A 115,343-nucleotide genomic window follows, 5' to 3' on the forward strand; every position below is an offset into this window, starting at 1 on the left:
GTCCGTGTACTACGACGGCGTAGTACGCACAAACCCTGCACCTCCCGAACCAGGTTTCATGGATTACATGTGGTCGTGCAGGTCAACCTCAGCCAGGCGCTCGAAGCCTCGCCTGTTGGCGGCGAATTGCTCCGCCTCACGGCCCCAAACTGGGCATTGCTTTGCGAAACTATCCCCAGTGGATTTGGCGGAGACGATTGATGACGCTTGGGTGAATCCTCGGACGCCGACGACCTTCCATATTGGTTGGGAAGTGGACAAAATAGTCAGGGGTTCGAACATAATTCGAGAGCTATTCCGCGAGCGACCCCCATTCTGCAATTGGCTGCCTGCCTACCGCAACCCCTTGGGATGTCATGAAGTCATGCTCCAGATCAATTAGGCGTTCTAGGCGAGCCGCCAGAAAGCCACTAGGGTTACCAGCTTGCAGCAAAGTCATTGCGCGGGGTGGGATAGCGTGACTTTCCAGCACCACGTCCCGGATATTCTCAGGGCAGTCCAGAAGCCACTGTATAGTCGGCGTCCTGTCCGATGGATCGTCTCTAAGCATGCGGTTTGCTGGACCCCGTCCAAGCTTTCGATCATAAGATGGTGGCAGAATACGCCCCACCGCTTCCGGGCCAGCAATGCTGATAAGATCCCCGGCGCCATCGATGACGTCACCATAACGATTCCTAGGTCGCAGGCTCAACAAAACAAGTAGAAGTGTGCGGGCTCGAGCGCTCCGCATATCGAACGATGGAGGCAGGGCGACAGCTGGCTCGGACAAATCAAACTTGGCAAATTTAGGGACTTCTCGCTCATAGGCGACTCGATCCATTACGTCCCGCACAAGTGCATTGACCCGTGATGGGTTGGCTCCTCCAAACCAGCCGGAAAATGATGTTACCCAGAACCACCTGACCAACAAGCGTCGCTGGGCTAAGCTTGGGGTGCGCTCGGAGTAGAAGAGCGCGAAGATAACAATTAACTGCATGGCATAGGGAATGAGTCGGTCGGTCGTAACTCCGACCTCGGTCTTCAGAAATTTGATCGCGGAGTGAAGGGCATCAGCTACCTGAGGCATCACTTGCTGTATCCGAAGTAATAGTGCCTCGCGCCGGCCATGAGCCATTCTTGTCCAGTCGGTGCGGTAAATATCTTCACCGATAGCGGCCATAACTGCCTTCAGGATGATGGACCTATCCACCCCACCGAAGCCCAAAGACTCGAGCATTTCCATACATTCATCAATTTCGTCAGCTAAATCAAATGGATTAGCGTCTCCTTCGCGGTAAAGGATGGCGGAAACCATCTGATCGGCCGTCATCTCCTGCCCCTTTGAATTCAGCCGAGTGAATATCTCAACCGCTTCAGTCATTCCGGTTTCGCGGATAAGTATTAGAGGAATCTTATAATTCTGAAAACGGCGGGCTACATCCTGAACACGTTCTACGAACAGCTCCCCCTTTGCTGGGTCCTGTCGGAGGATCCTCTCGCATTCCTTCAAAAATTCAAATGTATTAAGTACTTTGGACATGGGGAAAAGGTGGCTGGGTAGAAGAACATTGGGATTGTAGTGCTCGAATGAGATATCCCGTGCATTGAATGCTATGTCCCACTGTCCATCTGGAACTTCTTCATGAACTCGACGATCTTTAGAACTTACTAGAGCTCCGGCAATCGTAGAGAGTCGTTGATGTCCGTCAAGGAGATAAATGGGCGTCTTGGCCGAATCGTTCTCCAATATGACTGGACCAATCGACGCGAGACTTACTATTCGTTCATCCGTTTCCCAGGCCAAGAGACTACCGATGGGATACTGCTTAGAAATGCTGTCAAGCAGATCAATCATCTGCTCGCGCCGCCAGACAAAGGGTCGCTGAAAGCGCGGTATGCGAATTCGACCATCGACAAGCTGACGAACTAGGTCATAAAGAAATACGATTTCAGGACGTAGCTCGGGAGACTTCGAAACTGTTTGCACCTAAAGCTCCATCCTTATTACTTTGGCAATTTTTTCAATCTCATCCAAGGCGGCAATTTCTTCCAAGTCGAACGTCTCTAGCTCTAACTCGGATATATTGACAATGTATTCCGCAGCGCGAGAAAGCTTGTGGGCGCCATCCTCGGCGGAGATATCGGCGAAAAGACTGATTTGCCCGTGCATCACACTGGACCTAGGAAAGCCTTTTTTCATCGGATAAAAATCTTTCTGAACACGGCTCAAACCGCGGAAGAAATCGACCGCATCAGTGATGTCAGGGAACTTTTCAGCGTAAGCTTCAAGATCCCTCTCAACAATATAGTTCTCAATTGAGCGCTTATTCAAGCAGTGATGAGTGACGTTTGCATTCGCACAAGCCACCTCTAGCGCCTTCGTCTCGGCAGTGGAATGACCAGGGTAGCAAGCATCACTATCAAAGATAACAATCAGCCGAAGGGGAATCCCGTGCCTGGTCGCTTGCTCCAGGCGACTCTCCAAGTGATTAAGCATCTCAGCTTTACCGCCGGAGTGATCGAAGACAGCAGGTGAATCTGGATCGTCTAAAGTCGATACCAAGTCGCTATCGATTACCTTTAGATACTTGCGTAGAAATTTTCCGTCATTGATGACGTTTTCGACGAGTATCTTTAGGGGCTGCTTGAGATACTTGACGGCATCTGGCAGGGAGAGCTGCATATAAGCTGGAAAGTTATCGTTGCCCGATTTTCTTGGTGTGGCAACGTATACACCAACCATTCTTCCTGGGACGTCATCTGGGTAAGCAGCAGCTTTAACGTAGGACTTTTCTAGGAGTTCCATGTCACTTGGACGCACTTGGAAGTAAGCAGCCATTTCGGGTTCGCGAGGATCTGGCGCAGCCCACTCGTGCCACCCGTCCGCAATTGAATAAACAATGCGGTTCAGGCTATCAATATCCTCTTGGTCTTTTAAATTTTGAGGATCTACAAGCTCAATTTTCACCTCCTAGCAGCTTTCGATATCTGCCTAACTTCTTCCAAATCCTCGGCAAAAACGCCCTTGGGCCACGAACTAACGGATCCATCCGCAGCGATTCTTATCTCGTTCGCACGACTTCCGTCAACCGAGTTTTCAAAGTAGATAAGGTTTACGTCATCCGGCGACAAGACTCCGGTGGCGACATGACGACGAAGGCGAAGTATGAGATTCTCGGAATGAGTTTCAACAAGTACCTGCCCTTCACTAGAATCGTTGATTGAAGCGACGATTAGATCAGCTACAGCCCCGTGCGCTGAAGGATGCAAATGAAGTTCTGGTTCTTCGATTACAAGCGTCCTAATTCCTAAGAGTTCTGAACGCAGCGCGCCGAGGTAAGCGACTACTGGAAGTACTTGCTGCATACCTTGCCCAACGTCGACTAAGTTTTCAGTTGAACCAGAGGTTGTTGCCAAGCACAATTGAAACGAAGCAGTCTCCGAAGAGAGCACCACACCTTTAGCGTCCATATTATTTCCGTACCACTCTGAGACTTGCTCGAGCAGCACAGGATTCTCCCTTATGAGAAACGGTACCTCGCTGCCGTCCGGGGGGTGCTCGTGCGTAGACGATCGTTGTTCATAGAGTGGCAGAGTGGGACTTCGCATGGCCGTAAGGTGTATGAGCCCCGACAGAACTTCGTCAAATTCAGCTCGCAACCTCTCGACTATGGCTGAACGTTCATCTCTGAACTGCGGCAAGAGTCCCTTAAACCCACTGCTTCCGCCCAGATAACTGATGGATGCCTCAGAGGTTGCTTCAGGATCCCATTTGGTCTCTTGTAGCAGACGATTGGTATGGAACGATGAGATAAAGCTCGATACGCCGCTATCAAGGGAAAGCCTATTCTGGAAGGCAACATCGACCTGCAGAGGACCTGTGTCTTGGGAAGTTAGGTCAACTCCGAGGGCTATCGTTCCGTGAGCATTGTGACCCCTTATTAGGTCAAGCACGCCGGCTCCGTATCTAAGCCCCCTGGCCCTCAACGGAAGGACCGCTTGTCCGCGCAGATCTCTGGCGCTAAGGGCAGTGGCCAGCAACAACGGGAGCCGAATGGCAGCCGTCTTTCCGGAGTTGTTCTTTCCCAGAAATACCGTGAGCCGCTTGAGCGGTACAGACGTACGGCCGCCATAGGATTTGTAGTTGGTGGCACGAAGTTCGGTCAGCATTCTGTGAGCCTATCGGAAGAGTACATCCTCGAGGTCTCGGACATACTGCCAACCGGATAGCGCTAGGAAACCGACGTCTTCAGGTCGATGCCATGGACTCGAGTCCCAGCTAGCACTGTAGCTCTGGAACCCTTGCCTATATTGGGTTGCTGGTAGAGTTTCCCTGCTCGCGGCAACAGCCGACAGGGGCGCCTCCACAATCAAAGCGGCCGAAGATCTTAGGAACTAGACCTCCGCCACCGGAGCAGCGAACTGTGCCTCGTACAACCTCGCATAAGCCCCACCTGCGGCCAGCAACGAAGCGTGCGTCCCCTGCTCCACGATCTGACCCGCCTCCATCACCAGGATGAGATCGGCGTCGCGGATCGTGGACAGGCGGTGGGCGATGACGAACGAAGTACGGTCGGACCGCAGCGCACTCATCGCCTTCTGCACCAGCACTTCGGTCCGCGTATCCACCGACGACGTCGCCTCGTCCAGGATCAGCACCGACGGCCGGGCCAGGAAAGCCCGCGCAATCGTCAGTAGCTGCTTCTCCCCCGCGGACACGTTCCCACCCTCATCTTCAAGAACCGTGTCGTACCCCTCGGGCAACGACCGCACGAACCGGTCCACATACGTCGCGCGCGACGCCTCCAGGATCTCGTCTTCCGAAGCCGAAGGCCGCCCGTACGCGATGTTGTCCCGAATGGTCCCGCCGAACAGCCACGTATCCTGCAGCACCATCCCCAGCCGCGAGCGCAGCTCGCGCCGCGGCACCGAGGTGACGTCCACGCCGTCGAGCGTTATCCGCCCCGCGTCCAGTTCGTAGAACCGCATCATCAGGTTCACCAGCGTGGTCTTGCCCGCCCCGGTGGGCCCCACAATCGCCACCGTCTGCCCCGGCTCCGCAACCAAGGACAACGAAGAAATCAGCGGCTTGTCCGGCGAATACGAGAACGACACATCCTCAAACACCAGCCGCCCCCGCCCAAACACATTCTCAGCAGAAGCGGCAGGCTCCACAGATTCCTCGTCCTCATCCAGCAACGAGAACACCCGCTCCGCGGACGCCACCCCGGACTGCAGCAGGTTGGCCATGGACCCCAGCTGCGCCAGCGGCATGGTGAACTGCCGCGAGTACTGGATGAACGCCTGCACGTCGCCCAGCTGCATCGCCCCGGACGCCACCTGCAGGCCGCCCACCACGGCGATCCCCACGTACACCAGGTTCCCGATGAACGTCATGGCCGGCATGATCAGCCCGGAAATGAACTGCGCCCCGAAGCTCGCGTCATACAGCTCCGCGTTCTTCTGCCGGAACCGCTCCTCCACCTCGCGCTGCCGGCCGAACACCTTCACCAGCGCGTGCCCGGTGTACGTCTCCTCGATTTGCCCGTTCAGCTCCCCCGTGTTCTTCCACTGGGCCACAAACAGCTTCTGCGAGCGCTTGGCAATCAGCGCCGTGATCCCCAGCGTCAGCGGAATGGTCACCAGCGCGATCAGCGCCAGCGTGGGCGAGAGGATGAACATCATCACCAGCACACCCAGCACCGTGAGCACCGACGTCACCGCCTGGCTGATGGTCTGCTGCAGGCTTTGCGAGATGTTGTCCACGTCGTTTGTTACCCGGCTGAGCAGTTCGCCGCGCTGGATCGAGTCGAAATACCGCAGCGGCAGCCGGTGGATCTTCGCCTCGATCTCCCCTCGCAGCCCGAACACCGTCCGCTGCACCACCCCGTTCAGCACGTACGCCTGCACCCACATAAACGCCGAGGACAGCACGTACAGCACCAGCGCCCACGTCAGCACGTTCCCCAGCGCGGCGAAGTCAATCCCCTGCCCCGGCACCAGGTCCATGGCGCTGAGCATGTCCGCGCGCTGCCCCTCGCCGGACGCCCGCAGCTGCGCGATCAGCTGCTCCTTGCTCACCCCCGCAGGCATCTCGCGGGACACCACCCCGGCGAAGATCAGGTTGGTGCCCTCGCCCAGCAGCCGCGGCCCGATTACGGACAGCGCTACCCCGGCCACCGCCGTCGCGAACACCAGCAGCAGCCACAGCCGCTCCGGCCGCAGCATGCCCAGCAGGCGTTTGGCGGACGGCCAGAAGTTCATCGCCTTCTCCGCCGGGACGTTCATCCCGGCGAACGGCCCGCCCCTTCCGGGTCCGCTCACCGGGCGGGGAATGCGTACGACGCCGGCGCCTCCGGTCGCAGAGGCGGGTGCGGCTTGGGTGCCGGGCGCGGGAGAGGGCTGGCGGCTCATACCGTCTCCTCCGCCGCCAGCTGGGACGAGACGATCTCGCGGTACGTCCCCGACGTCTCCAGCAGCTCACTATGCGTTCCGCGCCCCACGATCCTGCCGTCGTCGAGCACTAAGATCTGGTCCGCGTCCACGATGCTGGAGACGCGCTGGGCGATGATCACCAGCGTGGCGCCGGCGGTGCTGCGCCTGAGGGCCTGGCGGAGGCGGGCGTCGGTGCCGGTGTCCAGCGAGGAGAACGAATCGTCGAAGATATACAGCTCGGGCCGTTTCACCAGGGCCCGGGCGATGGCCAGCCGCTGCCGCTGCCCGCCGGAGACGTTGGTGCCGCCCTGGCTGATGGGCGCGTCCAGGCCCTCGTCCATCCGCTCCACGAAGTCCCGGGCCTGGGCGATTTCCAGGGCGGTCCAGAGCTCGTCCTCGGTGGCGTCCGGCTTGCCGTAGAGCAGGTTGCTGCGGACGGTGCCGCTGAACAGGTAGGGCCGCTGCGGGACCAGGCCGATGTGCCCCCAGAGCAGGTCCGGGTGCAGCTCGCGCACGTCCACACCGTCCATCTTTACTGCCCCGCTGGTGGCGTCGAACAGCCGGGGCATGAGGTTCACCAGGGTGGTCTTGCCGGAGCCGGTGCTGCCGATGATCGCCGTCGTCTGCCCTGCCTTGGCCGTGAAGCTGATGCCGGAGAGGACGGGCTGGTCGGCACCCGGGTAGGCGAATCCGACGTCGCGCATTTCCAGCTCGCCGCGGCGCCGCCCGTCGGGAGACACAGCACTGCTCAGGGGGTTCTTAGGCGGCCGGACGCTCGACTTGGTGCGCAGCACCTGGCCGATCCGGTCCGCGGAGACGGCGGCGCGCGGGATCATCACGGCCATGAACGTGGCCATCATGACGGACATCAGGATCTGGATCAGGTAGCTCAGGAACGCGATGAGCGTCCCCACCTGCATGGAGCCGTCCTGGATGCGGAACGAGCCGAACCAGATCACGGCCACGCTGGAGACGTTCAGCACCAGCATCACCACCGGGAACGCGAGCGCCATCAGCCGGCCGGCGCGGAGGGCGGTGTCCGTGACGTCCTCATTGGCGCGGGCGAAGCGGCCGGTCTCGATGTCCTCGCGGACGAAGGCGCGGACCACGCGGATGCCGGTAAGCTGTTCGCGGAGGACCCGGTTCACGGTGTCGATCCGCTTCTGCATCTTCCGGAACAGCGGCACCATCCGGGCGGTGAGCAGGCCGACGGCGACCAGCAGCACCGGGACGGCGACGGCGATCAGCCAGGACAGCTGCACGTCCTGCCTGATCGCCATGATCACCCCGCCGATGCTGAGCATGGGCGCGGTGACCAGCGTGGTGGCGGACATGAGGACCAGCTGCTGGACCTGCTGGACGTCGTTGGTGGACCTGGTGATGAGGCTTGGTGCGCCGAACTTGGTCACTTCCTGCTCGGAGAACTCCCCCACGCGTTTGAAGATCGCGCCGCGGAGGTCCCGGCCCACACCCATGGCCGCCTTCGCCGCGAAGTACACAGCGATCACCGCGCACACGATCTGCAGCAGCGTGATCGCCAGCATCACCCCGCCCAGGCTCAGGATGTAGCCGATGTTCGCCTTGGCCACGCCCTCGTCGATGATGTCCGCGTTCAGCGTGGGCAGGTACAGGGACGCGATGGACTGAGCCAGCTGGAACACGACGACGGCGAGCAGCAGCGTGCGGTGCGGCCGCAGGTATTCAACAAGCAGCTTCCAGAGCATGGGCGGCTCCTGACACATTGTCCACAAGAGGTGGTGCGAAGGTCAGTTTACGTCCGGAGGCTGGGGTTGATCCGTGCCTGTGGAGGAGAAGTTGGGCGGGTTCTCGGACAGCGTAGCTGCCACGCTCCCAGGCACCCGACGGTTCCTTCCCGGCCGCCCGCCGTCATAGTGGCAGGGCATGGCGCCAGCACCGTTGTGGACGCGTCAAGCACCACTCGTGAATTCCGCTCCCCGATTTCCCCGGCTCCGAAATCCCCCGCCAAACCGGCCTTCCATAAGCTTTCTTGGGCAGCAAGCCCTTTCTCCTTCGCCTGTATTGTGCACGACGCACCCGATGCCACAACCCCTCCTGTCTAACGTGATCTCTCACACACCAAGTTCCACCCCAGAACCACGAGGAGATACACATGCCGAACTACAGGGTGTCGATGGATATCGGCGGAACGTTCACGGACATCGTGGCGTACGACCAGGCCGCAGGGACCTACGAGGCGACGAAAGCATCCACCACGCCGGGCAACCTGAGCGCCGGCGTCATCGCCGGGCTCGAATCGATTGTTACCGACCTTTCCGACATCGAATTCCTGGTGCACGGCACCACCCAGGGCCTGAACGCCTTCCTCGAGCGCCGCGGCGTTCCAGTACTGCTGCTGGCCACGGCCGGCGTCGAGGACTCGTACCACATCGCCCGGGGCCCCCGCCTGGAGCTCTACAATGCCCAGTACCGCAAGCCGGCTCCCCTCGTCGAGCGGAAGGACGTCATCGGCGTCGGCGGACGCCTCGACGGCCAGGGCCACGAGATCCGGCCGCTCGACGAAGTGGCCGTCCGCCAGGCGGCCCGCCGGGCACTGGAGGAGGGATACGGCGCCGTTGCCGTGGCATTCCTCTTCAGCTACAAGAACCCGGCCCACGAACTTCGTGCCCGCGAAATCCTGCTCGAGGAACTGGGCGAAGACTTCACCGTCTCCCTTTCGCATGAAGCAGCCAAGGAATGGCGCGAATACGAGCGCACGTCGTCCGCCGTCGTCGAGGCATACACGGGCCCCGTGGTTCGCAACTACCTCCTGGACCTGGAAGAGAAGCTCGCGGACCGCGGCGTGGAGGCTCCCCTGCACATCATGCAGTCCTCCGGCGGCGTGCTCACCGCCGAGTCCGCCCGCAAGCGTCCCCTCCAGACGCTGCTGTCCGGCCCGGTCGGCGGCGCAATGGGCGACGTCGAACTGGCCGGCGTGTCCGGCAACCGCAACCTCATCGGCGTTGACATGGGCGGCACCTCCTTCGACGTCTCCCTCGTTGTCGACGGCAAACCCGACGTGTCCACCGAAGCCCACCTCGAAGGCCTGCCGATGCTCATGAGCGTCGTCAACATCCACACGGTTGGAGCCGGCGGCGGCTCCGTGGCGTGGCTCGAAGCCGGCGGTCTCCGGGTGGGCCCGCGTTCGGCCGGGGCCACTCCCGGGCCGGCCTGCTACGGCCGCGGCGGCACCGAACCCACCGTCACTGACGCCAACCTTGTGCTGGGCCGCGTGGACCCCGACTGGTTCGCCGGCGGACAGGTTGCCCTGGACCGGGAAGCGGCCCTCACGGCCCTCAAGACCGTGGGAGACCAGCTCGGCCTGGACCCGATCGCCATGGCCGAAGGCATCTGCGACGTCGCCAACTCCCAGATGGCCCAGGCCATTAGGACCATCACCATCTCCCGCGGCATCGAACCGCGCGACTTTGCCCTCGTCGCATTCGGCGGCGCAGGACCTATGCACGCTGTCTTCCTCGCCAAGGAGCTGGGGATCCCGGAAACCGTGGTTCCCCGTTTCCCCGGCGCGTTCTCGGCGTGGGGCATGCTGCAGACCAACATCCGCAAGGACTTCTCCGAGCCGTACTTCTTCCTCGACGAGGACATCGATGTGGCTGACATGTCCGGTGTCCTGCGAAAAATGGAGGTGGAGGGGCTCAGGTCCCTTGTCTCCGAGGGCGTCCCCGAGGAAAGCCGCCGAACCACCGCCTCCGTGGACGTTCGTTACCAGTCGCAGGAATTTTCGCTGAACGTTCCGCTGACCTCCGCCGACGAACCCGAGTCAGAAGACTTCGTCGCCGACCTGGCGGCCCGCTTCTCCGCGATGTACCACGAGCGCTACGGGCACTCCAACCTTGGCGCCCCGATCGAAATCGTCGCACTGCGGACGCAGGCCGTGGGCGACCTGGGCCGGCTGGAGGCACCGCTCTTCGCAACGGCACAGAGCCCGGAGTTCAAGCACGAAATGCGCCGGGTGGTCTTTGACCACGAAGAACACGAGACCACCGTGGTGCGCCGCGACGACCTGGCCGCCGGGCACACGTTCGAAGGTCCGGCCATCATCGTGGAGCAGACCGCCACCACCGTGGTGCCCCCCGGGTTCAACGTCACGGTCGACGAGTTCGGCTCCCTGGTTATCCGCACTGAAGACGCTGAAGGAAATTGAGGTACCACTGATGACAATCGCTGCAGTCAAAACCCTGGATCCGGTAACAGTTGAAATCATCCGCAACGCGCTCACCAGCGCCGCGGACGATATGAACGCCACGCTGATCCGCTCCGCCTACTCACCCATCCTCTACGAGGGCGGCGACTGTGTGGTGGCGCTGCTGGACACCGAACACCGCGTCCTCGGACAGTCCGCCGGGCTCCCGCTGTTCCTCGGCAACCTGGAAACGTGCTCCATCGCCGTGGAGGAGCTGTACGGCCGCGAGGTCTGGCAGGAAGGGGACGTCTGGATCCTCAACGACTCCTACCTCGGCGGCACGCACCTGAACGATGTCACCATCTTCGCGCCGATTTTCGACGACGGCTCGGTGGTTGGCTTCGCCGCCACCCGCGCGCACTGGATGGACATGGGGTCCAAGGATGTGGGCGGCTCGATGGATGCCACGGACATCTTCCAGGAAGGTTTCCGCATGGGGCCGGTCAAGCTCATGGAAGCCGGCATCGAGACCTCCGTGGTGGACCTGATCCGCACCAACGTGCGCTTCCCCTACCAGACCATCGGCGACATGCACGCGATGGTCGCCGCACTCCGGATGGGAACCACCCGGATGAAGGAACTGGTGGGCCGGTACGGCATGGAGCAGCTCAATGCTGCCCGCGATGAAATCTTCCGCCAGACCGAGGAGATCGAGCGCGAGACCGTCCGGAACATCCCCGACGGCGTCTATGAAGCCGAAGGCGTGCTGGACAACGACGGCATCAACCTGGACACCCCCATCCCCATCAGGCTGAAGATCACCGTTGCCGGCGACACTGTTGACTTCGACGTCACAGGCTCCGCCGACCAGACCATGGGCCCGGTCAACTGCGGCGCAGCCCAGGCGGTTTCAGCCCTGCGCGTGGGGTACAAGCTCCTGGTCAGCCCGGACTCCAACTCCAACGGCGGGTCCTTCCGCCCCATGACCACCCAGGTGCGTTCCGGCTCCGTGCTCGGCGCCGTGGCACCGGCCCCCTGCCAGTGGTACTTCTCGCACCTTGGGCTGCTGATCGACCTGGTCTCCAAGGCAATGGCACCCGCCATGCCCGAGCGCGTAGCCAGCGCCAGCCACGGAGACTCAATGATCATTACTGCCGCCGGCTTCGACCCCCGCTTCGGCCGGAACTTCGTCAGCATGGAAGCAACCCTGGGCGGCTGGGGCGGCTGGCAGGGAACCGACGGCGAATCCGCCATGATCAACAACGTCAACGGCTCGCTGAAGGACCTACCCATCGAAATGATGGAAACCCGCTACCCGCTGCGGATCAACGAGTACTCCATCCGCCCTAACTCCGGCGGCCCCGGGCAGTGGCGCGGCGGCAACGGAGTGGTCCGTGAATACGAGTTCCTCGCCGACTGCGTGGTGGGTCTCTGGTTCGAAAGGTCCAAGACGCCGGCCTGGGGCCTCTTCGGCGGTTCTGACGCCCAGGGCCCCGAAGTGGTGATCAATCCCGGCCGCCACGACGAGGTCCGGACGCTGAAGGCTAACGCACGGAAAATCAAGGCCGGCGACGTAGTCCGCCTGGCCGTGGGGGGCGGCGGCGGTTTCGGAGATGTCTCCAAGCGCTCCCGTGAAGACATTGAGTACGACATCGTCAACGGTTTCATCACCGAAGACTTCGCCAAGACCCACTACGGCTACTAAACGCCGCATAGAAAGGACTGACCGTGAAAATTACCAAGCGTCCAGCCGCAGCGATGGCCCTCATGAGCCTCGCCCTGCTGACCTCAGCATGCACCCCGCCCGCCCAGAGCAGCACCACAGAAGCAGCGGCTGCCGGTGCGGACCAGAAACTCAACGTCGGTTTCTTCGGTTTTGCCAAGTCCAACGGCTTTGCGCAGGGCACCTACCTCGGCGTGGAGCAGGCGGCCAATGCCAATAACGCCAGTGCCACCTTTGTGGACTCGAATTTCAGTGCCCAGACCCAGGTCCAGCAGATCCAGGATGCCGTCACCTCCAAGCAGTTCGAGGTAATCGTCGTCCAGGCAAATGACAACCAGGCGCTCATACCCCCTTTGACGCAGGCCGTACAGGCGGGCATCACAGTGGTTGTCGAGTTCTCGGTCATCGGGCCGAAGTTCGACACCATCGAGCCGCAGGTCCCTGGCGCCATCAGCATCGTGGACCTGCCCACCCGCAACGGCAAGGTGCTCGGCGAGATGGGCAAGGAAGCCTGCGCCACAGTGCCGGGCGACACCTGCAAGGTGGCCTATCTTGAGGGCTTCAAGTCCCTGCCCCTGGATAACGCCCGGACCGAGGCCGTGAAGGCGGAACTGGCCACTGATCCCAAGATCGAGCTCGTGGCCAGCGTTGAAGGTGGATACACCCAGGACAGCGGCCGCCAGGCATTCCAGAACGTTTCACAGGCGAACCCTGATGTGGACGTGGTGATCGGTGCCTCCCAGGCCATCACCGGGGCCGCCGCAGCCGCCGGGAACAGTGACATCAAGTTCATCGGCAACGGTGCCTCCGTTTCCAACGTGGAGGCGGTCCGGTCCGGTAAGTGGTTCTCCATTTACGTCAGCGACGTCGTGGCCAACGGCGCCAAGGCCACCGAACTTGGGCTTGCCAAGGCGCGGGGCAAGGAGGTCGAAACGGCTATCGACGAGGCCAGCCTCTCACCCAACAACGGCAAGGGCACCAAGGAGGCACTTGATGCCCTGAACTACGTCTCAAAGTACTCGGACTAGTCCAGCCCTCCCCGGGCAACCCGGGGCCGGAGCCTGAACGCTTCGGCCCCGGGGCTCCTCGCCCTAAAGTCCCTTCCATCTCCAGAGGTCAACATGGCTATACAACAGTTGGAAAAACGCGAGCATGCCAGCCGCAGGACCGCCCCGGAAATCACCGTTTCCGGTATCGGAAAACGCTACGGTGCCACCACGGTCCTGAAGGGGGTCACACTGTCGGTCACGCCCGGGGAAATCCACGGCATCATGGGGGAAAACGGTGCAGGAAAGAGCACCCTGCTGAAGATCCTGGGCGGTGCCGTCATGGCGGACTCCGGCTCCATGGAACTGGACGGAAAGCCGGTCAGGATCACAACACCCCGGGATGCCATCTCCCACGGAATCTCCCTCATCTCCCAAGAACTGGCACTGATACCCAACCTGTCGGTGCTGGAAAATGTCTTCCTGGGCCGCTGGTCGAACAGGGGGAGCCTCCTGCGCCCAAACAAGGACGGTGACCATTTCGCCCGGCTGTTGGAAGAGACCGGTTTTGACCTGGACCCGCGGGCAACCGTAGGGAACCTGCCCATCGGCCAGCAACAACAGGTGGAAATCCTGAAAGCCCTTGCCCGCGGGGCGAAGGTGCTGTGCATGGACGAGCCCACGGCGGTCCTTAACGAGGCCGAGAAGGAAAAGCTCCTCCAGGTCATCAAAAGGCTGGCCCTGACCGGGACCACGGTCCTCATTGTGTCCCATTACCTGGAAGAAATCCTGGAGCTGGTGGACCGGGTGACCGTTCTGCGCGACGGAGAGCACATCGTCACCGAGGACGCCGCCGGCCATACGCCGGAGTCGCTCGTGCGGCTGATGGTGGGCCGGGAGGTTGATTTCCTTATCCCCGAGGTCCCGCAGGTTCCGTCCGAAGCTGAAACTGTTGTCCGGGCCGTCGGGTTGACCAGTGCCAAGGTCAAGGACATCTCTTTTCAAGTTCGCCGGGGGGAGATCCTGGGCATCGCCGGGCTGGTGGGCAGCGGCCGCAGCGAAACCCTGCTCGCCGTTTTCGGTGCAGACCGGACCACCGGCGGCCACGTGGAAATCAACGGCCGCCGTATCCGCGCCAGCTCCATCAGGGACGCCATCAAAGCCGGTATAGCACTCATCCCGGAGTCGCGGAAAGAACAGGGCCTGGTCATGTCCCGGACAGCCTCAGAGAACATTGCCCTCTCAACCCTGTCCGGCCGGTCATGGGCCGGCTTTGTCAGTGCTCGGCGGGAAAGGGCGGCGGTCAGGGACGTCAGCAAGTCAGTTGACTTGCGCGGCGCCCGCCCGGGACAGCCTATTGCCAACCTTTCCGGCGGGAACCAGCAGAAGGCGCTTTTCGCCAAATGGCTGTTGGATCCTCCGGCAGTGCTGTTGGTGGATGAACCCACCCGGGGAGTGGACATCGCCGCTAAGGCCCGGATCCACAGCATCATCGCCGAATTGGCTGCGAAGGGTACAGCAGTCATCGTCGTCAGTTCCGAGCTCGAGGAAGTGCTCGGCCTGTCCCACCGTATCCATGTCATGAGGCACGGGCGCATTGTTGCCGAGTTCGACCGAAACGCCTCCCGCGATGAAGTCATGACCTCCGCTTTCCTGAAATAGGTGAATCCAAAATGAGCACAACAACAGTTGCCGTGCCTTCGACGGCAGAGAAAAAGTTCAATCTCAATCTCAAAGATTTCGGGATCGTTTTTGGCCTGGCCGCCATCATGCTGTTCCTGGCCCTGAACACCGGAACATTCCTCTCCGGCCGCAATTTCATCAATCTGTTCGACCAGGCCGCCGTGGTGGGGTTGCTCGCCGCGGCAGCCACGCTGTGCATCATCAGCGGGGTTTTTGACCTTTCCTCAACCGCAACCCTCGCAGTCTCCGCCATTTCGGGCGTGATGCTCACCCAGCACTTCGGTGTTGCGGCAGGGTTCTTCGGGGCTTTGCTGGTGGGCGCCCTGCTGGGGACCCTCACGGGGCTGATCGTGGTCAGCACCAAGGTCAACTCGTTCATCGGAACACTCGCGGTGAGCATCATTTACCGGGGCCTGGCCATTGTTATTACCGGCGGGGCGATAGTCGCACCACTGCCAGACCAGCTCGCAACCTTCCAGACCTGGACCTGGCCCAGCATCTTCGGCCTCACGGCTGGTTCAGTATTGATGCTGGCGATGACCACGGTGCTGGGAATTGTTCTGTGGCGCACCACCTTCGGCCGCAGGATCTACGCCGTGGGCGGCAACCAGGAAGCTGCCCGTCTGAGCGGCATCCGTACGGGCTCAATCCACGTTGCGGTGTTCGCCATCAGCGGTCTCTGCTCGGCAATGGCCGGCATGATCCTGGCCTCGCGTGCCGGGTCGGCGCAACCGGCCATGGCCATCGGCATCGAGCTCACCGCAATCGCCGCTGTGGTCATCGGCGGCACCAGCATCATGGGCGGGCAGGGCGCCATGTGGAGGGCCTTCGTGGGAGTCATGATCCTCACCGTCATCAGCAACGGTTTCAACCTGTTGCATTGGGATACGACGTACCAGCAGGTGGTGACAGGCGTCCTCATCCTGGTGGCCGTTGCAGCCGACGGATTGTTCTTCCGCAAATCCACCAGATGACCGTCCAGGGTGGACCCTAGAGATATGACATGGATGCACCGCGGCGCAGGCGCCCGGCAGGAAGTTGAGCAGGAGGCCCGGCAATGCGGATAGGGCTGACGTTAAAGGGCAGCAGCTGCCGGGCGCTCGTCCTGGACGGACCCGCCGTCATCTCCGTGGCTGAACGAATGCAGGCCAGCAGCCTGGCTGAAGCGCTGGACAGCGTGCTGGCCACGTTGCGCCAGCAGTTCGGGAGCCGGATCACGGACGTGACGGCCGACGTCGGAAGCGTTCTCGCCGCGGGGAAGCCGGGGGACGTCGTCGCTATCCGCATCTCTCCCCGCCCTCCTGCTGACCAGTTCCACAACACGGTCCTGCCGGCGCTCATTGAGCCAGCAGTCACCAGGACCATGCATGTCCGCGGCGGCCACGACCTGCGGGGACGTCCCCTTGCGCCGCTGGACCTGAAAGCGTTCCTGGCGGAATTGCCCACCATGCTGTCCGGGCACGTGCGGAACGTAGCCATCACCGCCGTCGGCTCCACCGCCTCCCCGGAACACGAAACGCGCATCGCCGATGCCATACTGTCGAACAACAGCGACATGCGAATCAGTGTTTCCAGTGATTTCTACTCGAGCGTGTTCCGCGACCGTGACTACACAGCCATCCTTAATAGCGCCTTGATGGAATCGGGCGAAGAGCTGGGGGCAATCCTGGAAGAGGCGGGGAAGCGCCACTTCCCCGCCTCCACACTGTCCTATGCCAGGAACGACGGCGGCCGTGCGCCCCTTGCGCGGCTGGCGGTAGCGCCCGTGCACGCGCTTCGTCCGGAACCTGCCATGGCAATCCTCGGCGCGGCAACCTTGGGCGGGCGGCGTGACGGTGAGGTAGTTGTCTGCGCCGATGCCGGTGTGAGCGTGGGCAACATGCGCCGCGGTCTTCCTGTTGCGCACAGCCTCATCCGGCAGGGGTATGAAGCGAGCCTTGCCACCAACGCCGCCACCGTGGAGCCCTACACTGCCAATCATCCAGTCCGAGCCGACATCCCCTCACTGGTCGCCGACGTCCGCACCAGCCAGGACACCCCGCCTGAGTACGGCCTGGTGCCGACACTTCCAGGTGCACAGGACCTGTCCCTCATAGGCTGTGCCGCGGCACCGCTGACGGCGTGGATCGACAGGCTCGAAAGGGTCAGCGGACAGGCCGACCTGCAGCGGGTGCAGCACCGGGCCGAGGAGGAAGCCCAGTCGGCTGCCGTCCAGCTGGGCGCGAGCCCCACGGACACCCGCATCATCGAATCGAACGTCTTCGCCATGCCCTACGGGAATCCCGGAATCGTCCGTATCCGGGTCCAGGCTGCGGGTGGGGCTTCCAGCTCCGAGGAACAGGCTTTGGCCACCCAAGCGATGGGGGCCACGGCATGAGCACTGTCCTGACGGCCGAAGACGTTGGGCATCTTCGAACCGGTGCCCACTTCCTGGCCTGCGCCATCGACCCCACCGCCATCCATATCTATGCCGGCATGATCCAGGAGGCCATGCAGGACCGGTCTGTGGAGCTCATCACCGTGGACGAACTCGATCCAGAGGACCTGGTCGTGGCGGTCGGCATGGTGACCCAAGGGCTGTTCATCGCTGACATGCCCCCGGTGGGTGACGAGTTCACGGGCTGTATCGATGCCATCGAAACCAGGCTCGGCCGCAAAGTGCGGGCCATCTATTCGCTCGCCGCCGCCAACATCAACGGAATTATTCCGCTCATGGTAGGACTGCAGGCCTCGCTGCCCGTGATCGATTCTGATCCCATGGGGCGCGTCTTTCCCCTCATCAGCCAGACCACCTTGAACATCGGTGGGGTGGCCATTGGCCCCATAGCGCTCATGGGGGTAACCGGTGAGCGGGCCGTGGTGGAGGCGAGTGATCCGCAGCGCGCCGAGACGCTGGTCCGCGCACTCGTCACCGAACTCGGTGGCTGGGCCGCCACCGTCATGTATCCATGTTCCGCGCGTGAGCTGAAGGAGCACGGAGTCCACGGCTCCATCAGCCGGATGATCCGGATAGGACAGATCCTCGACTCCGAAACCTCGGCGGAGAGCAAGTTCCTGTCACTCGCCGACTTCCTGGGCGTGACGCGGATCTCACGGGCGCGGGTGAGCCACATTGAAGGCCTCTCCCGCCCCACCGACTTGGGACTGCCGGCCCAGCCCTCGAGTGTGACGCTGGAGGATGAAACCACCGGGCAGATCATCCGGCTGGAGATCCAGAATGAGATTTTGCTTGTGCTCGTGGACGGTGCCGTAGCAGCAGCCGTCCCCGACATGGTGACGCTGCTCAACTCCGAGCACGGATCCGTGGCAAACCTGGACGACATTCGGGTGGGCAACGTTGTGGATGTGCTCAGACTCAATGCCGCGCCGCAATGGTACTCGGAGGCGGGGCTGGACCTGGCCGAACCAGCTGCGTTCGGCATCCCACTCACGCATCCAAGGCGGCGCAATGGGTAAGCCGATGAAGGACACGCGGCTCGATATTGCGGGACTTCTGGCGCACGGGTCGCTGCGCGACACCACGCCTTTGTACCTCACCCCCGCCAGCGCGCTGATCGAAAGCGTCGTTCTTGTCTCCCAGCTTGAGGCGATCCAGCGGGTGCGGCCCAACACTGTTGTGGTCCTCTCGGCAGAAATGGGCTCAGGTGGATGGCTTGTGTCCGCGGCACTTCGGCATGCCTGGGAGCGGCGGGCCAGTGCCGTCGTCGTGGCCGGGAGCACCTATTCCAGCGCTGTGATCGGCCTGGCTGAACGGCTGGGTATCACGCTTTTGGCTGCGGAAGGAAACCCGGCTGGAGTCGCGTTGTCTTTGGCAGCCGAAATCGGTGCAGCCCTGTCCGTGGTGGATGCCGAGCTCGCCCGGTTCGCCCGCGCTGTGGCCAACGACAGAACACTCACTGACGTCCTCAATACGATCTCCGGTGAACTGGATGGCGTGGGAGTCTCGCTCGAATACAACGGCGTCGTCCTCGCCTCAGCCGGTAACGCCCCGCGGGATTCAGCCGAGGTCATCACCGTTGACCTTGGCGCGGCCGACGCCGCCGTCCCTTCAGCCCTTACGGCCCGTGTACCCGCCTCCGGCGTACACAACCTGAGGCTGGTTCGTTCGATCCTGGAAGTAGCCGCTCCTTCCGTAAAGGCCGCATGGTTGTTGGGCAACTCCCGGGACACGGCCCGCGCTGTTCCCACTGCGGCTTTGGCCGGGCTAAACCAGGGCCCGGGTTCTTCCGGCACGGGCTTCGAAGAAGATCACCGGCACCTCCTTTCGCAGCTTGGTTGGCGCCGGGACGAACGCTACGTGGCCGTGTGGATCTGTCCTGCTGACGTGCACGCACCTGGTCCCGACCTGACAGCCGTGCTGAGGTTGCTCTGGCGAAAGGTGGCGGCGCGCAGTCCCCTCGCAGAGGTCGACGGCGGTTGGCTGGCACTTGTTCCGGCCGCACATCAGGCAGTTGTGGCACAGCTTGAACTCCGGTTCAAGGCGCGCCTGCAGCCGTCCCTTGCCGAGCTGGGCCTCGTCGCCGGCCTGTCGCGCTGGGCGGAGGAGGCTCCACCGCTTCCGTCCACCATCCAGGAGGCGCGACTGGCTGCTGTCTCCGCCCGCTCAGCGGGGCAGGGCACGGTTTTGGGCTTTGCCGGCCTGGGCGTAGCGGCCGCCACCACGTTCGTCGACAAGGAGGCCGTGACACTGGTGGCTGAGCTGACCCTGCCACGGCTGATCGCCAGTCCTGACAGGGACGCGATAGTAGCGGCGGTAGCGGCCTTCCTTGACCACCGGGGCTCGGTCAGCCTTGCTGCCGCGGCACTCGATGTGCACCGGAACACTCTCCAGGCCCGGCTGAGCCGTGCACGGGAACTGGGCGTCCCGTTGGACAACCCCTCCGAGTTGCTGTCCGTCCATTTGATCCTTGATGTGCTACTGGCACGAGCACATGAAAAACCAACTTCCAAAGATCCGCACAACACCAGAAAGGACTCCCATGAGTTCCCAGTTTGAATCCTTCGACGACGTCTACGCCTCGGCCCGCGACACTGTCGGCGTCCGCCTCTTTACTGCCTCCGTCATCGCCGACGCTGGCAGCAGCATGGCACGCATTTACACCACCCACCCCGAGGTCTACCCGGTAGGCGGGAAGAAAACCCTGGCTGGGGACACCAATCCTGTATGGCTGGAGCAGGTCCTCATCGGCCAGCAGCCCTTCCTGGGCGCTGACAGGGAAGCGGTCAGGGCCTTCTTCTTCGACTCCGGAACCATCGAATCGCTGGGCTGCGGCGCGATTGTCAATGTTCCAGTGGTGAGCGGCGGCCGCACCATCGGCTCCATGAACTTCCTGGCGCCCGAAGGCAGCTATGACCAGTCCTCCGTGGACGCGGCCGTGGAGGTCGCGAGGCGCTCTGTCCAGCTCCTCGAAGACGCTCTGACAGCCACCAGCTAGCTTGCGTCCTGCAAGGGGAAGGAAACACTGCATATGATCAGCAACTCTCAGGGAACGCTGACTATCCGGAACGCCAGGATCTTCGACGGGGAATCACCTGCACTCGTTGAGGGCTCGATCACTGTCCGCGCCGGCAGGATCACAGCCGTAGGCGGCACCGAAGAGGACAGTGGCGCCGCGCCTGGCGTCGTACTCGACGCGGGCGGCAGGGTGGTGATTCCGGGCCTCATCGATGCCCACTTCCATGCCTATGCGCTCAGCCTGACCTCGGCCGTCAACGAAACCGGTCCGTTGAGCTACTCCGCGCTGGCCGGTGCCCGCAGACTTGAGGCAGCGCTCGGCCGGGGCTTCACGTCGGTCCGGGACGTGGCCGGGGGTGATGTAGGACTTGCCACTGCCATCGAGGAAGGACTGTACCCCGGTCCGCGCTACTTCTTTACCGGCCCCGCCCTGAGCCAGACCGGAGGCCACGGTGACATCCGCGCTGCGAACGATGGAAGCTGCTTCCATGGCGGCCACATGTGTGAGGTGGTGGACGGCGTTGAGGACTTGCTGCTGGCGGTGCGCCACCGGTTCCGGACCGGCGCCACCGCCATCAAGCTCATGACCTCGGGAGGAGTGATCTCCCCGGTGGATCCGATCCGTGTGCCGCAGTACAGCGCCGCGGAAATCCGAGTGGTCACAGAAGAGGCATCGCGGCGTGGCAGTTACGCCACCGCACACGCCTACTCGCCTGAAGCCATCAGGCATTCGGTGCTCAACGGGGTTCGCTGCATTGAACACGGCAACCTGTTGGATGCTGAAACCGCCCGGCTCATGGCCGAACACGACGTCTACCTCGTGCCCACCTTGGTGACGTACGACGCGATGGGCCGCCGCGGAGCGGAAATCGGACTTACCGAAGTGGGCGCCGCTAAGAACCATGAAGTTCTGGCCGCCGGCAAGAACGCGGTCACACTGGCGCGCGATGCCGGAGTCCGGATTGGCTTCGGCAGCGACCTCATGGGTGAGCTTGAGGATGAGCAACTGGCCGGGCTTCGCCTGCAGTGTGAAGTGCTGGGCGTCTACGACGCACTCCGCTCTGCAACCTCAACGAACGCGGCACTGCTCCGGCGCGAGGACCTGGGACGCATTACGGAGGGGGCGTGCGCGGACATGGTGATTCTGGACGGCGATCCCTTCGAGGAACCTTCAGTGCTCTGGGACGGGAGCCGGAACCGCACCGTCATCAAGGCCGGCCACGTGGTCTCCTCCGCCGGACTTCCGGCGGGCCGGGACGCGACGGACGAGGCCATCATCGGCGCTTCGGCATAACCGCTTACTTGGGCGGGATGGCGACGGGAACGACGGCGGGAAGTTCCGCCGTCGTTCTCTTCCTTGGGGGCCTACGCACTGCGAGTGGCTGTAGCGTGCCGCTGTGGCCGGCTGTTTGCCCTTCCTCTGATCCCTCGGGCTCGTCTTCCGAGTGGACGTGCGTGTGGCGGAGCACGGCGGCCGCTCCCCCGTTCTACCAGCCAGAAAAGTCCGGCCTTGGCCGGAAGCCGACGCATGACGCGGCATGGTGCTAAACATTGTTCCTGCACCCCTCGACAGAATTAATAAGTATGCTTAGCATTGAGGCTCGATCAGGTTCATTTCGCACACAGACCCGCCGGCGGGATTTTTCAGACGTCCTGCGGTCTGCAAGCCTTTGGCCTCCCAGCCCCTTCGGCTGGACTGTGCGGGCCGCAATCCTCATCCCCCGACTCCCCCACTGGCTCTATGCGCGTATATGGGTGACGTCTGCGCCGCCTTTCCGGAAACTCGCACTGCAACTTTGTGCACCTGCATGCCCGGAATCTACGACTACTTGGCCACGAACGGGACGGGCATAAGAAAAGAGCGGAAAAATGAAGGCAGTAGTTTACAAAGGACCGAACAACGTCAGCGTTGAGGACGTACCGGACGCCAAGATCGAGCACCCGGCAGATGTGCTGGTGCGGATCACGTCTGCGAACATCTGCGGCTCGGACCTGCACATGTATGAGGGCCGCACCAGCTTCGAACACGGACGCACGTTCGGGCACGAGAACCTTGGTGAAGTGGTCGAGACCGGCCCGGCGGTAAGCAAGGTCAAGGTGGGCGACCGTGTCGTGCTCCCGTTCAACATCGCCTGTGGATTCTGTAAAAACTGCGAACGTGGTTTTACCAACTACTGCCTGACCATGCAGCCTGAACCCAAGCTCGCCGGTGCGGCGTACGGGTTCGCGGACATGGGTCCGTACCAGGGCGGACAGGCCGAATACCTGCGTGTGCCGTACGGGGACTTCAATTGCCTGCGCCTGGGCGAGGACTCCGTGGAGAAAGAACTCGACTACGTCATGGTTGCAGACATCTTCCCGACCGGCTGGCACGCCACCGAGATGGCCGGGGTGTACCCAGGGGACTCGGTCGTTATCTACGGTGCGGGACCTGTGGGGCTCATGGCGGCCTACTCTGCCATTATCAAAGGCGCCGGCAAGGTCATGGTCGTGGATCGCCACAGCGACCGGCTGAAGCTGGCTGAACAGATCGGGGCCATCCCCGTGGATGATTCGAAGGTGGACCCGGTCGAGTTCGTCAAGGACCAGACCATGGGATTCGGGGCAGACCGGGGCTGCGAATGTGTCGGCTACCAGGCGCACGATCCAAGCGGAAACGAACAGCCCAACCTGACCCTGAACCGGCTCGTGGACTCTGTCCGGTTCGTCGGAGGCATCGGCGTGGTCGGCGTGTTCCTGCCCCAGGACCCGGCGGCCCTGACGAACTCGCCAAGCAGGGCCAGGTTGCCTTCGACTACGGAAACTACTGGTTCAAGGGACAGACGATGGGCTCGGGACAGTGCCCGGTCAAGAAATACAACCGGGCACTGCGCGACCTCATTGCCGGCGGAAAGGCCAGCCCCTCCTTCATCGTCAGCCACGAATTGACGCTGGATCAGGCCCCCGAGGGCTACAAGAACTTCGACAACCGCGAAGACGGCTGGACCAAAGTCGTCCTCCACCCCACCGGCGCCTAAAGGAGCCGGGAGAGGAAATTTTCGATGTCGGAACGAGCAAATTTCCGGAGGTGGTACTGATGCGGTCAATGGTGTATCGCGGGCCCTACAAGGTGCGCGTGGAAGAGAAGGACATGCCGCCCATCGAGCATCCTAATGATGCGATTGTGCGGGTGACGTCGGCCGCGATCTGCGGATCCGACCTGCACCTTTACCACGGCATGATGCCCGACACGAGGGTAGGCATGACGTTCGGCCACGAGTTCGTGGGGGTGGTGGAGAAGGTCGGCTCGTCGGTTGAGCGGCTCAAATCCGGTGACCGGGTGATGGTTCCGTTCAACATCTATTGCGGCTCCTGCTGGTTCTGCTCCCGCGGCCTCTACTCCAACTGCCACAACGTGAACCCGAACGCGACGGCGGTGGGCGGCATCTACGGCTACTCCCACACGTGCGGCGGTTACGACGGCGGCCAGGCTGAGTTCGTGCGGGTACCCTTCGCCGACGTCGGGCCCGGCCTCATCCCGGACTGGATGGACGAGGAGGACGCGGTGCTGCTCACCGACGCCCTGCCCACCGGCTACTTCGGAGCACAGCTGGGCGACATCACCGAGGGCGACACCGTGGTGGTGTTCGGCGCCGGTCCGGTGGGCCTCTTCGCCGCCAAGTCCGCCTGGCTGATGGGCGCCGGGCGGGTGATCGTGATCGACCATCTGGAGTACCGGCTCGAGAAAGCCCGCACGTTCGCGCACGCTGAACGTACAACTTCGTGGAGTACGACGACATAGTGGTGCACCTGAAGAAGGCCACCGACTACCTGGGGGCCGACGTCGTCATCGATGCCGTGGGCGCCGAGGCGGACGGCAACTTCCTCCAGCACGTCACCAGCAGCAAACTGAAACTGCAGGGAGGATCCCCCATTGCCCTCAACTGGGCCATCGATTCCGTCCGCAAGGGTGGAACGGTGTCGGTGGTGGGCGCGTACGGTCCAATTTTCAGTACCGTGAAGTTCGGCGATGCCATGAACAAGGGATTGACCCTGAGGATGAACCAGTGCCCGGTCAAACGGCAATGGCCCCGGCTGTTCGAGCACATCCGCAACGGTTACCTGAAGCCAAGCGAGATCATCACGCACCGCATCCCGCTGGAGCATATCGCTGAGGGGTACCACATCTTCTCGGCGAAGCTCGATGACTGCATCAAGCCCATCATCGTTCCCACCGCGGCCTGACAACCCGGCCTGAAAGGAAGAGCATCATGGCTGACATACCAACGCCGTATATCGCCGGCAAGCCTGCGCTGCAGGAGTCCCAAGAGGACCTGCGGGCCCGGATCCCGGGATGGGGTTCGGACCTCGACCCCGCGGACAGACCCTCCTATCCCCGCGAACAACCAGGCATCGAAACCGGTGCGCACTGGGACTTCCCAGAACGCCAGCCCGAGAAATGGCCCCGGGAGCGTTCCGTCGAGCACGCTTTCGTGACGCCGGTCTTTGGCACCTCCGCCCCTCCAAAGGGCACCTCGGGGGCGATCCGGAAATACGCCTACAAGTACAGCGAGGGCCGGGCCGCGCACTGGCTGCTGCTCCTCGCCGCGGACCGGGTGGATGCGTGGGAACACCACGTCCGCTCGTTTGCCACCCTGCGCCCGGATAACCCCATCACCGAAACGGGGGTACTCAGCGAGTTCTCCCGCCATGGCGTCGCCTCCCGTTTCGGGAAAAAGCGCGCCGACCTGAGCCATCAATGGATCGATCCCATCATCGCCGGCGCCCCTTGGTCGCTGGCGGGACTGGGGGCTGTAGCCGCGCTCAGAACCGTGCGAAAGCACCGCGCAGCCTGACAGCTGCTCTGCACGGATGGTAGACCAAGGGTGTCACCAGCAATGCAAATGCTGGTGACACCCGCGCGTCATCCTTGGCCGAGGTTCGTGACCAAATTGATGGAGACCGCGATCAGGACTGTGCCGAAGAAGTACGACAGCAGAGCGTGAAATAGAGCCTTGCGTCGGACCTCACTATTGATTGGCTCGATCTCAGGGCCGGCGTAGGACATCCCCACAGTGAAGGCGAAGTAGGCGAAGTCGCTGTAGGTAGGTTGCGCTTCCTGCTTGACGTCGAACCCGTCGTCGGGCTGATCCAGGAAGTACATCCGGGCGTACTTCAAGGCATAGACGGTGTTGACGAGCGCCCACGCAACTATTGTGCCGAGGACGCCCAGGATGACCAATGCCACCGACGTCGGATCTTCGCTCCGGTCGCTGGACTGGAGCAACGCGACTACCACGGCCGCGATGCTAGCGATACAAGCCGTAATGATGGCGTTATCGGTCACAGGGGAAACGGACTCCTCGCGGGCCTCCTGTTCAGTCCCTGCTGGATCCTGTCGCCAGCAGATCCTCCATACCCATGCCAGAGCGGTGACGCCAGCGGTGCACCACCCGACCAGGGGCCCGAGGGAAGGTTCTATGGCCACCGCTGCGACAACGCCAGCCACCGCCCGATTGCAACGCAGACAAGAGCACGGCGAGCTGACAGGATCCGACATTCATTGGTGCTCCTCGAAGCGACGTTGCCGGCCCTCGCCCTCATGGGTGCTCACCCGACAGGGAGCCAATCCCCGCATTCGTCCAGTGTGCGCACTGATGGACATGCGCGCAAGGGTGCTATTGCTGCACCTCCGGGGACTTGCGGGCCGTGGCGCGGGTGCAGCTGTTACGGACAACGAGCGTCGGCGCGATCGGAGTGCGGTCTACCTCCCGCCCCTCCATAGCCCCAAGAAGCACCTCCATGCTCATAAGCGCCAACGCAGTGAAGTCCTGGCGCACGGTTGTCAGGGGAGGCAGGAAGAAATCCGAACCTTCGATATCGTCGAAACCGACGATGCTCACATCCTCCGGGACGCGCACGCCATTTTCAGCGAATGCGCGAATAAGCCCCAGCGCAGTGTGGTCGCTGGCGGCGAAAATCGCCTGGGGGACCCTGTCCTCGCGGACGAGCTTGAGGCCGGTTTCGTACGCCCATCGAGGGCTCCAGTCGCCCTCGATGCAGAGCCCCTGTGGGAGGCCAGCGTCACGAAGCGCGGCCTCCCAACCGCGCTTGCGGACCCGGCCGTCGAACCAATCCATCGAGCCGGCAATGTGGGCGATGTCTGTGTGGCCAAGGTCAATGAGATGCTGGGTGGCCAGCCGTGCTCCGAGCTCCTGGTTCTCGGAGTAGGTGAAGACGTTTGGGGTCGATGACGCCCCTGCCGCAATCATCTCCACCGGCACTCGGAAGGACGCATTCCAGACGGCTGCTGCCATCTCCACATGGGGGGCAATAACAATGATTCCCCCCACGCCGGTGTCATCCAAGGTGTCCAGGGCTGCCTGCACGGACTCTTCGTCGGGTTTCTCGACACTGATGACAGTTGTGGCGTAGCCCTTCTTACGAGCGACGTTCTCCAGGGCCATGAGTGTTCCAACCGGGCCGAACCGGGGGGATCCGTCGGACAGGATGCCGATGGACATCGACCGGCTGGTGACCAACGCGGTGGCTGCCCGGTTCCGGCGGTATCCGATGTCCTTGATGACCTGCAACACCCGCTTTCGCGTTGCCGCGCTCACGTCCGGTGCGTCATTCAGTACCCGCGAGACTGTTCCGAAAGAGACCCCGGCCACCTGGGCCACATCGTTGATGGTGGGCTTACGGCGCATCGGGGCGTCCCTTAGCCTCTCGCTCGCCTCACGGGGAACCGCCATGCCCGCCACGTTCTCTCCTGTCACGCACCTCCTGGACCGAACCACTGAGGTCCGTCGATTAATCTTACGTCGACCCGGCTGCCCCCACAGGCCTGGACGGTCCATTCCTGTGATGCTTGACACTCGCGTCCGTAAACGCTTACGATGATGTCCGTAAACGTTCACGGTAATCTCGTAAACGCTTACGGTGCAGCGAATTCAATGAGGAAGGGAGCGAGATGGCTGACAGCATCGTCGACGCACTCGCGCTCGACCCCGGCACTGGGCTTCGGAATGTCGACCAGGCGCAGTGGGCACATTTGGAAGAGCTCCTGAAGGACACGGCGCCAATGGATCTCGCAGCCGCTGTCCGCACTTTCGTCTCCGCCGGTTCCTCGGCCGTCGTCGGAATCTTCGACGGCAACCGTCTTTGGGCAAGCCTGGTTGTTTCTGTGGACAATTCCGGTGCACCCGCGTCCGTGTCCACCATTGACGGGACGGTGGCCCGGTCGGGCGGAGAAATGGCTAAAGCCGCAGGCGAAGCGGTGCGGTGGGTCCAAGCCCGCCAAGGGCCGTGTTCACTGGGCCTCTTCGTCGACAAAGGGCATGCAGAAGCCCTTCTGGGAGCTTCAGACAAAGCCGCCGCTCTACGCACAGCCTCGGCAGCCGGCGGGCTGGTCCTCTCACCCGTTCCCCCCGCCCTGGCAGTAGCGCTCGCCTGATCCACCGCAGGCATCCACCCCATCCATCCACCCAAAAGCACTGGAGAACAATGATGATCCGCAGGCTTCCCATCGTGGCCCTGGCCGCAGCCCTGTCACTTTCCCTTGCGTCCTGCAGCAGTTCAACAACTGCCACATCAAACGCCCCCGACGCCGGCGTTTCCGAGAGGGCCCAGCAGGCCCTCGACAAGATCAAGGGGCAGGTCCTGAGCAAAGGCCCCAACGGCGAGACGCCATCACCGGCCTCCGTCGCGGATCTGTCTCCGGAGGAGATCGAGAAGGTCAAGGGACTCAACGCCAAAGCCGCAATCGTGATGCACTACGGCGGCAACGACTGGGCCAACGCCCAGGTGAACGGACTCAAGAGCGAATTCGAGAAGCTGGGCATCAAGGTCATTGCCACCACCGACGCAAACTTCAAGCCGGACAAGCAGGTCTCGGACATCGAGACCGTCATGACGCAGGATCCGGACATCATCGTGTCTATCCCCACGGACCCCGTGGCCACCGCCTCCGCGTACAAGAAGGCCGCCGAGGCCGGCACGAAGCTCGTCTTCATGGACAACATCCCCCAGGGCCTCACCGCCGGCCAGGACTACGTCTCTGTTGTTTCCGCTGACAACTACGGCAACGGCGTCGTCTCTGCCCACCAGATGGCCAAAGCGCTCGGCGGCAAGGGCAAGATCGGCCTTGTCTTCCACCAGGCTGACTTCTTCGTCACCAAACAGCGCTACGACGGCTTCAAGGAAACCATCACCAAGGAATACCCGGACATCCAGATAGTCGAGGAAAAGGGTATTGCCGGGCCGGACTTCGCTGGAGACGCCCAGGCTGCCGCAAACGCAATGCTGAGCAAGTACCCTGACCTGGCCGGCATCTGGGCCGTGTGGGACGTCCCCGCAGAAGGTGTCATGGCTGCCGCCCGCGCCGCCGGCCGCCCGGACCTGAAGATCGCCACGGAGGACCTCGGCAAGAATGTCGCCATCGCCCTGGCCAAGGACGAACTCATCGTCGGCCTCGGAGCGCAGGTTCCATTCGACCAGGGTGTGACAGAGGCACGGCTGGCTGCCGGCGCGCTCATCGGCAAGGAAGCACCCGCCTACGTAGCGCTGAGCGCCCTTCCGGTGGACCACTCCAACGTCCTGGAAGCCTGGAAGCAGGTCTACCACGAGGACGCCCCGAAGGACATCCAGGACTCCTACAAGCAATAGCCAAGACCCGACGGCGCGGGGGTCCCAACCCCCGCGCCACTCCGAAAGGGCAACCATGAACACCGCAGACAATGTCGTCGAAATGCGCTCGATCTCCAAGGGCTTCAACGGCGTTTCCGTGCTGAAGGACGTCAGCTTCGACGTCTGGAAGGGCGAGGTCCACGCACTCGCCGGGGGCAACGGCGCCGGGAAGTCCACGCTGATGAAGATCCTCCAGGGCGTCTACCAAGCCGACGCTGGAGAGATCCTCATCGGCGGGAAGCCAGCCGCCATCAACTCCATCCAGGACGCGAAGGCCGCCGGGATCGGGATGGTCTTCCAGGAATTCAGCCTGGTACCGAGCCTGACAGTTGCACAGAACATCTTCCTCGCTGCCGAACCGCTCGGCAGGGGCGGGCTCATCGACGATCGCACTGCGGTGAAACGGGCCAGGGAGGTCTTCTCTGAGATGGAGGTCGACGTCGACCCCCGCGCGGAGGTCTCCCGGCTCGGGACTGCATACTGGCAGCTGACCGAGATCGCCAAGGCCCTGGCCCAGAACGCCCAGGTCCTGATCATGGACGAACCCACTGCCAGCCTGGCCCGGCACGAGTCCGAGGCGCTCTTCGAACTGATCGACCGCCTGAAGCAGCGCGGCATCTCGATCATCTACATCTCGCACCGGATGGACGAGGTGTACCGGCTGGCGGACCGGATCACCATCCTTCGCGATGGCCGCCACCTCCTCACCGCGCCTCTGACGGACGTCACTCCCGAGCAGATCGTTGAAGGCATCGTCGGCAAGAAGATCGAAGGTCAGCTTTCCTACCGGGCACGGGATCATGTGGACCACGATGGCGCACCGCTGTTGGAAGTCCGCGGGCTCAACGCCGGGAACCGGGTGCGGGACGTTTCCTTCACGCTCCGCCCCGGGGAAATCCTCGGTCTGGCGGGGCTGATGGGAAGCGGACGCACCGAGTTGGCCCGTGCCCTCTTCGGCATTGACCAACTGGACAGCGGTGACGTCCTCCTGCGGGGCAAGAAGGTCAACCTTGCCTCGCCACAGCAGGCCATCAACGCCGGCGTCGCCCTCATCCCGGAGGACCGCAGGGCCCAAGGCCTCGTCCTGGAGCACTCCGTCCAGGACAACCTGCTCCTGCCGCTGCTCGGGCAGATCCAGCGGGGGCCGCTCCTGGACGGCGCCAAAGGCAAGGCGTTGTCTGCTTCCCTTATCAAGCGTTTCGCAGTCAAGGTGGCCCATCCCAACCGCCCGGTGCGGCTCCTCTCGGGCGGCAACCAGCAGAAGGTGGTTATCGCCAAGTGGCTGGGCACGGATCCGGACATCTTGATCCTGGACGAGCCAACGGCCGGAGTGGACATCGGCACCAAGAGCGAAATCCTGGACATGATCCGTGAGCTGGCAAGTGCCGGCAAAGCCGTCATCGTCATCTCCTCCGAGTATCCCGAACTACTCGCGGTCAGCGACCGCGTCCTCGTCCTCAAGGACGGCTCCATCATCCGCGACATTCCCCGCAGCGAGATCGCTGACGAGGAATATCTCCAACTTGCAGTCCAGGGAGTCTGAACAGTGAGCAAGTCAAACACCATCGCGCCCCGGGACACCGCGGCCCGCAATTTCGGCACCGTCCTCAAGGAACTCGACTGGCGGCGCTACGTCATCTACATCGGCTTCGTCGTCGTCTTCATCTTCTTCGCCATCCTGCTGCGCGACCAGGGCTTCCTGTCGCCGAACAACCTGCTGAACATCTTTAGGCAGACAGCAACCATCACCGTCATCGCCGTCGGCATGACCTACGTGATCGCATGCGCGGAGATCGACCTGAGCGTCGGTTCCGTAGCCGGGCTCTCCAGCGTCTGCACCGCAATGGCACTCTCCCAGTTTGGCCTGATCCCCGGGATCCTGGCGGGCCTCGCCGTCGGGCTGGTGGTCGGATCAATCAACGGGGCGCTTGTCAGCCTCCTAGGCATCCCGTCCTTCCTGGTGACGCTCGGCATGCTGGGGATAGCGGTCGGCGTCGCCCAATGGATCACCGCCTCGGCACCCCAGCCGATCCTGAACGACACCTTCAACACGCTGTTCGGATCCGGCAACTTCGGCCCCGTCCCAGGGCTGGTCGTCTGGAGCGCCATCTTCGTCGCCATCGGCGCCGTCGTCCTGAACCGCACCCGGTTCGGCCGCCAGGTCCTGGCCACGGGAGGCAACCGCAACGCGGCGGACTTCACCGGCATCAACACCAAACGCATCAAATTCCAGGTCCTCCTCATCTCGGCCATGGCGGCAAGCGTCGCCGGCATGCTCTACGCCGGCCGCCTCCAGTCCGGACGGTTCCAGTGGGGATCGGGAGACGAGCTCTCCGCCATCGCCGCCGTCATCCTGGGCGGAACCAGCCTCTTCGGCGGGTTTGGCTCCATCATCGGCACCCTCTTCGGCGCCCTCCTGATCGGCCTGATCAACAACGGACTGATCCTCGCCGGGCTGGACAGCAGCCAGCAGCAGGTCGTCCGAGGCGCCATCATCATCCTGGCCGTCGCCATGGCACGAAAGAAATAAACAGTGCCAGTGATTCCGGCGCCCACCATGCAATTCATCCCTGCAGTCGAAAGGCACAAACAATGAAACTCGGCTACTGCTCCATCACCTGGGGAGGCGTCGTCGGCCACGCCCAAGGCGTGACGAGCGTCAAGGACCTTTTCTACCTGACCCATGGGTCCATGCGAGACGCCGTCCGGGACATCGCCTCTGTCGGCTACGAAGGCGTCGAAATGTTCGACGGCAATCTTGTGGAGTACGCAGAAAAGCCGGAGGAGCTCAAAGAGCTCCTGAGCAGTTCGGGGGTCTCCCTGGCAAGCGTCTATACCGGGGCCAACTTCATTTACGCCGACATCCTCCCGGACGAAATGCACCGGATCCACCGGGCCGCCGAGTTGGCGGCCGGTTTCGGAGCGGAACGGCTCGTTGTTGGTGGCGGAGCACGGCGCGCCGCCGGAACCAACGAAGAGGACTACCGCCGCCTCGGGGAAGCGTTGGACAGCGTCACGGACATCGCAGAAAGCTTTGGGCTGTCGGCAAGCTACCACCCACATCTGAGCACCATTGTGGAGAGCCCCGACGAGCTGGACAAGCTCATGCCGCTCACCCGGATAGGCTTCTGCCCGGACACGGCGCATCTTGCAGCCGGCGGCGCAGACCCCGCCGCGGTCATCCGGAAGTATCCCGACCGGATCCGGCACGTCCACCTCAAAGACTTTCAGCAGGACCCGTTCAACTTCCTCCCCCTGGGCCAGGGCGAACTCGACTTCCCGGACATCATCGCCGCGATTCGGGAAAGCGGATACGACAGCTGGCTCATGGTCGAACTCGACGGCTACGACGGCGACCCCCGGGAAGCTGCCGCCATCAGCAAGAAGTACCTCGAGAAAATCCTCTAACCAATCCTGACCGCCAGGGATAGCCAGCCTCGGCCACTCCCGTCTTTTCCGAAAGGAACCCAGTTCACATGCAGAACCTCAACGTCGGCCTCATTGGTGGGGGTTTCATGGGCAAAGCCCACTCCCTCGCTTACGCCGCCATGCCCATGTTCTTTTGGCCTGCACCGGCTCTTCCGGTCCGCAAAGTCATAGCGGAGGCGAATCCGGAGCTTGCGGCCGAAGCGGCCCGACGCTTCGGCTTCGAAAATTCCACTTCGGATTGGCGCACCATCATCGAGGATCCAGACATCCACGTCGTGGATATCGCAACGCCCAACCATCTCCACGCTGAAATCGCCATAGCCGCGGCTGAAGCGGGCAAGCACATCATCTGCGAAAAGCCCCTTGCCCGCACGGGCGAGGAATCAAAGGCTATGTACGACGCAGTCAAAGACAAGAACATCGTCCACATGGTTGCCTTCAACTACCGGCGCACGCCCGCAGTCGCGTTGGCCAAGAAGTACATCGAGGAAGGTGCAATAGGACAGATCCTCAACTTCCGCGGGACGTACCTGCAGGACTGGAGCGCCGACCCCAACTCGCCCCTGTCCTGGCGTTTCCAGAAATCAATCGCAGGTTCCGGGGCCCTGGGCGACATCGCCACGCACGTCATCGACATGGCCCGGTACCTTGTCGGCGAGTTCAGCGCCGTCAACGCCGTCCTGTCCACCTGGATCCCGGAGCGGCCCCTCCAGGCGGGCGGGGCCGACGCTCTTGGCACCGTACGGGGCGGAGAAGGCCCGCGCGGCCAGGTGGATGTCGACGACGAGGTCATGACGATGATCCGCTTCGCAAACGGAGCAGTGGGATCCGTGGAGGCGACACGCAACGCGCACGGCAGGAACAACTACATCACCTTCGAAATCCACGGAACCGAGGGCAGCATCGTCTTCAACTACGAACGGCGCGATGAGCTGCAGGTCTGCTTCGCCTCCGACCAGGCCGACCGCCGCGGATTCCGGACCGTTTACACGGGACCGGCCCATCCGTACGGAGAAGGCCTCTGGCCGATTCCAGCTCTGGGCATTGGCTACGGGGAAACGAAGATCATCGAAGCGTACGACTTCTTCAAGGCAATTGCTGAGGGCGGCAGCGTAAGCCCCAGCTTCGCAGACGGCTACCAGGTCGCCCTCATCGACGACGCCATTGTCGAATCCGCCGCGAAAGAATCATGGGTGGAAGTTCCGCAGATCACCGCTTGACCAGTTGGGGAGGGACGGCGAAAGGCTGTCCCTCCCCCAACCGCACCACCACCATCCAGGAAGACAAGATGCCCAAGCCCTTGCCACACCGCCAGGAGACACCGGAAACCTGGCTAATGCCGGTATTCATCGCCAAAGCAGGGCACGAAGCCGAGCTTCAGGAAGCCCTCCACTCCCTGCAGACGCTAAGCCGGAAAGACCCAGGATGCCTGGAATACACTGTGTTCACTGACGAACAGCAGCCCGGCACGTTTGTCCTCTTCGAAGGCTGGGCCCGCAGCGAGGACCTCGAAGCCCACAACGAACAGGACCACGTCAAGGAGTTTGTAAGGGCAGTGGACCCGCTATTGTCAGTGCCGTTCTCCGTAACTTCCCTGACGCCCCTTTCCTGAGGCCTGCCGAGCCCACTATGGCCTGACATGACCGCCCTTTCACCCGCACCACCGTCCACCTGCATGACGACGGCGGGCTGCGGCTGTGCTGGAGCCGGGAGGTTATGCCGTTGGCCTGCCCAGCGCCACCACGTTCACGGTGACCGTCATCTCCTCACTGAGCGAACGGTTGACGAGGAATACCGCGGCACGTCCGTCCTCGGCATCATGCGTGGCCACGGCATCCACCAACGGTACGCTGCCGAGTTCTGCTACCGCTCCGGGCCGCACGTGAAAGAAACGTGGAGGTCCCGCGCGACCTGTCCGTCGTCGGCTACGACGACCTCCCCCTCGCAGCATGGGTGGCCCCGTCCCTGACCACCATCAACCAGCCGCTCAGCGAGATGGCAGAAACAGCCGTCCGGATGATTCTCGGCATGGCGCGAGGCACCGACCCGCACCCGCGCAGCATCGAAACTGGCTACGGAACTGGTTGTCCGCGAGAGCAGTGGCCCCGCACCCCAGAAGACCTTGGCCGCGAGGGCAGCGAGCGCGTTTCCCATTCTGAGCCCAAGGCGTGCGCAGGCACGTTCCTCCACAGGGCCAACGCACCGGACCTGACCACTGTGACCCGGCCGATGGTGGATATGGCCGCTTCGAAACTGATCCTTGTGTTTCCCATCACAAATACCTAGGGTTGGTGAGAGCGCTCCCATAAGCCCCAGTGCGGGTTGACTTCTGGGCGGCTCACCCGTGGAGCAACGATGCGGCACGAAACTCACATGGAGGACATCTTGACGATCCATCACAACGTCCGGGCACCCGGGGGGAACCGGAGAAGAGGCCCTGCGGCCTCCCGGTTTGCCGTGCTCAGCGTGGCCGCCGTTCTCCTGGGCGGGCTCATCCCGGCCGGGGCGGCCAACGCGGAGACCCTGCCGGTCGGCAGCGGCAGCTACACCACCGATACCATCGGACCGGCGCCCGAGGGCTGCGCGCCGCTCGCCACCGATGCACGGGCCTTCGTTACCGATACCGCCCCGGCCGGGGCGGTTCCCACCAATGACTGGTGGTCCTCCCTCCTGTTCAAGAAGTACAACTGCGTCGGGAGTGAGCCCCTGCACGCGCATCCGCTCTCCTATCTCCCCGAGGCTGCCGGCCTCGGGCTCTCCAACACCACGACGCCGACCATGAGCGGCACGCCGGGCGGCATCGGTGAATTCCACTACGCCTACGCCCAAGACCTCATGGTCGGCGTCGCGGGGCTCACCGCCCCCGTCGTCGAAGTCGCCGACTGGACCGACTGGACCGTCACCCCCTCCTGGAGCGACGGCACCCGGTCAATGACCGCCACCATCGGGCACGGTCTGCCCTTTAGCTGGTACGACATCGCCGGCGGAGACGCCGTTATCACCGCCGGCGCCGACCTGCGCATCTGGCTCAACGACGGCGAGCGCATCGGGTTCAGCTCCGGCGGCGGGGACTACGTCGCGTTCGCGCCCACCGGCGCCGCCTGGACCGTCTCCGGGACAAAACTGAGCAGCACGCTCAACGGCAAGGGGTATCTCTCGGTGGCCGCACTGCCGACGAGCACCACCGACACCGACGCGGGACGCACAGCCGTCGCTGACGAGTACACGCCCTACGCCTATGCCAAGGTCACCGGAACACGGGCCGACTTCGTTTACAACGAGGCGGAGAGCATGGTCGAGACCACCTACTCGGCCGAGACCGAGGTGCGGGAGGGAACCAACTCCGGCACCGTACTCTCGCTCTACCCCCACCAGAGCGCCTACCTCGGCGGCGCGACCGGCGACGGACCCTCCGCCGGCGCAAAACTCGACCGCACCTACGTGTCCCCGCGCGGGGCCATGACCACGCTGGTCGGCGCCACCTCCTTCACCACAAACACCCCCTTCACCGGCGTGCTGCCCGAGGTCCCCGCCGTGGCGACAGGCGCCGGTGAGGCGAACGCCCGCCTGGACGCCCTGCTCGACCAGGTCGCCGCCGACCCGATGAGCATCGACAAGGACGACACCTACTGGACCGGCAAGGCCCTCGGCCGCGCCGCCCGCATCGTGGAAATCGCCGACCAGCTGGACCGTACGGCTGTGCGCGACACTGCCCTTGCCCAGATGAAGGAGACGCTCACCAACTGGTTCACCGCCTCACCGGGCGAAACCGAACAGGTCTTCGCCTACAACTCAAACTGGGGCACCCTCGTGGGGTTCCCGGCGTCGTACGGCTCTGACAAGGAACTCAACGACCACCATTTCCACTATGGCTACTTCGTGGTGGCGGCTGCCACACTGGCACGGTTCGACCCTGAGTGGGCAGCAGATGCGGCTTTCGGGGGCATGGTGGATGAACTGATCGCCGATGCCAACAACTTCGACCGCGCCGACACCCGCTACCCGTACCTGCGCGACTTCGACATCTACGCGGGCCACGACTGGGCTTCCGGCCATGGCGCCTTCGGCGCCGGAAACAACCAGGAATCAAGTTCCGAGGGACAGAACTTCGCCAACGGCCTCATCCAGTGGGGTACGGCCACCGGAGACACTGCCACCCGTGACGCCGGAATCTACCTCTACGCAACCCAGACCGCCGCAATCCAGCAGTATTGGTTCGACGAATCCGGCGCCATGCCCGACTCGTTCGGCCACAGCACCGCAGGCATGATCTGGGGCGACGGCGGAACCTATTCCACGTGGTTCAGCGCCGAAGCCGAGATGATCCAGGGCATCAACACCCTGCCCATTACCGGCGGACACCTGTACCTCGGCCTGCGGCCGGATGACGTGGTGTCCAACTACGCCGAAATGGTGGATGTGAACAACGGCAACCCCACCGTGTGGCAGGACATCCTCTGGTCCTACCTGGCCCTCGGGGACGGGCAGGCAGCCCTCTCCGCCCTGGACAATGACCGCGAATACCCGGAGGAGGAAGGCGAGAGCCGGGCCCACACCTACCACTGGATCGCCAACCTTGCATCCCTGGGAACCCTGGACAGCAGCGTTCACGCTGATGACCCGATGGCCGCCGTCTTCACTAAGAACGGCGCCAGGACCTACGTGGCAAGCAACATCACCCAGGAACCCCTGGCTGTTACCTTCTCCGACGGCACCGTGCTCGAGGTCGCTGCAGGCAAGACGGCAACGTCCGGGGCTCATACCTGGAGCGGCGGCGGTGCGCCGAGCGGCACGGAAGAGCCAACGGATCCCACCGATCCGCCCGCGCCGACCACCACCACGTTCTACCTCGGCGCCGACGGATCATTCCTGTCCGAGCCGGGGACCGCTCCGGTGGCAACGCTCGCACCCCGCAGCGGACAGGACGCAATCGGTGATCCGGCAACCGGCCTCACCTTGACGGCAGAGAACCTGAACGGCACCTTTGCAGGCAGCAGAACTGCGTTTGATATCGGGGTGGACACGGCAGGTGTAGGCAACGGAACACGCATCAGGGTTTCATATGACCTGACCGGAGACGGCACTTTCGACCGGATCGAAACCTACAACTACTTCCCCACCGATCCGGTGGCGGGATTTGAGCGCTACACCGCCGAGCGTGGCTTCTCCTCCGTTGAGGGCGAGCTTGGGAACCTGGTGGATGGTTCCATGAAGGTTGAGCTGTGGAATGTCCTGGGCACGTCGCCGTCAACCATTGACCTCGCCACCTCGGTGGTCAAGGCTCCCTTTGCAGGGCTCACCCTCACCGGCGGCGGTTCGGACCCGGATCCGGATCCGGAGCCCTCCGGGCTGCCTGGCAGTCCCTCCGAAGTGAAGCTGACGCCTGTCAGCGGTTCCGCCATTGATGTCCTCTGGGCTGCCCCGACCGTCACCGGCTCGTCTCCGGTCACCGACTACCGGCTGCAGTACCGTGCCACCGGCGCCTCGGAGTGGGTGCCAGTGTATGACGCCGTAACGTCCACGCCCGGAGCCCGGATCCAAGGGCTGAGCGCTGGCACCGAGTACCAGGTACGGGTGCAGGCGGTATCGGCGGCAGGACTCGGCGAGTTCTCCCAGCCCGTGGCCGCCAGCACCTTCCCCGCACCACATCCGCTCCCCGCGGTGCGGTGACAAAGGTCCAGGGCAAGTCCCTGCTGGTGTCATGGACTGCTCCCATTTCCGACGGCGGCTTTCCCATCACGGACTATGTGATTGAGACCTCCACCGACGGGGTCAACTGGAAGACCTTTGGAGACGGGGTCAGCACTGCGACCAGCGCCAAGATCACCGGACTCCTTGGAAAGACCCAGTACCAGGTGCGGATTGCGGCGGTCAGCGAAGTTGGCACCGGCGCCTGGCTGTCGACGACGGCCTCGACCAAGTAGGCCCTGCAGGCAGCCGCTCCGACTCTGCATGAGCCGGAGCGGCTGCCCATTGCCGGGCCACCGCTTTGACTGCCGTCCCGGGGCGGCAGCTGAAAGTCACAGCACTAGGGAGCCTTTTCAGCCCGCACATCAAACCGCCTCCGGTACTCCGTGGGCGTCGTGGAAAAAGCAGCAGCAAAGTTCTGCCGCAGGGTGACGGCGTTGCCGAAGCCGCAGTCGGCGGCCACCTGTTCGATCGACAGGTCTGTTGTCTCAAGCAGCCGCCGCGCAGCGTCAAGGCGGCGGGCGCGGATCCAGGCGGCCGGCGTCGTTCCTGTTGCTGCCCGGAAAGCGCGGACAAAAGTGCGGCGGCTCAGGTGTGCCTGGGCGGCGAGCAGGTCAATGGTCAGCGGCTCCGCCAGGTGGCCCAGTGCCCATTCCAGCAACCGGGAGATTGGATCGTCCGTGGAGCGGGAAGGAACCGGCCGCTCAATGTACTGCGCCTGTCCCCCTTCGCGGTGCGGAGCGATGACCAGGCTGCGCGCCACCTGGTTCGCCGCCTCCGCCCCGAGCCGTGCACGCACCAGGTGAAGGCACGCGTCCAGCGCAGAGGCTGTTCCGGCCGAGGTCAGCACGTCGCCGTGGTCGATGTACAGCACCGACTGGTCAAGGGCGATATCAGGGTGCCGCCCGGCAAGGGAATCGAACGCCTGCCAGTGCGTGACGGCCCGACGCCCGGCGAGCAAGCCGGCGTCGGCCACGGGAATTGCACCAAGGCACAAGCCCAGGATCGGCACCCCGCGCCCATGTGCCCCTTGGAGCACCTGCCGCAGCGAGTCGCTGGGGAGGCGCCCGTCGTCGAACCATGACGGCACCACCACCACGTCCGCCGCCTCCGCGGCTTCCGGCCCTTCCACTTTGCCCAGCCGGTAGCCCTCAGCGGTGGTGACCTCGCCTTCCTGGTCAGAGAAAAGAACCGTCTTCCACTCCGCAAGGCCCTGGCGGGCAACCTCGTCAAAAACCATCTGTGGAACGGCGAGGTGGAACATCGTTGCCCCATCGAACGCATAGACCGCGATCTTCATCCTGCCCCTCCCAACAGCTTGGCCCGAATCCATCGTATATCTGCCTTCGTGCCACTGTTAGCCTGCGCCCGCGACGGGAAGACTGGAAAAGCTGCAAGCAGGCAGCCGAGAGAAACACCAGGGAGAACAAGATTAAGAGCACCCCCCGCCGCGCCCTCATCCTCATTGACGTGCAGCAGCAGTACTTCAGCGGACCCCTCGAGATCCAGTACCCGCCGCATCAGGAGTCCTTGCCCACGATTGCTAGGGCAATTGACGCCGCCACTGCCGCAGGCATTCCGGTTGCCGTGATCCAGCACTCCGCGGGCGTTGGTGCACCCGTGTTTGCCCCGGGCACACCCGGGTTCGAGCTGCACCCCGAGGTTGAGGGCCGTAAAACCGGCGACTGGAAGCAGCTGGTCAAACAGTACGGTTCCGTTTATGCCGGCACGGATCTCGCCGAATGGCTGCGGAAGCACGACGTCGACACGGTCACCTTGGCCGGCTACATGACCAACAACTGCGTGCTCGCCTCCGCCGTGGAGGCAGAGTTCCTTGGCTTCACCACCGAAGTCCTCTCAGACGCCACCGGCGCCATCAACCTCGCCAACCACGCAGGCTCCGCCGACGCGAAGACCGTGCACACCACGCTGCTCGCGCTACTGAACTCGAACTGGGCAGCAGTAGCGGATACTGACACCTGGACCAGTGCCCTGGCTGCGAATCAGGCCCTTCCAGGGAGTGACCTCGGAAGCTCCGCAGTTGCCGGTTTGGAGCTGGTCCCGCAGGCGTAACCAGCCGTCCCGGGCCTCCCCAGCGTTCTCGGCGGTGGGAAGCCCGGGAACACCAGCAGCACTCCTGCGGTTGCACCCACGGGGACCAAGCCCCAAACGACATTCAAGGACTCTTTTCATGAAGTGGATTCTTCTCGCCGGCGCGATCCTGAGTGAGGTGACGGCGTCACTCTCCCTGAAAGCGGCCCTTGATAATCCTGCCTTCTTCATTGTGGTGGTCCTCGGCTATTCCGCGTCCTTCGCTTTCCTCGCCGCAGTCCTCCGCAAGGGCCTCGGCCTCGGCGTCGCCTACGGCATCTGGGCCGCGCTGGGCGTGACCCTCACCGTGCTGCTGGCTGCCCTCCTCTTTGGTGAAGCGCTGACGCCTGTGATGATGGTCGGCGTCGCCATGGTGATCGGCGGCGTGCTCTGCGTTGAACTGGGGCGGCACAAGGAGCCAGCAGCAGAACCCGCAAAAGAAATGGTCCGCTCATGATGTGGCTGTTGCTGACGGCTGCAATCCTCACCGAGGTGACCGCCACCCTTTTGCTGCGGGTCGCGTCCACCGGTAAGCGGCGCTGGTACGTTCCTGTCGCCGTCGGATACTTCCTGGCCTTCACCCTCCTGACGCTGACCCTCGAACAGGGCATGAACCTCGGCGTCGCCTACGGCATCTGGGCCGCGGCCGGCGTCGCGCTGACGGCCCTGGCCAGCCGCGTCTTCTTCAAGGAGACAATCACCCCCGTCATGATGCTGGGGCTCGGACTCATTATCGGCGGCGTCCTGCTGATCGAACTGGGCGCGGCGCACTGAGCACCCGCCCCGGTCGTCCGGACTGCCGGCAGGAGCTGGACGTGCACACTCCGGCGCGCGAAGTTTGCAAGACTTGCCGGGTGATTACTGAACACGCCCTGCTGCCTGTTGTCCCCGGCCAGGAAGAGGCATTCGAGACGGCGTTCGCCCGCGCCCAGCCCATCATCGCCTCCATGCCCGGGTTCCGCTCCCTGTCACTCTCGCGGTCCGTCGAGTCCCCCGGCACGTACCTTCTGCTGGTGGAGTGGGACACGCTGGAGGACCACACCGTTGGCTTCCGGGGATCCCCTGAATATCAGCAGTGGCGTGCCCTCCTGCACCGGTTCTATGAGCCGTTTCCCGTCGTCGAGCATTACAACCTGGTCAGTTCGGTCCCCCAGCGGGGCCACTCACCCGCCATGTGACTGCCCCTCCCCCAGCCCCGCCGACTATGTTCAAATGGGAAGGTTGAACCGGCCGCCCGAGTCCGCTCCACGGCCTCGGCCAGATGGAAGGAAGCACATGACCGATCGTCCGGAACACCCTCCGATACCCACTCCCGGAAGTGCCCAAGGCCTGGACAGCAAGGTCGAGGGCGGATGCCCGGTGGACCATGGCAGCGTGACCTCGCACGGCAGCGAGAGCGAAAACCCGGCCATTGACTCACCCCAGCCCAAGGGGCACCGGCCGCGGACGGTCGCGGACTGGTGGCCCAACCAGCTGGACCTCTCCGTCCTCCACGCCCACCACCCCAAGGGCAACCCCCTCGGCCCGGACTTCAGCTACCGTGAGGAGTTCCAGAAGCTCGATGTCGAGGCACTGAAGCAGGACATCACCGAGGTCCTCACCACGTCCCAGGACTGGTGGCCCGCGGACTTCGGCCACTACGGCGGCCTGATGATCCGGTTGAGCTGGCACGCCGCCGGCACCTACCGCGTCCACGACGGCCGCGGCGGCGCCGGGGACGGCAGCCAGCGGTTCGCACCGCTCAACAGCTGGCCGGACAACGCCAACCTGGACAAGGCCCGGCGCCTGCTGTGGCCGGTCAAACAGAAGTACGGCCAGAAACTCTCCTGGGCGGACCTGCTGGTCCTCGCCGGCAACGTGGCCCTGGAATCCATGGGCTTCAAGACCTTCGGTTTCGCCTTCGGCCGCGAGGACGTGTGGGAGCCGGAGGAGATCTTCTGGGGGCCGGAAGACACCTGGCTGGGCGACGAGCGCTACATCGGCGAAGGCCAGATGTCGGAGGAAGTCGGCTCCACGGAGATGGGCCTGATCTACGTCAACCCGGAGGGGCCCATGGGCAATCCGGACCCCAAGCTCGCGGCAGCGTTTATCCGCGAGACGTTCAAGCGGATGGCCATGAACGATGAAGAGACCTTCGCGCTGATCGCGGGCGGCCACACGTTCGGCAAGACCCACGGGGCTGGCGACGCCGACGCGCACGTGGGTCCCGAGCCGGAGGGCGCCGACCTTGAGGCGCAGGGCCTTGGCTGGCTCAGCACGTACGGCAGCGGCAAGGGCGGCGACACGATCACCTCCGGCCTGGAAGTCACCTGGACCGACAAGCCCACCCAGTGGAGCAACCGCTTCCTGGAGATCCTGTTCGAGTACGAGTGGCAGCTGGTCAAGAGCCCCGCCGGCGCCCATCAGTGGGTTGCCAAGGACGCGCCCGAGATCATCCCGGACGCGCACGACCCCAACAAAAAGCACCGGCCCACCATGCTGACAACCGACCTGTCGCTGCGCTTCGACCCTGTCTATGAGGAGATCGGGCGGCGCTTCCTGGAGAACCCGGACGAGTTCCAGCTCGCCTTCGCCAAGGCCTGGTACAAGCTGCTGCACCGCGACATGGGCCCGGTGGGCCCGCACATGCTGGGGCCGTGGGTTCCGGAGGCCCAGCTCTGGCAGGATCCCGTTCCCGCCGTCGACCACGAACTGATCGGCGAGCAGGACATTGCGAGCCTGAAGGCTCGGCTTCTGGACTCGGGACTGTCCGTCTCCCAGCTTGCCGGCACGGCGTGGGCTGCCGCCTCCACCTTCCGCAAGACCGACAGGCGCGGCGGCGCCAACGGCGCGCGGATCCGGCTGGAGCCCCAGCGCGGTTGGGAGGTCAACGAACCTGGGCAGCTTTCGACGGCGTTGCAGGCCATCGAGCGCGTGCAGCAGGACTTCAACTCCGCCCAGGCCTGGGGCAAGAAGGTCTCACTGGCGGACCTGATCGTCCTCGGCGGCTGCGCCGCGGTGGAGAAGGCAGCCAGCGACGCCGGCTTCCCCGTCACGGTGCCGTTCCGTCCGGGACGCACCGATGCCGCCCAGGACCAGACCGACGTCGAGCAGTTCCAGTACCTGAAGCCGCGCGCTGACGGGTTCCGTAACTACGTGCGTCCCGGCGAGAAGCTCCAGCCGGAAACCCTCCTGCTGGACAAGGCGTACCTGCTGGACCTGTCCGCACCCGAGATGACGGCGCTCATCGGCGGCATGCGTGCGCTCGGCACCAACATCGGCGGCTCCAGGCACGGCGTCCTCACGGACCGGCCGCAGGTCCTGACGAACGACTTCTTCGTCAACCTGCTCTCCCCCGGCACCAAGTGGAAAGCCTCGGAGAATGAGGAGAACGTCTACGAGATCACCGACGTCGCCACCGGCGAGCTGAAGTGGACCGCCACACCGGTTGACCTGGTGTTCGGCTCCAACTCCCAGCTCCGGGCGATGTCCGAGGTCTACGCGAGCGACGACGCCCGGGAGAAGTTCGTCAACGACTTCGTGGCCGCCTGGGTGAAGGTCATGGAACTGGACCGCTTCGACCTGAAGTGATCCTGCCTCAGTGACAACCGCGTCCGGGCCGGCTGCGTTTTGCGGCCGGCCCGGACGCTTGCCAGTGGTTACCGGCGACTCACGGAATCAGGTTCTCCGCCCGGTAGCGGTCGAAGAGGGCGGTAAAGGCGTCCAGCGTCCGCCGGTATCCGGTGAACCCGGCGTCCCGGCTCTTGCCCATGTCCGCGACCACCTCAATGCCGCGCCCCAGGTCGCCGTCCGTGTGCCACCAGGACGCCAGGCGGTTCAGGTCCGGCTCGCTGAGGTTGTGGCGCGCGGCGATGTCCCGCCACTGGTCCTCCCGGCCCGCCATCGACTGCTCCAGGGGGCGGGGCGATCCCTCGTATCCCTCCCACTCCACGCCGAAGTAGGCGGCAAGCTTCGGCCACATCCAGCGCCAGCGGAACACATCGCCGTTGACGATGTTGAAGGCCTCGTTCGCGGCCGCCGGTGTGGTGGACGCCCACAGCATGTGCTCGGCGAGCAGGCCCGCATCCGTCATGTCCGTCAGGCCGTTCCACTGTGTCTCGGAACCCGGGAAGACGAACGGCTCCCCGCTGTCCCGGCACAGCGTGGCCTGGGCGGCGAGCGTCAGGCCCATGTTCATGGCATTGCCGACGGCGTGCCCGATCACCGTGTGCGCGCGGTGCACGGACCAGGTGAACCCCTGCTTCGCCGCGGCTGCCCAGAGCTCGTCCTCCTGGGCGTAGTAGAAGTTCCGGACCGGCAGGCGCGGCTCCTCTTCATGGAAGGGAGTGTCCGGCATTTCCCCGGCCGCGTACGCCTCGAAGGGCCCGAGGTAGTGCTTGAGGCCGGTCATCAATGCAACGTGGGCTACGTCCTTGCCGCGAAGTGCCGCCAGGAGGTCCCGCACCATTCCCGCGTTGACGGAGATGTTCTCCTCTTCAGTGTCCTGCCGCGACCATGCTGTGAAGAAGACATGGGAGGGATTCTCCGGACCGAGCGCGGCAGCCAGCGACGCCGCTGAGGTCAGGTCCGCGGAGAGCCACCGGACTCCGGGACGCTCAGCACCGGGCTTCCGGGAGAGGGCGAGCACGCTCCACCCCTCGCCCGCCAGGGTGTCGACGAGGGCAGACCCCGCTATGCCGGTCGCTCCCACAACAAGAGCGGTCTTTTCGGTCCCTGCGGTTGTTCCTGCGCCACTAGTCATGGAGCTCCTCCTGGTTTGTGCTGAATTACGCGTGGGCGCACTGGCCCCTTGCTGCAAGCCGCCGGCCCCGGGAGATATTCCTCGACCCCACGGCACACCACTCGTAGACTTAAGGAGCTGGGACTGCTGCGCCGGGCAACCCTTGACCGGGGGCGGCGCGCTTGCGGCCCGTCCCAAACTGCTGCTTCTCCCCAGGCGGCGTCATGCGAACCTCACCCAGGTCCTTCCTCAGCGCTCTGGCCGCGATGGTGCTGGCACTCTGTTCGTGCAGCTATTTCGAGCCCAGTCCACCTCCCAATTCCTTTGGCACGGCGCCGCCGCCCACAAAGTCCATCGAGAACACGATGCGCAATTTCGTGGACCAGGGCGCCGTGGCAGTGGTGGCGGAAGTCAGGTGGCCGGGAGAGACCTGGTCCCGGGCATATGGGGTCCGGAACCTGGAGTCCAACGATGCTGCAACTCCGGAGGACCGGGTATTTGTGGCCAGTGTGACCAAGTCAATGACCGCCGTCTCCGTCATGAAGCTGGTGGAGGACGGCCTGATCGGCCTGGATGATCCGGTCAACGGAGTCCTGGACAGCTTCACCACGGCACTGAAGCCGCCTGGCCCCATTACCGTCCGCCAACTCCTGGGGCACACGTCCGGAATGCGGCCGTTCCAGGAGGTAACGGAGAAAACGGCCGACGACGTCCCACGGGTTATCAACGAAAACATCAGTCCCCAGCGGGGACTTGAGCTGACCGGGCAGCTGCCGTGGGACGCCCGGGACGTGGGCTTTTTCCGCTATTCCGACTCGAATTATCTAGCCCTCGGCCAGCTTGTGGAGAAGCTGCGGGGACGGCCCTTTGCGGACGTGCTGCGCGAGGACATCATCGCTCCGCTCGGGCTGGAGAACACGTCAGTCGACCGTACGGCGGGAGGTGAACCGGACGTGATCCGGGGTTACATCAACCACCGGGGTGAACGCCTGGACATCACTGACGCGCCGGGCGTCGTGGGGTCGCCCGCCTACGGGGCCATCTCCACGGTGTCCGACATCAACGACTTTTTCGCCGCCCTGTTCCGCGGGGACCTCCTTGCCAGGGAATCTGTGCAGGAGATGACCCGAACAGATGCCATCCCGTTGTACGGCCTGGGTGTGTGGAAATGGAACCAGGACTGCAACGGCGACCACAGGTTCGGCGGCCTGGGCGGGTTCTGGACCTACCGCACCGCAGCGGTCGCCAGCACCGACGGCCAGTACCAGGCCACCATGACGCTGGTACCGCCCCCGTTGCCGACGCCCCTCGAGGATCCCGAAGCCGGCGACAGGATCAACTTCTGGGATGACCAGATGGTATCCGCCCTGCAGGAGACCCTCGACCGGCTCTGCCCTTAGGGCTGCCGCGTCCGCTGCACCCCGGCGGCACTCCAGGACCGCCCACCGCAGGGACTTGCCGCCCGCCGTCGTACTTTCCTAGGTCTCCTCATGGTGCGATCCTGGCGCAGCACTGGCCCGGGCTGTTGTTGGCCGCCACCCGTTCTTCCGGCTCGCCGCTGCCGGCAGCCGCCCCCCTGAGGAAGGCGCCGTTCATGGCGCAGACGACGGCGGGGTGCCCCTCGGAGAGCCGGTGGAAGGGGCAGTTGGGCAGAGTGAGCCCGCCGCTGCCGTCGGCGCGGGGAAGGTAGCCAAGGGCGATGAGGAAGTCCTCCAGGCCCTGGCTGTCCGCGGCCAGCTCCTTGCCCCTGGCATAGGCGGTGGCCAGGAGAACGTCACGCACCGGCTGGTTGTTAGCCGCAGCCTCGTCGATGGCCGCTGCCATCAGTTCCCCGGCGATGTCATAGTTCCTGTCCGGCACGGAAACACCCACTTCACGGGCAACGGCCCGGTACACCTTCGAAGGGCGCCCGGACCCCGGCCCGGACTTTCCCGCCGGCTTGTGGAACTCCACGGCAAGCAGGCCGTCGGCCACGAGCCTGTCCAGATGGAATGACACCGTGCTTCGGGGAAGATCCGTGGCTTCAGCAGCCTCGTCCCGGCTCATGGCGGCAGGGGCAGCGAGCACCAGCTCGTACAACTGCCGCCGCTTTTCGTCCCCGAGGGAGGACAGCGCCACCACCCGGCGTGCCCACGAAAGCCTGGTCATCCCCGCACCTCTTTCTAAAAAGATTCCTCTTGTTTAAATCTACGGCACTTTCTAAAATCAAGATACCTACTTTTAGAAGGAGCTCGTTATGACAACAAAAGCAGCCCACACGCCGGCGTTGGCCCGGGACCGGAAGGCGGAACACCAGGCCTTCCTGTTGCTCCGCACGGTCTTCACAGTGGCACCCATCGTTTTCGGGCTGGACAAGTTCACCAACCTGCTGGTCGACTGGACGATTTACCTCGCCCCGGTGGCCACGGCGATCGTGCCCCTGCCCGCCCAGACCATCATGTACGTGGTGGGCGTCGTCGAGGTGATCGCCGGCATTGCCGTGGCTGTGCGGCCGCGGTTCGGTTCACTGCTCGTGGCCGTCTGGCTCCTCGGCATCATCGTCAACCTCCTGGTCCTCGGCGGCTTTTACGATGTGGCGTTGCGGGACTTCGGGCTGCTCGTCGGCGCCCTCGCCCTGAACCGGCTGTCCCCGGGGACAGGCATCTTCAGGTGAGCTGACATGGACTGGCAGGGGTGGGCCCTGTTTGGGCTTGTTGCAACGACTGTGCTGACCGCAGTGATGATTGCGGCACAGATGGCAGGGCTGACCCGCCTGGATCTGCCGCTGGTCCTCGGAACCCTCGTCACGCCCGACCCGGACAAAGCCCGGGTGGCCGGCTTCTTCATCCACCTCGCCGCAGGGCAGGGGTTCGCCCTGGGTTACGCCGCGATCTTCGCTCTCCTGGGCCAGGCAACGTGGTGGATCGGCGCCCTGCTGGGGCTCCTGCATGTGGCGGTCGCACTGACGGTAATCCTGCCCCTCCTGCCCGGAGTCCATCCCCGGATGGCCTCCAGCAGGGCGGGGCTCACCACCACGGCGGCGCTGGAGCCGCCGGGCTTACTCGGCCTGAACTACGGCATCCAGACTCCGGCAGTAGCCGTGGCCGCCCATGTGGTCTACGGTGCCGTTCTTGGAATGTTTCTGGGGGCGGCATGAGCCTCGACCATGTGAACCAGGCCCCGCAGCGGCTGGACCAGCCGGATCCGCTCCAGGGCCGGCAATGGTGTCCCGCGCCCCTTGCGGAGTACGGGCTCCTGGGCGACACCCGGACCGCCGCACTGGTCTCCGCCGCCGGGTCAGTGGACTGGCTCTGCGTCCCGGCGTTCGACGGCGAGCCCCTCTTTGGTGCGCTGCTCGGCGGGCCGGCGGCGGGACGGTTCCTCACGGGACCCGGCCAGCCGGCCTCCCTGGTAACGCGGCGCTACCGGAAAGAAACCGCAACCCTGGAGACAGTGTGGGCGGCCCGGGACGGCCTGCTCACACTCACGGAGGCAATGATCACCGAGGTCGCCGGCCAACTGCTCCCGAGCACCATCCTCATCCGGCGCCTGACGGCGGAACAGTCTCCGGTGCGGGTCACCGTGATCTTCGACCCGCGGCTTGGCGTGCGTCATCGCCGCCCGCGGGTACGCCAGGGCCGGGATCTTGTCTGCGACTGGGGCCCGGTGGCAACGTCCCTCGGTTCAAGTCCGCGGGTGGACCTGGAACCAGGGCGTCCGCTGCACCTCGTGGTCACCCCGGGCACACCCCTGACGTTCGTCCTGGCCATCGCGTATGGAGAACCACTCATCCATGTACGCCCCGCGGCAGCCTGGGACCTCGTCGCCAGGGACGAAGCACGCTGGCAGGCCTGGACGGAGGGGATTGACCACTCCATCCCGTTCCGGGACCACGTGGTGCGGAGCCTGCTGACGCTCCGGTTGCTGACCTACTCCCCCTCCGGCGCGCCGGTTGCCGCCCCTACGACGTCCCTGCCGGAGGACCCGGGAGGCATCCGCAACTGGGACTACAGATACTCGTGGCCACGCGACGCCAGCATCGGCGTGGGGGCCTTCCTGCGGGTGGGCAAAATGCAGGAAGCACTCAATTTCCTCGGGTGGCTCCTTCATGCCAGCCGGCTGGACAGGCCGCGCCTTCCGGCACTTTTCTCCCTGACGGGAGGCCGCGTGCCACGGGAGCGCCAACTGCCGGACTGGCCGGGGTATGCCGGAAGCACGCCGGTGCGAACCGGCAACCTCGCCGCCGCACAGCACCAGCTCGACGGTTACGGCTGGGTCCTGGACGCGGCCTGGAACCTCGTGGACAGCGGCCGCTCCCTGAATTCGGAGACCTGGCGGGCCATGCGCGGTTTCACGGACCTGGTTGCCGCCAGGTGGCAGGAACCAGATGCGGGCATCTGGGAGATACGCGGCGAGGCAGCCCAGCACGTGCATTCCAAAATCATGGCCTGGCTCGCACTGGACCGGGCGCTGCGGATCGCTGCCACGCACCGCCTCGGCCGCAGGCGCCGGGCCCGGTGGCAAACCGCACGCAGCGACATCGCGGCCCAGGTGCGGGCGAAAGGATCCGACCCGGGCAGGAATACCTACGTGCGCGCCTACGGCTCTGACGATCTGGACGCCGCCCTGCTTGTCCTGCCCCTTACCGGCCTGGAGCAGCCCGGCTCCCGCCTCCTCGAGGGAACCATCGACGCCGTCAGCAGTGAACTGTCCGCGGGTTATCCGCTGCTGTACCGGTATCCGCCAGGGCGCGACGGCCTTCCGGGAAGCGAGGGAGCCTTCCTGCCCTGCTCATTCTGGCTGGTGCAAGCCCTGGCGATAACCGGCAAGGCCCAGGAAGCGAGGAGCCTGTTTGAAGCCCTCCTGGAAGTGGACTCCCCGCTGGGACTGTTCAGCGAGGAAATGGACCCTGCCAGCGGCGCGCTTCTGGGTAACTACCCGCAGGCACTCACGCATTCCGCCCTTGTCCAGGCCGCGCTGGCCCTCCGCGACAACCCTCCTCGATCGAATACGATCTTGTGATGGCCCGCCTCATCGCTCCGGACGCACGCTTCCACTCCTCTTGGCTGGAGGCGGCCGCCGAATTTGAGGGCCTCCGCCAGGACGGCGCGGGCGCAGACAGCTGGCCGCTGGAAGAACTGCAGGATCCCGGGGCTTTCAGCCGCTTCGTCGAGGCCCTCGTCAAGGATGCGCTGCCTGAAAGCCCGCGGAAGCCGGGGTACGTGCCCTGCACCTACCTGTGGATCGTTGAGGGCGGCACGTTCCTTGGCTCACTCGCCATCAGGCACGAGCTGAACGACTTCCTCCTCAACGAGGGCGGGCACATCGGCTACAGCGTCAGGCCCTCCGCACGGCGCCACGGCCATGCAGCCAAGGCGCTGGCCGATGCCCTGCCGATCGCCCGGGAACTCGGAATCCAACGGGTACTCCTCACCTGCGATGAGGACAACGCAGGCTCCCGGGCGACCATCGAAAAGAACGGCGGCAGCTACGAGGACACCCGCAACGGCAAGCGCCGCTACTGGATCGACACCGCGTAGCGCGAAACCCTACCCCGCCGGCCGCAGCGACGTGATCATCCGCTTGATATCCCGGTACTCCTGCGTCCCCGCGTACAGCTTCGCTTTCTGCAGGTACGGCAGCGACGGATCACCCGGCGTCCGGTTGAGTTCCGGGTTGTAGAACGCCCCGAACGTGGCGGCATTGGGCGGCCACGTGAAGAAGTGGAACATATAGCAGGCTGACTCTCCCTCGGGGTGCGGTGCGGACGTGATGCCGTAGGCCGCAGCGGGGCTATCCGGCGGGCCTGCGGCGGTTTCGTTGCCGCGCGTTTCGAAGGTATAACGCGGAACCGTGCCGTACTGGGCCAGTTGCGGCATCTCCTGCGATTCCAGAACCTCGTAGGGGTACTTTTCGGTGCAGGTAGAGCCGGTGGCCATGTTGGTGCGAAGCGTCGCCAGCAGTCGGCCATCCTCGCTGGTCACCTCGGCGAATGCCCCGCCGCCCTCGGCCAATTCCCCGGCCGGGTCCTTGATGTTCCAGGTAGACGGAAGGTCGAAGGACAGATCACCGGCCGCCGTGGTGTAGGTGGTCCAGGAAGCCGACGCCGGTGCAGTTGCCGTTGGGCTGCCTGGGGCGGCGCTCGGTGACTCTGCCGCCGTCGTCGTTTCCGTGGGTACTGGCGTGGCGCTTGCGCTGACGGAAGCGCCCGACGGCGTCGCCTGCGGTGGGTTGGCCGGCCCACCGCAGGCGGTGAGCAGCGAAAGTGAAAGAAGTACTGCCGGGGTTACCGCGCCGGGCCACGCTGACCGCCGCATTTCCGCCTCCTCGAGGGCTGTTTGTGATGCCTCAATTCTGAGCCCGCGCCGCAGCCCGGGACCCGTTAGTCAACCCATTGGCGCCAAACTGTTGCCCTCGTAACGAAACTGCCCCGGCGGCCCCGGCCACCCGCCGTCGGAGGTCACGTCCCCTTCAACGCGCCCTGCCGCGCAGGCTGCTTCGGCGAGCGGATGGCCACGATGGTGAACACAAACGCAACGACGGCCGTGACCACCAGCAGCATCAGGCCGATGAAATAGCTGTTGTCAGCTGCGTTGTAGGTGGCGCCCATGACCAGCGGCGGGAAGTAGCCGCCCATCCCGCCGGCCGCGCTGACAATGCCGCTGATGCTGCCCACCTTGCCGGCCGGCGCAAGCCTGCCCACCCAGGCGAACACGCCTCCGGTGCCCAGGCCCAGTGCTGAGGCCATCGCCACGAAGGTGAGGCCGGCCGGGATCTCGCCGTCGGGCCGGAGGTTCACGATGAACGCCAGGACCGCAATGCCCGCCAGCGACGAGAGCACCACCGGCTTGGACCCGATCCGGTCCGCCAGCACTCCCCCGATGGGCCGGAACAGGACCGCTGCCAGGGCAAAGCCTGCGGTGCGGGTGCCGGCAGCCGTGGGATCGAACTGGTAAATGTCACGGAGGTAGGTGGGGAGATAGGTGGCGAAGGAAACGAACCCGCCAAAAACGAGCGCGTAAAGGAAGCACAGCTTCCAGGTGACGGCCAGCCCGGCCGCGTCCTTGAGCTTGGGGATCACCGGGGCCGTGTTTGCGTGCCAGTCCGGAGACTCCTTCAGGTTGAACCAGATCACGGCCCCCATGACCACCAGCAGCCCCGCGATCAGCAGGTGCGTGGGCAGGTAGCCGATCCAGTTGACCAGCCGCGGGGTCAGGAAGGCCGCCAGCGCGGTCCCGCCCATCCCGGCGCCAAAAACGCCCGTGGCGAAGCCGCGCCGTGAGGGCTCATACCAGGCAGAAACGAAGGGGATTCCGACGGCGAACACGGTCCCTGCCACGCCCAGGAGCAGGCCGGCACCGAGCACCAAGGCATAGGAACCGAGGGTGCCGCCGAGGGCCACCAGCAGCACCGGCGGAACGCTCCCCAGCAGGACAAACGTGAACATGGCCCGGCCGCCGAACCGGTCCGTCATGGCGCCCACCACGATCCGGCCGAGCGATCCCACAAAGATCGGCATGGCCACCAGCACGGCGGTGGCGGTGGAGTTCAAACCCATTTCCTGGGTGTAGCGGGCACCCAGCGGCGCCACGATGTTCCACGCCCAGAACGCCGTGACCGAGGCGGCAGTGGCCAGGGCCAGGTTCCGTCCCTTGCCGGGGTGGGAGGTCTCAGCGGGGGCGGAGGTTCCGGTGGGCGGCGCGGATTCAGTCATCTTCTTCTCCTCTCACCGGTTCCGCGTGTCCCGGTCCTGGGTTCCGACCGCGGACCAGCCTCGCTTCGCAGCGGGGGCGTTGGGGTTCTGGGCGGCAGTGGTTCCGGACCTGCTTCCGGCCCCGGCACGCGCGCGCCCGCCCGTCCGGCCGCCGTCGCGGTCCCTGGAGCGGTACACAATGTACGGGCGGAAGAGGTAGTGGAACGGCGCGGTGAAGGCGTGGACCAACCGCGTGAACGGCCAGATGATGAACAGCGCCATCCCCACCAGCGTGTGCAGGTGGAAGGAGAACGGCGCGGCAGCCATGGCCGCGATGTCCGGCTGGAAGATGAACAGCGACCGGAACCATGGCGCCACGGTTTCGCGGTAATTGTGCCCGTGCCCGCCCTCGAACACGCTGGCTAGGGTGGTCCACAAACCAAACACGATGGCTGCCGTGAGCACCACGTACATGGCCTTGTCGTTCTTGGTGGTGGCCATAAACACCGGCCCCGTGGTGCGCCGCCGGTAGATCAGCAGCACGATCCCGCCCAGGGTCCCGATGCCGGCGATCCCGCCAACAAACAGGGCGTTGAAGTGGTAGAAATCCTGGCTCATCCCCACCGCTTCCGTCCAGGACTTCGGGATAACCAGCCCGAAGAAGTGCCCGGCAATCACGGCGAGCAGGCCGAAGTGGAACAGCGGCGAGGCGATCCGCAGCAGTTTCGATTCATAGAGCTGGGAGGACCTGGTGGTCCAGCCGAACTGGTCGTACTTGTAGCGCCAGATCAGCCCGCCCACCAGGACCACCACCATGACGTAGGGCAGGACGCCCCACAAGACAATGTCCAGGGCAGAGAGTTCGACGGCGGCACCGGGCTGTGCTTCCAACGTCACCATGGTCAGGCCCCCTTCACGGGCAACAGGCGCGGATCGTAGGGGTCAAGGCCAACGGCCTCGGTGGGCGGCCCGTAGCCCGCCATCCGCATCACGGCCTGTTCATCTGCCGGCGACTTCCCGGGCAGGGTGGCGCAGATGGCCGCCAGGATCCTGGCGTGCGGAAGCTTGTCCCGGAGCAGCCCGAACTTCAGCATCTCCAGGCTCGGCCGGTACCGGATCAGCAGCTCCCGCCCTGCGGCGAAGTCCACCAGCGCGGTGTACTCGAGCACCATGGGCAGGTAGTCCGGCAACTCCCCCTGGGTGTCCACCAGGATGTCGCTTTGCCGGTAGGCCTTCTTGAAGCTGCCCAGCACTTCGCCGCGTCGCCGGGTGTCCCCGTCCGTCCAGTAGCTCAGGTGCAGGGCGTGGCGCCTGCTGAGGTCGAACTCCCGCACATAGTGCGCCTGTGCCTCCATCAGCGGCGTGGCTTCCAGCGCGTCCAGCACCTCCTGGAAGGGTTCGACGGCGCCCGGGAACTCCGCGAGCGCGGCGCGCATGAGCGGGACCTTGCCCAGGAGGTCCTGGTCCGGGTAGGACAGGCACCACGCACCGGCCATGTACACCACCTGGTCGCGGCGGCTCACGGCTGGTCCTCCGCCGCGGCCAGGGTCCCCGGTTCGGGCCCCTTGTCCGGGAAGAGCCCCGGCGGGGCCCCGCGGCCGTCCCAGTTCAGCAGGTTCACCCTGCCCTTCAGGCTGGTTCCGGCTGATACCTCGTCGCTGGTCTGCCGGTCCTTGAGCGCGTGGAAGGTATCCACCGCCACGGGAACGGGCCTGCCGCTTGCCTCACCGAAAGGCGAGGAATCCTGCATGCCCGGGCCGCCGTCAAAATCCAGCGAGCAGCCCATCTCCTCCAGATCATGCGCCTGCTCCACGTGCGCCTTGGGAATGACGTACCGCTCGTCGTACTTGGCGATGGCCATCAGCCGGTACATCTCGTACATGGTCTGCCCGTCCATGCCCACGGCCTCGGCGATGGACTCGTCCGGGTCGTTGCCCAGGCTGATGCCGCGCATGAACGCACGCATGGCCGCAAGCTTCTTCAGCACCGCGGTGACCCGGTCCGCGTCCCCGGCGGTGAAGAGCTCGGCGAGGTACTCCACCGGAATCCGCAGGGCATCAATGGCGCCGAACAGGTTGCCGTGGTCCTCGCCGTCGTGCCCCTGGTCCCGCAACAGGTCCACCACCGGGGACAGCGGCGGCACGTACCAGACCATCGGCATGGTCCGGTACTCCGGGTGCAGCGGCAGGGCCACCTTGTACACCTTGGCCAGGGCGTACACCGGCGAGCGCCGGGCGGCGTCGATCCAGTCCTCCGGGATGTCCTGCGCCCGGGCCTCGGCCTGGACGGCGGGATCGTTCGGGTCCAGCAGGACGTCCATCTGGGCGTCGTAGAGATCCTTCGGGTCGGTGACGGACGCCGCCGCGGTGACCGCATCGGCGTCGTACAGAAACAGCCCAAGGTACCGCAGCCTGCCCACGCAGGTCTCCGAGCACACCGTGGGGATCCCCACCTCCACCCGCGGGTAGCAGAAGGTGCACTTCTCGGCCTTGCCGGTCTTGTGGTTGAAGTAGATCTTCTTGTACGGGCAGCCCGTGACGCACTGCCGCCAGCCGCGGCACTTGTCCTGGTCCACCAGCACAATTCCGTCCTCCACGCGCTTGTAGATGGCGCCCGAGGGGCAGGAGGCCATGCAGGACGGGTTCAGGCAGTGCTCGCAGATCCGCGGCAGGTAGAACATGAAGGTCTGCTCGTAGGCGAACTTGATCTTGTCCTCTGACTCGCGCCGGACTTTCTCCACCAGCGGGTCCAGGTGGCCGTTCTCGGCGGAGCCGCCCAGGTTGTCGTCCCAGTTCGCGGACCAGGTGACCTTGGTGTCCTCCCCCGTGATCAGGGATTTGGGCCGGGCTACCGGGAAGTCGTCGCCGAGGGGCGCGTCCACCAGGGTTTTGTAGTCGTACGTCCAGGGCTCGTAGTAGTCCTTGAGCTCGGGCTGGACCGGGCTGGCGAAGAGCCCGAACATCTTCTTCACCCGGCCGCCGGCCTTCAGGACCAGCTTGCCCCGCTTGTTCAGGTCCCAGCCGCCGCGCCATTTGTCCTGGTCCTCGTACCGGCGCGGGTACCCCTGGCCGGGCCGGGTTTCCACGTTGTTGAACCAGACGTACTCAGTGCCCGCCCGGTTGGTCCACGCCTGCTTGCAGGTGACCGAACACGTGTGGCAGCCGATGCACTTGTCCAGGTTCATCACCATGCCCATTTGAGCCATGACCCTCATCAGTACTGCACCTCCTGTGAGCGGCGGCGGACCGTGGCCACCATGTCCCGCTGGTTTCCGGTGGGGCCGAGGTAGTTGAACGCGTACGCCAGCTGGGCGTAGCCGCCAATCAGGTGCGACGGTTTGACCAGCAGCCTGGTGACGGAGTTGTGGATGCCGCCGCGCCGTCCGGTGGCCTCCGACTTCGGCACGTCGATGGTGCGTTCCTGCGCGTGGTGGACGTACACCACACCCGCGGGCATCCTGTGGCTGACGATCGCCCGGGCCACCAGGACGCCGTTGATGTTCAGGCATTCCACCCAGTCGTTGTCCCGGACCTGGATGGAGTCGGCGTCGGCCGGGCTCATCCAGACGGTGGGCCCGCCGCGGGACAGCGAGAGCATCAGCAGGTTGTCCTGGTATTCGGAGTGGATGGACCACTTGGAGTGCGGCGTCAGGTACCGGACCACCACCTCCAGCTGCCCGTTCCGGCCCAGTTTGGGTTCGCCGAAGAGCCGGTGCATGTCCAGCGGCGGCCGGTAGATGGGCAGCGCCTCCCCGATGTCCGTGATCCAGTCGTGGTCCAGGAAGAAGTGCATGCGGCCGGTGAGGGTGTGGAAGGGCTTGAGGCGCTCGATGTTGATGGTGAAGGGGGCGTAGCGGCGGCCGCCCGTCTCCGAGCCCGACCATTCCGGCGACGTGATCACCGGCACCGGGGCCGCCTGGGTCTGGGCGAACGTGATGAACTTTTCCTCGGACCCCTCGGACAGGTCCGCCAGTTTCCGCCCGGTCCGGATCTCCAAATCCTTGAAGCCCTGCACGGACAGCGCACCGTTGGTGGTGCCGGAGAAGGCCAGGATGGCCTCCGCCATCTTGGCGTCGGTGTCCATGGCCGGGCGGCCGTCCGCGGCGCCGCCGAGCATCACGCCGTTCGAGTGGCTGAGCCGCTGGAGCGGCCCGGCCAGTTTGTAGGTGACGTTCTTGACGGTGAAGCCCAGCTTGTCCGCAAGGGGCCCGACGGCGGCCAGCTTGTCCGCGATGGTTGTATAGTCCCGCTCCACCACCGAAAAGACGGGCATGTTCTGCCCCGGCACGGCGGGGATGTCCGGCTTCCGCCAGTCCCGGACCGTCCCGCCGGGCTGGGCGAGCTGGCCCGGGGTGTCGTGCTGCAGCGGCACGCTCACCAGGTCGCGCCGGATGCCCAGGTGGGTCTTGGCCATCTTCGAAAACTCGCGGGCCAGCAGGTGGAAGGTGTCAAAGTCGGTCTTGGTTTCCCAGGGCGGGTCGATGGCCGGGGTGAACGCATGCACGAACGGGTGCATGTCCGTGGAGGACAGGTCGTGTTTCTCGTACCAGGTGGCGGCGGGGAACACCACGTCGGACAGCAGGGTGGTGGAGGTCATCCGGAAGTCGGCGGAGACCAGCAGGTCCAGCTTCCCTTCCGGCGCCTGCTCGTGCCATTTCACATTCGTGGGTTTGAGCCCCTCCGCATGGTCCTCGCCCAGGACGTTGTTGTGGGTGCCCAGCAGGTTCCGCAGGAAGTACTCGTTGCCCTTCGCCGAGGACCCGAAGAGGTTGGAGCGCCACAGGACCAGGGTGCGCGGCCAGTTCTCCGGGGCATCCACGTCCTCAATGGCCGGGTTCAGGGTTCGGCTCTTGAGTGCGTCCGCGATATAGCTGGGGGTGTCCTTGGCGGTTCCGGCGGCGACGGCGGCCTCGGCCTCGTCGGCGAGGTCCAGGGGGTTGCGGTCGAACTGCGGGTAGAACGGCATCCATCCAAGCCGCGCGGACTGGGCGATGGCGTCCGCGGTGTGCAGGCCGTCCAGGGCGCCGGTGGACAGCGGGGACTTCAGCGCATCCGCTGAATATCCGTCTTGGCGCCACTGGTCCGTGTGCATGTACCAGTACCCGGTGCCGATCATGGTGCGCGGCGGCCTGGACCAGTCCAGGGCATTGGCCAGCGACACCCAGCCGGTGATAGGGCGGGTCTTTTCCTGCCCCACGTAGTGCGCCCAGCCGCCCCCGTTCCGTCCCATGCAGCCGGTCAGCATCACCAGCGCCAGGATGGCCCGGTACGTGGTGTCGCCGTGGAACCACTGGCAGATCCCGGCGCCCATGATGATCATGGACCGGCCCTTGGACTGCTCGGCGTTGCGGGCGAACTCGCGGGCCACCCGGATGCAGGCCTGGGCGGGAACGGACGTGATCTCCTCCTGCCAGGCCGGGGTGTAGGGGGTGGCGGCGTCGTCGTACCCGGCGGCCCACTCGCCGGGGAGGCCTTCGCGGCCCACGCCGTACTGCGCGAGCATGAGGTCGAACACCGTGGTGGCCAGCTGGCCTTCCACCTCGATCACGGGCACGCCGCGCCGGAGCACGCTGCCGGTGCCGTCCGCCTGCTCGAAGCACGGGAGCAGGATCTCGGCGCTTTCTCCCGAGACCTCCCGCAGGGACAGTGCGGGGTCCATCCCCTCGAGGTCCAGGTTCCACCTGCCCTCGCCGCTGCCGGAGTAGCGGAACCCCATGGAACCGTTCGGGACGGCCGGACGGCCTGCCTTCTTGTCGAACAGGACGGTGCGGAAGGCAGCGTCCTCAGCCCCGGACTCCGCCGGGATGTCACGCGCGGTGAGGAATTTCGACGGCGTGAGGGCGCCGTCGTCGCGCTTTTCCAGGCGGACCAGGAACGGCAGGTCGGTGTACTGCTTCACGTAGTCCGTAAAGAAGGGCACCTGCCGGTCCACGAAGAATTCCTTGAGCGTCACGTGGCCCATGGCCATGGCCAGCGCGGCGTCGGTTCCGGCCTGGGCGGGAAGCCATTCATCGGCAAACTTGGTGTTGTCCGCATAATCCGGGCTGACGGTGACCACCTTGGTGCCGCGGTACCGCACCTCGGCCATCCAGTGCGCGTCCGGGGTGCGGGTGACGGGAACGTTGGAGCCCCACATCATGAGGTAGCGCGCGTCCCACCAGTCGCCGGACTCGGGCACGTCCGTCTGGTCCCCGAACACCTGCGGGCTGGCCACGGGGAGGTCCGCGTACCAGTCGTAGAAGGAGGTCATCACGCCGCCGATGAGCTGGATGAAGCGGGTTCCCACCGCGTGCGAAACCATGGACATCGCCGGGATGGGCGAGAAGCCGGCGCAGCGGTCCGGGCCGTAGGTCTTGATGGTGTTGACGTGCGCGGCGGCGGCAATCTCGATGGCCTCCTGCCAGGACACCCGGACCAGGCCGCCTTTGCCGCGGGCCTGCTGGTAGCGGCGCCGCTTGTCCGGGTCCGCGGCGATCTCTGCGAAAGCGAGCACGGGGTCGCCAAGCCGGGCCTTCGCCTCGCGGTACATCTCCACCAGGACCCCACGGGCGTAGGGAAAGCGGACCCGGGTGGGCGAGTAGGTGTACCAGGAAAAGGCCGCCCCGCGGGGGCAGCCTCGTGGTTCGTATTCAGGACTGTCCGGCCCCACCGAGGGGTAGTCGGTCTGCTGGGATTCCCAGGTGATGATGCCGTCCTTGACGTACACCTTCCAGGAGCAGGACCCGGTGCAGTTCACGCCGTGGGTGGAGCGGACCACTTTGTCGTGGCTCCACCGGTCGCGGTAGAAGATGTCCCCCTTGCGGCCGCCCTCCCGGAAGACTGCCCTGCCGTCGTCGGTCTGGTCCCACTTCGTGAAAAACCGGCCCACCTTCAGCATTGCATCCGATGCTGCTCCGTCTACCCCCGGGACAAAACGCTCCTCAGCCATGCTGCCACGGTAGGTGTGGCTCCGGCGGGCGAGTAGGGTCTTTCGACTGGTTGCGTTTTGGGCGGGGCGGGACTAGGTTGCGGCTCGCCGGGTGATTCTTCCGGCCGTAGGCTGAAAACCGCAGGCGGCGGACAGGAGACAAGCGGTGGCCGGGACAGCATTGACAGGAACAACGGTGGCGGAGCTGATGGCCGAGCTGGCGGAGCTCGAGGACCCGAGGGCACGCGAGGTGAACGAGCGGCACGGCGATGACCACGGCGTGAACCTCAGCAAGCTGCGCGCCATCGCCAAGCGGCTGAAGACCCAGCAGGACCTTGCCCGGGACCTGTGGGCCACCGGCGACACAGCGGCCAGGCTGCTGGCGCTCCTTGTCTGCCGGCCCAAGGCCTTCGGGCGGGATGAGCTGGACGCCATGCTGCGCGGGTCGCGCGCGGCCAAGGTGCAGGACTGGCTGGTGAACTACGTGGTGAAGAAGGGCCCGCACGCCGAAGACCTGCGCGTGGCCTGGCTGGCCGACCCGGATCCCGGGGTGGCCGCTGCCGGCTGGGCACTGACCAGCGAGCGCGTGGCCAAGGCGCCCGAGGGTCTGGACCTTCCGGGGCTGCTGGACGTCATCGAGGCAGAGATGAAGGACGCCCCGGACCGGCTGCAGTGGGCCATGAACACCTGCCTCGCCCAGATCGGAATCGAGCACGCCGGGCACCGGGCGCGGGCACTGGAGATCGGCGAGCGCCTGGAGGTGCTCAAGGACTATCCCACGTCTCCGGGCTGCACGTCCCCCTTCGCCCCCGCCTGGATCAACGAGATGGTCCGCCGGAACAATGGCTGACGTCCGGGTGGTGCGCTGAGCCCCTCATACCTCCTCCTCTAGAAAACTACAGTCACTGCATGATAAATTGCAGTTACTGCAATTTATCGACAGGAGAAAGACATGTCAGGCTTCTCAAGGCGACCAGAATGACCTCCCCGCTGGTCATCGACGCCAGGAACATCAGCAAGAGTTACGGCAAAGGATCCAGCACGTTCCACGCCCTCAAGGGCGTCACGCTGCAGGTGGCGCCAGGGGAAAGCGTAGCCATCGTCGGGAAGAGCGGGTCCGGCAAGTCCACCCTGATGCACATCATCGCACTACTGGACACGCCGGATTCCGGCAGCCTCTCCTTCAACGGCCGCGACGCCCTGGCGCTGCCGCCGAAGAAGGCCAGCGAGCTCCGCAACACGGAGTTCGGGTTCGTTTTCCAGCAGTTCTTCCTGACGCCGGGGACCAGCGTCATGGACAACGTGACCCTTCCACTGAAGATCGCAGGGGTGTCCCCCCGGGCACGCAGGGAACGCGCCCTGGCCGTGCTGCGGCAGTTCGAACTCGAGGACAAGGCCGCAAGCAACGCCAATGACCTCTCGGGAGGACAGAAGCAACGGGTGGTGATCAGCCGAGCCCTCATCAACGAGCCAACGGTCATCTTTGCCGATGAACCAACCGGCAACCTGGACAGCGCAACGGGAGCAATCGTTGAAGACACCCTCTTCCAATTGAACCGGGACCGCGGCATTACCCTGGTCATCGTCACCCACGACGAGGATCTCGCCGCCCGCTGCGACCGCCAGGTCTTCATCCGCGATGGCGTGGTTGTTCCCTCCGGGGCGGGAGTGGCTGCCGCATGAAAGCCGCCGACCTGGTGGGGTCCGCTGCCCGCAACACCCTGCGCAGCAAGCTCCGCACCACGCTGACAGTGCTGGCCCTGTTCATCGGCGCGTTCACCCTGACGCTGACGACGGCGGTGGGTGCGGGAGTCACGGACTACGTCACCAAACAGGTGGCTTCGCTGGGAGCCGATGACGTTTTCATCGTCACCAGGACCGCCGAGGATACAACCGAAGGTCCGCGCGCGTATGACCCGAAGACATCCAGTGCATCGTCCGCAACGGGTGGCCCCGCCCTGCCCGGGGCCGGACAAAGCGACCCGATGACGGAGGCTGACCTTGCAAAACTCGCAGGGATAAGCGGCATTTCCCGGTTTGACCCTGTCCAGGCGGTGGCTGTTGACTTTGTGCAGTACAACGGCGGCGGGCAATTCGAGCTCAGCGTCAATCCCACATCCTCGATCACCCGGGCAGACCTCCTCGCCGGCGCCCAGCTTTCCGAGTCCTCCGGGACGCGCGAACTGGTCCTTCCCGCCGACTACGTGGACGCGCTCGGATTCGCCGATGCCCAGGACGCCGTCGGCGCGGTGGTCCAACTGGGCATCACGGACGTGCTCGGTGCGCGGCACCAGGTGGACGGCACCGTCGTCGGAATCTCCCAGGAGAGCCTGCTGTCCTCCGGCGGCGGGGCCAACCCTGCCATGGTGTCAGCTCTGGCTGAGGCGCAAAGCGCCGGCATCGACACCGGCCCCGCCCGGTACCCCCTCGCCGTCGCCTACTTTGATCCGGCCCTTTCAAGCGCACAGGTAAGCGACCTCCAGGACAGTGTGGCGGCTGCCGGTTTTGGGGCCCAGACCATCCAGGACCAGCTGGGCGTCATCAAAACGGTCATTGACGGGATCATCGGCGTCCTCAACGCCTTCGCCATCGTCGCCTTGGTGGCCGCGGCCTTCGGCATTGTCAACACGCTGCTGATGAGCGTGCAGGAACGCACCCGTGAAATCGGGCTCATGAAAGCCATGGGCATGCGGGCCGGCAAAATCTTCGCCCTCTTCAGCCTCGAAGCTGCCTTCATCGGCTTCCTCGGCAGCCTGATCGGGGTCGCGGCGGCGGTGCTGGCCGGCAGCGCGCTGAACGCGGCGCTGTCCGCGGGACCGCTGTCTTCCCTGCCCGGGCTGAACATCCTCCTGTTCGAGCCGGGCGCCATCATGGGCATTATGCTGCTCATCATGGCTATTGCCTTCATCTCCGGGACCCTGCCGGCGAGCAGGGCAGCCAGGAAGAATCCCATCGACTCCCTTCGCTACGAATGAGAGGCAGGAACCACGCATGACAGACCAGCGGGAACCCGGTCTGCGCCAGCGCAAGCAGGCCGCGACGGCGCTCACCATTGAGCGGAGCGCCGTGGCCCTGGTCCAGGAGCACGGCTTCCAGGCCGTCACAGTGGACATGATCTGCGCTGCCAGCGGTGTCTCACAGCGGACGTTCTTCAACTACTTCAAGACAAAGGACCAGGCGATCCTCGGGGCCGAACCCGGCAGGCTGGATGAACGGCGCGTACGGGAGTTCCTGGCCTCGGACTCACCGGATCTGCTGGCTGGAATCCTGGACCTCCTGGCGACCCTCGCTCCCGTGGGCACCGAGGACAGGGCCCTGGCAGCAGACCGGATGGGCATTATCAGCCGCACCCCGGCCTTGATGCAGAAGGAGATTGTACGGCTTTCCGACGTGTACGAGGAGCTCAAGGAGGTCCTCTATCTCCGGCTGCGCCGCTCCGCGCCTGCAAACGAACCTTCGGAGGAGACGCGGACCCAGAGCGCCTTGATAGCCCACCTCATTCCGGGAATACTCCGGTTCACCCTGGAACAGCAGAACAGCAGCAACCCGGGGCACCCGCATGCCGGGACGGAACAGCTCCTCGCCGGGGCGCTCCAGAAGCTGCTCCCCGCTGCTCCGGCAGGGGAAACTGCTGCCACATGAGGCGGAGCCCCCGCGCGAGTCTGGCTCCAGCGCGGGGGCTCCCTGGTGCTTCCGTGTTGGGGAATAACGTGGAAACAGATAGAAACTTACAGCCGCCTAGAGTCCCGAAAGTCCATTTCGCAGGGTTGCCGCAAATCTTGATTAAACATTGAGCAGGGCCCGTACAAGCAGTGCTGCCAGACGCAGCACCGTGCACAAGCAGCGGTGATTAAGCGCTTGCTTCAGGCCCTAATCGGCTTCGGCATCCGTGGCGTCCGGATCCACTTCGGGTTCAAACGTGTTGGGTTCGGCATCCGCGCCGATCCCCACGCCGTCATCCTTGCCGGGAACACCGCCGTCGCCCTTCCCCTGCGCAGTGGCCGTACCCTCCTGCGGATCATCCTCAGGCAGTGAATCTGGTGAGTTGACAGTCATCGCTCCTCCTTCATTGGCCGGTCCTTCACGCTAACAGCCCCCGGCAGGAAAGGCGCGGATACAGCCCAGGAATTTAAGGCCGACGGCGGACGGGCGCCGCCGCGCGGAGGATGATCTCCAGGCCCGCCGGACTTCCGGGCCAGTGCCGCTCAAGCACCCCGGGACCCGCCCGTTTGAGCACCGAACGAAGCACCAGCGCCACGATCACGGCGTCATCCGCATAGCCGATCACCGGAACAAAGTCCGGCACCAGGTCGATGGGGAGGAGCAGGTAGGCGAGCAGCAGCACCAGCCGCACCCGGACACCGGCGGCCAGTGTCCGGTCAGCGGCCAGCCTCCGGACCAGCCGGAGCAGGTCCGGGAGCAGGCGCAGCGCGTCCTTCATGGAGACGGTCTCGGGGTGGCGCCGCGCATAGATCCACAGGAGCACAAGGAGCACCGCGTACGCCAGCAGCAGGCCGGCCGCAATTCCGGCGACGGTTTCCCAGGTCATTTCCGCCTCTTTCACAGGGCCGGTGGTGGACGCCGGCTTCTGACTGAGGGTACGCCACGGAACGCTCCTGCTACGGCGTCATCCGGTAGCCCACGCCGCGGACGGTCTCCACCCAGCGGGGATTCTGGGAGCTGTCGCCCAGGCGCTTGCGCAGGTTGCCCACATGCACCTCGACGGCGCGTTCTTCCCCCGCGGTGACAAAGGAGCCTGTGTTGTACGGCTCGTTGCGGAGCCGCCGCACCAGGTCCGCCTTGGTCTGGACGGTCCGCCCGTTCTCCATCAGGACCAGGAGGATGTCGAACTGGGTGCGCGTCAGGTCCACGGGTTCCCCATTGATCGACGCCTGGCGGGACGCCTCATAGAGGGTCAGTCCCCGGTGGGCGAAATCGCAGCAGCCCGGCGCCGGAGGCGAACCGGGTTCACCCTCCGTACCCGCGTGCGGCCCGTGAGGGTCAGCGTGCTGGGCTTGCGGCGGTGAGTGCCGATCGCCCCTTCGTGGCGGAAGCGCCCGCTCCGCCGGCGCCTCCCGCAGGGTCCGCGGCCGCCGGAGCATGGCCGCAATCCGGGCACGCAGTTCACGCGGGCGGAAGGGTTTGGTGAGATAGTCGTCCGCGCCGGCCTCGAACCCCATCAGGGTGTCGGCCTCGTCCACCCTGCCGCTGACGATGATGAGGTAGGCGTCGCTGAACGTCCGGATCCGCCGGGACGCCTCAATGCCGTCAAAGTCCGGAAGGCCAACATCCATGGTGACAATGTCCGGGTTGTGTGCACGGACGGCATCCACGCCCGCAACGCCCGAGGATGTTGAATGGACGGCGAACCCCGACTGCTGCAGCACTTCCGTCAGCGTTGTCCTGATGTCGTCGTCGTCTTCCACCACCACGGCAACACCGCGCTCCACCATGCACTCCCCCAAGCTTCACTTCATGTTGCGCCCAGGTTTCCCTCAAGCACATTCAAGGAACATTCGGAGAAACGGGCAATATGGATTGCTTTTATTATTCCGCACCTTGGGACGGGTATGAGCCTAGCCCAGTAATTGCAAGTGAGCTTATGTGCTTCGTCCAAATTGAGCAGTTCTTGAGCTTTGGCAAATATTGCGTATTTTCTGAGATTTGCCTCACTAAAAATTAAGTCTGTTGAGCTATTGCCTTCTGCAGAGTTCCTGGCTGAAGATCAACGTGTGCTCCTCAGGGGCGCAATTGCTCGCTGGGAGCAACCGAAAAGGGGCGTTTCATGGCTGATTTTCGTTTTTTTGTCTCACATCCCACGCGCCGGACGAAACCGCTGGCACTGCTGGCAGCGGCCGCCGTCGCAATGCTTACCTGCGTGCCGCCCGCCCAGGCAGCGGACACCACGCCCATGGATCCCAATCCGGGGCCCGCAGGCAACTTCGCCTGGAAGGGTTTCAACTGGGAGAAGCGGTTCTGGGGCGGCGCCCCGCAATACAACAAGGCCTTCGCAGCCGCCAACGTCAGCAACCCGGACGCTAACGGCCACATCACCATGAACCTGACCAATCCCACCGGTGAAGCCCCTGTGGGAGCCGAGTTCCAGTCCACGCGGAAAGGGTTCGGGTACGGGACCTACAGCACCACCGTGGAAAAGAACCTGCAAACGCTGCAGAAAGAGGTGGTGTGGGGCTGCCTGTTCACCTACGATCCCCTCGCCGAACCGGGCTATAACGAAATCGACCTTTGCGAGGCCTCCGCCTGGGGCGGCGGCGCCGCGTACGGGCAATCCTGGCCGGTGACCCAGGGCCACGGCTACTGGTTTGATGCCACCAAGCCTCCCGGCGAGGGCAACAACACCACGGTCTTCGACGTCACGCCGGACCCGATCACCACCCACCGGATGGTGTGGGAGCCGGGGAAGATCACGTTCGAAACCTTCGCCGGCGAAGGATTCGCCGGGAGCCTGCTAAAGCGCACCGTCCTGGAAGGGGCCACCGTCCCGGTGCCGGCCCAGGAGCAGATCCACTTCAACCTCTGGGTCACCGGGGGCGGCGGCGGGGATCCTGCCCGTGTAAAACCGGAAAGCGTGGTGATCAGGGATTTCTCCTTCGTCGCCGCTTCCGGCCCAGCGCCCGCGGAACCCGTCTCGGCCATCAAGCTGAGCGCCGCCACCACCAAGGCAAAGTCGGTCAGCACCACTACCCTTGCGTGGACGGGGGCCACCGGCACCAGCGTCACCCTGTGGATCAACGGGACATCGAAGACCGTGGCCAACACGGGCTCCTACGTCAACAAAATCAAGGGTGGCAAAACCACGTCCTACAAAGTGTGCGATGCCGCGGGGTGCTCCAACGTGGTCAGCGTGGTGACCTGACCCGCCTGGAGTGCCTGGAAACCTGGCATGCCGGCGGTTGTGCCCGGCATGGGAAACGCAGGGCGCCCGTGAGGACGCCCTGCGTTTCACCGGGGCTGGGCCCAGGGACAGCCTTTGGCTTAGGCCTTGGTCCCGCGGACCGGGACGATCCTCTTGATGGCCAGGCCCAGCGCAAGGAGCGCAAAGGCCGCGAGGGCGAACCAGAACACGTCCCCCGCGCCGGTCATGGCGAGGGTTCCGGAACCGGCTCCGGCTGCTGCGGGAACTGCTGGATTGTTATACATGGTTCTTACCAGGCTTTCTTTTTGTTAAAGGCTGCGTCTGTGTACGCCTTCGCGTGAACCAGTTGCAGGAAAAGGTCGATCACCAGCTCGTACATGGTGGCGGCCGCGAGCATGTATCTCCATCCCCGGAGCCGCACCGTCACCACCCGTTCGATCACGAAGACGCCGGTCACGGCAAGCCAGAACGGCTGGATGTGCAGCCCTGCTCCCGTGCCCAGTGCAACCGCCACCGTGCTGAGGTAGCCGAGCGTCACCAGGACACCGGCCACCGAAAGAAACTGCCTCCCCCAGTAGGGCCGGGTGACCCGCGTCCAGCCGTACTGAACGCAGTTCTCCACCGCCCCGCGCTTCCACCGCAGGCGCTGCGCCCAGAGCTCCCGCCAGGTGGGCATGACCTCTGTCACCAGGGTGCAGTCGGCGGGGGATTTGATCCGGTACTTCAGCGTCAGCAGGGCAAAGGACAACTCGTTGTCCTCGGTCAGGACCGACGTGTCGTAGACGCCGCCCCTGCCGTTGCCGGGAGGGAGCGTGCCATCCAGCCTGGCCGCTGACACGTCACGGAGCGTCCGGACCCGGAACAGTGCGGCCGTGCCGGTGACCACCAGGCATTTGCCGTGCAGCCGCCGCACGTCCCTGGCGTACCGGGCGTATTCATTCCTCTGCAGGTGGCCAACGAACCCGCCACCCTCGCCGCCCCGGAACACACCGCCCACGGCGCCAAGCCGCGAATCAGCCGTGAGGTGCCTCACCGAGCGCTCAATGAAGTCCGGCGAGAGCTGCGAATCGGCGTCCTGCACCAGGACCATGTCCTCGGGTGCAGCCTCCGGCAGCAGTTCAGCGAGCACGAAGTTGAGGGCACCGGCCTTCTTGTCCGTATTTCCAACGGTTGATACCACCTCGGCGCCTGCCGCCAGGGAAATAGCTTCCGTTTTATCGGTGCAATTGTCTGCAACCACAATTACCCGGTCCGGGGTTATTGTCTGGTTTTGGAGGGACAAGAGCGTCTGCACGGATTCCGGCGGCCTCATTGTGGGCCGGGATGATGACCGTGATCACAGGGGTGCCCCTGCCAAAAGCTCAAGCATGAATGATGTCTGCAATTGCGACGCCGCGCACATTTTTCCCCGCTGAAACCATTTGAAGTTCTATTGGCTTTGAGTGTTTCAACGCGAACTCAAATCACTTGCACAGAAGAAGCAACGAAACTACAAGCTTCAATCAAGACGGCCGCACGCACCTCAAGGCCGGGATGCTGCGGCCTTGAGGCTCAGGAGAGGCGCCGGGGCCTCCCATCCCAGTAAGCGCGCGGCCTCGAGGGGCAACAAGAAGAACCAGAAGCGCACAGAATCCGCACAAAATCTCTTGACTACTCACGGAATGCACTGTTACAAATTATGTAACGTCCGTTCTGAAACGATACAAAACCCTTGTCCTCATCAAATAAGATGACCGTGCCCCTTGCTGCCCCCACATCCAATAACCCAGGCTCTTCACCCACCCATGCCGGGTCGGCCAGGAAATCCCTGGCTGCCGGCCTCGCCGCAGCAGCCCTGCTGGGTGGGGCCGGCATGGTTGCCACCACGCCGGCCGCCTACGCCGAACCCAGCAACTACCGCTTCGACTTCGGGAGCGGGCCCGTGGAGCACGGGTACACCGGAGTCAGCGCCGCAGACGCCTACAGCCCCGAAGCCAGGTATGGCTTCAACACCCCTGAGCACATGGCCAACGTTTCCGCCAAGGGCACCGGGGCCGGGAGCGATGCCGTACGCTTCCTCCAGTTCGGGACCAAGAGCGCCAACACATTCAACGTGGACCTGAAGGAAGGCCTCTACAGGGTCACTGTCACGCTGGGCGACACCTCCCGGGCCAGCATCGCGGCCGAAGGCGTGTTCCAGGAAATGAACCTAACCGGAAACGGCGCCACGGCCTCCTTTGAGATTCCGGTGACGGACGGCCAGCTGAACCTGCTGGTTACGGAGGGCAAGGTTGGCACGGCCTTTACCCTGAGCTCGCTGGAGATCGACAAGGTCTCACGCCACCCGGAGATGGACCCCACCATCTGGGTGGGCGGCGACTACCCGCTGCACAACAGCATCCAGGGAGGCTGGGGCCAGATGCTGCCCCAGTACGTGGACCCGGCCGCGTTCGACATCCGGAACATGGCCACCGGCGGACAGATTGCCCGGGGCTTCCGCAATGACGGGCAGCTCGCAGCCATCCTCCAGTACATCAAGCCAGGAGACCTGTTCCTGCTGGAAATGGGCATCAACGACACGGCAGCCAAGAACGCCACCACGGAGGCGGAGTTCAAGGAGATCATGCGTGACATGGTCCGCCAGGTGGCTGCCACCGGTGCTACGCCGGTGCTGGTCACCCCGCAGGGCCGCGCCACGGACTTCGTGGACGGGGTACACACCTCGATCAACCGCTGGTACCGCAACTCAACGGTTGCCCTGGCGGAGGAGGAAGGCGTGCACCTGGTTGACCTGAACGTCCTGGCGTCCGCCTACTTCACGAAGATTGGCCCGGAAGCCACCCTGGCGCTGTTCATGACGGGAGACACCCTGCACCCCAACCGGGCCGGCGCCTCAGAACTGGCGCGGCTGGTGGCAGAGGACCTTTACCGCCAGGGCCTCTAGGGCAGAGTTGCTGGACCAGGACCGCCGAGCAGGATCTCTAGACAGGGTTTCCTGCATCACGTTCCCTGGACCCAGGGGTTCCTGGATCCAGTTTCCTAGATCCAGTCAGCGGAGAAGTCCTGCGGCGGCCACCATCGGGTCCGCGCCTGGACGTGGAACCTGCGGCCGGTGACTTCCGTGGGATTGATCCGGATCAGGTGCTCCTTGAGGCCGGATTCCCACGGTTCACGGTCCGGATCGGCCAGTTCAAGGGGCACGTTGCCGTCTGCCACGGGCTCGGGTATCCCTTTGACCACCACGCTCCACACTTCCGTGCTGTACGCGTTGAGCCCGTCTGTTTCCAGGGCCACGAGGGTTCCTGCAAGCAGGGAGTACAGCTTGGTGCCGGGGGCGGTCCTGAAATACAGGGCCCCTTCCGCGGGTACAAAGTTCACGGGGAAAATTTCCGGGGTGGTTCCGTTAATGACTGCCAGCCTGCCGATGTAGGAGGAACGAAGGTACTTCCAGCATTCCTCCTCGGGCAGGATTTCAGTTTTGGGTCCCGAGGGTGAGTTCTCCATGGCCCGAAGTCTAGGCCTCCGTGAACCGGCGGGAGTAGGGTCTTCCTTCCCGTGCGCTCAAGCCCGCTCAGCCTGCCTGCCCGGGCGGACGGATGATCCGGCGCCGGGTGGCGGCCGCGATGGCTGCCGTCCTGTTGTCCACGCCGAGCTTCCCGTAGATGTGGACCAGGTGCGTTTTGACCGTGGCTTCCGAGATGAACACCTGTTTGGCGATGGCGCGGTTGGACAGCCCGGTGGCCAGCAGTTCGAGCAGCTGGACCTCCCGCGGGGTGAGTGAGGTGCCCGGGTTGGTGACGCGTTTCATGAGCAAAGCGGCGGCCCGCGGTGCCAGGACTGTTTCCCCCGCGGCCGCAGCGAACACGGCCTGCCTGATCTGCTCCGGCGGGGCGTCTTTGAGCATGTAGCCGCTGGCGCCGGCCTCTACGGCGGAGAGGATATCGGCGTCGGTGTCGTAGGTGGTCAGGATGAGGACGGGCGGGGGCGCAGCCAGCTTCCGGATCGCGGCGGTGGCGGCTACCCCGTCCATGCCCGCGCCCATCTGCAGGTCCATCAGCACCACGTCCACGCCTTCGCCCAGCATCGCCAGGCGCGAGAGTTCCTTCAGGGCGGCTTTCCCGTCCGCGGCCTCCGCGGCGATGGAGATGCCGTCAAACTCGGTGAGCATGGCCTTCAGCCCGGCGCGGACCACCGGATGGTCGTCCACCAGCAGGACGCGCACGTCAGTCACCGGCGTCTCCCCCGGCAGGGTCGAGCGGCAGGCGGATGGCCACCACGGTCCCCTCTCCCGGGGCGGTCTCCAGCTCCAGGGAACCGCTGAGGGCCTCTACCCTTTCCCGCAGTGAACGGAGGCCGAATCCGCTGCCGTCCGCGCCGCCGTCGTGCCCTGCCCTGGCTGTTCCCGCCCCAGCGCTTCCTGCCCCGGCAGCCCCTGCCCCGGCGGCGAGGTCAGGGTCAAAGCCCACGCCGTCGTCGTAAATGTCCATGGTGACTTCCGTGCCAAGGAAGGTGAGCGTGACCACGGCGTTGCCTGCGCTGGCGTGGTCGCGGACGTTCGCGAGGCTCGCCTGGGCCGCGCGGAGCAGCGCCACCTGGTGCGGTTGCGGCAGTTCGGCCGGCTCCCCGTCCACCTCCAGCCGGCAGCGGAGCGCCGCTCCCCCGGCCGCTGCGCTCCGTCCGGTCTCTTCGCAGAGCCGGCGCAGGGCCTCCACCAGCGTGGTGTCGTGCAGCTGGGGGGAGGAGAGGCCGCGGACAAAGCTCCGGGCTTCGGCCAGGTTGTCTGCAGCCGTCTGCTGCATCAGCGCCACCCGCGACCCTGCGGTTACCGGATCCCCGTGCGCCAGCGACTGCTCCGCAGCCCGTGCAAGCAGCACGATGCTGGAGAGGCCCTGCGCCAGGGTGTCGTGGATTTCCCGGGCCAGCCGCTCCCGTTCCGCCAGCACCCCGGCTTCATGCTGGGATGCCGCCAGTTCCTGGCGGGTGCGGCGCAGTTCATCCGCGGCCCGCCGCTGGTTCTCCGCCTCCCGGTACAGCGCAACATACGCAAGGCCGGTGATGACGGCGAAGGCGGCACCAAACAGCGGGCCGACGACGGCGGCCGCGTGCGGAACCGGGTCACCGCTGGCGGACCACTGGGAGGCGATGACCGCGGCTGTCATCAGTGCGATGGTCAGCAACGCGGCACGCCGCGGCAGCAGGTGCAGATGCAGGAAGAACAGGGGGAACGCCAGCCACGCAAAGTCGGCGCTCCCCACCAGCAGGAGGACCCACAGCGCTGTCACCGCCGCCAGCCACTGGAGGCCGTAGCGGCGGGGATTGAACCGGATCCGGCCCGCGGCGTGGCGGTGTTCCAGCACGGTCCCGGTGAGGTACACCGCCGCCAGGACCAGCGCCAGGCCCGACCACAGGAACGGGAAGGAGCCCCGGGGGCCGGGCGCCAGCAGCCGGACCACGCCCACCACCAGCAGGGCTGCGAACCCGGTGTGGAGCGTGACCCTCAGCACCCGCAGGATCGCTTCCGAGGACGCCGATTCCACTGCGCTCAGTGGGTCCCTGGGTGCGTGGGCGCCGGAGGAGCCAGTGCCTGCGGCGCCGGGTCTGCCGGGTCCGCCGGAAGTGTTCAGGGCAGGGATGGCGGACATGCCACCAGCTTATGCGCGCCCGGCCGGCGGAGGGTCAATCAAAAGGTTGACCCCGGGTTACACCTTTCCTCCGTGGCGGATCAACTGCCCGCCCGATGGACCGCGGGCGGGCGGACGGGACAGTGGATGGAGACCTTATCCACTGGAACCAACCGAGAGAAGAACAACGTGTTTCTGGCAATCCGCGACATCCGTTTCGCCAAGGGCCGGTTCGCCATGATGGGCGGCGTGGTAGCCCTGATTACCCTGCTCCTCGTGATGCTGTCCGGCCTGACTGCCGGTCTGGCTGAACAGTCGACCTCCGCCATCGGAAAGCTGGGGGCTGCCGCCGGCGCGCCCGTGGACACCGTGGTGTTCGGGGCCCCCGGCTCCAACGCCCCTAAAGCCTCCTTCACCGAAAGCACCGTGACGGCGGCCCAGGCGGAGAGCTGGCGGAACCGGCCGGGTGTCCGCGCTGCAGAGCCGGTGGGGATCACCCAGACCCGGGCCCAGGGTGCGGGCGCCGGCTCGGGCACCACCAATGTGGCCGTGTTCGGGGTGGCACCCGGCAGCGGGCTGGCGCCCGTGGACGTAGCCGCCGGCACCGCTGTGGTGGGCGCCTCCGTGGCTGAAGCCCTGACCCTTGAGCAGGGGGACGCCCTGAGCATCAGCGGGGTGGAACTTGCCGTGGCCGCGGTTGTTGAGGACCAGTGGTACGCCCATACGAGCGTTGTGTGGACGGCGCTTCCGGCCTGGTCCGGGCTGGCCCACGTGTCCGACGGCGGCCAGCTTGCCACCGTTATTGCCGTCACCTACCAGGACGGCGCGGAAGTGGATGAGGCCGCCGCGGATGCTGCGGCGAATACGGTCAGTGCCTCCCGGACGGATTCCTTCCAGGCGCTGGGCTCGTTCAAGAGCGAGAACGGCTCGCTGACCCTCATGCAGGCCTTCCTCTACGGCATCTCATCCCTGGTGATTGTGGCGTTCCTGACCGTGTGGACCATCCAGCGGACCCGCGACATTGCCGTCCTGAAGGCCATGGGGGCTCCGGGGGCGTACATCCTGCGCGATGCCATGACGCAGGCGGCGATCGTCCTGGTGGCCGGGGCCGGGCTGGGCGGGATTGCCGGCGTCGCGGCCGGGCTGCTTGCCGCCCAGGCGGCCCCCTTCCTCCTCAGCCCTGCCACCACGCTGCTTCCCGTCGTCGGGATTGTTGCCCTGGGGCTGGCCGGGGCAGCGCTGGCTGTCCGCCGCGTCACCAAGATCGATGCCCTGCTGGCCCTCGGCGGCAACTGACGCCCCCGCCTCCCCAAACTCCAATCCTGTGAAAGGGAACCCGATGTCTGCCTGCTCCACCCCTGCTCCGCTGGAACTGCTCAATGTCACCCTCGAATACCCGGACGGCGGCGGCACCACCACCGCACTGGACCGCGTCAGCCTGGCAGTCCCCGCCGGGCACGTGGTGTCACTCGTCGGACCGTCCGGCTCCGGGAAATCGAGCCTTCTTGCCGCAGCCGCCACCCTGGTGCGCCCCACCAGCGGGCAGGTGACCATCGACGGTACTGACACAACCGGCCTCCCGGACAGGGCCCTCACGGCCTTGCGGCGCAGCAAGGTGGGCATCATCTTCCAGCAGCCCAACCTGCTCCCGTCGCTCACCGCTGCCGAACAGCTCATCATCGGCGACCACCTCCGCGGAAAGCCCGTGAAGGCCGCCCGGAAGAAGGCCGCCGGACTCCTTGACGTCGTCGGCCTGTCCGCGAGCGCCGGGAAGCTCCCCCACCAGCTCTCTGGCGGCCAGCGCCAGCGGATCAACATCGCCAGGGCGCTGATGGGGAACCCGAAAGTCTTGCTCGTGGACGAGCCGACGGCGGCACTGGACCACGAGCGCAGCGCCTCAATCATCCGGCTGCTGTGCCGGGTGACCGCCGAGTTCAACGTGGGCACCGTGCTGGTCACGCATGACACGGAGTTTGTTCCGCTGACCGATGCCGTGGCCACCATGCGGGACGGGGCGCTCACTGCCCCCGTGCTGACCGGCGCCTGAGGCACGGATGGCCCCGGCGGGATCTCCGCCGGGGCCACGCCCCGCCGTAGCCCTATCCCCCAAGGTGATGGATGGTGAAGGCCGCCAGGAAACCGACGGAGGCCGTAAGGCCCGTGAGGTTGTGGTGCTCCTCGAAGGCCTCAGGGATCATGGTGTCCGCCAGCATGGCCAGGATTCCTCCCGCTGCTATGGCGGTAATAAAGGCCACCACACTGCCTGGAGCGTTCTCCAGCGCCACATACCCGATCAGCGAGGCCACCCCGCAGAGCACCGCAATGCCGCCCCACAAACCGAAAACATAGCGGGCACTCCTGCCGGCTTTCTTCATGCCGGCGCTTCCGGAGAGGCCCTCGGGGACGTTGGAGATGAAGACGGCGGCCATCATCGCCGGGCTGACGGCACCACCTGCCAGCAGTCCAACGCCAAGGACCACGGACTCCGGCACACCGTCCAGCAGCGCGCCCACGGCAATGGCACTGCCGCTGCCCGGGCTGTCGGCTTCCGAGGGCTGCTGGTTGCCGGAACGCTTGCGGTGCTTTGCGCCGGCCCGGGACAGCATCATGTTCGCGCCGACATACACCACAGCGCCTGCCAGGAACCCGGCCACGGTAGGCCACAGCCCGCCGCCCTCCACGGCCTCGCCCACCAGCTCGAAGGCCAGGGCGGAGATCAGCACACCCGCGCCGAAGGACATGATCGAGGAGACCAGCTTGCTCGGCAGGTTCCAGCGCCAGGACAATGCGGCGCCGAGGACCAGGGCAGCTCCTGCCACGGTGCCCCACACCAGGGCCTGCAACCACAACGGCATGTGCACCGCTTCCCGGCTCCCCAGCGGAAGCCACTTGACGTGTTGCCGGCCCCTGATTGCCCGGAGCCGGAGAGCGCTAAACAGCCAGAGTAGTGGAACGCCGCCCGGCGCCAGGAATTGATCTGATCTTGCGGCAAACCTTGCCGTCCGCTGAAGTTGCGGGTCCACGCTGGAGTCATGGACCAACCAGCTTGTGGGGAGCAGGAGACAATGGGAAATAGAACAGCTTTGGACGGGGAAGTCACCGCCGTGGACGGCGTGCTCACGGATCAGCATCCGCTCGACTTCTACACCCTGGGACTGGCCGGCTGCATCGACCGGCTCACGGGCCCCCTCCGCCACCGGGGAACCAGCGTCCGCTGGGACACTCCGCACTGGGGCATCGAGATCCCGAAGGACTGCGCGTCCCTTCTTTACCAGTCGGCACGCGAGGCCCTGAGCAATGCCTACAACCACTCCGGGGCATCGCACCTGACCGTCCAGCTCGCCGCCGTGGACCACGGCATCCGCCTGGTGGTAGCCGACGACGGTACGGGCTTTGACAGCAATGCCGCCACCTGCGGGCGCCACCACGGCTACGGCCTCCGGCTCATGGCGGTGGCCGTCCATGAGGCCGGCGGCACCGTGGACATCCGTTCTGCCCCCGGGCAGGGCACCAGCGTGACGGTTACCCTGCCGCTGGACTAAGGCTCGGATGCCCGCCGTTGCTGGGACGGCGGGCATCCGTAAAACTAGCGGGTCAGCTTGGCGGTGTCCGGCTCAATGTCACCGATGTGGCCCGGTGCGTTGGCAGCCAGGACCCGTGCCACGAAGGCCCCGTACTCGTCCATGTAATGCCGCAGGAACTTGGCGGTACCCTCATTCTTGACCTCGCCGTCGTCGCCGAACACTGCGGCGTCGTAATGGATGTAGGCCTCCGGGGCATTCAACTGCGGCGCATCCAGGAAGCTCAGGACGCTCCTCATGGACGACTGCATGACCGCGGTCCCGATGCTGCCCACGGATGCGCCAATGATTCCGGTGGGCTTGCGGGCGAAGGAATTGCTTCCCCACGGCCGGGAGCCCCAGTCGATGGCGTTCTTGAGGGCCCCGGGAATGGAGCGGTTGTATTCCGGGGACACGAACAGGATGCCGTCCGACGCCTCGATGGCTTCCTTGAGGGCACGGGCTGCGGGCGGGAAGTCAGAGTCGTAGTCGTAGCTGTACAGCGGAAGGTCCTTGATGGGGATCTCGGTGAACTCGAGGTCTTCCGGAGCGAGTTGGATCAATGCTTTGGAGAGGACCCTGTTAATGGAGCCGGTTGCCAGGCTGCCTACGAAGTATCCGATCTTAAACGGTGCCATGAGTGTTCCTTCCAATGGACGGTCAACACTGGCCGTCCATGTTCATCTGGAGCTGGTGCCGCCCGTCCTGTTGAGGCTGCGGCCGGTGGTCACTGCACCCACCAGTCCAGCACAGAAGCCCCTGCAGGGCCAGAGGGTTCCGGGGGTGGGCAGGGCTGCTGCGGACCTTCCGAATCCCGGCCACCCCTTGCGGCCGGGCGCTGACTGGCCTATTTTGAAACGAATCAGAAATCGCTTTCCGGACGGCTGGCCAGTGCCTGCTGCCTGAGTGGCTGCGCCCGGCGGACGTAGAGACAACAGAATTGGATCACATGACGGACAACATCCCCATCAGGTGGATCGACGGCAAAGCACCCGCGGAAATCAGCGGCGGGACAACGTGGGGCATGCCCTTCGCGCGCGGCTCCGTACCGGCGGCGGAGGCCCTCTCCGTGACGGATACGGCCGGCAGCACGGTCGCCTCCCAGGCCTGGCCCCTGGCCACCTGGCCGGACGGCTCCCTCAAATGGGCGGGCATTGCGCTTCCCGCCAGCAGTTCGCCGTCGGAGGTTTACCACGTGGCGTCCGACGGCGGCGCGTCGCCCCGCGGGGCCAGCCAGACGCCGCCGGGCGCTTCCAGCGTCACCGTCACCGAAACCGACCGCGCCCTCACCGTGGACACCGGAACCCTGCAGATGGTGATCGAACGCGGCGGCTCCACCCTCTTCAGGAGCCTCACCCGCGGCGGCGTCGAGGTGGCCCGGGACGCGCGCCTGGTGAGCCTCCTGCAGGACGGCATTTCTGATGACCAGGGCGGCGGCGGCGCGGGAACCCTCACCCGGGACGCCTTCACCGGCGAGGTCACCGCCGTCGTGCTTGAACACAACGGACCCGTCCGAGCGGTGGTTCGGCTGGAAGGTCAGCACAGGCCGGACGGACGGGACAGTGGAACCAGCAGGTACAGCGGCAAGGAAAGCTGGCTGCCTTTCGTCGTGAGGTTCTACTTCCACGCCAACGCCCGCAGCGTCCGCATGGTGCACTCCTTCATCTGGGACGGCGACGCGGACCGGGACTTCCTCGCCGGGCTCGGCGTGCGCTTCACGGTCCCGCTGCATGCAGAGCTGCACAACAGGCATATCCGGATGGCAGGGGCCGACGGCGGCTTCCTCACCGAGGCGGTCCGCGGCATCACCGGCCTGCGCCGGGACCCCGGGGAGGACGTCCGCCGGGCACAGGTGGAAGGCCGCGCCACGCCACCCCTGGCCGGCTGGAACCCGGAGGTGTCGGAACGGCTGCACCTCGTTCCGGCCTGGAGCGACTACACGCTCAGCCAGCTCAGTGCCGACGGCTTCGAACTGCGCAAGCGCACCGCACCCGGCCGGGCGTGGGTGGGGATCTCCGGCGGAACCAGGTCTGCCGGCTTCTGCTCCCTGACCGATACGCGCGGAGGTTTCGGCGTGGGCGTGAAGGACTTCTGGCAGTCCCACCCCGGCCAGCTGGACATCCGCGGCGCCGCAAAAGACAACGCCACCCTGACGGCGTGGCTGTATTCCCCCGAAGCCCAGCCCATGGACCTGCGGTTCTACCACGACGGCCTGGGCCAGGACACGTTCGAGGAACAGCTCGAAGGGCTCGAAATCACCTATGAGGACTACGAGCCGGGCTTCGGAAACGCGCACGGGATTGCCCGCACCCATGAGCTGACGCTGTTTGGCTACGACGGAACGCCGGCAACCGAGAGCCTCGCGGCCGACGCCGCTGCGGCCTCCGCCCCTGCCCTGCTGCAGGCCACCCCGGAGTACCTGCACTCCGTGGGCGTGTTCGGCGACTGGGACCCGGTGGACCGCGGCACCCCCGCCCGGGCAGAGCTCGAGGACCACCTGGACTTCCTCTTCGATTTCTATGCCGGCCAGGTGGAGCAGCGTCGCTGGTACGGGTTCTGGAACTACGGCGACGTGATGCACACCTACGACCACGACCGGCACGTGTGGCGGTATGACGTGGGCGGATATGCGTGGGACAACTCCGAGCTCTCCCCCGACCTCTGGCTCTGGTACTCCTACCTGCGCTCAGGCCGGGCGGACATCTTCCGGTTCGCGGAGGCCATGACCCGGCACACCGGCGAGGTGGATGTCTACCACGTGGGTCCGTGGCGCGGCCTCGGCTCGCGGCACAACGTCCAGCACTGGGGCTGCAGCGCCAAGCAGCTCCGCATCAGCACGCCCGCCTACCGCCGCTTCTACTACTACCTGACGGCGGATGAACGGACCGGGGACCTGCTGACCGAGCTGGTGGACAGCGACCAGAACTTCCTGGGCCTGGACCCCGTACGCAAGGTCCGCCCCGACGCCGCCACCTACCGTCCAAACCGGGGAGCCCTGGGCGTGGGCCTGGGAACGGACTGGGGCTCGCTCGCCGCCACCTGGCTCACCGACTGGGAACGCACCGGAAATCCCCGCTCACGCGACCGGCTCCTGGGCACCATGGCGGACATTGGCGCCCTCAAGTACGGTTTCCTCACCGGCGAGGCGCTCTACGACCTGGACAAGGGACGCTTCGACACCGGCCGGGAACTGATCCAGGTTTCGCACCTGAGCGCCGTGTTCGGACTGGTGGAGATCTGCAGCGAACTGGTGGACCTGGTCCCGGACCCGGACTTCGAGCGGGCCTGGCTGCAGTACTGCCAGCTATTCCTGGCCACCAAAGAGGAGCAGGTGGCGGCCGTGGGACAGCCGCTGGAGGGCATCTACCTCACCCAGGCGCACAGCCGGCTCACTGCCTACGCCGCCGCCCGGCTGGGTGACCCGGACCTGGCCGCACGTGCCTGGACGAGCTTCGCCGAGGGAGGCGAGCACCTCAACCACGCGTCGGCCTTCACGCTGCGGCAGATCGAGCCGCCACACGTGCTGCTGCCGGTGGATGAGGCGCCCACCGTATCCACCAACGACGCATCCCAGTTCGGGCTCGCCGTGATCCAGAACCTGGCGCTGATTGGCACCCACCTGCCGTAGTCCTGCGCGCTGGCGGCGGCGGTGCCTGCACCAGCCAGGTGCCGCCGTCGCCCGCTCCCCCTCCCGTCCCAACTAAGTAGCAGCAGATGCTGTTATGAGCCCTCAAACCGACATCTGCTGCTACTTAGTTGGGGTGGTGGGGCGGGTCCGGGCGGAGCACACTGAACCTCGGACGAAACAGCCGACGGCGAGAACTACAGTTCCGGTGAACGCAGGCGGCGCCGCCACGATGAGGGCAATGTCCCACCTTTCGGCGGCAGCCTGGGCCAGCACTGATTCCCCCCTGCCCGGCAGGACGCGAGAACCCGCACTCTGGAATCCGGCGTGCCCAGCAGGTACATTGGTAAGCATGCTGATGATTTTTACCGAAACATCGGCTTCCGGTAACAAAGCAAAGGGGACGTTATGAGCACGAAGGTGGAAAAACGCATTCTGGTGAACGTACCGGTAAGCACGGCTTACAACCAGTGGACGCAGTTTGAGGAGTTCCCGCACTTCATGGGCGGCGTCAAGAGCGTGACCCAGCTCAGCGATGACAGGCTGGAATGGGTGGCCGAGATCGGCGGCATCCGCCGGCAGTGGGAAGCGAAGATCCTTGAGCAGGTCCCGGACCGGAAGGTCGCCTGGGCCGCCACGGAAGGCGCCACAAATGCCGGCGCTGTTGACTTCGAGGACGTGGGTGGCGGGCAGACTTCCCTTCGGCTGACGCTGGAGTATGAGCCCGAAGGAATTATTGAAAAGGTGGGCGACAAGCTCAACGTGGTTGACCGCCAGGCCGAGGCTGACCTGCAGCGGTTCAAGGAATTCATCGAGGATGAGGGTTACGCCAGCGGCGCCTGGCGCGGACGCGTGAGCACGGGCGCCCCGGCGGGCACGCCGGGCGTGGAGGATGCTGCCGGATCCCGGGGCGACTCCGGCAAGGCAGGCGTCTCCGGCAAGGTTGCCGCGGGCCTCGGTGTTGCCGCGGTAGCCGGCGCAGCAGCTGCCATGGCAGCAGGCGGCAACAAGGAGACAACCGCGGTTGCCGACGAAACGGTAACTCCGGCGGCTCCCGGAGAACCGGTCACCGTCACACCGATTCCGACGGACACGACCACCATCACCGGCACGTCAGCGGGTACGACGGCGGCAGCCGGCTCCACCGGTTCAGTCGCCGATCTGGGCGATGACAGGATCGGACACCAGTTCGACCAGACCAACGGCCTGGTGGACACGAGCGGCGAGTCGGACGAGACGGCCGAAGGCGAAAACCTGAGCGCCGCCGAGCGCGAAGGCGACGACCGCCGTCGAGATGGCGGCCTGCCGCCCGTCGGCGGGAACCTCGGAACGCACTAACCGGGTTTAGCCGCAGCACAATAAAAGCGCCGCCCGCCTCATTGCAGAGGCGGGCGGCGCTTTTGTGCGGGGCAGGACCGTCCGTGGGTGCCGTGCTACTTGCCGGTGCCCGCGTACACCACCGACGGCGCGGCCGGGGTTTCCATGCCCTCGCCGATGAAGAAGCTCGGGTGCGGCGGCTGGTTGTAGGCCACGTTTTCTCGGGCCACGGCGGTGCGGTAGACGGTGTCGTGCATCAGGGTGCGGAGCCGGACCTCGGTGGGCGAGGTGCTGGTGTAGATCCGCAGTTCAGTGCTGTCCGACGACGGGAAGGCAAGTTCCTCGCGCCAGTCGCCCAGCAGGTCCGCCTGCAGGGACGGGTTGCCCTTGGTGTGGTTGTTGGTGCGGGCGCCGGTGACAGTCAGGAGCCTGTCGCTGGACTCCGTTTCCCAGTTCCACTTGGAGATTGTGGGCACGCCCACGCCGGCGGCAGCGTCGAAGTCGTGGTCGACGATCTCGCGGAGCAGGTCACCGTCCCACCAGGCGAGGAAGTTGGCCGCGGGAATGCTCTCGGCAATCAGCTCGCCCTTGGCGGACATCAGCTGGCCCCGCGGGGAGTTCCAGGAGGCGTCGCCGCCCACCGCCCAGCCCTCAGCGCCGGCGTAGCGGGGATCGATGTCGCCGGCGGCGCCGCGGCCGGTGTCCCGGATGGCGGGGATGCTCCAGAGCACCTCGCCGGTGGCGGCGTCGCGGAAGGTGGCGCCACGGTTGCCGCTCTGGCTCATGCTCTCGTGGACGGCGAAAACCTCCAGCCCGGGGCGGGAAGGATCGAAATCGCTGGTGTGCATCGCATCGCCGTGGCCCAGCCTGGTGTTGTAGAGGACCGAGCCGTCGTCGTCGATGGTCATGGAGCCGAAGACGAACTCGTCCTTGCCGTCCTGGTCCACGTCAGCTACGGAGAGGTTGTGGTTGCCCTGGCCCTTGTATTCGGCACCCGCGATGTCCGAGTCGAAGGTCCAGCGCTTCACCAGCTTGCCGTCCACCAGGTCATAGGTGACCAGGACGGTGCGGGTGTAGTAGCCGCGGCTGAACATCATGGACGGCTTTTCGCCGTCGAGGTAGGCGACGCCGGCCAGGAAGCGGTCCACGCGGTTGCCGTAGCCGTCGCCCCAGGCGGAGACGCTGCCGCGCGGCGGGTCGTAGGCCACCGTGTCCATGATGGCGCCTGTTGCCCCGTTAAACACTGTGAGGAACTCCGGACCGGACAGGACATAACCGGCGCTGTTCCGGTAGTCCGCTGCCGGGTCGCCGATCACGGTTCCGGCCCCGTCCGTGGTGCCGTCCGCCGTCTTCATGGACACCTCGGCCTTGCCGTCGCCGTCGAAGTCGTACGCCAGGAGCTGGGTGTAGTGGGCGCCGGCGCGGATGTTGTGGCCCAGATCGATGCGCCACAGCCTGGTGCCGTCCATCTTGTAGGCGTCCACGTAGACGTTTCCGGTGAATCCGGACTTGGAGTTGTCCTGCGCGTTGGAGGGGTTCCAGAGCTGGATGATCTCGTAGCTGCCGTCCCCGTCCAGGTCCGCGACACTGGAGTCGTTGGCCGAGTAGGTGTAGGGCTTTCCATCCTTGCTGACGCCGTCGGCGGGCTTGTCCAGCTTGATGGACAGGTAGTTCTGGGCCAGCGGGGTGAATTCCGCGCTGAGTTTGTCCTGCCCGTTGCCGTTGCCCACAGTTTTGATGACGTACGTGGAGGCTGCGGTTCCGGCCGGATCAACGAACGTGGTGGTGTTGCGGATGGGCTCTTCGGTGAGCTGGACGCCGTCGCGGATCACGTGGAAGCCCACACTGTCCTGGTCCAGGCCCAGCATGCGCCAGCCCAGCGTGACGCCCTGGTCCGTAAGCACGGCCACCGGCGCGCGGTCCAGGTTCTCCACCTGGCGCTTCAGCTCTGCCTTGCCGGACTGCCCGGGGGCGGTGCCGGGGTTGGCCTGCGCGAGCGGCACCCCGGTGAACGCCAGCGCAGCGGCGGTGAGGGAAGCAGCCGCAGCCAAGGGGACGGCTTTCCAGGCGCGGCCTTGCCGCAAAACCGGACGGGGCGTGGGGGAACATTTCGAGGGATAAGCCAAAAGAACATCTCCTTTGATGCGGCGGCAGCTGAGTCTGCCGCACGACAGTTTGGAACGTTTCACTACACCTGACAGGCAGCCCACCACGAACGAGGGGTGAGGTTTTAGGATGCAGCGGAAAGCGTTTTCTGCCCTTAACTTCTATCAGCGCTTTACAAGCCTGGTCAAGGGTGTGACGGGATTAAATGGGAGATATTGTTCCTTTGCGTTCAGATGGCGCGGGCATCGCCGCGCGGCCGGCCCGCCGCCGCCTGCAAGAGCGGCAGCGTCCGGGCGGGCATCACCTCCACCAGGGACACACAACAACCGGCGCCCCGGCCCTAGGGCGTGTCTCCCAAATAGGCTTGGCGTTGGTTGCTTAACTGGAGTGGTGTCGCGTTTCCAGATTTTTACCGATGAGCAGTGGGCCCGTGTTGAGCCGTTGTTGCCGAGTTCCGATGGCCAGCGCGGGCGCCCGTTCCGCAATAACCGCCAGACTGTCGAAGGGATCGCCTACCGGTACCGGTGCGGGATAGCGTGGAGGGACCTGCCCGAGCAGTTCGGACCGTGGCAAACCGTGTGGAAGCGGCACCGCCGCTATGCTGCGGATGGGACCTGGGACCGTATCCACGCGGCCTTGCTCGCTCAGGCGGACGCCGACGGTGGAATCGACTGGACTGTTTCAGTGGATTCGACAATCAACCGGGCCCACCAGCACGGAACCAACCTTCCCCGCACCACAGGGGGAACCGCCGAATTACAAGAAACTCTGGATCGAACCTGAAGACCATGCCGTGGGCCGGTCCAGGGGCGGGCTGAGCACAAAGATCCACCACGCCTGCGACGGCCGGGGCCGTCCCTTGGCGTTCATCCTGGGGCCCGGCCAGGGATCCGACTCACGCAGGTTTCCCCATGTCATCGAGGCGATCAGCGTGCCGCGGATTGGCGGCGGCCGCGCCAGGAACCGACCCGACGCGGTCATGGGCGACAAGGCCTACTCGTCCCGGGCCAACCGATCCCTCCTGCGTCAGAAGAAGATCAAAGCGATCATTCCCGAACCCCGAGACCAAATCGCCAACCGAATACGAAAAGGCTCCCGCGGCGGCCGGCCCGTGGACTTCGATCGTGAAGCCTACAAAGGCCGGTCCGTCGTCGAGCAATCCTTTAGCCTCTTCAAGCAATGGCGCAGCATCGCCACCCGATACGACAAACTCGCAATCACCTACCGGGCAGGCGTCGCCCTCTACGCATCCCTTATCTGGCTACGGCAATAAGGAGACACACCCTAGGCCGATGGTGCATCCTAACCCCGATTTTTCATGAGGGCAGGTGATGACTGCGGATTGCGTCAGGCCGGTGGCTGGTGGTTGTTTGCTGTTTTCGGGCGCGGTGGTTTGGCCTGTTGGGTCGCCTGGCTTGGCGCCGGTTCCACTTCCGGTGATGGGTCTGCTCGTCGGGGTTGGGTCAGTGACTGCTCAGCCTGAGCCGGCCAGCAGGAGTTGTCGAAGGTGCCTGGTATTCTCCAGAAGCAGGTTTATAAGGGCCTTCTCGGGTGCTCTTTCCGGCAGGAGGAGCTGGCTATGGCGGGCGCGGGTGATGATTTTCCCTGCGGTCGCGAAGAGCCGGTAGCGCCAGCGTTTGATGTCCCAGGCCTTGGCCTGGTGGCCGTCCGGGAGGGCGGCGAGCTGGATCCAGGAGACCAGGTTGAAGGCCAGCGCGGCGATGTTCGCCCAGGCCTGGTTCGCGGCGAAATCGAAGAACGGGAGTTTGCCAAGGCCGGTGTTTTTCAGGGTTTTAATCCGGTTCTCGCACCGGCCCCGGGCACGGTGCCTGGCATCCAGATACGGGCCGTGCCAGCGGGGGGAGTTGGTCAGGAACGCGGTAATCCGGTGCCCGTCGGTGTCAAGCAGGGTTGGTTGCGCGCCGGGGTGCAGCGGCTCTGCGCGCAGGAACAGTTGCGTGCCCGGCGGGTAGTCCGTGAGCGTGAGGACGTCGGTGGCGTTGATGACCCAGGCATTGGTGCGGTCGTTTCCGGTCTGGTCCAGGGCCGGCTGCCAGTACTGTTTGTCGCTGATCCAGTCGACCATGTGGGCCTTGCCGAAAGGGATGGTGTAGCTGGTGGTGAACTGCACGCCCAGGCCGTGCAGGTGCCAGAGGAATTTCCGGGAGGCCCCGGCACTGTCGGTGCGGACCAGGATCTTCTCCCCGGCCAAGGCCCCGGCCTCGGTAAAGAAGCTCTCCGGCAGTTGGGCTGTGGCGGTGTGGAAGACCCGGATGTGGTCATCAGCGCTGTTCGCCCCGGCGTTCCCCGGGCGCAGCACGGCGGCGAGAATTTCCCCGGAACCATTGCCGGCCCCGTAATCACAGGAGGCGATGAAGGGGGCGAAGCCGTAGCCGCGTTTGTAGGTTCCGGCGACGTTTTCCTTGTCGGAGTGGGAGGTCACCAGGGTCGCGTCGATGTCGATGATCAGCGGGTCCAAGGCTGTTGCGGTCAGGGCCGGGTTCCTTGCTCCGGCGGCGTTCCAGGCCCGGGTTCGCAGTTCCCGGGTGAGGGTCTCAAAGCCGTAGCGAAACAACTCGGGGTTCGTGACGGTTCGTTCGAAGAACCGGGACACCGTCGCGTTGGAGGGCAGCTGACCGAAGACTCCAGGTGAGGACCGCAGAATGTCCAGATCCGAAGCGTGTTCACCGCCGGCGGCGAGCATCGCGGCAAGGGATCCAACCAGCCGTCCCGGCCGGTGCTTCGCTCCGGAAGGGACAAACTGGCCCAGCCGGTCCTCGCACAGCCTGCCGAAACCGAGGGCGTCCATGAAGCCGGTGAGCACCGAAACTCCGGCGTGGGAGATCAGCGACTGGCCGGTGAAACTAACCGGCAGGGACGGGAAAACGAAGGTAGACTTTTGCATCGAAAGGGTGCTCCCTCGCTCGGCAAATAACGGTCTCGACAACCACTATTTTCCCAGCTCAGAGCACCCTTTCCCTGCTTAAACACGCCCCGCACCCGGCGCCCCATGAAAACCCCGGGCTAAAACATGATGTCAGCGCCCTTCACCTAGAACTGGAACCGCTGACGATCGTGAACCAAAGGCAAGTCCTCTCGTAGGAGTTTGTGTGCGCCAGCGGCTTGACGGCGGACGCTGGCGCAAAGCCGTCTACTCCGATGACGGTGCCCGGGTGTTACTGCCTCGAGGTTATCGTCTACGGGCTTTAGGGAACCGGGTGGCGAAACCAGGCAGTCCCGACCTATTTGGCAAGAGGAGTAGAGGAAGGCTCGAAGGGATTACCAACCAAAAGCCGAGTAGCCGGGCAGAACAGCAGCTCCATCGCCGCCTCTCCCTTCGGGTGGCAAGCCGCTGGCACGGCGCTTGTGCATCTTTTTACGATCCGCTGCCTTCAATCGGAAGCGGGAGCCGAATGCGCGGGCAGATTGCGGGCTCTTCGTGGTTTCTGGGGAATTGAGTTCGTGTCGTTGAAAACAAGGGGGCCCGTGGCCCTGCTGGGATGAGTGTGTCTAGCATTCAACCTGGAACAGGACCACGAGCCCTTGAACGAGCCTACCGGGGTCGCAGCCGACGCTGCCACCATCCTCTTCAACCTGCCCGACTACCGTGTCATCTCCACCATGATCACTGCCGGCCGCCGGCAGGTCATTATCGAAACCGACCAGCCACCGGGCTGCCCCAGCTGCGGAGTCATCTCGTCCAGGCGAAAGGAACGCAGCATGCAGCGGCTCCGGGATATTCCTGTTGCCGGGCCAGTTGAGGTGCTCTGGTCCAAGTACCGCTGGTACTGCGAAGAGAGGGCTTGCGACCGGCTGTCGTTTTTTGAATCAACGCCACAGGTCCCGCGCCGTGCCCGCTCCACCAGCAGGCTTCGGGACCAGCTCGTGGACGCGGTCATCCGTTCGGGCAGGGCCGTGTCGGAGACCGCCGCGGGCTTCGCGGTGTCCTGGTGGATGGTCCGGGCCGCGGTGACCGAGGCCTGCGTGCTCCGGCTGCCCGACGTGGACAAGCTCAGCCCGCGGATGCTGGGCATTGATGAGCACCGGTTCAGATCTGTGCGCTACTTCCAGGACTCCACAACAAAGGCGTGGACACGCTTCGAGCCGTGGATGACAACCATCCTGGACCTGGACACCGGTCAGGTCCTTGGTGTGGTCGACGGCCGAGATCACAAGGGTGTCGGGGAATGGCTGTTCGCCCGGCCCCTGGAGTGGCGCCTGGCTGTGCAGGTTGTGGCGATCGACCCGTCGGCGGCGTTCCGCAAGGCACTACGGATGTGGCTTCCCCGCACCGCTGTCGCTGTCGACCACTTCCACCTGATCTCGCTGGCCAACCAGGCCTTGACCGAGACCCGGCAGAACCTCTCCCAACAGGTCAAGGGCCGACGCGACCGGGCCATCGACAAGGCCTGGGCCCACCGCATGCTCCTGCTGCGCGGCGGCGACAACCTCAGCTGCAGGGCCGCCCTCCGGCTGGAGGAAGTCTTCGCCGCCGATGATCCGATCGGCACCCTTCAAGCGGTCTGGAAGGTCAAGGAACAACTCAGGGTCCTGCTGCGCACCGGCTCCCTCGAGGACGCCGAAATAGCGAAAGCCAAGCTTGAGGAACTTGTCACCGCAGCCGCGAGACCGGAGACCAACCGGCTCTACCGCACCGTCTGCAGACCCGAGTTGCACAGGCTTAGTGCCCCGGTGCGTTGATCGGCGGTAGCCGGTCGAGGATGGCCCGTGCCTCCAGGTCGATGGCTGGCGCGGCGGTAATGGTCTGAGCTCCGATGCGCACGGTGACGGTGCGCAGGGGCTTGAGTGTCCGCACGAGCTTCTTGATCGTGACGCCGGTAGTGTCCTGGAGATGGCGTGCGATGGCGAGGGCTGCGAACACGACGGTGAGGTGGGCTTCGATGGCATCGCGCTGACGGTGGAACACGGGCCGGGCGCGTAGGTCGGATTTGGTCATGCGGAAGGACGCCTCGACCTGCCAGAGGTCGTGGTAGGCGGTGATCACCTCGGCGCCTGGCATCTTGGTTTCGGGGAGGTTGGTGACGTAGCCCTTGAGCCCCGAGAGCTGGCGGGCGCGGTCGATAGTGGCTTGGTCCAGGGTCTTCTGTGCGCCTGTGACCTTCAGGAATCTGGCCTTCTTCAAGGGAATCTTGCCGTCGGCGATGCGTTCGGCTTTGTCGATCATGAGATTGATGGTGCGGTTGTCACGCTTGGCTCGTTTGAAGGAGTACTGGTAGACAATCCGGCGCTCCCGGGCGGACTTGCCGGTGCCCATGACGCGCTTGGATTCAAGGATCTGCCCGTTTTCGAAGTAGTCCCCGCGGCGCTCAAAGTGCTCGGCCAGGTCGTAGGGGGCCTTGGTCAGGCGGGAACCGACGATGAAGGAAAACCCGGCATCTTCGAGCGCGTTCAGGTTCGCCGCCGAAAGCATTCCCGCGTCGGCGACGACAACCATGTTCGTCACCCCGTGCCGCTTCTGGAACGCTTCCAGAACGGGGATGAGGGTGGTTGTCTCGGCCTTGTTCCCCTCGAACAGATGCACTTCCAGCGGGAATCCGCCCGGATCCACGAGGAGCCCGACCTGGACCTGCGGGTCAACGCGGTGCTCCTTGCTCATCCCGACCTTGCGCAACGCGTCTTCGTCCTCATTCTCGAAGTGAAGCGTCGTGACATCGTAGAGCACCATCGCCGAGGTTCCCGTGGTCCGGGCCGAGTGGGCAAGGCACGCCTTGGCCAGCGTGCCGCGGTAGTCACGGTTCTGGCAGCGTTTCAGCGCCGCTCCCAAAGTGTTGCGGTGCGGGGCGGCTACGCCCAGATCCTCGAGTATCCCGACCGTGGCGGCTTTCGAAGCCGGTTCCACCAGCCGGGCGAGCACCATCGCAGCGAACGCGTCGTCCCCAAGTACGTCGAATCCCAGTCGGGAGTAGGCGTCCGCGAGGACTTCCCACAGGACCTCGCATCGTGAACCGGCGACCACCGCATTGTGCGCCGGGACCGCAGATTCTGAGCTTGCCGGGACGAGGTCGAGCTCAAAGGCCTGTTGGCCGGCGTTCAGACGCTCCTGCCCGGCGCGGACCAAGGCTGCCACTCCAGCCTCGTCGTGGGCTGAGCCGAGGTGCTCGAGGATCCGCCGGACCCCGGACCGCTTCTCAACGATTTGGACCGCGGTCGCGCCCGAGCCAGTTTTCACCTTCCGGATATGCGGGGACACCCCAGAAGGCTACCGTTAGTGCCCCATTTCAGAAGGTGACCCCGCCTTGAGCTGGGCAAACACTCCAGAACCCCAATTACCTGTGCAACTCGGGAGCGGTCTGGAAGGTCAAGGAACAACTCAGGGTCCTGCTGCGCACCGGCTCCCTCGAGGACGCCGAAATAGCGAAAGCCAAGCTTGAGGAACTTGTCACCGCAGCCGCGAGACCGGAGACCAACCGGCTCTACCGCACCGTCTGCAGATGGTGGAAAGAGATCGAGGTGCTGATTATCACCGGCGCCACGACCGGCAAGGTCGAGGCCAACAACACGGCAATCAAGAACATTAAGCGAACTGCCCGCGGGTACCGCAACGCCGCCAATTACAAATCGGTTATTCTCTTGAGAAGTGCCGTCAGGACGGCGGCATGACGCTCATTCCAGGATCCATTTCCCCACGAACCGTGAAGAGCCAGATTGCGTCCCGCGCCCGGAGGTTTCGGCTTACCGGGGAAGACAAGGGACTGTTAGGGGCATGCGGCCCGACGGAAGCAGCGAGTTGCAGGCTGTAGCCGGCGAACTGGCAATCTCTTGGTTGCGAAAAGCGAGCCTCAGTTCCTGCTCCGACAATCTCCAAGCGATGCGAGGAGTCCTCCGGCCAGTCACGGCACCAGGTTCCGATTACAAGGGCCGGAACACCTACGCTCGTAAACTGCCCGGGGAACGACTGTTGCGCCAGCTTGAGCTCGTCGCCTCGGCAACCCGCATCCGCGCCCTGGAAGGAACCCACCGGCTCCACACAACTGGGAACACTTCAACGAGCACCATGAAATGTCAGTCAAGGCCACACCGCAATCGCCCGCGAGCTCGCCGGCTGGTGCTGGTTACTGGCCGCACCACTCCAGCAAGGAGAACCATGAACCGCGGCCCGAGATGAACGTGCCGCCTAACGTGATCGAAGTCGGCGGGTGGCAGCATCCTGCGCTAACCCGAGTTTCCGCTATGAACCGACGTCCTCCAACGTGCTCGATTCTAGGCACGATATGCTCCAGCCGAACAAATCATCATGGGGTACAACCCGCAATGTGAGCCTGACACAGCATTCGAAAACGACTCGCTCACGGGCCCCCGCAGCATGACCGGCTGGCACAAAGATGAGGGGCTCCCGAAATCAAACCCGGCAGCCGCTCATCCATGCACTCTTGACAACCAGATCTACACATCAGCGGGAGAGCTTGTCACTGTCCGGCTCCATATCGCCGATGTGTCCGGCGGTGCTTGTGGCGAGGACACGGGCCACGAAGGCGCCGTATTCGTCCATGTAGTGGCGCAGGAACTTCGCCGTGCGTTCATCCTTGACTTCGCCACCCTCCCCGAACATGTCGACGTCGTAGTGAACATAGGCTTCAGGAGAATTCAGCTGTGGTGCGTCTAGGAAGCTCAGGATGCTGCGGAAGGACGACTGCATCACTGCGGTGCCGATACTGCCGGGAGAAGTCCCAATAATTCCCGTGGGTTTACGGGCGAAGGAATTCGATCCCCATGGACGAGATCCCCAGTCGATAGCGTTTTTGAGGGCACCTGGAATGGAACGGTTGTACTCGGGAGACACGAAGAGGATCCCGTCGGACGCTTCGATAGCTTCCTTAAGGGCCAAGCCTTCCGGCGGAAAACCGGCGTCGTAGTCGTAGCTGTAAAGTGGGAGGTCCTTGATGGGGATTTCGGTGAACTCGAGGTCCTCCGGGGCGAGCTTTATCAAAGCCTGGGAGAGAGCGCGGTTGATGGAATTGGTCGCAAGGCTCCCCACGAAATAGCCAATTTTGTATTTTGCTGCCAAAAGCCTAGTCCTTTCTTTTCTGATTACGGCCGGCGGCCGACGTGTGCGACGCTGCGAGTTACGGCAGCGGAGTGGAACACGGCTCAGCCAACCGGTTCAGGAGCCCTGGATCAGAGAGCTCGGAGGGAGCTGTTTCACACTTAAGCGGGTATGGGTCTATCTCGATAAAATTTCTCCGTTCATGCAGTAACCCACCCGATCCAAGGGAGAAGATCCTCGACTTCCGGACCGCGATTTGCAGCGGGGGGCACCGGGGACAAGGTAGGAGGGGCAGCGCTGCTGGGTTTTTCCACAGACAGGCAGGTACCAGCGGGCGCCAGAACTTCGAAGTGGAGCGAGCGATGGCTAGTAGAGGCCGAGTGGCAAAACTTCGGGCTGAACACGGGGGACGGGAGTTTGTTCACGTCTAGACCTTCTATAGGACGGTGGATGTGGTGAGCGTCTTTCGCTTTTAACCAGGGTGGAAATCCCTTACGGCGCGCTCGGCCGCTGCACGCTTATCCCATCGCCTGGTTCACACTCGAACTGTTGTGTAGGACTTAACGAGGGTGCTTGCAATGCTCCATCGCCCTCTCCAGCCGTTTTCGAGGATTAGGACTGTCCCGGCGTTGAGTGTGGTGCGGGAGCCGTCATCATGGATCAGTTCTCCTTCTCCTTCGATCACGCTAATAAACTCCTCGTATCCCTGATGGACTGTAGTAAATTCGCCGGGGGTTGCCCGCCACAGCCCCAGTTCCGTTTTGCCGTCTGCAAAAAGTACGCGAGTGCTCGTGGCCGGAGCACCCCGGATGATTCGTTCGGGATCAACTGGAACCGGTTCTGCCCAGTGCAGTGAAGAAGCGTGAAGTACGGTGCTCATGCTTTGGTTCTTTCAGAGTCAGAGTTACGGGACGTAGTTTCAAGGCGCTGCATGACACGTTCCGCGGCCCGCTCGCCGCTGCGTATAGCTCCTTCCATTAGGCCTACGAATTCCGGTTCGCTGTACTCGCCAGCCCAGAAAACATCCCCGACCGGCTTTTCCAAGAGGGCCGTCCCAGCGGCCGTGGCGCCTGGGGCATGGGCGGCGTATGCCCCACCTGCCAGTTGATCCTCGGACCATACAGTGGTCAGCGCGGAAGCGTTTTGCGCGATGTCGAGATCCGTGCGAAGTGCTCGTGCTTTGAGAACCCATTCCGACGGGTTTTGCGTGAGGTTGGCACGGGAGATGGCTGATGGGGAGCCCATGAAGGCGTTTAGCACCGGGGCCACAACCCCGGAGTCGTCGGTGGCAGTCCAAGTCCAGTAGCGGCCTTCGACGGACATGACAGCACTTGTGGGGGGCGGAGTTTCCAGAGGGAGGTGCAGTTTTGCGGCATGTCCTTGAAGAACGTGCTTTAGGGCTGCGCTGCGGGCCTCAGTTGAAGGCAGGTTCACTTGTGGGTCACGGATTACAGCAAGCGGAAGCGCGACAACGACGGCGTCAAACACGGACGTGTCGGTGTCGGTAGTAACAAGGACACCACCGTCACTGATGTTCTCAACGGCCCTCACGGTTTCGCCGTAACGCACGGCAGAACCAAGTGCAGCTGCCATCGCATCGGGCAGTCGTTGATTGCCGCCAGCCACTCGCCAGCTGGGTTTGGGTTCGAACGAGGCAATATGCTGCAACGATTTCGCCGTGACCTCTGATGCGCTCACCGCCGTAGAGATTTCGATGCGGGCACGAAGCGCGTCGACCAGTTCCGGTTCGTCGGGCAATGCGGCCAGCAGCTCTTCGGCAGTCCCTTGAAGGCCATTGCTGCTGGTTAATTCCAGTGCTTTCCGCCCGGTACGAATAATGTCATCAGAAGTGATGCCAGCCATGTCGCCGGGCTCACGAACGTAATAGCTCATGCCAGTATCAACCAAGCTAAGCCCAAAATGCGATAGCAGCCGCCGCATGGAGGTGTAGCCGTCCAGAACGAACTCGGCACCTCGTTCTATGACATACCTGCCTTGTGGTGTGTCAAGTGTTTCTGACCAAACGCGACCGCCTGGGCGGTTACGGGCTTCGAATACCGTGACGTGTTCGCCGGCTTCGGCGAGTTTTGTAGCTGCTGCAAGGCCAGCCAAGCCGGCACCAAGAATTCCTATGCGGGGCACACAGCCACCTCCGTTTTGATGTGATATATGGGGAGACAGGCAGAAGACGCTGTTTCTACCCCAGAGTAAGCCGCTTAGGGTGCCAACAAAATCGTGCTGGAGTGATAGATACCGGCAGTTTTCGTACTTTTGAATAATCTTTGCCTTGTCCGCCGTCGGCTAGCTACGGAATGGAGGACTGGGGATCCGTACAAGCAGGTCGAGGGGCTCGTCTTAGGTGCAGTCCTTCCCTTCTTTGCCCGCGCGCCCTAGTCCTACTTATGTACAGGATTAGTACAAAGATCATTCTCAAGAACTGTTTGCGACCGTAACAGGGCGCTCCATACTGGCTGCTGTAGTCGTGAGACTTTCATCCGCTTTCGAGTTCATGTTGAAGCACCAGATTCCACAAATCGCACTCTTATGTCTGAGGTATAGCGTGGCAGCACACCCGCGCATCGCTCCGGAAGGAACTACCGCATGCCAGAGCACACAGGCTCATATAGCAAAGTCATCACCGTGGATCACCGTGGCGACATGGAAGAACGCCTTACCGCGGCGGTCAGCGAGGCAGTGGCGCATGCGCTACGAACGTCAGACCACCAGGGGATTGTTGTCACGCGTCACGACCAAAGAACGTTCAGCGTCCGTCTTTCTACGAAGATAGCGCCAGGGACGACGGTGGAGCGCGACCTCTGGAGAAGCGACGTTGGATGTCGACCGACTATCTAAGGCTGGAACTCTGTACTTCGGGCTGAAAAGTTCTTTCGCCGGCATTCATGCGACTTCGCCTGTCACAGCTTCGCCTGATCGTTGGCGACCGAACCGGGCTTTCTCTAGCAGACCTCTTACTCGCCCCCAACTTGCAGTGCTCCTGCGGCGCAGTCAGTCGCTACAAATCAAATCTCCGAGGACTACAAATGACAGTTGAATCGGCTGTGTTGCCTGCCACTCCCCTAGAGCGCGAGGCGTCTCTGCTCGCGTCCGTGCCCACCGGCCTGCTGGTTGGTGGCCAGTGGGTGGATGCGTCCGACGGCGGAACGTTTGACGTGCGTGATCCTGCTACTGGTGAGGTACTTGCCACCCTAGCTTCGGCCACGAGCGAGGATGCGGTCGCCGCCCTGGAGGCAGCTTGCGCGGCGCAAGCCTCATGGGCGCGCACTGCTCCCCGGGTGCGCGCCGAGATATTGCGCCGTGCATTCGACCTGGTAACAGCGCGGTCGGAGGACTTCGCGCTGTTGATGACGTTGGAGATGGGCAAACCATTGGCTGAGGCCCGGGGCGAGGTTGCCTACGGGGCTGAGTTTCTGCGGTGGTTCTCGGAAGAAACCGTGCGAAATTACGGCCGATTCCTCACCACCCCCGAGGGCAAGAACAGGATTCTTGTCCAGCACAAACCCGTAGGCCCCTGCCTGCTGATAACTCCCTGGAATTTCCCCCTTGCGATGGCTACTCGCAAGGTTGCTCCGGCTGTCGCCGCTGGCTGCACGATGGTCCTTAAACCAGCCAAGCTGACACCGCTGACTTCGCAGCTGTTTGCCCAGACGATGATGGAGGCCGGCCTTCCGGCCGGGGTTCTGAACGTCGTTTCGTCATCCTCGGCGTCGGGGATATCCGGGCCGCTGCTGAAAGATTCCCGCCTGCGGAAAGTCTCCTTCACAGGATCCACACCCGTCGGCAAGCGCCTGATGACAGAGGCTTCGCGACATGTCCTGCGGACTTCAATGGAATTGGGCGGAAATGCTCCGTTCATCGTGTTTGAAGATGCAGATCTGGACAAAGCTGTAGAAGGGGCAATAGCGGCTAAGATGCGGAATATGGGCGAGGCCTGCACCGCGGCCAACCGGTTCCTCGTTCAAGAATCCGTGGCGCAGGAATTCACCCGGAAATTCGCAGCCGCGATGGGCGCCCTCGCCACGGGCCGAGGTACCGACCCTGCCAGTCAGGTCGGCCCGCTGATTGACGACAGTGCTCGCGAGGACGTCCACGCCCTGGTCAGGGCTGCCATCGATGCCGGAGCCGTTGCCCTCGTTGGGGGTGCCCACGTGGACGGGCCAGGCTACTTCTACCAGCCCACAGTTCTCGCCGACGTTCCCAATAATGCGGAGATCCTCAACCAGGAAATCTTCGGTCCCGTCGCTCCTGTCACCACGTTTAGCACCGAACAGGACGCCATCCAACTGGCCAACGCCTCGGAATACGGGCTTGCGGCCTACCTCTACAGCCGCGACTTCAATCGACTCCTCCGGGTGGCAGAGCAGATCGAGTTCGGCATGGTTGGGTTCAACGCGGGCATCATCTCCAACGCCGCCGCCCCTTTCGGCGGCGTCAAACAATCAGGCCTAGGCCGCGAAGGCGGGTCTGAAGGCATCGCCGAATATACCACCACCCAATACATCGGCATCGCCGACCCCTATGAGAACTGAATTACTGTTCGGGGTTACGTGCCGACTGAACGAGTGAATAATGCGACTTGCTAGGATACAAACGACCAGAGGACCCCAGCATGCAGTATTGCGGAACGGGGACTGGCACCACCTGGAAGACCCGTTTGCCGAGGTACTATCCTTCACTGGGCAAGTGACGCCGGCGGAAGGGGCGAAGCTACTCGTTCCGGTTAGGCCCTCCGTCCTCATCGGGCTGAGCCACAACCGCCCCGGTAATAAGCATCCGCTTCCCGTACAGGCCTGGCACAAATCCGTACATACCGTGGCGAACCCGGAAGACAACGTTAAGTTGACTCAGGACGTCGGTGTAGTGCACGTGGAGGGAGAGCTGGCAGTTGTTATGCGCAAACGGGCTACCGGCCTCACCGCCGAAGACGTGAGCGATCATGTGCTGGGTTACACGGTCGCGAACGATGTTACAAACGCCGACCAAGGACTTATAGACGAAAAGCTTTTCCAAGCCAAAGCCGGCATTAATTACACACCTCTTGGACCGTGGATTGAGACCGAAATTAAGGATCCTGAAAAGGTCAGCATCACGGTGAACGTGAACGGCCATGTTAGGGCCGAGTCCGGGTCATTCAACCTCCTCACGAGCGTTGTCGACTGTCTGGTGTACGTCACCCGCTGGACGACTCTTGAGCCTGGTGACATCGTTATGACGGGGGCCCCGGGTACCTTCGCAGCTGTTATCCCCGGAGACTGCGTGGAAATCAGTCTCGGGGGAATAGGTACTTTAACTAACTCCATCGTCTAAGCACTGCGATGGAGACCCCTTATGAGGGGTCAGCCACAATTTTCTAAGAGGCTAAAAGGCCCTGGCCTTTGGCCCCGATCTGCAAGGTGCCCGAGCAGTACGTGTGCTTTGGGCGGATCACCGGGCCTTACTTTTCCTAGAGTTCGTCATAACAGCAAAGGCAACGGCTACTGTGCCTAGACCAGAGCATGTGGCGTAAGCGACGCCTAGAGCTACCGACCTGAAGCCTCGACCAAGCATGAAGGTAGGCCTCAACCAGCTGGCCACTTCTTTTCCTGGCAATCGTTGCGGAAGCAGCCGCCACCGGCCTGCTCGCATAACCAAACGATCCAGGAAACCCGAGATTGCGACAGTCACCGCCGTAGAAGATACGGTTTTCACCCACGCATACCCTTGACCTCACCGGGCCGTTAGGGGGAGCTGCAAACGAAGAGTAGTCGTGGCAGCGCGTCGCTACGCAAGTAAAAGATCCCGCTCGGCCGTCTCAACGACATTAGCAAGAAGCATCGCCCGGGTCATGGGGCCAACACCGCCAGGGTTGGGTGAGATCCAGGCAGCAACGTGCATAGCGTCGGCAGCGACGTCTCCTTGGAGGACGGCTTTGCGGGTGCTGGCCTCGGTTATCCGTGACACTCCGACGTCTAAGACTATTGATCCCGGTTTGAGGTGTTTGCCTTGCACGATGCCCGGTACACCGGCCGCGGCCACCACAACATCTGCGCGCTTTAGCAACTTAGGAAGATCAACCGATCCGGTATGCGCTAAAGTGACGGTCGCGTTGATGGTGCGCCGTGTAAGCAGCAGCCCCAAGGGTCGACCAACTGTGACTCCGCGACCGACGACAAGCACCTCCAAACCGTTGAGAGTGATGCCGTGTCGGGTTAGCAGCTCGACTATCGCGTTTGGAGTGCAGGGCAGCGGAGAGCTGAGATCGCCGCTGACGTTGAGTGCAAGTCTTCCAAGGTTGATCGGATGTAGTCCGTCTGCATCTTTTTGAGGGGATATTTTCTCCAGGACAGCGTTTTGGTCGATGTGTGGGGGCAGCGGCAGCTGGACTATGTAGCCTGTGGTTCTAGTGTCTTCATTCAGCTCTTCCAGAACGCCCTCTAATTCCTGCTGAGAAATTGTCGAGGGTAGATCCCGACGGATGGATTCAATCCCCACTTCCGCACAATCTCTATGCTTCCCGGCCACATAAGAATGGCTTGCAGGGTCATCACCAACGAGAACTGTTCCCAAGCCAACTGTCTTGCCACGGCGTTTCAAAACTGTAACTCGATCTGCGAGTTCGGTTTTCACGGCATCAGCCGTTGCCTTGCCATCCAGGATGTTGTCGACGTTCTCCGGGGGACCCGGTTTCTGCATGACGCTGTTAGTCATAGGCCTTCCTTGTGGTGCTCGTTCCTGGCTCTCGTCCGTGCAGAGACGACCTAAGTCGTTGTCTGAGCCAGTGGGGGTCTATGGGATGTGGCTCCTAACCGCGGAGCCGTTCGCCCTTGGGATCGTAAAAGGGCCGCCGGGAGACCTTTGCAGGGTATAGCCGCCCTTTACACCGGACTTCGAAGTCTCCGGAGAGGTCTACATCAGGTTCAATAGCTGCAATTCCGACTGCGCTTCCCAGCGTGTGGCCGTAGCTGCCGCTCGTCATGCGTCCGACGGGTTGGCCGTTGCAGTAGACCGTCTCGTCATGTACGAACACGGGTTCAGGATCTTCCAGCGCCACATACACTGTTCGATGAGCGGGCGCTGCGGGGTCGAGCTTGAGGAGGGCGTCTTTGCCTACGAAGCCTCCTGGTTTGTCCATGGAGATTGTGAAACGAAGGCCTGCCGAATAGGGATCGTCGATGGGCCCGATGTCGTGACCCAGGTGCCGGAATCCTTTCTCGCTGCGCAGCGAATCCAAGGCGTGGTATCCGGCCAACTTGGCTCCCAGATCCTGCCCCGCCTCCCACAGTGCATCGAGGACGTTTGTTGCTATGTCGGCACTCGGATACAACTCATAGCCCAATTCGCCTACGAAGCTCACGCGCAGACTGTAGGCATAGCCCTCTGCAATTTCTACCGTGCGTCCATGGGTGTATTTCTGTGCATCGTCGGACCAGTCTTCCGGTGAAACCCTGCTAAGAAGTTCTCGGCTTTTCGGTCCCATGACTCCGATTGTGGCGAGGGCCGCAGTGCAGTCGAACACCGCCGCCGCTTTGCCCCGAGCTATTCGGTTGAGGTACGCTGCGGTCTTTTGCTGCGTAAATGATGGGGTAACGACTAAGAACCGGTCCGGGCCGAGACGAGTGATGGTTCCGTCTAGTTCGATCCCCGCTCGCTCATTCAAGAAGAGGGTATAGACCGCTTTGTCGGTTTCAACGTCGATGTCTGCTGTTGCGGCCATCTGACACACTTCAAGGGCGTCAGGGCCGGCAACTTCGAACTTTGCGAATGGACTCAGATCGAAAAGGACCACACCCTCACGTGCCGCTTTATGTTCCTCGGCGACACGGTCGAACCAAGTCGGGCGTCCATAGCTGTAGTCATAGGTGGGAGATGTTCCGGGGGCCCCGTACCAGTTCGCCCGCTCCCCACCGTTAACTTCACCAAAGCAGGCACCGAGCTCAGCCAGGCGCCCGTGAAGGGGCGTTCGACGGACGTTGCGGCCCGTCTCCATCTGCAAGTTCGGCCAGTGCATTGCGTAAAGCCGTCCAAGGCCCTCCTTGGTTCGGGCCTTGAGGTACTTGCGGTTGTTTTGATGTCCGGAAAAGCGCTGCACATCGACCGAGGATGAGTCAAAACCGGGAGTTCCTGAAATGACCCACTCAGCCAATTCCTTACCGATGCCGGGAGCAAAAATGATTCCCTGGGAGTTGAAGCCTGCTGCCACGAACAGATTGGAAAGTTCGGAGGTTTCACCCACGGCAAAATTGGCATCCGGGGTGAAGCTTTCCGGGGCATTCAGGAATCGGTCGAATCCCGCTGAAGAAAGTGCCGGTACTACCCCTTCGGCCTTCGCCCTAATCGGAGCGAAGTGTTCCCACTCCGGCTCGAACTCTGCAAAGCCGTTGGAAGGAATTTCCTCAAGCGCGCGTGGAAGCCCGTCAGGCTCGAATGCGCCGACCAAGAGCCTCCCGGCCTCGTGCCGGATGTAATAGCTGTTGTCTAGATCCCTGTACACGGGCAATTCAGGCACAGCCCCGGAAATTTCTGCAGATCGGACGTGGATGTGCTCGGCGGCGTATAAGGGTACCTTCACACCGGCGGTGGCCGCGAGATCACGGGTCCACAAGCCGCACGCCAGAATCACCCGATCGCAGTGCACGATTCCTTGATCCGTGAGCACGCCGACGACGAGATCGCCTTGACGTAGTATCTTGAGGACAGCAATGTTTTCGCGTATCTGGGTCCCAAAGCTATGGGCGAGTTTAGCGAGAGCCACTGTTGCATGTCCGGGGTTGATGTGACCATCGTCAGGCAGCAGGAGTGCTCCGGCAACCCCTGAGTAGGTTGCGAGAGGCCACAATTCCTTGTATCGGTCCTCAGTTAGCCATTCCGTTCTTACGCCCTGCTGGTCGGCCACGTCCTTTGCATAAAGAAGCTCATCAACGCGTCCGGCGGTTCGTGCAACGCTAAGGGACCCGCAACGCTGAAATGATACGTCCAGCCCGGACATTTGCTCGAGCTGGCCATAAAAGTCCAGACCGTACTTGGCCAGCTTCGTCATCGTCGTGGTACCGCGGGCTCCAGTGACCAAGCCTGCGGCGTGCCAAGAGGTCCCGCTGCCTAGGACGTTACTCTCCAAAAGTAATGTGTCGTTCTCACCTGCAACTGAAAGGTGATAGGCAATGCTGGCACCGATAATTCCGCCGCCGACCACGATTGTCCGCACATGCGTCGGCAAGGGATCATGGGAAGTATCTGTAAACATGTTGGCGCTTACGGTGCGGTCGACAAGCCTGTCCATTGGGGGGCCTCATTTCTGCTCAGGTCGCTGCCCGACCCTGGGCAAGTTGTTGTTGTGCTAGTTGAAAACGACGGTGCGGTGGCCGTTTAACAAGATCCGCTGTTCTGCGTGCCATTGAACAGCGCGAGACAGTGCAAGCCGCTCTGCGTCCTGGCCTGTCACTGCAAGTTGAGCTGGACTGTAGTCATGTCCAACGCGGAGAACTTCCTGCTCGATGATTGGTCCCTCGTCCAGTTCGGCGGTGACGTAGTGCGCCGTCGCTCCAACGAGTTTCACTCCGCGTTCAAATGCCTGGTGGTAAGGTTTGGCGCCCTTAAATCCTGGAAGGAAGGAGTGATGGATGTTGATGGCCTTGCCTACAAGTTCGCGGCAAAGATCGTCGCTGAGCACCTGCATATACCGGGCTAGAACGGTCAAATCCACCTGATGTTCTGCAAGGAGAGCAAGTAGCTTCTCCTCTGCTTCCCTCTTAGTTTCAGGTGTCACCGGAATGTGAAAGAAGGGAATGCCATGGGCGTCTGCAACTGGTTGAAGGGTGGTATGGTTCGAGGCGATGAAGGGAAAGTCAACCCTAAGTTGCCCTGAGCGCCACCGGAAGAGCAGGTCGTTGAGGCAATGCTCGGCTTTAGAAACCAGCAGTGCAACCTTGGGCCGGTCGGCGGCGTCGACCAACGTCCACTCCATTCCGAACGTGGAGGCCATCGCTTGAAACGCCTTTTTCAGATCGCCAACGGATACGGCTGCTGGGCAAGAGACGTGCACGCGCATGAAGAACCTCTGTTCGGCGGCATCGTCGAACTGCTGACTGGCAAGAATATTGCACCCATGGGATACCAAGAAACCGGAGACAGCATGAACAATTCCGATTCTGTCTCTGCAACTGAGTGAAAGAATCACTTGGCGGAATTGGGCGTTTTCCATGGGACTCCTAGGGGAGATTCGTACGTTGGGGTGCCCTTGCGAGGAGAAGGGTTCGAGCAGTGCTCATAGGCCTACGCCTGCCGGCTGCACCTGCATCCTACGTTGACCATACGGGCCTAAAGCAGCCCTCGCCATGCTCAATTTGTACGAAAAAATCAGCGTTTTCATACCGCAGTGCGGTGACGGGACGCATGCCTTACTGTATCCGTGACTCGCCGGTGTAGCTGCCTGGAACGTGTAAGACGGCCTATGCGAGTAGTGCAGCCGCTACCCGTGTTAGCGGCCATGAAAAACTGCCCATAGGCGGCCACGAAAGTGCCCGCTGGCGGCCAGCAGAACTGCCCGCCGGTGGCCATGAGATCTGCCCACTTCCTTACTTGTTCCTGCCGCGTCTTTAAGCGGTGGGGGCCTCTCCCTGCGGTTTGATGACGGTGTCTAAGCGCACCAAAAGCGAACCAGGAAGAGGCCCTGTATGAAGTCTGACGGAGAAATCATGGAAATTCTTGCTGCCTACGATCTGACCGGATCGTTGCGCGCCACCGCGGAGCTCACGGGCTGCTCGCACCACACCGTTGCTAAACACGTCACCGCCCGTGACGCGGGCCGGCCGATCGGGGAACCCGCGGCCCGCGGCCGGGTCACCGACGCGTTCCTGCCCAAGATCGAGGAATGGATCGAAGCCTCCAAGGGCCGGATCCGGGCCGACAAGGCCCACGAAAAGCTCCTCGCTCTGGGCTACACCGGTTCGGAACGGTCTACCCGCCGGGCGATCGCGCAGGTCAAAGCCGCGTGGCGGCTGGGCCACACCCGCGTCCACCGGCCGTGGATCACAGAACCGGGGATGTGGTTGCAGTACGACTTCGGCGACGGGCCCCGGATCGGCGGGGTGAAGACCATCCTTTTCGTGGCCTGGCTGGCGTTCTCACGCTTCCGCATCGTGATCCCGCTCAGGGACAGGACCGCGCCGAGCGTGTTCGCGGCCCTGGACCGGTGCTTCCGGATCCTCGGAGGGGCGCCGACCTATGTCCTCACGGACAACGAGAAGACCGTCACCACCGCCCACGTCGCCGGGGTCCCGGTGCGCAACCAGCAGACCCTGGACTTCGCCCGGCACTACGGGGTGACCGTGCTGACCTGCCAACCGGCGGACCCGGCCACCAAAGGCGGAGTCGAAGCGTCCGTGAAACTCGCCAAGGCCGACCTCGTGCCCAAAGACACCAACCTCCGCGATGACTACCGCACCTTCGCCGAGCTCGAGGCCGCCTGCACGGCGTTCATGGACGAGGTCAATCACCGTGAGCACCGGACGACGCGGCGGAAACCCGCGGCCATGCTCGCCGAGGAAGCCCCGCGGCTGCACCGGATCCCGGACACCGCCCACACGGTCGCGTTCGGCCTGGCCCGCGGCGTTCCGGAGAACACCCCAATGGTCACCTTCGAAAACGCCCAGTACTCCGTCCCGGCCCACCTGCTCGGAGCCCGGGTGTTCGTCCGCACCCACGGCACCGGGCCCGGCGAGCAGGTCATCATCGTCCACCACGGCACGACCGGGCCCGTCGAAGTCGCCCGCCACGAACGGGCACGGCCCGGCAGCCCCGCCATCAACGACGAACACTTCCCCGGAACCCGGGCGAAGCTCCCCGGCGACTACGAGGTGAGGGCCCGCAGCGCGGACGAGGCCGCGTTCCTGGCCATCGGCGAAGGCGCCAGAACCTGGCTCGTCGAGGCCGCCGCGGCCGGGACCGCAAGGATGAACGTGAAAATGGCCGAAGCCGTTACGCTGGCCAAAATCGCCGGCACTGATCAGGTCGACCGGGCCCTGGGCGACGCCGCCCTGCACGGCCGGTTCGCGCACCCGGACCTCGCCTCGATCTTGAACGCCAACATCCGCCGCACTACCACCCACGCCGCCAACGAAGCCACCTCCCTCACCCAAGGAACAGGGGCGTGGGCCGCGATCGGCAACCCCGCAACCATCACCACGCCGGAGGAGGCCCGATGAGCCCCGTCACCACGACCAATACCGTGGCTCCGCCGCTACCGGCGGACCTGGAGGCCCTGATGCGGTCCCTGAAAATGCCCCACGCCCGGGCGCTGGCCCCGGACCTGATCGCGACCGCCCGCGCCCAGCGGTGGGAACCGGCCGAGGTCATCAAGGCCCTCTTCACGGAGGAAGCCGCCGGCCGGGCCCGGTCCATGCTCGCTTCCCGCCGCAAAGCAGCCGGGTTCCCGACCGGGAAGACCTTCGAGGCGTGGGACCCTGCAGCGTCCTCCATCCCGGGCCCGACCCAGCAGGCACTGCGGACCCTGGAATGGATCACCCGCAGGGAAAACTTGGTCGTCTGCGGGCCCTCGGGGACGGGGAAGACGTTCTTCCTCGAAGCCCTCGGCCAGCAGGCCGTCGAAGCCGGAATGCGGGTCGCTTGGTTCAGGCTCGAGGACCTCGGCGTCCTCATCCGCGCCCACCGAACCGATGACAGCGTCACCCGGGCCGTTGCCCGGATCCTGCGCGCCGAGCTCGTGGTCATCGATGATATTGGTCTGTTGCCCGTGGCCACGGACGCCGCCGAAGGCCTCTACCGGGTCGTGGACGCAGCCTACGAAAAACGCTCCGTCGCGATCAGCTCCAACCTCCACCCCGCCGGGTTCGATGAGCTCATGCCCAAAACCCTCGCCACCGCCACCGTTGACCGACTGCTGCACCACGCCCACGTCTGCCAGACCAGCGGCGATTCCGTCCGTCTTACCCAGGCCCTCGCCGGAAAAGGAGTGACCCGCTTGAACTGACCAACCCAACGATGGCCGACCCCGCCGAAACGAATCAGTGGGCAGATCTGTTGGCCATAACCGGGCAGTTTTACTGGCCACCAGCGGGCACATCAACTGGCCGCCCATGGGCAGAACGTAATGGCCATTGACATACCCGAGCAAATCCGATTTCAACACAGCAATAACCGCCTGAACCGCCGGCCTAATGCGGCATTGTTGGCTGCTCTTTGGCCAAGCGACCACCTCCGCCAACGGGTGGCCTAGCCCGGAGACGCGCAGACACCAACGGGGTCGCCATATTGGAGGACTTCAGATCTTTGTGAACCGGCTTTATACGGTGCGGGCAGGACGCGCTGCCCGCACCGCGGCGGGATGAGCGAATAGCATCAACGTCCTGAGGAAGACGTTCACTTCTAGCCGAGGGTGGATCAAGCTCCCGGTTGTCAGGTTCTGACTTTGCCGGGCAACCACATTTAGAGAAGCTCAACGCGGCAACGAGGAAGCTCCCGTCCAGTGCGGCGGACGGGAGCTTCTTGGCCTGGGTTCATTTTTTGAAAAGGTGGTGCGCGCCGCAACGATACAGCGCCGCACTTGACCTCGTTATAGGTGACTGCAGTGAGCCCTACACCGAGGCTGCAGTCCTGCTTTTGATGCGGACGGAGGCCACAAAACCGACGAGGAACACGGCTACCGTGCCGATCATCACATAGGGTAGCGCGCTCAGGGGCCCCGGCGCCGGGTACAAGATTCCGTTGACGTAGAGCCACAGAACGGTAGCAGACGCCGCGACAGCTCCAATGTTAACCAGAACAGATTTCCTTGGGCTGGTGCGATTCAACAACACTGCACCGCCGATGCAGATGAGGAAGTAAGGGATCACCCAGAAATAGACCAGCAAGGTGGCGATATACCCGTAGATTTCCAACGGTGTGGATGATGTCAGCCACAGCATGATTGGGGGGCCAATGAGCGAGGGGATTCCAAGAAAGGCGATGGCTGCCACCGGGCTCTTGTAACGCTTGCTGACATTGGTTAGTGCCGCAGGTAGGAGACCGTCTGAAGCTGCGCTGACCACCACTCGCGACCCGTAGTTGAAAAATCCGATCAGACTGGCGAAGACGGCAACGGCAAGAACCAGGTCACTTATGTTTGACAAAAAGCCCACCCCTGCTGCTTCAGCGAGTACCGAATTCGGTGAGACCCCAAGGGCTAGCTGATCAGCAGAGTCGACAAGTGTCGGTACCTGGATCACTGTAGCAGCGAGGAAGGCCATACCCAGGACGACGGGAACTACCATAATTGCCCGAGGGATAGCGCGGGTAGGGTTCTGGGTTTCTGCGCCGAGGGCTGCGCTGCTTTCGAAGCCGATGAAGAATGCCGAGCCTATGGCGAGACCCTGGAGGAAACTGTTGAAGGTGAAATCGCTAAGGCTAAGCTGTCCTGCCAGATCGACATTTCCGCTGAACGCCGTTGCGATAGTGATAGTCAACATCACCGGTACGGAAACGACCGTGAGGATGACGCTGGACCGGACTGACACGTCCAGACCTCGATAGGCAATCCCCATGGCCACCAACGCTGCTAAGACATAAATCACCAGCTGTATTTCTGGTCCAGCTGCGGTGGATAGGCCCACGGACATGAGGAAACTTCCTACATACAGGCCTAGTGATACGACAAGTACCATAACTACGACGATGTAACCTGGAATCATTGCCGCCGCGATGACGAGCGGGCTCCAGGAGCCAAACACATGGCGAATATAGGAGTAAAGAGACCCGGTTCCGATATACCGTCGCGCGAACACAGTGATGAACAGCCCGACGACTGTGAAGGCAACGACCGACGCGGCCATCGCCAACCATGAAGAACGGCCTGAATAAGCCGCAAGGAAGGCTGGGACTGCTGAAAGACCGACAGCGGGAATAAAGGAAGATACTGAGAGCCCCATCACCTGCGATCCTGTGAGGTGCCCTAACTGCAGATCTGCATGGGCTATATCCTGAGTCGGTGGGGCTTGACCACCATCAGCTGTTGCTCCTGCGTTTTCAGAAGAAGTTTGCAAAGCCGTACGCCTTTCGAAAATGAGTCGCGGCCGCACGGCCGCGACGCTTAGTCCCGCTTTTTCGAATCGAAGGAGCGGATTGGGAAGATGCGTCCCTGCACCTACCAGATAGCGACTTCGGCGGGGATATGGTTCGCGACTGGTTCAGTCTGTACGGATTTCCGAGCCTCTTCGCCGGTATTGTTTTCGGCAATTTCAAGCTGGTTTAGCCTTCCGGCGCCAATCGATGCCGGCGGGAGGGACTGGCTCTTACTGGTCTGAGAAGAACGGCGCCTCACCATGACGCCGTGGAGAAAACAGAGCAGCCGGCAAAGAGCGATCAGTCGCCGCCGTTCGATGTCAAAGGCCGGAGCTAGCAGTGTCGTTTCTAAGCAAAGGTGCTTGCACAGGAATCGGAACTGGCGCTCCAGGTAGGTGGCAGAGGGTCAAGCCGATGCACGCAGCCCATATAAGCTCCCCAGGGTCAAGGTCGCTTACATGTGATTCACCTTATGAGTTGGCCCCCGACGGCGAAAATTAGACAGATTGCCGAAGTTTTGGATTGATTCGTACCCGCGTACCAGAGGCGTGTCTCATACGGCAGTACTAGTATGCCTGTATGGAACGACAAGTGCTGACGGTCAGGGACCTCGTTACCGCTCAAAGCCTGGGTACAAAGGTACTTGCAGGCGCGGCAGGCCTTGACCGGCAGGTTCTCTGGGCGCATAGCTGTGAGTTGAGCGATCCCGACCGGTGGCTCGGTCCGCATGAGCTACTCATGACAGTGGGTTTGTGCGTTCCTCACAGTACCGCTGAGCAACGGACTTTTATTGTCAAACTCGATGAGGCCGGCCTTGCCGGTGTTGCCTTGGGGGATCACCCGAGTCTCCCTCCACTCACCCCGGAACTATACGAAGAAGCAGACAAACGTTCCTTCCCCGTGCTTCTTACGAACCATGCAACTCCCTTCGCTGCGATCGGGCGAACAGTTGCTGCTGCTACAGCCACCACACAGACCATGCAGGTACTCAAGCTCAGCAAGCTCTACCAGCTGTCCGCGTACGCCCGCACTGACCCGGTACGGATGTTAAATGACTTGCAGGCTCTTCTAAGGGCTGGCCTCAGTGTCTTTGATGTGAAAACCGGGCTCGCAATTGTAGAGGGAGCACCGCTGGAATCCATGCCCACTTCCGCGCGGGAACGTACTTATGCCCTCCCGGGGGACAGTGACGCCCGGCTCATGATTTCGGAATTCCCAGGCGAAGAGGTGAGCAGTTTCCTGCTAATCCATGTCCTGCAGGTGATTGATGTCGCGTTGAGCCAACTATTGCGGTCACTTCGCCGCCGTTCCGAACGCTCAGCGCATATGCTGGCGTCCATCTTGGAAGGGCGTAGCCCCGACGGGATAGAAAATCTTCTGGGTACGGGCGGTACTTCGTCTGGGTATCAAGTCGTTGCAGTGGCATTGGACGAGGGCGAGAAGGTAGCCCGGGCGGCGTCAATCAAGTCACTGGCAGTCCTGGCGGGCTCCGGAGGCAGCTCGTTCTTTATCCTGATGCCCGAGCAGAGCCGGAATGACGTCCGGCAGCTGCTCAGCCGCCTCGACGTCCGGGCCGGAGCATCGTCAACATACCTTGATCTGCGGGATGCTAAAGCGGCAGCCGAGGAGGCCGTGAAGGTCTTCTCATCCGGTGGGATGAACGATCAGTGGATTGACTTCGCCGGAGTCCCCGTGTCGCTGCTTACTCGTTCTCGGAAGGAAGCATCGGCCGTAGTCCAACAGGTACTAGGTGGGCTCGCGGGTACAGATCCTAAATCGACTGCTCTGCGTGAAACACTCTTTGCGTTCCTTGCCAATGACCGCCGCTGGAATGAAACGGCAGCCGCTCTTGGCATCCACCGGCAAACTCTGTCCTATAGACTCACCCGAATCAAAGAGATTACAGGGCGAGATATCGCGTCTTCAGCGGACCTATCTGCCTTCTGGCTCGCGTTCCAAGCCTGGCCCTCTTACTCGACCATATCCGACTAGGACCGCCGTCATCCGGCGGCTCCTTTCTTCAGACGGCTATCTGACTGTCGTTTTGTACGGAGAAGCGATCCAAGGAATCACACAAACGGGACTCGTGTTTTTGGCTTTCCGTATCATGACTGCCGCCGCCGGAACGTTTAGTGTCGATGGACAGTGCTTGTCATGGATGTATGGCGCCCGTGAGCAGCAAGAATGGGGTCTAACCTTACTCGCCCGAGTCTCGATGCGCTAATCGGTGTCTTACCCAGGTTTCGCGTGCCTAGCACAAGCTCCTGTGTCCCCATACACCCCTCGTCCACGAGCACGTGGTCTTTAGGAACAGAAAGGTTTCCACGATGACAGCCGCCATTCCGGAGGAACTTACCGTAAATCCCGGTGACAGTATCCCCACCTCAGGCCAGCACCCGTATCTGGCCCTTGAACCTGCCGGGTCTGGCTGCGAAGAGCACCCCTGCAGATTCTGCAACATTCCGGAAACTGATTGAGCTGGCAACGAAAGGAAGTCAACCGCCCAGCTGTTCCGGGCGATACCTTCCAAAGAACCCGCGCGATACCGCAAGTGCTTTTCCCGTCCCCATTATCCGTGGGCAAACTCCGTTTGGCACTTGCGCAGGCGAAGCTGCGAAATGAGGGAATGCGGTTGGGCCGCCTTGTCTTCCGCTGGTCCTCGGTCTGTCCAAGGTGCAGACGCAACCGCAGAAAAATCAGCATTGACCGCGGTGGATGTCGCCGACGCTGCGGACGCTCTTGGCGTCGGCGATGAATCCCTCCCCCACGCTTTCGGCACATGTTCTTTTAGCTATAACGCTGTAAGGGTCCGCCTTGCCGCTGCTGGCAGTCCGCCGATGAGTTCTACTTCCCGGGCCGGGCCGACGGAAAACCAGCCCACTTTGCTTCGCGCCGCGGAGGACATTCGGGTCCTGGCCTGTGCCAGAGCTAACCTCAGTGCCACACCTACTAACGCGCCCTCCCTTACTTTTCTTTGTTTCGATACAGCAAGAGCAGGAGACAAATTGGCTGGAACAGATCTGATGTGGCGTGACTCGTCAAGCTGAGTATGACAGTCTGATCGGAGCCCACTAGGACGGCCCGAACGGTACCCACCAGCCGGACATGCCGAACCTAATGACGGCTTGAATGGTACCCACCTGTGAACGTTGATCCATCCAGTGTTGGATCGACGACGGGAGGGCCGGGATGGGGTCAAGAGTGGAGTTGTTCGCGCAGATTCGGAGGGATGCCCGGGTGGAGGGCGCGTCAATCCGGGAGCTTGCCCGCAGGCACCAGGTGGCGCGGAAAACCGTGCGTAAGGCGTTAAGTTCCCCGGTCCCGCCAGAGCGTAAAACTCCTGTACGGTCCTCGCCGCGGCTTGATCCTTATAAACCGACGATCGACGCCATGCTCGTCGAGGACACGACGGCGCCGAGGAAGCAGCGTCACACTGCCCGGAGGATTCTTGCCCGGCTCATCGAGGAGCATGGAGCGGACGAGTTGTCGTATTCGACGGTGCGTGACTACGTTCGGGTCCGCCGGGCGCAGATCGATGTGGAGGCCGGCCGCCGGGTTGAGGTATTTGTTCCTCAGGAGCACGCCCCGGGCGCGGAAGCGGAAGTGGACTTCGGTGAAGTCTGGATCGTGCTGGACGGGGTAAAGACGAAATGCCACATGTTCATCTTCCGGCTTTCTCACTCCGGCAAAGCCATCCACCGGATTTACCCCACCCAGGCCCAGGAAGCGTTTCTGGAAGGCCACGTCGAGGCGTTCAACGAGATCGGCGGCGTGCCGGTCAAACATATCCGCTATGACAACCTCACCAGTGCCGTCAGGGCCGTGGTGTTCGGTCAGGGGCGGAACCGCCTGGAGAATGACCGGTGGGTGTTGTTTCGCTCGTTCTATGGATTTGATGCCTTTTATTGCCAGCCAGGTCTTGCCGGCGCTCACGAGAAAGGCGGGGTCGAGGGCGAGGTGGGCTGGTTCCGCCGCAACCGGCTGACCCCGATGCCCGTGGCGAGGTCCCTTGATGAGCTCAACGACTGGATCCGGAGCCGGGAGGTTCAAGACGATCAGCGGCGGATTGATGGCAGGATCCGCACTATCGGCCAGGACTTCGCCGCCGAGCGCCCGTTCCTGGCACCGTTGCCGGCCGACGAGTTCGATCCCGGTCTGGTGTTGAACCCGAGAGTGGACCGGTCCTCAATGATCACCGTGCGGATGGTGAAGTACTCGGTGCCAGCACGGTTCATCGGTCGGCGGGTCCGGGTTTCATTGCGGGCATCCGAAGTTGTGGTGTTCGACGGCCGCGCGGTGGCGGCCCGGCACCAGCGGATTATTGCCAAGGGCGGGCAGTCGGTCCAGTTGGACCATTATCTGGAGGTCCTCAAGACCAAGCCCGGCGCTTTGCCTGGTTCCACTGCTTTGGCCAGGGCGCGGGAGTCGGGTGCTTTCACCAGCGCCCATGACGCCTTCTGGTCTGCCTCGCGCAGGGTCAACGGTGATGCCGCGGGGACCCGTGAACTGATTGACGTCCTGCTGCTGCACCGATCGATGGAAGCCGAAGACATCGAGGCAGGGATCACCGCAGCCCTTGGAGTAGGTGCCGTCAGTGCCGACGTCGTGGCGGTTGAAGGCCGCCGACATGCCTCCAGCATCCCTGCTGGTGGGTCCCGTCCTGACCGTCATCGCGGTGCTCATGCTGAAGCGAAAGTGCAACGAGTTGTCAGCCTGACCCAGCGCCGGCTGATGGACCCGGCGGCGGTCATCGCCGGGCTCCCTCCAGACAAGCGGCCGCTCCCGGCGATCAGCGCCTATGACGAGCTGCTGGCCAAACGCACCGAACACTCCGCAGGAACCGCGTCGAAGGAAAACATCTCATGAGCCCCACCGCACCGGCCACCACCATCACCCCAACCCTGCGACGGCGCCGCGGTCTGACTGAGCAGGCCGCGGTCGCGGCCGTGGACCAAGCATGCCGCCGATTGCGCCTGCCCACCATCCGGGCGGTTCTGGACGAAGCTCTGACCGTCGCGGGGAAGGAACAACTCTCTTACCAAGGCTTCCTGGCCGAGCTGCTGCTGGCCGAATGCGATGACCGGGACCGTCGCTCCTCAATCCGACGCGTCAAAGCCGCGAACTTTCCCCGGGATAAATGGCTCGGTGATTTCGATTTCGACGCGAACACGAACATCAACCCCGCTACCATCCATACCCTCGCTACCGGCGAATGGATTCGAAAAGGTGCACCGCTATGCCTGATCGGGGACTCCGGAACCGGCAAATCCCACCTGCTTATCGGGCTGGGCACCGCCGCGGCGGAGAAGGGATACCGGGTCAAATACACTTTGGCCACCCGGCTCGTGAACGAACTCGTCGAAGCCGCCGACGACAAAGTCCTCGCCAAGACCATCGCCAGATACGGCCGAGTGGACCTGCTCTGCATTGACGAGCTCGGCTATATGGAACTGGACCGGCGCGGCGCCGAACTCCTCTTCCAGGTCCTCACCGAACGCGAAGAGAAGAACTCCATCGCCATCGCTTCCAACGAGTCGTTCTCCGGCTGGACCAAGACATTCACCGACCCGCGCCTCTGCGCCGCGATCGTTGACCGGCTGACGTTCAACGGCACCATCATCGAAACCGGCACCGATTCCTACCGCCTCGCCCACAGCCTGACAAGGAACGCGCACTAAAAGGTAGCCGCGGCCGCCCGCCCCACGAACACATAGGTTGTCGTTGACCACTTCATGCCGCGCAACAGGACAGTTTGGAGACGTCAGTAGTGAAGGACTGGGCTGCTATCTTGATGCCTTCGGCCATGGTCAGATAGGGGCTCCAGAGATTCGCGACCTGATCAACGGTCATCCCGGCCTCCAGAATGTAAATCCCTGCGGCGGCGATGTCCCCGGCGTCCTTACCCACGACAGTGATCCCTACAATCCGACCCGTGTCCGCGTCGGCAACGATCTTGATGAAGCCGCGGGTATCACGGTTCACCAGCGCGCGAGGGATAAATTTGAGCGGCAGAACCCGGCACATGCACCGGATCCCTGCCTGGTTCGCTTCCTTGTCCGTCATCCCGACAGCGGCCAGGGCAGGGCTGGTAAACGTGACCCGGGGCAGGTGCCGGTAATCGACCTCACGCCCGGCACCCTCAAAGGCGTTCTCCACCATCAGGGCCCCGTGCGCGGCGGCGACATAAACGAACTCCGGGTGACCCGTCACATCACCCGCGGCCCAGATCCTCGGATTAGTACTGCGAAGGCTCCCGTCGACCAGGACTTCCCCGCGGTCCCCGGTTTCAACGCCGACCATGCAAAGGTTCAAATCCTCCGTGACCGGGCGCCGGCCTGTTGCCATGAGCAGGCGCGCGGCCCTGAATTCCTCGTTTCCTCCTGAGACGGAAGCATCCACGACCACGTCCCCCGACACCTCATCGGTCCGGACCGAGGACGCTGTCGCTCGACGGACGACCCGGATGCCCTCATCGGCGAAGACACCGGCGAGGGCATGCCCGGCTTCAGGCTCTTCGGCCGAGGCGAGCTTGGACCGGACCAGGATGGTCACCTCCGTGCCGAGCCGGGCGAAAAGCTGCGCCTGCTCCAGCGCCACATACCCGCCGCCCACCACCAGCATCGAAGCGGGAACGTCCTGCAGCTCCATCGCACTCGTGGACGTCAGATAATCCACCTCGTCCATTCCCGGCACTTCAGGGATCCAGGGGGTGGAGCCGGTCGCGACCAGGTAGTGTTCCGCGCTGACTGTCTCGGTGGTTCCGCCCGGGGCGGTGATGTTCAAAACCGGTGCGGCTGCGGTTCCGGCGAACACCGCCGTCCCCCGCTGCAGGTTCCATCCATAGCCCGCGGCGAGATCCACATACTTCTCTGACCGCATGGATTCGACCAGTGAGCGCTTCCCGGCGACCAGTTCGGGCATATCCACCGGCTCTGCGGAGGTGCTGATACCGGGGAACCGTCCGGAAGCATCGAGGGCGACATGGCGGGCTTCCGCGGCGGCCAGCAGGGCCTTGGACGGGATGCAGCCCGTGTTCACGCACGTGCCTCCCACAGTGCTGCGCTCCACCATCAACACCCGCTTGCCACGGCTGGTTGCCCGGATGGCCGCAGCGAAAGCAGCCCCGCCGGAACCGATAATGGCCAGGTCATAATCGAAAGATGCTGCCGACACGAGGGACTCCTGAAGATGGAAGGGAAGCAGCCGCCAGCACACCTGTTGCTCAACCGACCGCCATGTGCAGCCTTCAACCGAAGACCAGCTCTGCATCCCATTCTCAACCTTCCCCTACACTGGAATGTCAAGGAATCGCCGTCCTGGCCGCCTGCTAAGAAATGAGTTCATGATGCGTATCGGTGAGGCCGCGGCAGCGGCAGGGATGACAACCAAGACGCTGCGTTTCTACGAGGACAGCGGGCTTCTCCCGGCAGCGAAAAGATCCTCTAACGGCTACCGGGACTACCATGACGACTCCGTGGCCAGGCTCGAATTCATCCGCCGCGGACGGGCCGCAGGCCTCGCCCTGACCCAAATACGCGAAATTCTTAGCCTCCGTGACGCCGGAGAAGCCCCCTGCGCCCACGTCCAAGACCTTCTCTCCAACCAGCTGGCCGAACTGGACCACCAGATTTCTGAACTAATGGCGCTGCGATCCATCGTCGCCGGCCTTCACGCCACTGCCGCGTCCGGGACCGACGCAAGCTGCGATCCCGAACAAATCTGCAGCTACCTCTGACGCACTACTCCGCCAGACGCCAGCTTCCAACAACCGGGACCCCGGGTATCGTCCCAACCCGCGGCAGTGTTTTCACAGACCCAGAAACCACGCCAAGAACCCCTAGACACCCTCACAACATCATCCCCGGACGTCCGACGGGTGGGTACCGTTCGGGCCGTCCTAGTGGGCTCCGATCACGTTGACACAATCATCAAGCCTTGTGGCACTGCGTCCCGGTGTGTTCGAAACAGTGCCGCCCAAGGGGAATTCATAGGTAACTGGCGTGGCTTCTGTTCGCGCATGGACATCTGCGGCCGTTCCTGTCCGATGCCTGGCAGAGCCCAAGACCTGGAGGCGGTAGGTTGGTCATGGTTCCCAGCCAACCCCATTGATCGTCGCTTGAGGGGTGGTTACACTCGACGCATTCTGTCTCGTGGCGGCCAAGTAACCCCACAAGAAGTCGATCCATCCAGAATAGAAATGCCATAGTGGAATGATGTCCTTTTGTATTCAGGGAAATGACCCGCACGTGTTCCGAGCCGCGCGAGAGATCGGCAGCTGTACGTTGACGCGCAGCGTCCTATAGAAGGCGACGCATCTGCTCGACAGTGTCGACGTCCTCGCCAGTAGATTCATCACTGCAATCAATAAGATCTACAAGCCAGGGTTTCTGGCGCAGAAAGCTCCTGGCTCCAGCATCACCCACCACAGTGCTGGCTACTGCTGGCCGAAGTCTCACATCGATGACCATTGGGTGACCTCGACGAAGCATCCCGAGGTTGTCCGGGGCTGCGTAAGCAGCCGAAGTGATGCGTCCCGGCCGGTGCGAGACGAGGAGCCGGCTAACAGTGCGGACGGTAAGCCCTGGCTGATCTACGAGAGCCACGAGGATATGGTCGTCTGCATTGGCAGCAGCATCACCAATAAGGTAGGAACTTCCCATACCAGATGGCCATTTGTGGTTTACCAGCGTCCGATAGGGTTTAAGGTTCGCCCCGGCGCTGACCGCTTGTGCCTCTGCCCCAAGTACGACAACTACTTCGTGACAGCCGCCGGCAAGTAGATTGTCGGCGATGATTTCAACGAGGGGTCGTCCACGGTGTGGCAAGAGTGCCTTGGGGCCACGTCCAAGACGTGTGCCGGCGCCGGCGGCCAGCAGCACACCCGTAACCTGCACCAAATCCGTGTTCTCCAACGTGAGGTTCCTATTCTTCGCGTTCAAAAACCTTCAAATCCCAGTGACTGGTGCGAGCCTGACGCAGCCGATAGTCAGTGCAAATAATCAGCTTCCTCTCGCCCAACCCGTCCTGACGGATCCAGATAATGCCAAGGGAAGGAGCGCTGGTGTCCACCACGCCGGAGTAGCGTAAGGTGTCATCTACCGACACATGGATCCGGTCGCCCTGCCCCAATATCCGCAAATCAAATAGCTGGGTTTCGTCGAAGTCACCCGGTGCTTGGGTTTCTGGGGATTTCGAAACCAAGATGGTCTTGTTTTCTACCGAGGTCTGCCAAGATGAGCTGCCTTCAGAAGATTGGGCTGCGAACCCTTTCTTGTTGCCCATAGCTAGGCCGGGTCCGGGTGCACTGCGCCAGCGGAATCGCGGAGTGGGCGGCCAGTCCCCTGCCAACGCTTGGCGATTATTTCTGCCACGATCGACACCGCTGTTTCCTCTGGCGTTCGTCCGCCGAGATCAAGTCCTATTGGACTATGAAGCTCGGCGATTTGTGGCTCGGTTACTCCAGCCTCAAGGAGCCGGTTTAGCCGGTCATCATGCGTCTTCCGAGAGCCCATCGCACCTATGTAGGAGGGCTTTGATGGGCCTTCCAGCCGCAGGGCGATATCTAGGACTGGGACGTCGAACTTAGGGTCATGGGTCAGAACACAGATG

General features: G+C 63.7%; 94 protein-coding genes and 1 pseudogene (1 of these 95 only partly in view). 55 read left to right on the forward strand and 40 right to left on the reverse strand.

Annotated features, from left to right (window positions below; translation table 11 throughout):
• Positions 1-292: 292 nt before the first annotated feature.
• The 5 genes from AC4BCK_RS17635 to AC4BCK_RS17655 all read right to left on the reverse strand — a co-directional run bounded on the left by AC4BCK_RS17635 (position 293) and on the right by AC4BCK_RS17655 (position 8,138).
• On the reverse strand, positions 293-1,966 hold the full coding sequence (locus tag AC4BCK_RS17635) for a GmrSD restriction endonuclease domain-containing protein (RefSeq protein ID WP_490566276.1): 1,674 nt from the start codon (positions 1,964-1,966) through the stop codon (positions 293-295).
• Complete coding sequence (locus AC4BCK_RS17640; protein ID WP_490566277.1) at positions 1,967-2,947, reverse strand: hypothetical protein; 981 nt, start codon at positions 2,945-2,947, stop codon at positions 1,967-1,969.
• Positions 2,944-4,149 (reverse strand): AAA family ATPase, encoded by a 1,206-nt coding sequence (locus tag AC4BCK_RS17645; RefSeq protein WP_490566278.1) that lies wholly within the window; start codon positions 4,147-4,149, stop codon positions 2,944-2,946. Before AC4BCK_RS17645 ends, AC4BCK_RS17640 begins: the two co-directional genes overlap by 4 nt.
• Positions 4,150-4,374: 225 nt before the next feature.
• Complete coding sequence (locus tag AC4BCK_RS17650; protein WP_490566279.1) at positions 4,375-6,393, reverse strand: ABC transporter ATP-binding protein; 2,019 nt, start codon at positions 6,391-6,393, stop codon at positions 4,375-4,377.
• Entirely contained in the window at positions 6,390-8,138 is a 1,749-nt protein-coding gene (locus AC4BCK_RS17655; protein ID WP_490566280.1) for an ABC transporter ATP-binding protein, read from the reverse strand. The genes AC4BCK_RS17650 and AC4BCK_RS17655 overlap by 4 nt, the downstream gene beginning before the upstream one ends.
• Before the next feature lie 407 nt (positions 8,139-8,545).
• On the opposite strand from AC4BCK_RS17655, the gene AC4BCK_RS17660 reads away from it, so the two are divergent.
• The 13 genes and pseudogenes from AC4BCK_RS17660 (at position 8,546) to AC4BCK_RS17720 (ending at position 25,258) form a co-directional block, all read left to right on the forward strand.
• The gene (locus tag AC4BCK_RS17660) at positions 8,546-10,597 is read left to right on the forward strand and encodes a hydantoinase/oxoprolinase family protein (RefSeq protein ID WP_377087487.1); all 2,052 of its coding nucleotides are present in this window, start codon (positions 8,546-8,548) and stop codon (positions 10,595-10,597) included.
• A 10-nt stretch (positions 10,598-10,607) separates the two neighbouring features.
• Positions 10,608-12,281 (forward strand): hydantoinase B/oxoprolinase family protein, encoded by a 1,674-nt coding sequence (locus AC4BCK_RS17665; RefSeq protein WP_377087490.1) that lies wholly within the window; start codon positions 10,608-10,610, stop codon positions 12,279-12,281.
• A 23-nt stretch (positions 12,282-12,304) separates the two neighbouring features.
• Positions 12,305-13,327, forward strand: a complete 1,023-nt coding sequence (locus AC4BCK_RS17670; protein WP_364406754.1) for a sugar ABC transporter substrate-binding protein — start codon at positions 12,305-12,307, stop codon at positions 13,325-13,327.
• 93 nt (positions 13,328-13,420) lie between these two features.
• Complete coding sequence (locus AC4BCK_RS17675) at positions 13,421-14,947, forward strand: sugar ABC transporter ATP-binding protein (protein WP_377087494.1); 1,527 nt, start codon at positions 13,421-13,423, stop codon at positions 14,945-14,947.
• An 11-nt stretch (positions 14,948-14,958) separates the two neighbouring features.
• Positions 14,959-15,942: an ABC transporter permease gene (locus AC4BCK_RS17680; protein ID WP_364406760.1), complete on the forward strand. Its 984-nt coding sequence runs from the start codon at positions 14,959-14,961 to the stop codon at positions 15,940-15,942.
• An 83-nt stretch (positions 15,943-16,025) separates the two neighbouring features.
• Positions 16,026-17,345, forward strand: a complete 1,320-nt coding sequence (locus tag AC4BCK_RS17685; protein ID WP_377087497.1) for a hydantoinase/oxoprolinase N-terminal domain-containing protein — start codon at positions 16,026-16,028, stop codon at positions 17,343-17,345.
• Complete coding sequence (locus tag AC4BCK_RS17690; RefSeq protein WP_377087499.1) at positions 17,342-18,424, forward strand: DUF917 domain-containing protein; 1,083 nt, start codon at positions 17,342-17,344, stop codon at positions 18,422-18,424. Before AC4BCK_RS17685 ends, AC4BCK_RS17690 begins: the two co-directional genes overlap by 4 nt.
• Complete coding sequence (locus tag AC4BCK_RS17695) at positions 18,417-19,964, forward strand: PucR family transcriptional regulator (protein ID WP_364406769.1); 1,548 nt, start codon at positions 18,417-18,419, stop codon at positions 19,962-19,964. Before AC4BCK_RS17690 ends, AC4BCK_RS17695 begins: the two co-directional genes overlap by 8 nt.
• Entirely contained in the window at positions 19,948-20,403 is a 456-nt protein-coding gene (locus AC4BCK_RS17700) for a GAF domain-containing protein (RefSeq protein ID WP_364406772.1), read from the forward strand. Before AC4BCK_RS17695 ends, AC4BCK_RS17700 begins: the two co-directional genes overlap by 17 nt.
• Before the next feature lie 33 nt (positions 20,404-20,436).
• A complete protein-coding gene (locus AC4BCK_RS17705) occupies positions 20,437-21,717 on the forward strand; it encodes a metal-dependent hydrolase family protein (RefSeq protein WP_364406774.1) in 1,281 nt (426 codons plus the stop codon).
• 575 nt (positions 21,718-22,292) lie between these two features.
• Complete coding sequence (locus AC4BCK_RS17710) at positions 22,293-23,351, forward strand: glutathione-independent formaldehyde dehydrogenase (protein WP_400601430.1); 1,059 nt, start codon at positions 22,293-22,295, stop codon at positions 23,349-23,351.
• Between the two features lie 148 nt (positions 23,352-23,499).
• Positions 23,500-24,647, forward strand: a pseudogene (locus tag AC4BCK_RS17715) (zinc-dependent alcohol dehydrogenase).
• A 26-nt stretch (positions 24,648-24,673) separates the two neighbouring features.
• Positions 24,674-25,258, forward strand: coding sequence for a hypothetical protein (locus AC4BCK_RS17720; protein ID WP_490566281.1), 585 nt, complete (start codon positions 24,674-24,676; stop codon positions 25,256-25,258).
• 68 nt (positions 25,259-25,326) lie between these two features.
• On the opposite strand, the gene AC4BCK_RS17725 is transcribed toward AC4BCK_RS17720, so the two are convergent.
• Both AC4BCK_RS17725 and AC4BCK_RS17730 read right to left on the reverse strand, forming a co-directional pair.
• Positions 25,327-25,962: a DUF1345 domain-containing protein gene (locus AC4BCK_RS17725; protein ID WP_490566282.1), complete on the reverse strand. Its 636-nt coding sequence runs from the start codon at positions 25,960-25,962 to the stop codon at positions 25,327-25,329.
• Positions 25,963-26,080: 118 nt separating this feature from the next.
• Entirely contained in the window at positions 26,081-27,157 is a 1,077-nt protein-coding gene (locus tag AC4BCK_RS17730) for a LacI family DNA-binding transcriptional regulator (RefSeq protein ID WP_490566929.1), read from the reverse strand.
• 218 nt (positions 27,158-27,375) lie between these two features.
• On the opposite strand from AC4BCK_RS17730, the gene AC4BCK_RS17735 reads away from it, so the two are divergent.
• The 10 genes from AC4BCK_RS17735 to AC4BCK_RS17780 all read left to right on the forward strand — a co-directional run bounded on the left by AC4BCK_RS17735 (position 27,376) and on the right by AC4BCK_RS17780 (position 38,443).
• Complete coding sequence (locus tag AC4BCK_RS17735) at positions 27,376-27,858, forward strand: hypothetical protein (RefSeq protein ID WP_490566283.1); 483 nt, start codon at positions 27,376-27,378, stop codon at positions 27,856-27,858.
• Between the two features lie 50 nt (positions 27,859-27,908).
• A complete protein-coding gene (locus AC4BCK_RS17740) occupies positions 27,909-29,069 on the forward strand; it encodes a substrate-binding domain-containing protein (protein WP_251420517.1) in 1,161 nt (386 codons plus the stop codon).
• 55 nt (positions 29,070-29,124) lie between these two features.
• Positions 29,125-30,633: a sugar ABC transporter ATP-binding protein gene (locus AC4BCK_RS17745; protein WP_490566284.1), complete on the forward strand. Its 1,509-nt coding sequence runs from the start codon at positions 29,125-29,127 to the stop codon at positions 30,631-30,633.
• 3 nt (positions 30,634-30,636) lie between these two features.
• Positions 30,637-31,620 (forward strand): ABC transporter permease, encoded by a 984-nt coding sequence (locus AC4BCK_RS17750; protein WP_251420514.1) that lies wholly within the window; start codon positions 30,637-30,639, stop codon positions 31,618-31,620.
• 62 nt (positions 31,621-31,682) lie between these two features.
• Complete coding sequence (locus tag AC4BCK_RS17755) at positions 31,683-32,498, forward strand: sugar phosphate isomerase/epimerase family protein (protein ID WP_363939416.1); 816 nt, start codon at positions 31,683-31,685, stop codon at positions 32,496-32,498.
• A 68-nt stretch (positions 32,499-32,566) separates the two neighbouring features.
• On the forward strand, positions 32,567-33,739 hold the full coding sequence (locus tag AC4BCK_RS17760) for a levoglucosan dehydrogenase (RefSeq protein WP_174174974.1): 1,173 nt from the start codon (positions 32,567-32,569) through the stop codon (positions 33,737-33,739).
• Positions 33,736-34,131 (forward strand): putative quinol monooxygenase, encoded by a 396-nt coding sequence (locus AC4BCK_RS17765; protein WP_400591805.1) that lies wholly within the window; start codon positions 33,736-33,738, stop codon positions 34,129-34,131. The genes AC4BCK_RS17760 and AC4BCK_RS17765 overlap by 4 nt, the downstream gene beginning before the upstream one ends.
• Positions 34,132-34,412: 281 nt before the next feature.
• Positions 34,413-34,805: a substrate-binding domain-containing protein gene (locus AC4BCK_RS17770; protein ID WP_490566285.1), complete on the forward strand. Its 393-nt coding sequence runs from the start codon at positions 34,413-34,415 to the stop codon at positions 34,803-34,805.
• Positions 34,806-34,904: 99 nt separating this feature from the next.
• A complete protein-coding gene (locus AC4BCK_RS17775) occupies positions 34,905-38,189 on the forward strand; it encodes a glycosyl hydrolase (RefSeq protein WP_490566286.1) in 3,285 nt (1,094 codons plus the stop codon).
• Positions 38,186-38,443, forward strand: coding sequence for a fibronectin type III domain-containing protein (locus tag AC4BCK_RS17780; RefSeq protein ID WP_490566287.1), 258 nt, complete (start codon positions 38,186-38,188; stop codon positions 38,441-38,443). Before AC4BCK_RS17775 ends, AC4BCK_RS17780 begins: the two co-directional genes overlap by 4 nt.
• A 104-nt stretch (positions 38,444-38,547) precedes the next feature.
• On the opposite strand, the gene AC4BCK_RS17785 is transcribed toward AC4BCK_RS17780, so the two are convergent.
• Positions 38,548-39,507 carry a GlxA family transcriptional regulator gene (locus AC4BCK_RS17785; RefSeq protein WP_490566288.1) on the reverse strand — a complete coding sequence of 320 codons (960 nt, stop codon included), beginning with the start codon at positions 39,505-39,507 and terminating at the stop codon, positions 38,548-38,550.
• A 170-nt stretch (positions 39,508-39,677) separates the two neighbouring features.
• Here AC4BCK_RS17785 and AC4BCK_RS17790 point away from each other — a divergent pair, with 170 nt between their 5' ends.
• The 5 genes from AC4BCK_RS17790 to katG all read left to right on the forward strand — a co-directional run bounded on the left by AC4BCK_RS17790 (position 39,678) and on the right by katG (position 43,868).
• The gene (locus AC4BCK_RS17790; RefSeq protein ID WP_490566289.1) at positions 39,678-40,280 is read left to right on the forward strand and encodes an isochorismatase family protein; all 603 of its coding nucleotides are present in this window, start codon (positions 39,678-39,680) and stop codon (positions 40,278-40,280) included.
• Between the two features lie 118 nt (positions 40,281-40,398).
• Complete coding sequence (locus AC4BCK_RS17795; protein ID WP_400601445.1) at positions 40,399-40,755, forward strand: DMT family transporter; 357 nt, start codon at positions 40,399-40,401, stop codon at positions 40,753-40,755.
• On the forward strand, positions 40,752-41,072 hold the full coding sequence (locus AC4BCK_RS17800) for a DMT family transporter (protein ID WP_188731450.1): 321 nt from the start codon (positions 40,752-40,754) through the stop codon (positions 41,070-41,072). The genes AC4BCK_RS17795 and AC4BCK_RS17800 overlap by 4 nt, the downstream gene beginning before the upstream one ends.
• Positions 41,073-41,152: 80 nt before the next feature.
• Positions 41,153-41,476 carry an antibiotic biosynthesis monooxygenase family protein gene (locus AC4BCK_RS17805; protein WP_363939407.1) on the forward strand — a complete coding sequence of 108 codons (324 nt, stop codon included), beginning with the start codon at positions 41,153-41,155 and terminating at the stop codon, positions 41,474-41,476.
• 97 nt (positions 41,477-41,573) lie between these two features.
• Entirely contained in the window at positions 41,574-43,868 is a 2,295-nt protein-coding gene (katG, locus tag AC4BCK_RS17810; protein WP_363939405.1) for a catalase/peroxidase HPI, read from the forward strand.
• 79 nt (positions 43,869-43,947) lie between these two features.
• Here katG and AC4BCK_RS17815 read toward each other — a convergent pair whose 3' ends face one another.
• Positions 43,948-45,039 (reverse strand): SDR family oxidoreductase, encoded by a 1,092-nt coding sequence (locus AC4BCK_RS17815; protein ID WP_400512543.1) that lies wholly within the window; start codon positions 45,037-45,039, stop codon positions 43,948-43,950.
• Positions 45,040-45,242: 203 nt separating this feature from the next.
• Between AC4BCK_RS17815 and AC4BCK_RS17820 the strand changes: the two genes are divergently transcribed.
• Positions 45,243-46,418, forward strand: coding sequence for a serine hydrolase domain-containing protein (locus tag AC4BCK_RS17820; RefSeq protein WP_490566290.1), 1,176 nt, complete (start codon positions 45,243-45,245; stop codon positions 46,416-46,418).
• Positions 46,419-46,506: 88 nt separating this feature from the next.
• Here the strand turns inward: AC4BCK_RS17820 and AC4BCK_RS17825 are convergent, their stop codons facing one another.
• Positions 46,507-47,166, reverse strand: coding sequence for a helix-turn-helix transcriptional regulator (locus AC4BCK_RS17825; RefSeq protein WP_174174994.1), 660 nt, complete (start codon positions 47,164-47,166; stop codon positions 46,507-46,509).
• Positions 47,167-47,254: 88 nt separating this feature from the next.
• Between AC4BCK_RS17825 and AC4BCK_RS17830 the strand changes: the two genes are divergently transcribed.
• Genes AC4BCK_RS17830 through AC4BCK_RS17845 form a run of 4 tightly spaced genes read left to right on the forward strand, consistent with a single transcriptional unit; the run spans position 47,255 to position 50,537 of the window.
• Positions 47,255-47,671: a hypothetical protein gene (locus AC4BCK_RS17830; RefSeq protein WP_174174996.1), complete on the forward strand. Its 417-nt coding sequence runs from the start codon at positions 47,255-47,257 to the stop codon at positions 47,669-47,671.
• Between the two features lie 6 nt (positions 47,672-47,677).
• Positions 47,678-48,154, forward strand: a complete 477-nt coding sequence (locus AC4BCK_RS17835) for a hypothetical protein (RefSeq protein WP_174174998.1) — start codon at positions 47,678-47,680, stop codon at positions 48,152-48,154.
• The gene (locus tag AC4BCK_RS17840; RefSeq protein WP_490566291.1) at positions 48,151-50,019 is read left to right on the forward strand and encodes a glycoside hydrolase family 15 protein; all 1,869 of its coding nucleotides are present in this window, start codon (positions 48,151-48,153) and stop codon (positions 50,017-50,019) included. Before AC4BCK_RS17835 ends, AC4BCK_RS17840 begins: the two co-directional genes overlap by 4 nt.
• A complete protein-coding gene (locus AC4BCK_RS17845) occupies positions 50,019-50,537 on the forward strand; it encodes a GNAT family N-acetyltransferase (RefSeq protein ID WP_174175002.1) in 519 nt (172 codons plus the stop codon). The genes AC4BCK_RS17840 and AC4BCK_RS17845 overlap by 1 nt, the downstream gene beginning before the upstream one ends.
• Before the next feature lie 9 nt (positions 50,538-50,546).
• Here AC4BCK_RS17845 and AC4BCK_RS17850 read toward each other — a convergent pair whose 3' ends face one another.
• The 6 genes from AC4BCK_RS17850 to AC4BCK_RS17875 all read right to left on the reverse strand — a co-directional run bounded on the left by AC4BCK_RS17850 (position 50,547) and on the right by AC4BCK_RS17875 (position 59,617).
• Positions 50,547-51,314, reverse strand: coding sequence for a hypothetical protein (locus AC4BCK_RS17850; protein WP_490566292.1), 768 nt, complete (start codon positions 51,312-51,314; stop codon positions 50,547-50,549).
• Positions 51,315-51,457: 143 nt separating this feature from the next.
• The gene (locus AC4BCK_RS17855) at positions 51,458-52,711 is read right to left on the reverse strand and encodes an MFS transporter (RefSeq protein ID WP_174175006.1); all 1,254 of its coding nucleotides are present in this window, start codon (positions 52,709-52,711) and stop codon (positions 51,458-51,460) included.
• Between the two features lie 12 nt (positions 52,712-52,723).
• On the reverse strand, positions 52,724-53,590 hold the full coding sequence (gene narI / locus AC4BCK_RS17860; protein WP_251420490.1) for a respiratory nitrate reductase subunit gamma: 867 nt from the start codon (positions 53,588-53,590) through the stop codon (positions 52,724-52,726).
• 2 nt (positions 53,591-53,592) lie between these two features.
• Positions 53,593-54,213, reverse strand: a complete 621-nt coding sequence (gene narJ / locus AC4BCK_RS17865; protein ID WP_174175010.1) for a nitrate reductase molybdenum cofactor assembly chaperone — start codon at positions 54,211-54,213, stop codon at positions 53,593-53,595.
• Positions 54,210-55,904 (reverse strand): nitrate reductase subunit beta, encoded by a 1,695-nt coding sequence (gene narH, locus AC4BCK_RS17870; protein WP_490566293.1) that lies wholly within the window; start codon positions 55,902-55,904, stop codon positions 54,210-54,212. Before narH ends, narJ begins: the two co-directional genes overlap by 4 nt.
• On the reverse strand, positions 55,904-59,617 hold the full coding sequence (locus AC4BCK_RS17875) for a nitrate reductase subunit alpha (protein ID WP_490566294.1): 3,714 nt from the start codon (positions 59,615-59,617) through the stop codon (positions 55,904-55,906). The genes narH and AC4BCK_RS17875 overlap by 1 nt, the downstream gene beginning before the upstream one ends.
• Positions 59,618-59,804: 187 nt before the next feature.
• Between AC4BCK_RS17875 and AC4BCK_RS17880 the strand changes: the two genes are divergently transcribed.
• From AC4BCK_RS17880 to AC4BCK_RS17895, 4 genes are all read left to right on the forward strand, one after another.
• Positions 59,805-60,446 carry a DNA alkylation repair protein gene (locus AC4BCK_RS17880; protein ID WP_310113734.1) on the forward strand — a complete coding sequence of 214 codons (642 nt, stop codon included), beginning with the start codon at positions 59,805-59,807 and terminating at the stop codon, positions 60,444-60,446.
• 128 nt (positions 60,447-60,574) lie between these two features.
• Positions 60,575-61,279, forward strand: coding sequence for an ABC transporter ATP-binding protein (locus AC4BCK_RS17885; RefSeq protein WP_400591786.1), 705 nt, complete (start codon positions 60,575-60,577; stop codon positions 61,277-61,279).
• Positions 61,276-62,571 (forward strand): ABC transporter permease, encoded by a 1,296-nt coding sequence (locus AC4BCK_RS17890; protein WP_490566295.1) that lies wholly within the window; start codon positions 61,276-61,278, stop codon positions 62,569-62,571. The genes AC4BCK_RS17885 and AC4BCK_RS17890 overlap by 4 nt, the downstream gene beginning before the upstream one ends.
• Positions 62,572-62,587: 16 nt before the next feature.
• Positions 62,588-63,238, forward strand: a complete 651-nt coding sequence (locus AC4BCK_RS17895) for a TetR/AcrR family transcriptional regulator (protein WP_400591782.1) — start codon at positions 62,588-62,590, stop codon at positions 63,236-63,238.
• 228 nt (positions 63,239-63,466) lie between these two features.
• Here AC4BCK_RS17895 and AC4BCK_RS17900 read toward each other — a convergent pair whose 3' ends face one another.
• The 3 genes from AC4BCK_RS17900 to AC4BCK_RS17910 all read right to left on the reverse strand — a co-directional run bounded on the left by AC4BCK_RS17900 (position 63,467) and on the right by AC4BCK_RS17910 (position 65,049).
• On the reverse strand, positions 63,467-63,652 hold the full coding sequence (locus AC4BCK_RS17900) for a hypothetical protein (RefSeq protein ID WP_490566296.1): 186 nt from the start codon (positions 63,650-63,652) through the stop codon (positions 63,467-63,469).
• Positions 63,653-63,725: 73 nt separating this feature from the next.
• Complete coding sequence (locus AC4BCK_RS17905; RefSeq protein ID WP_251420477.1) at positions 63,726-64,145, reverse strand: YkvA family protein; 420 nt, start codon at positions 64,143-64,145, stop codon at positions 63,726-63,728.
• A gap of 70 nt (positions 64,146-64,215) precedes the next feature.
• Entirely contained in the window at positions 64,216-65,049 is an 834-nt protein-coding gene (locus AC4BCK_RS17910; protein WP_400591778.1) for a response regulator transcription factor, read from the reverse strand.
• A gap of 332 nt (positions 65,050-65,381) precedes the next feature.
• Between AC4BCK_RS17910 and AC4BCK_RS17915 the strand changes: the two genes are divergently transcribed.
• Positions 65,382-66,473 carry a LamG domain-containing protein gene (locus tag AC4BCK_RS17915; RefSeq protein WP_363939382.1) on the forward strand — a complete coding sequence of 364 codons (1,092 nt, stop codon included), beginning with the start codon at positions 65,382-65,384 and terminating at the stop codon, positions 66,471-66,473.
• Between the two features lie 119 nt (positions 66,474-66,592).
• Here the strand turns inward: AC4BCK_RS17915 and AC4BCK_RS17920 are convergent, their stop codons facing one another.
• Positions 66,593-66,757, reverse strand: coding sequence for a hypothetical protein (locus tag AC4BCK_RS17920; RefSeq protein ID WP_174175030.1), 165 nt, complete (start codon positions 66,755-66,757; stop codon positions 66,593-66,595).
• A 5-nt stretch (positions 66,758-66,762) separates the two neighbouring features.
• The gene (locus AC4BCK_RS17925; RefSeq protein ID WP_400574610.1) at positions 66,763-67,785 is read right to left on the reverse strand and encodes a glycosyltransferase family 2 protein; all 1,023 of its coding nucleotides are present in this window, start codon (positions 67,783-67,785) and stop codon (positions 66,763-66,765) included.
• A 399-nt stretch (positions 67,786-68,184) separates the two neighbouring features.
• Between AC4BCK_RS17925 and AC4BCK_RS17930 the strand changes: the two genes are divergently transcribed.
• Positions 68,185-69,396: a rhamnogalacturonan acetylesterase gene (locus tag AC4BCK_RS17930; protein WP_490566297.1), complete on the forward strand. Its 1,212-nt coding sequence runs from the start codon at positions 68,185-68,187 to the stop codon at positions 69,394-69,396.
• 95 nt (positions 69,397-69,491) lie between these two features.
• Here AC4BCK_RS17930 and AC4BCK_RS17935 read toward each other — a convergent pair whose 3' ends face one another.
• The 3 genes from AC4BCK_RS17935 to AC4BCK_RS17945 all read right to left on the reverse strand — a co-directional run bounded on the left by AC4BCK_RS17935 (position 69,492) and on the right by AC4BCK_RS17945 (position 72,094).
• Entirely contained in the window at positions 69,492-69,956 is a 465-nt protein-coding gene (locus AC4BCK_RS17935) for a pyridoxamine 5'-phosphate oxidase family protein (RefSeq protein WP_174175034.1), read from the reverse strand.
• 67 nt (positions 69,957-70,023) lie between these two features.
• Complete coding sequence (locus tag AC4BCK_RS17940) at positions 70,024-70,683, reverse strand: response regulator (protein WP_400574605.1); 660 nt, start codon at positions 70,681-70,683, stop codon at positions 70,024-70,026.
• Positions 70,676-72,094 carry a sensor histidine kinase gene (locus tag AC4BCK_RS17945; RefSeq protein ID WP_490566298.1) on the reverse strand — a complete coding sequence of 473 codons (1,419 nt, stop codon included), beginning with the start codon at positions 72,092-72,094 and terminating at the stop codon, positions 70,676-70,678. Before AC4BCK_RS17945 ends, AC4BCK_RS17940 begins: the two co-directional genes overlap by 8 nt.
• 168 nt (positions 72,095-72,262) lie before the next feature.
• On the opposite strand from AC4BCK_RS17945, the gene AC4BCK_RS17950 reads away from it, so the two are divergent.
• A complete protein-coding gene (locus AC4BCK_RS17950) occupies positions 72,263-73,369 on the forward strand; it encodes an FtsX-like permease family protein (protein WP_364321235.1) in 1,107 nt (368 codons plus the stop codon).
• A 43-nt stretch (positions 73,370-73,412) separates the two neighbouring features.
• Positions 73,413-74,120: an ABC transporter ATP-binding protein gene (locus AC4BCK_RS17955; protein WP_400574600.1), complete on the forward strand. Its 708-nt coding sequence runs from the start codon at positions 73,413-73,415 to the stop codon at positions 74,118-74,120.
• A 52-nt stretch (positions 74,121-74,172) separates the two neighbouring features.
• On the opposite strand, the gene AC4BCK_RS17960 is transcribed toward AC4BCK_RS17955, so the two are convergent.
• Positions 74,173-74,928, reverse strand: a complete 756-nt coding sequence (locus AC4BCK_RS17960; RefSeq protein ID WP_174175066.1) for a ZIP family metal transporter — start codon at positions 74,926-74,928, stop codon at positions 74,173-74,175.
• A 210-nt stretch (positions 74,929-75,138) separates the two neighbouring features.
• Here AC4BCK_RS17960 and AC4BCK_RS17965 point away from each other — a divergent pair, with 210 nt between their 5' ends.
• On the forward strand, positions 75,139-75,615 hold the full coding sequence (locus AC4BCK_RS17965; RefSeq protein WP_174175068.1) for a sensor histidine kinase: 477 nt from the start codon (positions 75,139-75,141) through the stop codon (positions 75,613-75,615).
• 44 nt (positions 75,616-75,659) lie between these two features.
• Here the strand turns inward: AC4BCK_RS17965 and AC4BCK_RS17970 are convergent, their stop codons facing one another.
• Positions 75,660-76,271: an NADPH-dependent FMN reductase gene (locus AC4BCK_RS17970; protein WP_174175070.1), complete on the reverse strand. Its 612-nt coding sequence runs from the start codon at positions 76,269-76,271 to the stop codon at positions 75,660-75,662.
• A 311-nt stretch (positions 76,272-76,582) separates the two neighbouring features.
• On the opposite strand from AC4BCK_RS17970, the gene AC4BCK_RS17975 reads away from it, so the two are divergent.
• Both AC4BCK_RS17975 and AC4BCK_RS17980 read left to right on the forward strand, forming a co-directional pair.
• A complete protein-coding gene (locus tag AC4BCK_RS17975; protein WP_490566299.1) occupies positions 76,583-79,261 on the forward strand; it encodes an exo-rhamnogalacturonan lyase family protein in 2,679 nt (892 codons plus the stop codon).
• 405 nt (positions 79,262-79,666) lie between these two features.
• Positions 79,667-80,596 carry an SRPBCC family protein gene (locus AC4BCK_RS17980; protein ID WP_174175074.1) on the forward strand — a complete coding sequence of 310 codons (930 nt, stop codon included), beginning with the start codon at positions 79,667-79,669 and terminating at the stop codon, positions 80,594-80,596.
• Positions 80,597-80,691: 95 nt separating this feature from the next.
• Here the strand turns inward: AC4BCK_RS17980 and AC4BCK_RS17985 are convergent, their stop codons facing one another.
• Positions 80,692-82,701 (reverse strand): rhamnogalacturonan lyase, encoded by a 2,010-nt coding sequence (locus AC4BCK_RS17985; protein ID WP_366279349.1) that lies wholly within the window; start codon positions 82,699-82,701, stop codon positions 80,692-80,694.
• Between the two features lie 370 nt (positions 82,702-83,071).
• Between AC4BCK_RS17985 and AC4BCK_RS17990 the strand changes: the two genes are divergently transcribed.
• Positions 83,072-83,954 (forward strand): IS5 family transposase gene (locus tag AC4BCK_RS17990; protein WP_400599097.1). Its coding sequence is split into 2 segments (ribosomal slippage): positions 83,072-83,434 and positions 83,436-83,954, totalling 882 coding nucleotides; the frame shifts between segments, so codons are not numbered across the junction.
• 201 nt (positions 83,955-84,155) lie between these two features.
• Here AC4BCK_RS17990 and AC4BCK_RS17995 read toward each other — a convergent pair.
• On the reverse strand, positions 84,156-85,586 hold the full coding sequence (locus AC4BCK_RS17995; RefSeq protein ID WP_363960553.1) for an IS1380 family transposase: 1,431 nt from the start codon (positions 85,584-85,586) through the stop codon (positions 84,156-84,158).
• Between the two features lie 638 nt (positions 85,587-86,224).
• On the opposite strand from AC4BCK_RS17995, the gene AC4BCK_RS18000 reads away from it, so the two are divergent.
• On the forward strand, positions 86,225-87,382 hold the full coding sequence (locus AC4BCK_RS18000; protein WP_366280123.1) for an ISL3 family transposase: 1,158 nt from the start codon (positions 86,225-86,227) through the stop codon (positions 87,380-87,382).
• Here AC4BCK_RS18000 and AC4BCK_RS18005 read toward each other — a convergent pair.
• The gene (locus AC4BCK_RS18005) at positions 87,363-88,892 is read right to left on the reverse strand and encodes an IS1634 family transposase (RefSeq protein WP_363960563.1); all 1,530 of its coding nucleotides are present in this window, start codon (positions 88,890-88,892) and stop codon (positions 87,363-87,365) included. The genes AC4BCK_RS18000 and AC4BCK_RS18005 overlap by 20 nt on opposite strands.
• Before the next feature lie 131 nt (positions 88,893-89,023).
• On the opposite strand from AC4BCK_RS18005, the gene AC4BCK_RS18010 reads away from it, so the two are divergent.
• Positions 89,024-89,302 (forward strand): transposase, encoded by a 279-nt coding sequence (locus AC4BCK_RS18010; RefSeq protein WP_490566930.1) that lies wholly within the window; start codon positions 89,024-89,026, stop codon positions 89,300-89,302.
• Between the two features lie 790 nt (positions 89,303-90,092).
• Here the strand turns inward: AC4BCK_RS18010 and AC4BCK_RS18015 are convergent.
• The 3 genes from AC4BCK_RS18015 to AC4BCK_RS18025 all read right to left on the reverse strand — a co-directional run bounded on the left by AC4BCK_RS18015 (position 90,093) and on the right by AC4BCK_RS18025 (position 92,798).
• On the reverse strand, positions 90,093-90,707 hold the full coding sequence (locus AC4BCK_RS18015; RefSeq protein ID WP_363960487.1) for an NADPH-dependent FMN reductase: 615 nt from the start codon (positions 90,705-90,707) through the stop codon (positions 90,093-90,095).
• A 514-nt stretch (positions 90,708-91,221) separates the two neighbouring features.
• On the reverse strand, positions 91,222-91,566 hold the full coding sequence (locus AC4BCK_RS18020; protein WP_363960484.1) for a cupin domain-containing protein: 345 nt from the start codon (positions 91,564-91,566) through the stop codon (positions 91,222-91,224).
• Entirely contained in the window at positions 91,563-92,798 is a 1,236-nt protein-coding gene (locus AC4BCK_RS18025) for a flavin monoamine oxidase family protein (RefSeq protein ID WP_490566300.1), read from the reverse strand. The genes AC4BCK_RS18020 and AC4BCK_RS18025 overlap by 4 nt, the downstream gene beginning before the upstream one ends.
• A 929-nt stretch (positions 92,799-93,727) precedes the next feature.
• Between AC4BCK_RS18025 and AC4BCK_RS18030 the strand changes: the two genes are divergently transcribed.
• Positions 93,728-95,233, forward strand: coding sequence for an NAD-dependent succinate-semialdehyde dehydrogenase (locus AC4BCK_RS18030; protein WP_363960478.1), 1,506 nt, complete (start codon positions 93,728-93,730; stop codon positions 95,231-95,233).
• A gap of 88 nt (positions 95,234-95,321) precedes the next feature.
• Positions 95,322-96,011 (forward strand): fumarylacetoacetate hydrolase family protein, encoded by a 690-nt coding sequence (locus tag AC4BCK_RS18035; protein ID WP_366280127.1) that lies wholly within the window; start codon positions 95,322-95,324, stop codon positions 96,009-96,011.
• 453 nt (positions 96,012-96,464) lie between these two features.
• Here the strand turns inward: AC4BCK_RS18035 and AC4BCK_RS18040 are convergent, their stop codons facing one another.
• The 3 genes from AC4BCK_RS18040 to purU form a co-directional block, all read right to left on the reverse strand.
• The gene (locus tag AC4BCK_RS18040) at positions 96,465-97,391 is read right to left on the reverse strand and encodes a bifunctional methylenetetrahydrofolate dehydrogenase/methenyltetrahydrofolate cyclohydrolase (protein ID WP_363960056.1); all 927 of its coding nucleotides are present in this window, start codon (positions 97,389-97,391) and stop codon (positions 96,465-96,467) included.
• Positions 97,392-97,485: 94 nt separating this feature from the next.
• On the reverse strand, positions 97,486-99,960 hold the full coding sequence (locus AC4BCK_RS18045; RefSeq protein ID WP_363960053.1) for a GcvT family protein: 2,475 nt from the start codon (positions 99,958-99,960) through the stop codon (positions 97,486-97,488).
• Positions 99,961-100,017: 57 nt separating this feature from the next.
• Entirely contained in the window at positions 100,018-100,881 is an 864-nt protein-coding gene (gene purU / locus AC4BCK_RS18050) for a formyltetrahydrofolate deformylase (protein WP_009357517.1), read from the reverse strand.
• A 472-nt stretch (positions 100,882-101,353) separates the two neighbouring features.
• Between purU and istA (AC4BCK_RS18055) the strand changes: the two genes are divergently transcribed.
• Together istA (AC4BCK_RS18055) and istB (AC4BCK_RS18060) are read left to right on the forward strand one after the other, a co-directional pair.
• Positions 101,354-102,883 (forward strand): IS21 family transposase, encoded by a 1,530-nt coding sequence (gene istA / locus AC4BCK_RS18055; RefSeq protein WP_237428196.1) that lies wholly within the window; start codon positions 101,354-101,356, stop codon positions 102,881-102,883.
• The gene (istB, locus tag AC4BCK_RS18060) at positions 102,880-103,668 is read left to right on the forward strand and encodes an IS21-like element helper ATPase IstB (protein WP_237428195.1); all 789 of its coding nucleotides are present in this window, start codon (positions 102,880-102,882) and stop codon (positions 103,666-103,668) included. The genes istA (AC4BCK_RS18055) and istB (AC4BCK_RS18060) overlap by 4 nt, the downstream gene beginning before the upstream one ends.
• 604 nt (positions 103,669-104,272) lie before the next feature.
• Here istB (AC4BCK_RS18060) and AC4BCK_RS18065 read toward each other — a convergent pair.
• Positions 104,273-105,601, reverse strand: coding sequence for an APC family permease (locus AC4BCK_RS18065; protein ID WP_363960050.1), 1,329 nt, complete (start codon positions 105,599-105,601; stop codon positions 104,273-104,275).
• Positions 105,602-106,313: 712 nt separating this feature from the next.
• Between AC4BCK_RS18065 and pmfR the strand changes: the two genes are divergently transcribed.
• From pmfR to istB (AC4BCK_RS18080), 3 genes are all read left to right on the forward strand, one after another.
• Positions 106,314-107,726, forward strand: coding sequence for a transcciptional activator PmfR (gene pmfR / locus AC4BCK_RS18070; RefSeq protein WP_363960047.1), 1,413 nt, complete (start codon positions 106,314-106,316; stop codon positions 107,724-107,726).
• A gap of 1,197 nt (positions 107,727-108,923) precedes the next feature.
• Positions 108,924-110,600 carry an IS21 family transposase gene (gene istA / locus AC4BCK_RS18075; protein WP_011691636.1) on the forward strand — a complete coding sequence of 559 codons (1,677 nt, stop codon included), beginning with the start codon at positions 108,924-108,926 and terminating at the stop codon, positions 110,598-110,600.
• A complete protein-coding gene (istB, locus tag AC4BCK_RS18080) occupies positions 110,597-111,412 on the forward strand; it encodes an IS21-like element helper ATPase IstB (protein WP_011691635.1) in 816 nt (271 codons plus the stop codon). Before istA (AC4BCK_RS18075) ends, istB (AC4BCK_RS18080) begins: the two co-directional genes overlap by 4 nt.
• Before the next feature lie 52 nt (positions 111,413-111,464).
• On the opposite strand, the gene merA is transcribed toward istB (AC4BCK_RS18080), so the two are convergent.
• The gene (gene merA / locus AC4BCK_RS18085; RefSeq protein WP_011691634.1) at positions 111,465-112,907 is read right to left on the reverse strand and encodes a mercury(II) reductase; all 1,443 of its coding nucleotides are present in this window, start codon (positions 112,905-112,907) and stop codon (positions 111,465-111,467) included.
• Positions 112,908-113,079: 172 nt separating this feature from the next.
• Between merA and AC4BCK_RS18090 the strand changes: the two genes are divergently transcribed.
• Positions 113,080-113,469: a heavy metal-responsive transcriptional regulator gene (locus AC4BCK_RS18090; protein WP_031216440.1), complete on the forward strand. Its 390-nt coding sequence runs from the start codon at positions 113,080-113,082 to the stop codon at positions 113,467-113,469.
• 562 nt (positions 113,470-114,031) lie between these two features.
• On the opposite strand, the gene nboR is transcribed toward AC4BCK_RS18090, so the two are convergent.
• The 3 genes in view from nboR to AC4BCK_RS18105 are tightly spaced (at most 10 nt apart) and all read right to left on the reverse strand, a layout consistent with a single transcriptional unit that may run on beyond the window.
• The gene (gene nboR / locus AC4BCK_RS18095) at positions 114,032-114,646 is read right to left on the reverse strand and encodes a nicotine blue oxidoreductase (RefSeq protein ID WP_363960044.1); all 615 of its coding nucleotides are present in this window, start codon (positions 114,644-114,646) and stop codon (positions 114,032-114,034) included.
• 10 nt (positions 114,647-114,656) lie between these two features.
• On the reverse strand, positions 114,657-115,016 hold the full coding sequence (locus tag AC4BCK_RS18100; protein WP_363960041.1) for a hypothetical protein: 360 nt from the start codon (positions 115,014-115,016) through the stop codon (positions 114,657-114,659).
• Positions 115,017-115,018: 2 nt separating this feature from the next.
• Positions 115,019-115,343: the 3' portion of an XdhC family protein gene (locus tag AC4BCK_RS18105; RefSeq protein ID WP_363960038.1), read on the reverse strand. The gene runs 809 nt beyond the window's last position; only the last 325 of its 1,134 coding nucleotides appear in the window; its start codon lies beyond the right edge, outside the window; the stop codon is at positions 115,019-115,021.

The sequence above is a fragment of the Pseudarthrobacter sp. As-47 genome (genome assembly GCF_058215595.1).

Excerpts from the sequence above, each read along its gene's own strand:
- AC4BCK_RS17645 (WP_490566278.1), bottom strand. The coding sequence starts at position 4,149 with ATGCTGACCGAACTTCGTGCCACCAACTACAAATCCTATGGCGGCCGT.
- AC4BCK_RS17650 (WP_490566279.1), bottom strand. The coding sequence starts at position 6,393 with ATGAGCCGCCAGCCCTCTCCCGCGCCCGGCACCCAAGCCGCACCCGCC.
- AC4BCK_RS17655 (WP_490566280.1), bottom strand. The coding sequence starts at position 8,138 with ATGCTCTGGAAGCTGCTTGTTGAATACCTGCGGCCGCACCGCACGCTG.
- AC4BCK_RS17660 (WP_377087487.1), top strand. The coding sequence starts at position 8,546 with ATGCCGAACTACAGGGTGTCGATGGATATCGGCGGAACGTTCACGGAC.
- AC4BCK_RS17665 (WP_377087490.1), top strand. The coding sequence starts at position 10,608 with ATGACAATCGCTGCAGTCAAAACCCTGGATCCGGTAACAGTTGAAATC.
- AC4BCK_RS17675 (WP_377087494.1), top strand. The coding sequence starts at position 13,421 with ATGGCTATACAACAGTTGGAAAAACGCGAGCATGCCAGCCGCAGGACC.
- AC4BCK_RS17680 (WP_364406760.1), top strand. The coding sequence starts at position 14,959 with ATGAGCACAACAACAGTTGCCGTGCCTTCGACGGCAGAGAAAAAGTTC.
- AC4BCK_RS17685 (WP_377087497.1), top strand. The coding sequence starts at position 16,026 with ATGCGGATAGGGCTGACGTTAAAGGGCAGCAGCTGCCGGGCGCTCGTC.
- AC4BCK_RS17690 (WP_377087499.1), top strand. The coding sequence starts at position 17,342 with ATGAGCACTGTCCTGACGGCCGAAGACGTTGGGCATCTTCGAACCGGT.
- AC4BCK_RS17695 (WP_364406769.1), top strand. The coding sequence starts at position 18,417 with ATGGGTAAGCCGATGAAGGACACGCGGCTCGATATTGCGGGACTTCTG.
- AC4BCK_RS17700 (WP_364406772.1), top strand. The coding sequence starts at position 19,948 with ATGAGTTCCCAGTTTGAATCCTTCGACGACGTCTACGCCTCGGCCCGC.
- AC4BCK_RS17705 (WP_364406774.1), top strand. The coding sequence starts at position 20,437 with ATGATCAGCAACTCTCAGGGAACGCTGACTATCCGGAACGCCAGGATC.
- AC4BCK_RS17710 (WP_400601430.1), top strand. The coding sequence starts at position 22,293 with ATGAAGGCAGTAGTTTACAAAGGACCGAACAACGTCAGCGTTGAGGAC.
- AC4BCK_RS17720 (WP_490566281.1), top strand. The coding sequence starts at position 24,674 with ATGGCTGACATACCAACGCCGTATATCGCCGGCAAGCCTGCGCTGCAG.
- AC4BCK_RS17725 (WP_490566282.1), bottom strand. The coding sequence starts at position 25,962 with ATGTCGGATCCTGTCAGCTCGCCGTGCTCTTGTCTGCGTTGCAATCGG.
- AC4BCK_RS17730 (WP_490566929.1), bottom strand. The coding sequence starts at position 27,157 with ATGGCGGTTCCCCGTGAGGCGAGCGAGAGGCTAAGGGACGCCCCGATG.
- AC4BCK_RS17735 (WP_490566283.1), top strand. The coding sequence starts at position 27,376 with ATGGCTGACAGCATCGTCGACGCACTCGCGCTCGACCCCGGCACTGGG.
- AC4BCK_RS17740 (WP_251420517.1), top strand. The coding sequence starts at position 27,909 with ATGATGATCCGCAGGCTTCCCATCGTGGCCCTGGCCGCAGCCCTGTCA.
- AC4BCK_RS17745 (WP_490566284.1), top strand. The coding sequence starts at position 29,125 with ATGAACACCGCAGACAATGTCGTCGAAATGCGCTCGATCTCCAAGGGC.
- AC4BCK_RS17755 (WP_363939416.1), top strand. The coding sequence starts at position 31,683 with ATGAAACTCGGCTACTGCTCCATCACCTGGGGAGGCGTCGTCGGCCAC.
- AC4BCK_RS17760 (WP_174174974.1), top strand. The coding sequence starts at position 32,567 with ATGCAGAACCTCAACGTCGGCCTCATTGGTGGGGGTTTCATGGGCAAA.
- AC4BCK_RS17785 (WP_490566288.1), bottom strand. The coding sequence starts at position 39,507 with ATGAAGATCGCGGTCTATGCGTTCGATGGGGCAACGATGTTCCACCTC.
- AC4BCK_RS17795 (WP_400601445.1), top strand. The coding sequence starts at position 40,399 with ATGAAGTGGATTCTTCTCGCCGGCGCGATCCTGAGTGAGGTGACGGCG.
- AC4BCK_RS17800 (WP_188731450.1), top strand. The coding sequence starts at position 40,752 with ATGATGTGGCTGTTGCTGACGGCTGCAATCCTCACCGAGGTGACCGCC.
- katG (WP_363939405.1), top strand. The coding sequence starts at position 41,574 with ATGACCGATCGTCCGGAACACCCTCCGATACCCACTCCCGGAAGTGCC.
- AC4BCK_RS17815 (WP_400512543.1), bottom strand. The coding sequence starts at position 45,039 with ATGACTAGTGGCGCAGGAACAACCGCAGGGACCGAAAAGACCGCTCTT.
- AC4BCK_RS17820 (WP_490566290.1), top strand. The coding sequence starts at position 45,243 with ATGCGAACCTCACCCAGGTCCTTCCTCAGCGCTCTGGCCGCGATGGTG.
- AC4BCK_RS17825 (WP_174174994.1), bottom strand. The coding sequence starts at position 47,166 with ATGACCAGGCTTTCGTGGGCACGCCGGGTGGTGGCGCTGTCCTCCCTC.
- AC4BCK_RS17830 (WP_174174996.1), top strand. The coding sequence starts at position 47,255 with ATGACAACAAAAGCAGCCCACACGCCGGCGTTGGCCCGGGACCGGAAG.
- AC4BCK_RS17835 (WP_174174998.1), top strand. The coding sequence starts at position 47,678 with ATGGACTGGCAGGGGTGGGCCCTGTTTGGGCTTGTTGCAACGACTGTG.
- AC4BCK_RS17840 (WP_490566291.1), top strand. The coding sequence starts at position 48,151 with ATGAGCCTCGACCATGTGAACCAGGCCCCGCAGCGGCTGGACCAGCCG.
- AC4BCK_RS17845 (WP_174175002.1), top strand. The coding sequence starts at position 50,019 with ATGGCCCGCCTCATCGCTCCGGACGCACGCTTCCACTCCTCTTGGCTG.
- AC4BCK_RS17850 (WP_490566292.1), bottom strand. The coding sequence starts at position 51,314 with ATGCGGCGGTCAGCGTGGCCCGGCGCGGTAACCCCGGCAGTACTTCTT.
- AC4BCK_RS17855 (WP_174175006.1), bottom strand. The coding sequence starts at position 52,711 with ATGACTGAATCCGCGCCGCCCACCGGAACCTCCGCCCCCGCTGAGACC.
- narI (WP_251420490.1), bottom strand. The coding sequence starts at position 53,590 with ATGGTGACGTTGGAAGCACAGCCCGGTGCCGCCGTCGAACTCTCTGCC.
- narH (WP_490566293.1), bottom strand. The coding sequence starts at position 55,904 with ATGAGGGTCATGGCTCAAATGGGCATGGTGATGAACCTGGACAAGTGC.
- AC4BCK_RS17875 (WP_490566294.1), bottom strand. The coding sequence starts at position 59,617 with ATGGCTGAGGAGCGTTTTGTCCCGGGGGTAGACGGAGCAGCATCGGAT.
- AC4BCK_RS17880 (WP_310113734.1), top strand. The coding sequence starts at position 59,805 with ATGGCCGAGCTGGCGGAGCTCGAGGACCCGAGGGCACGCGAGGTGAAC.
- AC4BCK_RS17885 (WP_400591786.1), top strand. The coding sequence starts at position 60,575 with ATGACCTCCCCGCTGGTCATCGACGCCAGGAACATCAGCAAGAGTTAC.
- AC4BCK_RS17890 (WP_490566295.1), top strand. The coding sequence starts at position 61,276 with ATGAAAGCCGCCGACCTGGTGGGGTCCGCTGCCCGCAACACCCTGCGC.
- AC4BCK_RS17895 (WP_400591782.1), top strand. The coding sequence starts at position 62,588 with ATGACAGACCAGCGGGAACCCGGTCTGCGCCAGCGCAAGCAGGCCGCG.
- AC4BCK_RS17900 (WP_490566296.1), bottom strand. The coding sequence starts at position 63,652 with ATGACTGTCAACTCACCAGATTCACTGCCTGAGGATGATCCGCAGGAG.
- AC4BCK_RS17905 (WP_251420477.1), bottom strand. The coding sequence starts at position 64,145 with ATGACCTGGGAAACCGTCGCCGGAATTGCGGCCGGCCTGCTGCTGGCG.
- AC4BCK_RS17910 (WP_400591778.1), bottom strand. The coding sequence starts at position 65,049 with ATGGTGGAGCGCGGTGTTGCCGTGGTGGTGGAAGACGACGACGACATC.
- AC4BCK_RS17915 (WP_363939382.1), top strand. The coding sequence starts at position 65,382 with ATGGCTGATTTTCGTTTTTTTGTCTCACATCCCACGCGCCGGACGAAA.
- AC4BCK_RS17920 (WP_174175030.1), bottom strand. The coding sequence starts at position 66,757 with ATGTATAACAATCCAGCAGTTCCCGCAGCAGCCGGAGCCGGTTCCGGA.
- AC4BCK_RS17925 (WP_400574610.1), bottom strand. The coding sequence starts at position 67,785 with ATGAGGCCGCCGGAATCCGTGCAGACGCTCTTGTCCCTCCAAAACCAG.
- AC4BCK_RS17935 (WP_174175034.1), bottom strand. The coding sequence starts at position 69,956 with ATGGAGAACTCACCCTCGGGACCCAAAACTGAAATCCTGCCCGAGGAG.
- AC4BCK_RS17945 (WP_490566298.1), bottom strand. The coding sequence starts at position 72,094 with ATGTCCGCCATCCCTGCCCTGAACACTTCCGGCGGACCCGGCAGACCC.
- AC4BCK_RS17955 (WP_400574600.1), top strand. The coding sequence starts at position 73,413 with ATGTCTGCCTGCTCCACCCCTGCTCCGCTGGAACTGCTCAATGTCACC.
- AC4BCK_RS17960 (WP_174175066.1), bottom strand. The coding sequence starts at position 74,928 with ATGCCGTTGTGGTTGCAGGCCCTGGTGTGGGGCACCGTGGCAGGAGCT.
- AC4BCK_RS17965 (WP_174175068.1), top strand. The coding sequence starts at position 75,139 with ATGGGAAATAGAACAGCTTTGGACGGGGAAGTCACCGCCGTGGACGGC.
- AC4BCK_RS17970 (WP_174175070.1), bottom strand. The coding sequence starts at position 76,271 with ATGGCACCGTTTAAGATCGGATACTTCGTAGGCAGCCTGGCAACCGGC.
- AC4BCK_RS17975 (WP_490566299.1), top strand. The coding sequence starts at position 76,583 with ATGACGGACAACATCCCCATCAGGTGGATCGACGGCAAAGCACCCGCG.
- AC4BCK_RS17980 (WP_174175074.1), top strand. The coding sequence starts at position 79,667 with ATGAGCACGAAGGTGGAAAAACGCATTCTGGTGAACGTACCGGTAAGC.
- AC4BCK_RS17995 (WP_363960553.1), bottom strand. The coding sequence starts at position 85,586 with ATGCAAAAGTCTACCTTCGTTTTCCCGTCCCTGCCGGTTAGTTTCACC.
- AC4BCK_RS18020 (WP_363960484.1), bottom strand. The coding sequence starts at position 91,566 with ATGAGCACCGTACTTCACGCTTCTTCACTGCACTGGGCAGAACCGGTT.
- AC4BCK_RS18030 (WP_363960478.1), top strand. The coding sequence starts at position 93,728 with ATGACAGTTGAATCGGCTGTGTTGCCTGCCACTCCCCTAGAGCGCGAG.
- AC4BCK_RS18040 (WP_363960056.1), bottom strand. The coding sequence starts at position 97,391 with ATGACTAACAGCGTCATGCAGAAACCGGGTCCCCCGGAGAACGTCGAC.
- AC4BCK_RS18045 (WP_363960053.1), bottom strand. The coding sequence starts at position 99,960 with ATGGACAGGCTTGTCGACCGCACCGTAAGCGCCAACATGTTTACAGAT.
- purU (WP_009357517.1), bottom strand. The coding sequence starts at position 100,881 with ATGGAAAACGCCCAATTCCGCCAAGTGATTCTTTCACTCAGTTGCAGA.
- istA (WP_237428196.1), top strand. The coding sequence starts at position 101,354 with ATGAAGTCTGACGGAGAAATCATGGAAATTCTTGCTGCCTACGATCTG.
- istB (WP_237428195.1), top strand. The coding sequence starts at position 102,880 with ATGAGCCCCGTCACCACGACCAATACCGTGGCTCCGCCGCTACCGGCG.
- AC4BCK_RS18065 (WP_363960050.1), bottom strand. The coding sequence starts at position 105,601 with ATGGGGCTCTCAGTATCTTCCTTTATTCCCGCTGTCGGTCTTTCAGCA.
- pmfR (WP_363960047.1), top strand. The coding sequence starts at position 106,314 with ATGGAACGACAAGTGCTGACGGTCAGGGACCTCGTTACCGCTCAAAGC.
- istA (WP_011691636.1), top strand. The coding sequence starts at position 108,924 with ATGGGGTCAAGAGTGGAGTTGTTCGCGCAGATTCGGAGGGATGCCCGG.
- istB (WP_011691635.1), top strand. The coding sequence starts at position 110,597 with ATGAGCCCCACCGCACCGGCCACCACCATCACCCCAACCCTGCGACGG.
- AC4BCK_RS18090 (WP_031216440.1), top strand. The coding sequence starts at position 113,080 with ATGCGTATCGGTGAGGCCGCGGCAGCGGCAGGGATGACAACCAAGACG.
- AC4BCK_RS18100 (WP_363960041.1), bottom strand. The coding sequence starts at position 115,016 with ATGGGCAACAAGAAAGGGTTCGCAGCCCAATCTTCTGAAGGCAGCTCA.